The sequence below is a fragment of the uncultured Roseibium sp. genome (genome assembly GCF_963675095.2).
Lineage (GTDB): Bacteria > Pseudomonadota > Alphaproteobacteria > Rhizobiales > Stappiaceae > Roseibium.
The window spans coordinates 55,356-168,877 of the sequence record NZ_CAXXSJ010000049.1 but is presented as its reverse complement, the minus strand read 5'-3'; the positions used below and the strand labels follow the sequence as shown (position 1 = coordinate 168,877).

General features: G+C 60.8%; 107 protein-coding genes and 5 pseudogenes (2 of these 112 cut by a window edge). 59 read left to right on the top strand and 53 right to left on the bottom strand.

The features are described 5' to 3' along the window. Nucleotides 1-1,091, top strand: partial view of a TIGR02302 family protein gene (locus ABIN98_RS19000; protein WP_346912128.1) — the 3' portion only. It extends 1,474 nt beyond the left edge of the window; the window shows 1,091 of its 2,565 coding nt (coding positions 1,475-2,565); its start codon lies off the left edge, out of view; it ends in the stop codon at nt 1,089-1,091. Nucleotides 1,092-1,164: 73 nt separating this feature from the next. Here the strand turns inward: ABIN98_RS19000 and ABIN98_RS18995 are convergent, their stop codons facing one another. From ABIN98_RS18995 to ABIN98_RS18985, 3 genes are read right to left on the bottom strand one after another with little or no spacing between them, the layout of a single operon-like run. Beyond that, on the bottom strand, nt 1,165-1,560 hold the full coding sequence (locus ABIN98_RS18995) for a response regulator (protein ID WP_346912127.1): 396 nt from the start codon (nt 1,558-1,560) through the stop codon (nt 1,165-1,167). 2 nt (nt 1,561-1,562) lie between these two features. After that, nucleotides 1,563-2,123 (bottom strand): hypoxanthine phosphoribosyltransferase, encoded by a 561-nt coding sequence (gene hpt / locus ABIN98_RS18990; RefSeq protein ID WP_346912126.1) that lies wholly within the window; start codon nt 2,121-2,123, stop codon nt 1,563-1,565. Nucleotide 2,124: 1 nt separating this feature from the next. Continuing rightward, nucleotides 2,125-3,141: a zinc-ribbon domain-containing protein gene (locus ABIN98_RS18985; RefSeq protein WP_346912125.1), complete on the bottom strand. Its 1,017-nt coding sequence runs from the start codon at nt 3,139-3,141 to the stop codon at nt 2,125-2,127. Between the two features lie 193 nt (nt 3,142-3,334). On the opposite strand from ABIN98_RS18985, the pseudogene ftsE reads away from it, so the two are divergent. The 5 genes and pseudogenes from ftsE (at nt 3,335) to ABIN98_RS18960 (ending at nt 7,186) form a co-directional block, all read left to right on the top strand. Beyond that, nucleotides 3,335-3,995 (top strand): annotated as a pseudogene (gene ftsE / locus ABIN98_RS18980) (cell division ATP-binding protein FtsE). A 13-nt stretch (nt 3,996-4,008) separates the two neighbouring features. Beyond that, a complete protein-coding gene (locus tag ABIN98_RS18975) occupies nt 4,009-5,058 on the top strand; it encodes an ABC transporter permease (protein ID WP_346912124.1) in 1,050 nt (349 codons plus the stop codon). A 78-nt stretch (nt 5,059-5,136) separates the two neighbouring features. After that, on the top strand, nt 5,137-5,868 hold the full coding sequence (locus ABIN98_RS18970) for a YdcF family protein (RefSeq protein ID WP_346912123.1): 732 nt from the start codon (nt 5,137-5,139) through the stop codon (nt 5,866-5,868). A 45-nt stretch (nt 5,869-5,913) separates the two neighbouring features. Further along, nucleotides 5,914-6,696, top strand: coding sequence for a lysophospholipid acyltransferase family protein (locus tag ABIN98_RS18965; protein ID WP_346912122.1), 783 nt, complete (start codon nt 5,914-5,916; stop codon nt 6,694-6,696). A gap of 112 nt (nt 6,697-6,808) precedes the next feature. Next, nucleotides 6,809-7,186, top strand: coding sequence for a hypothetical protein (locus ABIN98_RS18960; protein WP_346912121.1), 378 nt, complete (start codon nt 6,809-6,811; stop codon nt 7,184-7,186). Between the two features lie 14 nt (nt 7,187-7,200). Here the strand turns inward: ABIN98_RS18960 and ABIN98_RS18955 are convergent, their stop codons facing one another. Then, nucleotides 7,201-7,719: a gamma-glutamylcyclotransferase gene (locus tag ABIN98_RS18955; protein WP_346912120.1), complete on the bottom strand. Its 519-nt coding sequence runs from the start codon at nt 7,717-7,719 to the stop codon at nt 7,201-7,203. A gap of 113 nt (nt 7,720-7,832) precedes the next feature. On the opposite strand from ABIN98_RS18955, the gene ABIN98_RS18950 reads away from it, so the two are divergent. Continuing rightward, complete coding sequence (locus ABIN98_RS18950; RefSeq protein WP_346912119.1) at nt 7,833-8,873, top strand: DUF2125 domain-containing protein; 1,041 nt, start codon at nt 7,833-7,835, stop codon at nt 8,871-8,873. A gap of 10 nt (nt 8,874-8,883) precedes the next feature. On the opposite strand, the gene ABIN98_RS18945 is transcribed toward ABIN98_RS18950, so the two are convergent. Continuing rightward, nucleotides 8,884-9,345: a GNAT family N-acetyltransferase gene (locus ABIN98_RS18945; protein ID WP_346912118.1), complete on the bottom strand. Its 462-nt coding sequence runs from the start codon at nt 9,343-9,345 to the stop codon at nt 8,884-8,886. Between the two features lie 164 nt (nt 9,346-9,509). Between ABIN98_RS18945 and ABIN98_RS18940 the strand changes: the two genes are divergently transcribed. Continuing rightward, complete coding sequence (locus ABIN98_RS18940) at nt 9,510-10,418, top strand: EamA family transporter (RefSeq protein WP_346912117.1); 909 nt, start codon at nt 9,510-9,512, stop codon at nt 10,416-10,418. Between the two features lie 2 nt (nt 10,419-10,420). Here ABIN98_RS18940 and ABIN98_RS18935 read toward each other — a convergent pair whose 3' ends face one another. Then, complete coding sequence (locus ABIN98_RS18935; protein ID WP_346912116.1) at nt 10,421-11,149, bottom strand: hypothetical protein; 729 nt, start codon at nt 11,147-11,149, stop codon at nt 10,421-10,423. Nucleotides 11,150-11,394: 245 nt separating this feature from the next. On the opposite strand from ABIN98_RS18935, the gene ABIN98_RS18930 reads away from it, so the two are divergent. After that, complete coding sequence (locus ABIN98_RS18930; protein WP_346912115.1) at nt 11,395-12,285, top strand: CoA ester lyase; 891 nt, start codon at nt 11,395-11,397, stop codon at nt 12,283-12,285. 15 nt (nt 12,286-12,300) lie between these two features. Continuing rightward, nucleotides 12,301-12,504, top strand: coding sequence for a DUF1737 domain-containing protein (locus tag ABIN98_RS18925; RefSeq protein ID WP_346912114.1), 204 nt, complete (start codon nt 12,301-12,303; stop codon nt 12,502-12,504). Here the strand turns inward: ABIN98_RS18925 and ABIN98_RS18920 are convergent. From ABIN98_RS18920 to ABIN98_RS18905, 4 genes are all read right to left on the bottom strand, one after another. Further along, nucleotides 12,501-13,526 (bottom strand): ATP-dependent carboxylate-amine ligase, encoded by a 1,026-nt coding sequence (locus ABIN98_RS18920; RefSeq protein WP_346912113.1) that lies wholly within the window; start codon nt 13,524-13,526, stop codon nt 12,501-12,503. The two genes, ABIN98_RS18925 and ABIN98_RS18920, sit on opposite strands and share 4 nt — an antisense overlap. 23 nt (nt 13,527-13,549) lie before the next feature. Beyond that, nucleotides 13,550-14,188 (bottom strand): outer membrane lipoprotein carrier protein LolA, encoded by a 639-nt coding sequence (locus ABIN98_RS18915; protein WP_346912112.1) that lies wholly within the window; start codon nt 14,186-14,188, stop codon nt 13,550-13,552. Nucleotides 14,189-14,267: 79 nt separating this feature from the next. Beyond that, complete coding sequence (locus tag ABIN98_RS18910; protein WP_346912111.1) at nt 14,268-16,982, bottom strand: DNA translocase FtsK; 2,715 nt, start codon at nt 16,980-16,982, stop codon at nt 14,268-14,270. Next, nucleotides 16,979-18,232: an aminotransferase class I/II-fold pyridoxal phosphate-dependent enzyme gene (locus tag ABIN98_RS18905; RefSeq protein ID WP_346912110.1), complete on the bottom strand. Its 1,254-nt coding sequence runs from the start codon at nt 18,230-18,232 to the stop codon at nt 16,979-16,981. Before ABIN98_RS18905 ends, ABIN98_RS18910 begins: the two co-directional genes overlap by 4 nt. Nucleotides 18,233-18,409: 177 nt before the next feature. Here ABIN98_RS18905 and ABIN98_RS18900 point away from each other — a divergent pair, with 177 nt between their 5' ends. Then, nucleotides 18,410-19,078, top strand: a complete 669-nt coding sequence (locus ABIN98_RS18900; protein WP_346912109.1) for an SGNH/GDSL hydrolase family protein — start codon at nt 18,410-18,412, stop codon at nt 19,076-19,078. 2 nt (nt 19,079-19,080) lie between these two features. Here ABIN98_RS18900 and ABIN98_RS18895 read toward each other — a convergent pair whose 3' ends face one another. Further along, complete coding sequence (locus ABIN98_RS18895) at nt 19,081-19,344, bottom strand: DUF1674 domain-containing protein (protein WP_346912108.1); 264 nt, start codon at nt 19,342-19,344, stop codon at nt 19,081-19,083. A 151-nt stretch (nt 19,345-19,495) separates the two neighbouring features. On the opposite strand from ABIN98_RS18895, the gene htpX reads away from it, so the two are divergent. From htpX to purH, 4 genes are all read left to right on the top strand, one after another. Then, entirely contained in the window at nt 19,496-20,461 is a 966-nt protein-coding gene (gene htpX / locus ABIN98_RS18890; RefSeq protein WP_346912107.1) for a zinc metalloprotease HtpX, read from the top strand. Between the two features lie 142 nt (nt 20,462-20,603). Continuing rightward, complete coding sequence (gene rsmB / locus ABIN98_RS18885; RefSeq protein ID WP_346912106.1) at nt 20,604-21,977, top strand: 16S rRNA (cytosine(967)-C(5))-methyltransferase RsmB; 1,374 nt, start codon at nt 20,604-20,606, stop codon at nt 21,975-21,977. 126 nt (nt 21,978-22,103) lie between these two features. After that, on the top strand, nt 22,104-23,855 hold the full coding sequence (locus tag ABIN98_RS18880; RefSeq protein WP_346912105.1) for a heparinase II/III family protein: 1,752 nt from the start codon (nt 22,104-22,106) through the stop codon (nt 23,853-23,855). Nucleotides 23,856-23,994: 139 nt separating this feature from the next. Beyond that, nucleotides 23,995-25,611 carry a bifunctional phosphoribosylaminoimidazolecarboxamide formyltransferase/IMP cyclohydrolase gene (gene purH, locus ABIN98_RS18875; protein WP_346912104.1) on the top strand — a complete coding sequence of 539 codons (1,617 nt, stop codon included), beginning with the start codon at nt 23,995-23,997 and terminating at the stop codon, nt 25,609-25,611. A 42-nt stretch (nt 25,612-25,653) separates the two neighbouring features. On the opposite strand, the gene ABIN98_RS18870 is transcribed toward purH, so the two are convergent. Beyond that, on the bottom strand, nt 25,654-27,021 hold the full coding sequence (locus ABIN98_RS18870) for an MFS transporter (protein ID WP_346912103.1): 1,368 nt from the start codon (nt 27,019-27,021) through the stop codon (nt 25,654-25,656). A 57-nt stretch (nt 27,022-27,078) separates the two neighbouring features. Continuing rightward, nucleotides 27,079-31,885 (bottom strand): annotated as a pseudogene (locus tag ABIN98_RS18865) (NAD-glutamate dehydrogenase). Nucleotides 31,886-31,981: 96 nt separating this feature from the next. On the opposite strand from ABIN98_RS18865, the pseudogene ABIN98_RS18860 reads away from it, so the two are divergent. From ABIN98_RS18860 to ABIN98_RS18845, 4 genes and pseudogenes are all read left to right on the top strand, one after another. Further along, a pseudogene (locus ABIN98_RS18860) lies at nt 31,982-32,552 on the top strand (peroxidase-related enzyme). 92 nt (nt 32,553-32,644) lie between these two features. Beyond that, nucleotides 32,645-33,595, top strand: a complete 951-nt coding sequence (gene argC / locus ABIN98_RS18855) for an N-acetyl-gamma-glutamyl-phosphate reductase (protein WP_346912101.1) — start codon at nt 32,645-32,647, stop codon at nt 33,593-33,595. A 48-nt stretch (nt 33,596-33,643) separates the two neighbouring features. After that, entirely contained in the window at nt 33,644-34,249 is a 606-nt protein-coding gene (leuD, locus tag ABIN98_RS18850; RefSeq protein ID WP_346912100.1) for a 3-isopropylmalate dehydratase small subunit, read from the top strand. Nucleotides 34,250-34,591: 342 nt separating this feature from the next. Beyond that, nucleotides 34,592-35,464 (top strand): protein-methionine-sulfoxide reductase heme-binding subunit MsrQ, encoded by an 873-nt coding sequence (locus tag ABIN98_RS18845; RefSeq protein ID WP_346912099.1) that lies wholly within the window; start codon nt 34,592-34,594, stop codon nt 35,462-35,464. A 31-nt stretch (nt 35,465-35,495) separates the two neighbouring features. On the opposite strand, the gene ABIN98_RS18840 is transcribed toward ABIN98_RS18845, so the two are convergent. Both ABIN98_RS18840 and ABIN98_RS18835 read right to left on the bottom strand, forming a co-directional pair. Further along, a complete protein-coding gene (locus ABIN98_RS18840) occupies nt 35,496-35,960 on the bottom strand; it encodes a cyclic nucleotide-binding domain-containing protein (RefSeq protein ID WP_346912098.1) in 465 nt (154 codons plus the stop codon). Nucleotides 35,961-36,027: 67 nt separating this feature from the next. Further along, nucleotides 36,028-36,711 (bottom strand): response regulator transcription factor, encoded by a 684-nt coding sequence (locus tag ABIN98_RS18835; protein WP_190291169.1) that lies wholly within the window; start codon nt 36,709-36,711, stop codon nt 36,028-36,030. 202 nt (nt 36,712-36,913) lie between these two features. Between ABIN98_RS18835 and ABIN98_RS18830 the strand changes: the two genes are divergently transcribed. The 5 genes and pseudogenes from ABIN98_RS18830 (at nt 36,914) to ftsY (ending at nt 42,048) form a co-directional block, all read left to right on the top strand. Continuing rightward, nucleotides 36,914-37,441, top strand: a complete 528-nt coding sequence (locus tag ABIN98_RS18830) for a L,D-transpeptidase family protein (protein ID WP_346912097.1) — start codon at nt 36,914-36,916, stop codon at nt 37,439-37,441. Nucleotides 37,442-37,540: 99 nt separating this feature from the next. Next, on the top strand, nt 37,541-38,434 hold the full coding sequence (locus ABIN98_RS18825; protein ID WP_346912096.1) for a neutral zinc metallopeptidase: 894 nt from the start codon (nt 37,541-37,543) through the stop codon (nt 38,432-38,434). Between the two features lie 153 nt (nt 38,435-38,587). Then, entirely contained in the window at nt 38,588-39,466 is an 879-nt protein-coding gene (gene dapF, locus ABIN98_RS18820) for a diaminopimelate epimerase (protein ID WP_346912095.1), read from the top strand. Further along, on the top strand, nt 39,463-40,731 hold the full coding sequence (mtaB, locus tag ABIN98_RS18815; RefSeq protein ID WP_346912094.1) for a tRNA (N(6)-L-threonylcarbamoyladenosine(37)-C(2))-methylthiotransferase MtaB: 1,269 nt from the start codon (nt 39,463-39,465) through the stop codon (nt 40,729-40,731). Before dapF ends, mtaB begins: the two co-directional genes overlap by 4 nt. A gap of 26 nt (nt 40,732-40,757) precedes the next feature. Next, nucleotides 40,758-42,048 (top strand): annotated as a pseudogene (gene ftsY, locus ABIN98_RS18810) (signal recognition particle-docking protein FtsY). A gap of 18 nt (nt 42,049-42,066) precedes the next feature. Here ftsY and ABIN98_RS18805 read toward each other — a convergent pair. After that, a complete protein-coding gene (locus ABIN98_RS18805) occupies nt 42,067-42,519 on the bottom strand; it encodes a cupin domain-containing protein (protein ID WP_346912093.1) in 453 nt (150 codons plus the stop codon). Nucleotides 42,520-42,523: 4 nt separating this feature from the next. Next, nucleotides 42,524-43,303, bottom strand: coding sequence for a hydroxyacylglutathione hydrolase (gene gloB / locus ABIN98_RS18800; RefSeq protein ID WP_346912092.1), 780 nt, complete (start codon nt 43,301-43,303; stop codon nt 42,524-42,526). Nucleotides 43,304-43,461: 158 nt separating this feature from the next. On the opposite strand from gloB, the gene ABIN98_RS18795 reads away from it, so the two are divergent. Next, nucleotides 43,462-44,247 carry a methyltransferase domain-containing protein gene (locus ABIN98_RS18795; RefSeq protein WP_346912091.1) on the top strand — a complete coding sequence of 262 codons (786 nt, stop codon included), beginning with the start codon at nt 43,462-43,464 and terminating at the stop codon, nt 44,245-44,247. Here ABIN98_RS18795 and metW read toward each other — a convergent pair whose 3' ends face one another. Continuing rightward, nucleotides 44,248-44,880: a methionine biosynthesis protein MetW gene (metW, locus tag ABIN98_RS18790; protein WP_346912090.1), complete on the bottom strand. Its 633-nt coding sequence runs from the start codon at nt 44,878-44,880 to the stop codon at nt 44,248-44,250. Between the two features lies 1 nt (nt 44,881). Beyond that, nucleotides 44,882-46,078, bottom strand: a complete 1,197-nt coding sequence (locus ABIN98_RS18785; protein WP_346912089.1) for a homoserine O-acetyltransferase — start codon at nt 46,076-46,078, stop codon at nt 44,882-44,884. 331 nt (nt 46,079-46,409) lie between these two features. Here ABIN98_RS18785 and ABIN98_RS18780 point away from each other — a divergent pair, with 331 nt between their 5' ends. The 3 genes from ABIN98_RS18780 to ABIN98_RS18770 are packed head-to-tail and all read left to right on the top strand — an operon-like array spanning nt 46,410 to nt 49,364. Continuing rightward, complete coding sequence (locus ABIN98_RS18780) at nt 46,410-47,285, top strand: chorismate mutase (RefSeq protein ID WP_346912088.1); 876 nt, start codon at nt 46,410-46,412, stop codon at nt 47,283-47,285. After that, entirely contained in the window at nt 47,282-48,415 is a 1,134-nt protein-coding gene (gene hisC / locus ABIN98_RS18775; RefSeq protein WP_346912087.1) for a histidinol-phosphate transaminase, read from the top strand. The genes ABIN98_RS18780 and hisC overlap by 4 nt, the downstream gene beginning before the upstream one ends. Before the next feature lie 25 nt (nt 48,416-48,440). Beyond that, nucleotides 48,441-49,364 (top strand): prephenate/arogenate dehydrogenase family protein, encoded by a 924-nt coding sequence (locus tag ABIN98_RS18770; RefSeq protein ID WP_346912086.1) that lies wholly within the window; start codon nt 48,441-48,443, stop codon nt 49,362-49,364. 35 nt (nt 49,365-49,399) lie between these two features. On the opposite strand, the gene ABIN98_RS18765 is transcribed toward ABIN98_RS18770, so the two are convergent. Together ABIN98_RS18765 and ABIN98_RS18760 are read right to left on the bottom strand one after the other, a co-directional pair. Further along, nucleotides 49,400-50,380, bottom strand: a complete 981-nt coding sequence (locus ABIN98_RS18765) for a hypothetical protein (RefSeq protein ID WP_346912085.1) — start codon at nt 50,378-50,380, stop codon at nt 49,400-49,402. Nucleotides 50,381-50,602: 222 nt separating this feature from the next. Next, nucleotides 50,603-51,508, bottom strand: coding sequence for a polyprenyl synthetase family protein (locus ABIN98_RS18760; RefSeq protein WP_394701559.1), 906 nt, complete (start codon nt 51,506-51,508; stop codon nt 50,603-50,605). A 201-nt stretch (nt 51,509-51,709) separates the two neighbouring features. Between ABIN98_RS18760 and ABIN98_RS18755 the strand changes: the two genes are divergently transcribed. From ABIN98_RS18755 to ABIN98_RS18740, 4 genes are all read left to right on the top strand, one after another. Beyond that, nucleotides 51,710-52,951 (top strand): cyclopropane-fatty-acyl-phospholipid synthase family protein, encoded by a 1,242-nt coding sequence (locus tag ABIN98_RS18755; RefSeq protein ID WP_346912084.1) that lies wholly within the window; start codon nt 51,710-51,712, stop codon nt 52,949-52,951. Then, nucleotides 52,902-53,675 (top strand): monofunctional biosynthetic peptidoglycan transglycosylase, encoded by a 774-nt coding sequence (mtgA, locus tag ABIN98_RS18750; RefSeq protein ID WP_394701558.1) that lies wholly within the window; start codon nt 52,902-52,904, stop codon nt 53,673-53,675. Before ABIN98_RS18755 ends, mtgA begins: the two co-directional genes overlap by 50 nt. A 169-nt stretch (nt 53,676-53,844) precedes the next feature. Then, nucleotides 53,845-54,030 carry a 50S ribosomal protein L32 gene (rpmF, locus tag ABIN98_RS18745; protein ID WP_190291185.1) on the top strand — a complete coding sequence of 62 codons (186 nt, stop codon included), beginning with the start codon at nt 53,845-53,847 and terminating at the stop codon, nt 54,028-54,030. Between the two features lie 184 nt (nt 54,031-54,214). Then, nucleotides 54,215-54,643, top strand: coding sequence for a hypothetical protein (locus ABIN98_RS18740; protein ID WP_346912083.1), 429 nt, complete (start codon nt 54,215-54,217; stop codon nt 54,641-54,643). Nucleotides 54,644-54,661: 18 nt separating this feature from the next. Here ABIN98_RS18740 and ABIN98_RS18735 read toward each other — a convergent pair whose 3' ends face one another. The 3 genes from ABIN98_RS18735 to ABIN98_RS18725 form a co-directional block, all read right to left on the bottom strand. Then, nucleotides 54,662-55,303 carry a septation protein A gene (locus ABIN98_RS18735; protein ID WP_346912082.1) on the bottom strand — a complete coding sequence of 214 codons (642 nt, stop codon included), beginning with the start codon at nt 55,301-55,303 and terminating at the stop codon, nt 54,662-54,664. Nucleotides 55,304-55,466: 163 nt separating this feature from the next. Next, complete coding sequence (gene phbB / locus ABIN98_RS18730) at nt 55,467-56,195, bottom strand: acetoacetyl-CoA reductase (protein WP_346912081.1); 729 nt, start codon at nt 56,193-56,195, stop codon at nt 55,467-55,469. Between the two features lie 137 nt (nt 56,196-56,332). After that, entirely contained in the window at nt 56,333-57,514 is a 1,182-nt protein-coding gene (locus ABIN98_RS18725) for an acetyl-CoA C-acetyltransferase (protein ID WP_346912080.1), read from the bottom strand. A gap of 305 nt (nt 57,515-57,819) precedes the next feature. On the opposite strand from ABIN98_RS18725, the gene phaR reads away from it, so the two are divergent. Continuing rightward, nucleotides 57,820-58,395, top strand: coding sequence for a polyhydroxyalkanoate synthesis repressor PhaR (gene phaR / locus ABIN98_RS18720; protein ID WP_346912079.1), 576 nt, complete (start codon nt 57,820-57,822; stop codon nt 58,393-58,395). 62 nt (nt 58,396-58,457) lie between these two features. Here the strand turns inward: phaR and ABIN98_RS18715 are convergent, their stop codons facing one another. After that, nucleotides 58,458-58,889, bottom strand: a complete 432-nt coding sequence (locus ABIN98_RS18715; protein ID WP_346912078.1) for a heme-binding protein — start codon at nt 58,887-58,889, stop codon at nt 58,458-58,460. A gap of 122 nt (nt 58,890-59,011) precedes the next feature. On the opposite strand from ABIN98_RS18715, the gene ggt reads away from it, so the two are divergent. Further along, a complete protein-coding gene (gene ggt, locus ABIN98_RS18710) occupies nt 59,012-60,607 on the top strand; it encodes a gamma-glutamyltransferase (RefSeq protein ID WP_346912077.1) in 1,596 nt (531 codons plus the stop codon). A gap of 69 nt (nt 60,608-60,676) precedes the next feature. Here ggt and ABIN98_RS18705 read toward each other — a convergent pair whose 3' ends face one another. From ABIN98_RS18705 to ABIN98_RS18675, 7 genes are all read right to left on the bottom strand, one after another. Further along, a complete protein-coding gene (locus ABIN98_RS18705) occupies nt 60,677-61,000 on the bottom strand; it encodes a hypothetical protein (protein WP_346912076.1) in 324 nt (107 codons plus the stop codon). A 140-nt stretch (nt 61,001-61,140) separates the two neighbouring features. Further along, on the bottom strand, nt 61,141-61,473 hold the full coding sequence (locus ABIN98_RS18700) for a hypothetical protein (RefSeq protein ID WP_346912075.1): 333 nt from the start codon (nt 61,471-61,473) through the stop codon (nt 61,141-61,143). Between the two features lie 188 nt (nt 61,474-61,661). Then, nucleotides 61,662-61,907: a hypothetical protein gene (locus ABIN98_RS18695; protein WP_346912074.1), complete on the bottom strand. Its 246-nt coding sequence runs from the start codon at nt 61,905-61,907 to the stop codon at nt 61,662-61,664. 11 nt (nt 61,908-61,918) lie between these two features. Next, a complete protein-coding gene (locus ABIN98_RS18690; protein ID WP_346912073.1) occupies nt 61,919-62,548 on the bottom strand; it encodes an exonuclease in 630 nt (209 codons plus the stop codon). Nucleotides 62,549-62,706: 158 nt separating this feature from the next. Beyond that, nucleotides 62,707-63,063, bottom strand: coding sequence for a 50S ribosomal protein L20 (gene rplT / locus ABIN98_RS18685; protein WP_346892913.1), 357 nt, complete (start codon nt 63,061-63,063; stop codon nt 62,707-62,709). A gap of 27 nt (nt 63,064-63,090) precedes the next feature. Continuing rightward, nucleotides 63,091-63,288: a 50S ribosomal protein L35 gene (gene rpmI, locus ABIN98_RS18680; RefSeq protein ID WP_346912072.1), complete on the bottom strand. Its 198-nt coding sequence runs from the start codon at nt 63,286-63,288 to the stop codon at nt 63,091-63,093. Between the two features lie 235 nt (nt 63,289-63,523). Continuing rightward, nucleotides 63,524-64,201, bottom strand: coding sequence for a YggS family pyridoxal phosphate-dependent enzyme (locus ABIN98_RS18675; protein ID WP_346912071.1), 678 nt, complete (start codon nt 64,199-64,201; stop codon nt 63,524-63,526). A gap of 215 nt (nt 64,202-64,416) precedes the next feature. Here ABIN98_RS18675 and leuS point away from each other — a divergent pair, with 215 nt between their 5' ends. Genes leuS through holA form a run of 3 tightly spaced genes read left to right on the top strand, consistent with a single transcriptional unit; the run spans nt 64,417 to nt 68,629 of the window. Then, nucleotides 64,417-67,035 (top strand): leucine--tRNA ligase, encoded by a 2,619-nt coding sequence (gene leuS, locus ABIN98_RS18670; RefSeq protein WP_346912070.1) that lies wholly within the window; start codon nt 64,417-64,419, stop codon nt 67,033-67,035. Beyond that, a complete protein-coding gene (lptE, locus tag ABIN98_RS18665; protein ID WP_346912069.1) occupies nt 67,022-67,585 on the top strand; it encodes an LPS assembly lipoprotein LptE in 564 nt (187 codons plus the stop codon). Before leuS ends, lptE begins: the two co-directional genes overlap by 14 nt. A 3-nt stretch (nt 67,586-67,588) precedes the next feature. Beyond that, a complete protein-coding gene (gene holA / locus ABIN98_RS18660) occupies nt 67,589-68,629 on the top strand; it encodes a DNA polymerase III subunit delta (protein WP_346912068.1) in 1,041 nt (346 codons plus the stop codon). Between the two features lie 147 nt (nt 68,630-68,776). Here holA and ABIN98_RS18655 read toward each other — a convergent pair whose 3' ends face one another. The 6 genes from ABIN98_RS18655 to mnmE form a co-directional block, all read right to left on the bottom strand. Continuing rightward, nucleotides 68,777-69,724, bottom strand: coding sequence for an IS110 family transposase (locus tag ABIN98_RS18655; protein ID WP_346908896.1), 948 nt, complete (start codon nt 69,722-69,724; stop codon nt 68,777-68,779). Nucleotides 69,725-70,333: 609 nt separating this feature from the next. Further along, nucleotides 70,334-71,245: a ParB/RepB/Spo0J family partition protein gene (locus ABIN98_RS18650; protein ID WP_346912067.1), complete on the bottom strand. Its 912-nt coding sequence runs from the start codon at nt 71,243-71,245 to the stop codon at nt 70,334-70,336. A 111-nt stretch (nt 71,246-71,356) separates the two neighbouring features. Beyond that, nucleotides 71,357-72,181, bottom strand: coding sequence for a ParA family protein (locus ABIN98_RS18645; RefSeq protein ID WP_346912066.1), 825 nt, complete (start codon nt 72,179-72,181; stop codon nt 71,357-71,359). Further along, on the bottom strand, nt 72,178-72,852 hold the full coding sequence (gene rsmG / locus ABIN98_RS18640) for a 16S rRNA (guanine(527)-N(7))-methyltransferase RsmG (protein WP_346912065.1): 675 nt from the start codon (nt 72,850-72,852) through the stop codon (nt 72,178-72,180). Before rsmG ends, ABIN98_RS18645 begins: the two co-directional genes overlap by 4 nt. Continuing rightward, nucleotides 72,852-74,732 carry a tRNA uridine-5-carboxymethylaminomethyl(34) synthesis enzyme MnmG gene (gene mnmG / locus ABIN98_RS18635; RefSeq protein WP_346912064.1) on the bottom strand — a complete coding sequence of 627 codons (1,881 nt, stop codon included), beginning with the start codon at nt 74,730-74,732 and terminating at the stop codon, nt 72,852-72,854. Before mnmG ends, rsmG begins: the two co-directional genes overlap by 1 nt. Before the next feature lie 306 nt (nt 74,733-75,038). Then, nucleotides 75,039-76,388, bottom strand: a complete 1,350-nt coding sequence (gene mnmE, locus ABIN98_RS18630; RefSeq protein WP_346912063.1) for a tRNA uridine-5-carboxymethylaminomethyl(34) synthesis GTPase MnmE — start codon at nt 76,386-76,388, stop codon at nt 75,039-75,041. A gap of 133 nt (nt 76,389-76,521) precedes the next feature. Between mnmE and ABIN98_RS18625 the strand changes: the two genes are divergently transcribed. Then, nucleotides 76,522-78,537, top strand: a complete 2,016-nt coding sequence (locus tag ABIN98_RS18625) for a thioredoxin domain-containing protein (RefSeq protein ID WP_346912062.1) — start codon at nt 76,522-76,524, stop codon at nt 78,535-78,537. Here ABIN98_RS18625 and ABIN98_RS18620 read toward each other — a convergent pair. From ABIN98_RS18620 to hemE, 4 genes are all read right to left on the bottom strand, one after another. Further along, the gene (locus ABIN98_RS18620) at nt 78,527-79,090 is read right to left on the bottom strand and encodes a GNAT family N-acetyltransferase (protein ID WP_346912061.1); all 564 of its coding nucleotides are present in this window, start codon (nt 79,088-79,090) and stop codon (nt 78,527-78,529) included. The genes ABIN98_RS18625 and ABIN98_RS18620 overlap by 11 nt on opposite strands. 143 nt (nt 79,091-79,233) lie before the next feature. Next, nucleotides 79,234-80,499 (bottom strand): transcription termination factor Rho, encoded by a 1,266-nt coding sequence (gene rho / locus ABIN98_RS18615; RefSeq protein ID WP_346912060.1) that lies wholly within the window; start codon nt 80,497-80,499, stop codon nt 79,234-79,236. Nucleotides 80,500-80,763: 264 nt separating this feature from the next. Next, nucleotides 80,764-81,198, bottom strand: a complete 435-nt coding sequence (hemJ, locus tag ABIN98_RS18610; protein WP_346912059.1) for a protoporphyrinogen oxidase HemJ — start codon at nt 81,196-81,198, stop codon at nt 80,764-80,766. 5 nt (nt 81,199-81,203) lie between these two features. Then, nucleotides 81,204-82,232 (bottom strand): uroporphyrinogen decarboxylase, encoded by a 1,029-nt coding sequence (hemE, locus tag ABIN98_RS18605; protein ID WP_346912058.1) that lies wholly within the window; start codon nt 82,230-82,232, stop codon nt 81,204-81,206. Nucleotides 82,233-82,662: 430 nt separating this feature from the next. Here hemE and ABIN98_RS18600 point away from each other — a divergent pair, with 430 nt between their 5' ends. The 5 genes from ABIN98_RS18600 to dnaQ all read left to right on the top strand — a co-directional run bounded on the left by ABIN98_RS18600 (nt 82,663) and on the right by dnaQ (nt 86,400). Beyond that, entirely contained in the window at nt 82,663-83,505 is an 843-nt protein-coding gene (locus ABIN98_RS18600) for a pyruvate, water dikinase regulatory protein (RefSeq protein ID WP_346912057.1), read from the top strand. A 40-nt stretch (nt 83,506-83,545) separates the two neighbouring features. After that, entirely contained in the window at nt 83,546-84,145 is a 600-nt protein-coding gene (locus ABIN98_RS18595; RefSeq protein ID WP_346912148.1) for a Maf-like protein, read from the top strand. Then, entirely contained in the window at nt 84,142-85,002 is an 861-nt protein-coding gene (locus tag ABIN98_RS18590) for a shikimate dehydrogenase (RefSeq protein WP_346912056.1), read from the top strand. The genes ABIN98_RS18595 and ABIN98_RS18590 overlap by 4 nt, the downstream gene beginning before the upstream one ends. Beyond that, on the top strand, nt 84,999-85,586 hold the full coding sequence (gene coaE, locus ABIN98_RS18585) for a dephospho-CoA kinase (protein WP_346912055.1): 588 nt from the start codon (nt 84,999-85,001) through the stop codon (nt 85,584-85,586). Before ABIN98_RS18590 ends, coaE begins: the two co-directional genes overlap by 4 nt. Before the next feature lie 97 nt (nt 85,587-85,683). Beyond that, a complete protein-coding gene (gene dnaQ / locus ABIN98_RS18580; RefSeq protein ID WP_346912054.1) occupies nt 85,684-86,400 on the top strand; it encodes a DNA polymerase III subunit epsilon in 717 nt (238 codons plus the stop codon). 70 nt (nt 86,401-86,470) lie between these two features. On the opposite strand, the gene ABIN98_RS18575 is transcribed toward dnaQ, so the two are convergent. Next, complete coding sequence (locus tag ABIN98_RS18575) at nt 86,471-87,457, bottom strand: D-glycerate dehydrogenase (RefSeq protein WP_346912053.1); 987 nt, start codon at nt 87,455-87,457, stop codon at nt 86,471-86,473. A gap of 249 nt (nt 87,458-87,706) precedes the next feature. On the opposite strand from ABIN98_RS18575, the gene ABIN98_RS18570 reads away from it, so the two are divergent. Then, complete coding sequence (locus ABIN98_RS18570; protein ID WP_346912052.1) at nt 87,707-88,231, top strand: SH3 domain-containing protein; 525 nt, start codon at nt 87,707-87,709, stop codon at nt 88,229-88,231. A gap of 72 nt (nt 88,232-88,303) precedes the next feature. Here the strand turns inward: ABIN98_RS18570 and fabI are convergent, their stop codons facing one another. From fabI to fabA, 3 genes are all read right to left on the bottom strand, one after another. Beyond that, entirely contained in the window at nt 88,304-89,116 is an 813-nt protein-coding gene (gene fabI, locus ABIN98_RS18565; RefSeq protein ID WP_346912051.1) for an enoyl-ACP reductase FabI, read from the bottom strand. Between the two features lie 10 nt (nt 89,117-89,126). Then, a complete protein-coding gene (gene fabB, locus ABIN98_RS18560; RefSeq protein WP_346912050.1) occupies nt 89,127-90,350 on the bottom strand; it encodes a beta-ketoacyl-ACP synthase I in 1,224 nt (407 codons plus the stop codon). 132 nt (nt 90,351-90,482) lie between these two features. After that, nucleotides 90,483-90,989, bottom strand: a complete 507-nt coding sequence (gene fabA / locus ABIN98_RS18555) for a 3-hydroxyacyl-[acyl-carrier-protein] dehydratase FabA (RefSeq protein WP_346912049.1) — start codon at nt 90,987-90,989, stop codon at nt 90,483-90,485. A gap of 361 nt (nt 90,990-91,350) precedes the next feature. Here fabA and irrA point away from each other — a divergent pair, with 361 nt between their 5' ends. Continuing rightward, on the top strand, nt 91,351-91,782 hold the full coding sequence (irrA, locus tag ABIN98_RS18550) for an iron response transcriptional regulator IrrA (RefSeq protein WP_346912048.1): 432 nt from the start codon (nt 91,351-91,353) through the stop codon (nt 91,780-91,782). Nucleotides 91,783-91,908: 126 nt separating this feature from the next. Here the strand turns inward: irrA and nth are convergent, their stop codons facing one another. Further along, complete coding sequence (gene nth, locus ABIN98_RS18545; RefSeq protein ID WP_346912047.1) at nt 91,909-92,724, bottom strand: endonuclease III; 816 nt, start codon at nt 92,722-92,724, stop codon at nt 91,909-91,911. 22 nt (nt 92,725-92,746) lie between these two features. On the opposite strand from nth, the gene ABIN98_RS18540 reads away from it, so the two are divergent. Continuing rightward, complete coding sequence (locus tag ABIN98_RS18540) at nt 92,747-93,268, top strand: DUF2244 domain-containing protein (RefSeq protein WP_346912046.1); 522 nt, start codon at nt 92,747-92,749, stop codon at nt 93,266-93,268. A gap of 105 nt (nt 93,269-93,373) precedes the next feature. Further along, the gene (locus ABIN98_RS18535) at nt 93,374-93,709 is read left to right on the top strand and encodes a hypothetical protein (protein WP_346912045.1); all 336 of its coding nucleotides are present in this window, start codon (nt 93,374-93,376) and stop codon (nt 93,707-93,709) included. Here the strand turns inward: ABIN98_RS18535 and ABIN98_RS18530 are convergent. Then, nucleotides 93,706-94,464 carry a DUF3592 domain-containing protein gene (locus tag ABIN98_RS18530; protein WP_346912044.1) on the bottom strand — a complete coding sequence of 253 codons (759 nt, stop codon included), beginning with the start codon at nt 94,462-94,464 and terminating at the stop codon, nt 93,706-93,708. The genes ABIN98_RS18535 and ABIN98_RS18530 overlap by 4 nt on opposite strands. Before the next feature lie 107 nt (nt 94,465-94,571). Next, complete coding sequence (gene mutS / locus ABIN98_RS18525) at nt 94,572-97,283, bottom strand: DNA mismatch repair protein MutS (protein ID WP_346912043.1); 2,712 nt, start codon at nt 97,281-97,283, stop codon at nt 94,572-94,574. A gap of 148 nt (nt 97,284-97,431) precedes the next feature. Between mutS and ABIN98_RS18520 the strand changes: the two genes are divergently transcribed. The 3 genes from ABIN98_RS18520 to trpB all read left to right on the top strand — a co-directional run bounded on the left by ABIN98_RS18520 (nt 97,432) and on the right by trpB (nt 101,680). Continuing rightward, on the top strand, nt 97,432-99,714 hold the full coding sequence (locus ABIN98_RS18520; protein ID WP_346912042.1) for an NADP-dependent malic enzyme: 2,283 nt from the start codon (nt 97,432-97,434) through the stop codon (nt 99,712-99,714). 85 nt (nt 99,715-99,799) lie between these two features. Continuing rightward, nucleotides 99,800-100,459: a phosphoribosylanthranilate isomerase gene (locus ABIN98_RS18515; RefSeq protein WP_346912041.1), complete on the top strand. Its 660-nt coding sequence runs from the start codon at nt 99,800-99,802 to the stop codon at nt 100,457-100,459. Between the two features lie 15 nt (nt 100,460-100,474). After that, nucleotides 100,475-101,680, top strand: a complete 1,206-nt coding sequence (trpB, locus tag ABIN98_RS18510) for a tryptophan synthase subunit beta (RefSeq protein WP_346912147.1) — start codon at nt 100,475-100,477, stop codon at nt 101,678-101,680. Between the two features lie 21 nt (nt 101,681-101,701). Here the strand turns inward: trpB and ABIN98_RS18505 are convergent, their stop codons facing one another. After that, the gene (locus tag ABIN98_RS18505; RefSeq protein ID WP_346912040.1) at nt 101,702-102,463 is read right to left on the bottom strand and encodes an SDR family NAD(P)-dependent oxidoreductase; all 762 of its coding nucleotides are present in this window, start codon (nt 102,461-102,463) and stop codon (nt 101,702-101,704) included. A gap of 99 nt (nt 102,464-102,562) precedes the next feature. Here ABIN98_RS18505 and ABIN98_RS18500 point away from each other — a divergent pair, with 99 nt between their 5' ends. The 6 genes from ABIN98_RS18500 (at nt 102,563) to ABIN98_RS18475 (ending at nt 108,708) form a co-directional block, all read left to right on the top strand. Next, nucleotides 102,563-103,201 (top strand): TetR/AcrR family transcriptional regulator, encoded by a 639-nt coding sequence (locus ABIN98_RS18500; protein WP_346912039.1) that lies wholly within the window; start codon nt 102,563-102,565, stop codon nt 103,199-103,201. A gap of 503 nt (nt 103,202-103,704) precedes the next feature. Continuing rightward, nucleotides 103,705-103,929 (top strand): DUF1127 domain-containing protein, encoded by a 225-nt coding sequence (locus ABIN98_RS18495; protein ID WP_346912038.1) that lies wholly within the window; start codon nt 103,705-103,707, stop codon nt 103,927-103,929. Nucleotides 103,930-104,093: 164 nt separating this feature from the next. Then, nucleotides 104,094-104,927 carry a tryptophan synthase subunit alpha gene (trpA, locus tag ABIN98_RS18490; protein WP_346912037.1) on the top strand — a complete coding sequence of 278 codons (834 nt, stop codon included), beginning with the start codon at nt 104,094-104,096 and terminating at the stop codon, nt 104,925-104,927. Between the two features lie 66 nt (nt 104,928-104,993). Further along, nucleotides 104,994-105,935 carry an acetyl-CoA carboxylase, carboxyltransferase subunit beta gene (gene accD / locus ABIN98_RS18485; RefSeq protein WP_346912036.1) on the top strand — a complete coding sequence of 314 codons (942 nt, stop codon included), beginning with the start codon at nt 104,994-104,996 and terminating at the stop codon, nt 105,933-105,935. Nucleotides 105,936-106,095: 160 nt separating this feature from the next. Next, nucleotides 106,096-107,412, top strand: coding sequence for a folylpolyglutamate synthase/dihydrofolate synthase family protein (locus ABIN98_RS18480; protein WP_346912035.1), 1,317 nt, complete (start codon nt 106,096-106,098; stop codon nt 107,410-107,412). Between the two features lie 42 nt (nt 107,413-107,454). Further along, complete coding sequence (locus ABIN98_RS18475) at nt 107,455-108,708, top strand: hypothetical protein (protein WP_346912034.1); 1,254 nt, start codon at nt 107,455-107,457, stop codon at nt 108,706-108,708. Between the two features lie 9 nt (nt 108,709-108,717). On the opposite strand, the gene ABIN98_RS18470 is transcribed toward ABIN98_RS18475, so the two are convergent. Both ABIN98_RS18470 and ABIN98_RS18465 read right to left on the bottom strand, forming a co-directional pair. Beyond that, a complete protein-coding gene (locus tag ABIN98_RS18470) occupies nt 108,718-109,629 on the bottom strand; it encodes a bifunctional helix-turn-helix domain-containing protein/methylated-DNA--[protein]-cysteine S-methyltransferase (protein ID WP_346912033.1) in 912 nt (303 codons plus the stop codon). A 94-nt stretch (nt 109,630-109,723) separates the two neighbouring features. After that, on the bottom strand, nt 109,724-110,182 hold the full coding sequence (locus ABIN98_RS18465; protein ID WP_346912032.1) for an Lrp/AsnC family transcriptional regulator: 459 nt from the start codon (nt 110,180-110,182) through the stop codon (nt 109,724-109,726). Nucleotides 110,183-110,330: 148 nt separating this feature from the next. On the opposite strand from ABIN98_RS18465, the gene rocF reads away from it, so the two are divergent. From rocF to ABIN98_RS18450, 3 genes and pseudogenes are all read left to right on the top strand, one after another. Next, nucleotides 110,331-111,266 carry an arginase gene (gene rocF, locus ABIN98_RS18460; protein WP_346912031.1) on the top strand — a complete coding sequence of 312 codons (936 nt, stop codon included), beginning with the start codon at nt 110,331-110,333 and terminating at the stop codon, nt 111,264-111,266. A 116-nt stretch (nt 111,267-111,382) separates the two neighbouring features. Then, nucleotides 111,383-112,394: pseudogene (locus ABIN98_RS18455) on the top strand (ornithine cyclodeaminase). Between the two features lie 103 nt (nt 112,395-112,497). After that, nucleotides 112,498-112,917: a DUF2809 domain-containing protein gene (locus ABIN98_RS18450; protein WP_346912030.1), complete on the top strand. Its 420-nt coding sequence runs from the start codon at nt 112,498-112,500 to the stop codon at nt 112,915-112,917. 10 nt (nt 112,918-112,927) lie between these two features. Here ABIN98_RS18450 and gshB read toward each other — a convergent pair whose 3' ends face one another. Next, nucleotides 112,928-113,522: the 3' portion of a glutathione synthase gene (gshB, locus tag ABIN98_RS18445; RefSeq protein ID WP_346912029.1), read on the bottom strand. Its footprint extends 350 nt past the window's final position; only the last 595 of its 945 coding nucleotides appear in the window; its start codon lies beyond the right edge, outside the window; it ends in the stop codon at nt 112,928-112,930.

Here is a 113,522-nt window from a genome sequence, read left to right as displayed (position 1 = left end):
GGCAACTGGTCAAGGCCAGGTCCGACGCGGAATTAAAGGAACTCCTGCCGCTTCTTTGGGATCTGGCGCTGACCATCGAGGACGGTGATCTGTCCGTCGCCGAACGCAATCTCCGCAACGCCCAAGAAGCGCTGCGCAAGGCTTTGGAAGAAGGTGCCAGCGAGGAGGAGATCGCCAAGCTTACCCAGCAGCTGCGCGAGGCCCTCAACGAATACATGCAGGCACTGGCGGAGCAGATGCGCCGCAACCCGCAGGTCATGCAGCCGTTCAATTCCAATCAGCAGACGCTCAGCCAGCAGGACCTGAACGAAATGCTGAACCGGATCGAGGAACTGGCCCGCACCGGATCGCGCGACGCCGCCCGCGAATTGCTCGCCCAGATGCAGCAGATGCTGGAGAACCTGCAGGCCGGCCGGCCGCAGATGATGCAGGACCAGATGACCAGCGAAATGATGCAGATGCTGAATGAGCTCGGCAAGATGATCCAGCGCCAGCAGCAGCTTATGGACCAGACCAACGAATTCAACCGCGACCAGCAACGGGGCAAGCAAGGCCAACAGGGTCAACAGGGCCAGCAGGACGGCCCGGGCCAGCGGATGACGCAAGAACAGCTGAGCAAACTCCTGGAGCAATTGCAGCAGGGTCAGGGCGATCTCGCCGAGCAATTGCAGGAACTCATGGACCAGCTCGCCCAGAACGGCATGGGCGAAAACAAGGAACTCGGCGAAGCCGGGGAAGCCATGGGCGAGGCGGAACAGTCGCTCGGCCAGGGTCAGGGCGAGCAGGCGGTGGGCGAGCAGGGCAATGCGCTCGACGCCCTGCGCCGCGGAGCTCAGGGTCTTACCGAGCAGATGATGAACCAGGGCCAGGGCCCCGGAATGGCGGAAGGTCGCGGGCCGAGCGATGAGGATCCCCTCGGCCGTCCACGACGGACCGATGGCGCCGATTTCGGCAATCGCGTGAAGGTTCCCGACGAGATCGATGTCCAGCGCGCCCGCCGCATCCTGGAAGAGCTGCGCCGCCGCTTTTCCGATCCGTCACGGCCGAAGCTCGAACTTGATTATCTGGAGCGGCTTCTGAAGCGGTATTAGAACGCGCGGTATCCAGAAAAACAAAAAGCCCCGATCAGCGATGACCGGGGCTTTTTCAATTCAGATTCTGAATTCAGGCGTAGCGTCGTGTTTCCTCATGCGCCGACCCGGAGAGCGCATCGCGCACCGCACGGCGGATATCGGCCAGAGAAAACGGCTTGGTCACCACGTCGCGAACAAGTTCGTCGAGACCGTTCGCCCGTTCCCGCTGATCGGCAAAGCCCGTCATCAGGAGGATCGGCATGTCCGGCCAGTCGCGTGCCGTATGCAGGGCCAGTGCGATCCCGTCCATGACCGGCATCTTGATATCCGACAGGAGCAGATCGAAGTTGCCCTTTTCCCGGGTGAGGACTTCGACCGCCTCACCACCGTCTTCAACGGCTTTCACACTATGGCCATCCAGTTCCAGAGCCCGTTTTACAAAGCTCCGGACGGCTTCGTCATCTTCCGTCAGAAGGACGCGAGCCATGGTCACTCTCCTCTGGTTTCGCCGGCCGACGTTTCGCCGTCCGGAACGACATATCCGATAAACGGCAACTGCCGCCACGCATGCCCCATATCCATGCCATAACCGACAACGAATTTGTCGGGACATATGAACCCGACATAATCCGCGGAAATGGCGGCTTTGCGGTTTTCCGGCTTGTCCAGAAGCGCCGCGACCCGTACCGATCGGGCACCGCGCTTCGCAAGCCGCTCCTTGGCGAAGCTCAGGGTCCGTCCGGATTCCAGGATATCATCCACCAATATTATATCCCGCCCGTTAACGTCGCTTTCCACATCCCGCAAAATACGGACCTCGGACCCTTGGGTGCCTGCGCCGTAACTCGACAGGTGCATGAATTCCATCTCCGGGGTCAGTCCCACCCGGTGCATCGCCCGGACAAGGTCTGCCGCGAATATGAAACTTCCCTTCAGGACCGCCACCACCAGAAGGCGTTCAGGCCTCGTTTCTGCGATCTCTCTGGCCAGGGCGTCGACCCTGGCGGCGATGGTGTCTTCGTCAAAGAGCGTGTTTATAGTGACAGTCATCTTACTCAAGTATTACCTGTTTCCGGCCGCGGTCGATAAAGCGAACCATGATATCCGACGCACCATCCGGCGGGTTCGACAGGATGGTCCTGAACCGGGTTTCATCCAATCCTTTTAGCATGGTTGTCCGCGGTTCGACGGTCCAGGCATAAATTTCCTGCAGATCCGTCCCGCGGATCGACAGCCGGACAGCAGGAACCGGCATCTGTTCCTCGCCGATGTTGCGGATCGTTCCTTCCACGACAAGCACCTGTCTTCCTTCGGCGACCTCCGAAAATGTTCTCAGATCCCGGAATTCAAGCCCACGCAGATTGACATCCAGGCCGACGAATTCAAACAGGCTCGCCAGATCCGGCGCATCCCGGACGATCTGATCGCGGATCAGCACCAGGAACGCACAGATCGCGAGAGCCGCACCGAACAGGCCAACTCCGGCGATGCGCCTGTAATTCCGTCGTGCCAGCCATTTAAGGACCGGACCGATCACGCTCCGCTTGAACTTGTTCGGATTGACGACGATCTTTGGGCGCTTTGCCAGCGTTTCGATGTCCGTCGGCGGCTTGGACGGTTCCTGCTTATCGTCCTCGTCCTCGTCTTCGTCGTCATCAAGGGCCTGGGTGTTCCGCGGTCCCGGCGCGGGTTTGAAATCGGCTGGCTCTTCCTCTTCCTTCTCCTCGTCCTCATCTTCTTCGGAAAAGTCGCCGCCGGCAGCGCCGCCGCTCAGGTCAGTGTCCCGCTCGTCGCCCTCATCCTCGTCGTCCGCAGCGTCTGCCGCAAACCCCTTTTCCTCGGCTACGCGCTTTTCATCGGCCTCGTCCTCCGCCCAGTGGGCTTCGTCCGCATCCTCGGCATCGGCGGAAGGCGAATCGGCTTCCAGCTTAAGGTCTTCCTTTGATTTCTTGGGGCTGACGAACCAGCGAACGCCGCAGCGCGCGCATTTGACGCTGCGCCCTTCTTCGCCAAGAATCTCGGGCTTGATGTCGTAGGCAGTCTTGCAGTCGGGGCATTTGATCTTCATCCGAGAAGACCCTTCGCCTTGCGTGTCATGGAGACTTTCAAGTGTAGCCGATCTGGTCGAAATTCCGGTACAAATTCCGGTCAGGCAACATATTCCATACACTCCGACCTTTGCCGTTTCTAAAGGACCTTTATATGTTTAATGAAGCGTTAACGGGACCGCGGTAGCGTCTGGCGGTTTCAGGAGGTAACGGGTGATCCGCTTTGAAAATGTCGGACTAAGATATGGTATGGGGGCCGGAAATCCTTCGGGATTTGACCTTTGAGATCGAACCTCAATCGTTCCAGTTCCTGACCGGTCCGTCCGGCGCTGGAAAAACCAGCCTGATCAGATTGCTTTTCATGTCCCTTCGGCCCACGCGCGGCCTGATCAAGGTTTTCAACAAGGATCTGTCGGTCATAGCCAAGCAGGAACTGCCGGAACTGCGCCGCAAGATCGGCGTCGTGTTTCAGGATTTCCGCCTGCTCGATCATCTGACCACTTACGAAAACGTCGCCTTGCCGCTGCGTGTGCTCGGCAAGGAAGAATCCGACTACCGGGCCGACGTGATCGAACTTCTCAAATGGGTCGGTCTTGGCGACCGGATGCATGTGCTCCCACCTGTCCTGTCAGGTGGGGAAAAACAGCGTGCCGCCATCGCCCGTGCGCTGATTACCCGGCCGGACATGCTTCTGGCGGACGAGCCGACCGGGAACGTCGATCCGCCTTTGGCGCGCAGGCTGCTGCGCCTCTTTATCGAACTGAACAAGCTCGGCACGTCCGTCGTGATTGCAACCCACGATATTGCCTTGTTGGAACAGGTGGACGCACGGCGTATGGTACTGGCGGATGGCCGTCTTTCCATATTCGATTAACACGAGCTCCTGAATGAGGCCTGCCGAGATGGCCACGGTGAAAAAACAAACGGCGCGGAAAAAGATCCGGAACGCCGTCAAGGCGCCGCGCAAACCCATGCGCCCGAAGCTGCCGCCCAAAAACGCCGAGGCCGGCGGCCGTGTTTCCGCCGACGACCGGAAGCTGCGTCCGACAGCCGCGATCGTGCCGCCGCAATCCGTCGCCGGGCGCGCGCTGACCCTCGTGGTCGCCATCATGAGCTTCCTCGCCTGCCTGACCGTTGGTGCGGTTTCCATCGTCTGGGACGCCGCCGATGCATGGCAGAACGACCTGGTGCGCGAAGTCACCGTCCAGATCCGCCCGGCCGACGGTGTCGACATGATGCGGGAAATCGACAAGGCCGTCGCCCTTACCCAGGAATTCGCCGGTGTCGGCTCTGTCCGTGCCCTGTCGGACGACGAAACGAAGGCCCTGCTCCAGCCCTGGCTCGGCGAGGGACTGGAGTTGGACAGCCTGCCGGTTCCGCGGCTCATCGAAATTACCGTAGACGACCCCTCCGCCCTTGATCTCAACCAGCTTCGCCAGACCCTGGAAAGCCAGGTCGCGGGAGCAAGCCTCGACGATCATTCGGTCTGGACCTCGCGCCTGTCAGCCATGGCCGGCGCGGTCGTCATTGCCGGTTTCGCGATCATGGCTCTGGTCATGGCCTCCATGGTGCTGAGCGTGGTCTTTGCGACCCAGGCGGCCATGGCCGGCAACAAGGACGTTGTTTCCGTTCTCCACTTCGTCGGCGCAGAAGACAGCTTCATCGCGCGGGAATTTCAGCGCCATTTTCTGCTTCTCGGCCTGAAAGGCGGGGTCACCGGCGGGGCGGTCGCATCCCTTTGCTTCGTCCTGCTCGACATGTTCACCCGCGAAACCGCCGGGCAGGCGAGTTCCGACCAATTGTCGGCTCTTTTCGGTTCCGTTTCAGTCAGCCTTCCGGGCTATCTCGGGGTCGTCGGCATCGTCTTTCTGGTCGCCGTTCTGACCGCTCTCACATCCGGTCTTGCGGTGAAGGCCCATCTGGCGAAGGCGGATTGATAAAATGGTCTTCGACTTTTTCCCAAAAGTGACCCAATTTGCCCGCAAAAACGCCGAATCATCTATGATAATGCCGTTATGAGCAGTATGCGGACTGCCGATGACGATCGGGCGGAAGCCTGCAAAGTCAGCGGCATGCAGACACAAGCCGAACCGTATACGGACAGCGGCATCACGACACCGGCCGGAAAGACCCGCCGGCGCAGGATGGGTTTACGCCTTATCCTGCCGCTCCTGTGCATCCTCCTGCTGATGGTCACGACGGTTTCCTTCATCCGCTTCGCGGACAAGGTCGCCTCGATGTCCATGCCGAATAACATCAGGGCGGATGCCATCGTCGTTCTGACCGGGGGAACCGAGCGCGTTTCTCACGCGGTTCGCCTGCTGGAGGAAAATCGTGCCGAACGTCTGTTGATCTCGGGCGTGCACCCGGGAACGACCGTGGCCCAGATCTCCACCATGACCGGCAGCGACACGGCGCTGTTCGATTGCTGCGTCGATCTCGACCGTCTTGCGCTGAATACGGAAGGCAATGCCATCGAAACCGCAAGCTGGGCCCACAAGCATGCGTTTTCTTCTCTGCTGCTCGTGACCAGTGCCTATCACCTACCCCGCGCCGAAGTGGAACTGCAGGGAGTGTTACCGGATGTGCGGCTGATCCCCTATCCGGTGCAGCCCGCCGGAATGGATCTGAAGTCCTGGTACCGCCAACCGGCGACAATCCGGCTTCTCTTGCGCGAATATGTGAAGTATACCCTCGCAAGCTTTCGGATCCTCGGCCAGAACGCCCTGCGCTCGCTTCGCTCCTGACGGAGGTGACCGGCAGGGCCCGCGCTCCTCAATGCCCCAGGTACCATGCTTTTTCTGCGTTCCTCCATCTTCCAGATCCTGTTTTACACGATCACCCTTGCCCTGATGCTCGTGGGTTCTCCCGTGCTCCTGCTGCCGCGCAAGTGGGGCTGGTGGGTCGTTCCGTTCTGGGCCAACATTTTGCTGTTTCTCTTGCGCATCATCGTCGGCCTCAAGGTCGAGGTCCGCGGCAAGGAGAACATCCCCCAGGGCGGCTATATCGTTGCGTCCAAACACCAGTCGGCGTGGGAAACCTTCGCGCTGATCCCGCATGTGCCGAACGCAACCTATATCCTGAAGCGGGAACTGCGCTGGATCCCGATTTTCGGGTGGTATACCGCCAAATACCAGCAGATCCCGATCAACCGCGGCAAACGCGCGGCGGCCCTGGCGGCCATGGTCGAGTCCGCCAAGCAGACCATTGCCGACGAACGGCAGATCATGATTTTTCCCGAAGGCACAAGGCGCCCGGTGGGCGCGGAGCCGCAGTTCAAGTTCGGCATCGCCCATCTCTACAAGGACCTGAACTGCCCGGTTCTGCCCGTCGCGCTCAACGCCGGGCTCTACTGGCCGCGTGCGTCCTGGATCATCTATCCGGGAACGGTGCTCGTTGAATTTCTGCCGCCGATCGCACCGGGCCTCGGGGCCCGTGCCTTTCATAATACCCTAGTCGACACCATCGAAACCGCTACCATCCGCCTGTGCGAAGAAGCGCGGACCGCCGAGAGCCCGACACCCATGCTCGCCGTCTATGACCGGAACCGGAAGGCAGCCAACGCGAAAGCGTAAGGCCAGAGTCTTAGGATTGCGCTGAATCGTTTCGATTCCCATATGAAAGAACAAGCGGCGAACGCGCTCAATTCGCGTTTGTCAATGTTCCCCTTATGTTCTAAGATGCGCTATGTCTACGACGTCAGTTACCGGTTCCGGTTCCTCTCCCGGCTTTCTGAGCGGGCTCGCCCAGGCGGAGCGCTATCGCTATTTCGCCGGCCGTAGCGGACAGCGCTACATTTTCACGAAAATGTCTGTCGCCGATCTGGAGGATTGCCGACAGGCCGTTGTTATCCTGCTTGCGAAACCGGATCCGCGATCAGGAAAGAGAAAGAGCGATTGCCCGATCTGGCTCGGCGAGATTGACCGGCACGGCAAGCGTCACGGCCCGCGTCTCACCAAGGGCAGGCTGGCACGGTCGGACGTATTTGTGCATCTCCTGGCGGAAAATGCCGGAATGCGCCGTTCGATCCTGAACGATCTGTCGTTTCCGGAAGAGGGCGAATAGGCTGCGACCGCAAGTCAGCCTTTTAGCTGCTCGGCGAGCCAGCCGACGTTATGATCGACAATCCCCAGCTCTTCCAGGTGTGCCGCCGTGCTCAGCACGTAATCCGGATTACGGCCGGATTTGCCGACGGCACCGGTGACGATGCCAAGCTGATCCGCCAGCGGCAGGGCGCCGGCATATTGCGGATGCCTTCGGTCGACGACATAGGTCAGCGCTTCAACCGTTTCTCCACCACCAAGGGAGACCTTGCGCCAGCTTTCCAGGTAAACGCCGGTCACCTGTTCGCGCGCTCGCAGATAGGCGACGGTCTCTTCCCGGTTGCCGCCGTGAACCCGAAACGCCATCCCCCGGCAGGCACCGCCGTGATCCAGGCCGAACACAAGACCCGGATTTTCCTCCGTTCCCCGGTGAACCCAGGAATAGACACACAGCGATCGATGCGCCCCGCGTAACAGGGCCGGCTGCGCCATAACGTGGTCGAAGCCTGGATTCCACATCAAAGACCCATAGCCAAAGACCCAAAAATCGCTCATATCCGTCCGTTAAATCGTCATTGTTGCCGCTCACATAACAATGGCCGACGGCCCGTGCAACGGGCGGCACCCGGCCACGACCGATTTTTGAAGCAGGATCGCAGGAGACCGCCTTGGGCGCCGGACAGAAAAAAAATCTGAAATTCCGCTACACGCTGATGGCCGCAACGGTTGCCGTCGTGATCGCGGCATGGTCCGGGGGCTGGTTTTATATTCGCGGCATCGTGGATCAACGGATCACCGCCGAACTCAGCGTCCTCAACGGTTCGGGAAACCGGGTTGCCTGCGACAAACGGGAAATCGGCGGATTTCCCTTCCGGTTTGAAATCGGCTGCCTCGAACCGGTCATCACCGATGCCTCCGGCCTGTCGATTTCTCTGAAGCGCCTGGAAGCTGTCGCCCTCGTCTACAATCCGTGGCACGTGATTTTCGAAGCCGACGGCCCGGCCTCCGCGGGCATCCCATTCCAGGGAGAAGCCCTATCCGCCACATGGGCATCGGCACTTTCAAGCGTTCGGGTTTCGGGCAACGGCATTCGCAAGGTCGATGCCTCGATCGAGGATTTCGATCTCGCGTCGACCGACTTCGATTTCGGAGGCCTCAAAGCCAAAACGGTCGAATTTCATGCCCGGCCGGTTCCCGAGACGCCCAACACCATCGAGGCCTTTGCATCGGCGGACGGGCTTCAGGTCGGGCAGCCCGACGGGCTCGGCGCTCCGGTCGATGCCCGCGCGCACCTGCGCCTGGAAAATGGCCTGGACCTTTTCTCCGGCGCGCCTTTGTCGGCAATACCGCATGATGACGACGGATCCTTGCCGATCGACCTTGTCTGGATGTCGTTGAAATCAGAACTGACCGAAATCACCACAAGCGGCCAACTCCGACTGGCGGCTGATGGCAGCTTGTCGGGGAAGGTCGATCTGTTGATCAAGGGCATCGAGCATGCGGACGACCTGCTCGCGCGCCTGTTTCCCGCCGAAACCGGCATCCCGGCAACATTGAAGGGAACTGCCATGGCCTTCGGCGTCCGGGAAACGGGCCCCGAAGGCGGAGAAGTCACCCGCCTGCCGCTGACGATCGACAACGGCGCGCTCCGGGTCGGGATCGTGCCGCTCGGCATCGCGATCCCGCCGCTCGCACCAGGAATGTCCTGAGTTAAGGACTTTAGTCGCCCGCGATCCGGTCGATCGGAATGACATAGCTCTTGCGGTGATCGGGCTCGGCGAGCTTTTCGTAAAGCGTCACGGCAGGAACGTTCTTGCCCGGAACCAGCCAGCGCAGATGCAGCCAGCCCCGGCTCTGGCCTTCCGCCACCAGGGTTTCGACCATCTTGCGGCCGATACCCTGCTTCTGGAAATCCGGATGCACGTAGATATCCTCGAGCTGGCCGATGCGCAGACCCGTGATCAGTTCCGGCAGATCGAAGAAGACCGCGAAGCCAATGAGCTGATCCTCCTGAAACGCACCGATCACCTCAGCCGTCTTGTCGGCGAGAATGCGTTCCGCATAGTAGTCGTCGGGACGCCGTGGCGCGCCCCGTTTCAGAGCCTGGGCATTTTCGGCAATGAGCGGTGCAAGTTTATGGGCCTCGTCGGACCTGATGGCCCTGATGTCCGTTTTGCTCATAAGATCTCCGGGAGTTGATCGGTATGTGTGAGCGCAAGATGTCCCGAAACGCGACCGACAATCAAGCGCCCCGGCAAAATTCCGGTTGCGAATTGATAAGCATGTCCCCCATATGCCCGTGAATTGAACCGGACGAACCCGAAAGCGGAAGGATTGGTAACCCCATGTCAGCTCACGCCGATCGGCTGCGTGCCACGCTTATCGGGCTGAGCGCCATCTTGATGTGGGCCACGCTCGGCGTATTCGGCGCGGGATCCGGGCAGGTTCCACCGTTCCTTCTGAATGCCCTGTGTTTCGGCCTCTCCGGCGCGCTAGCCATCCTTTGGCTGGCTTTTAAGGGAAATCTTCATCTGCTGCGCCAGCCCCTGAAGGTCTGGGCCTTCGGCACCCTGGGTCTCTTCGGCTTTCATTTCTTCTACTTCACGGCGATCCGCAACGCGCCTCCGGTCGACGCCAATCTGATCAACTACACCTGGCCGCTGCTGATCGTGGTCTTTTCCGCCTTCCTGCCCGGCGAAAGGCTGAGACTGCATCACGTCATCGGAACCGTTCTGGGTCTGGGGGGCGCCGCCCTGCTGATCACCGGCGGCGAAGGCCTGTCTCTCGATGGCGGCTCCGCGCTCGGCTATGGCGCAGCGGTCACGTCGTCCCTGTTTTGGTCGTCCTATTCGGTCTTGTCCCGCCGGCTCGGCAATGTCCCGACAGAAGCGGTGGCCGGTTTCTGCCTGATGACCGCCCTTTTGTCCGCCCTGTGCCACGTCTTTCTGGAACAGACCATCTGGCCGGCCGGCACGACCGAATGGCTGTCCGTTGCAGCCCTCGGCCTGTTTCCGGTCGGACTGGCCTTTTTCACCTGGGATATCGGGGTCAAGCGCGGCGATATACAGGTGCTCGGAGCCGCGGCTTATTCGGCGCCGCTTCTCTCCACCCTGCTCTTGATCCTGTTCGGTTTCGGCGCCTTTACGCTTTCAATCGTACTCGCCTGTATCGCCATTACGGTCGGCGCGGTCATCGCGGCGAAGGACATGATCTTCGGCAGGTCGTCCCGATCCGAACCGGCACCTGAAGCCTGAACCTATTGCGACGCCCGCACACCTTCCGGCGGAAGCGGGGCGTAAAAATATTTTCCATCATCCCGGACGGTCAGGCCGGTCCGATAGGTCATGTGGATATTTTCCGGCGCACTCCCGGTCTCGTCCTTGAACAGGTAAAGCGTCACCGAGACATCTTCGGCAGGTTGCTCGCGGTAATGCGTCAGGGGAAGAACGACATCCAGCCGCTCTCCGGCCTCCACCTGAACCTGCGGCTTCAGCTCGCCGGCAAAAGTCTGCATATCCTCTGCTGAACGCCCTTCGATATGGGCCGCGAATCGCCCGAAGGCCTTGAAAACAAGGATCAGCCGGGCTCGTTCCGGCGTTCCGTCCGCCGGCTCCAGCTTCCATTCCACCAGCCGGACGGCATCCGCATAGCCCGCGCGCGCATCAAGGCGCGCCTGCCGGGCGTTTCCGGCGAGATAAGAGTCGACGCCGGAATAGATAAAGAAGCCCGCGATCACGAGAACAATGGCGATCGGCGCACCCAGAACATGCACCCAGACCGGCTTTGGCTCCTTCAACACCAGCAGGAGAGAGGTGGAAACCACGATCTGGGCAAGCAGCCAGAGCAGATAGACCGTGATAAAAGCGCCGCGCATATCGACCGGCAACGGCCCGCCGCGCGGCAGCAACAGATATCGGTCAAGCAGCAGGACCGCTCCGGCCAGAAGTGCCAGAAGCCCTAAAATAATCAAATGGGTCCGCCACATACCGCCGTCTTCCCTCGCCCTTGAACTGTCTCGCCACAACAGGCGGCGGAACTGGAGCCCCGCGCCCTAATGCCTCCCCTGATACAGCGCGGGCATGCGGGAAACTGTGATGTGGAACAAGCTTTTACGCAAGCCGATCCAATACCCTCTCCAGCACGCACCTCTTCCACCCTTAGGTGAATTCCATCCGGCATCGCCTTCCTCTAAGTTGGCTGCAAACAGTTCCGGAACCGAGAGACCCTCCGATGACGACATCCATCCGCCCGCGCCGTTCAGCCCTTTACATGCCCGGTTCCAATACCCGTGCTCTGGAAAAGGCCAAGAGCCTCGACGTTGACTGTCTGATCCTCGACCTTGAGGACGCGGTCGCACCCGACATGAAGGCGGAGGCCCGATCCCAGATCGTGACGGCGGTTCAGGGCGGCGGTTACGGCGACCGGGAAGTCGTCATCCGCATCAACGGCCTGGATACGGCCTGGGGCGAGGACGATCTCAAGGCGGCCATCGACGCAAAGCCCGACGCGATCCTGATCCCGAAGGTCAACAGCCCGGCAGATCTGGAGCGGGCCGCGCACAAGCTGGCGCTCGGCAACGCGCCTCAAAGCCTCAGGCTCTGGGCGATGATGGAAACGCCGCTTGCCATGCTCAATGCCGCCGCCATCGCCGCCTGCGGCCGGGACCCGGAAGTGCGCCTGTCCTGTTTCGTCATGGGCACCAACGATCTCGCCAAGGAGACCCGCGCCAAGCTCAATCCGGGCCGGGAGGTGATGATGCCCTGGCTGATGACCTGCGTCGCCGCCGCCCGTACCGGCGGCATTGATATTCTCGACGGCGTCTACAACAACTTCTCCGATCTCGACGGCTTTGCCGCGGAATGCGCGCAAGGCGTTGAAATGGGAATGGACGGCAAGACCCTGATCCACCCGAAGCAGATCGAAGCCTGCCATGCGGCCTTCAGCCCGTCCGAGGAAGAAGTGGCCTGGGCGCGCAAGATCAACGAGATCTTCGATCAGCCGGAAAACGCCAGCAAGGGTGCAATTCAGGTGGACGGCAAGATGGTGGAACGGCTACATGCGGACATGGGTCTGCGCGTCATCGCCATCGCCGATGCGATCGCAGCCCGTTCCGAAGCCTGACAAGAGACGGATATCATGAGACTTTACCGCTTCATCACCGGTGTCGATGACAGCGAATTCTGTCATCGCGTGACGCAGGCGCTCAATAAGGGCTGGGAACTGTCCGGCTCGCCCTCGCTCACCTATGACGCGACCCGCGGCCGGACCATGTGCGGGCAGGCGGTGACCAAGGACGTTCCCGGCGAATACACGCCGGACATCAAGCTTGGCGATTATTAAGAAGCCAGCCTTCGGGCAAGCGCATCGAACACTCGGCTATAGGCGGCTTCGGCAACGGCTGCCTGTTCGGCTCCGAGCCGATGCAGCTGGTTGAGGCCCGGCGCGGCGTTGACTTCCAGAATGGTGTAGCCGCCCGCCGGATCGGACAGATCCGGCACCAGCATGTCCACGCCGAAATAGGTCAGGCCAAGGACCTCACCGGCCGAGACGGCAATCTCCTTGAACGCGCCGCAAAGCGCATCGGTCACGATCGATCCCGTCCCCCCGGACGACAGATTGGCCGCCGGCAGAAGCCGCACGCTTTGACCCGTTTCCGGAACGGACTCAAGGGTCAGACCCTGTTCGGCAAGTTCGCTGAGAAGCCGGTAATCCGCCCGCGTCTGACCGGGCATATGCTCCAGCAGCGCCTCGACCGTACGCACCCCGTCACCACGGACTTCCGCCGACCGGCGCTCGACAGCGCAAAGCACCTTGCCTTCCAGAACGACGATCCGGATATCCCGGCCAGAAACCGCTTCCTGGACGAGCAGGTGATCGTGGTGCCCGAACAGGCGGGCCAGACCGGTTTCAAGCTGATAGGGGCTTGAGACCTTGACCACATCGATCCCTTCCTGGCCGTCGTTGGGCTTTATGAAAACGGGAAACCCCGCCTTTTCGGCGAAGCTCAGCGCCTGATCCGGACCGGTCATCTTCCCGGCACGGGCCGGATTTTTCCGGCAGATGGCGTCGATCATAGCCGGGGCGCTGACAAGAACGCCGCGCGGAACATTAAAACCCGCCTGTTTCAGAAAATGCGCGGCATAGGCCTTGTCGTTCGCGATCTCCGCGGCGCCGAGGGGATTGAGATCGAAATGGGTTCCCTTGAACCAGGACCGCCGGCCGTTCGGCGCCTCGATATAGCCCGCGTGGCCGATCTCAGGATCGATTTCGAGCCGCAGGCCGTTCCTGGCGCAATACTCCGCCAGGAGCCGGGCCACGAGCGAGAGCGGCCCGGAGGCGGTTTCTGCAGCCTGCTTCGACAAGGCGGAGATGTCCCGTCCGAGATCTAGTTGCGGTCCTGCCGCGCATTCGCCAGATAGTCGATCTTGAACAGATCCGGATTGGTCGGGCCGTTGGCGACGACGTTATAAACGGCCACCGAGGTTTCGTAGCCCTGCGCATCGCGCACCGTCCACTGCTTCAACGCATAGTTTTTGGCATCGAAGATCAGGGTCAACACACCGGAATTGAAGGTCGTCTGGTCGGTCAGCGTCACCGTGACCAGGTCGTCTTCGACCAGGACGTTGGTGATATTCGTGTCCTTTTGCAGATCGATGTCGTCCGACAGAAGGAAACGCAACGGCGTCTGGCTCAAGGGCCAGATGTCCTGGGTCGCCATCTTCCGGTCTCTGACCGAAACGGACTTGCCGTCGGCGATGATGTCGAGCTTCGCAGGCGGATTGTAGTAGAAGCGCACCTTGCCGGGCCGGGCGATATAGAATTTGCCGTCCGACTGGCTGCCTTCGGGGCCGAACTGGACGAAGTCGCCGTGCATGGTTTTGACCGAATTGAAATAGGCGTTCACGTCCTCAAGGGTCTTTGCCTCGTCATCGCTGAGCGCGAGGGCGGGGCCGCCGGCAACAAGCGCCAGACCGGCGGCAACAATCAGCGTCTTCAGGACAAATGCGAATTTGCGGATCGGCATGTCGTTTCCTGCATCGGTAAAGTGAGTCGTTTCACCCTGCCTAGCCTGTTCTTGTGGCAAAGCTTGGGCATTCCCGGACCTAAAGATCGTCTTCCACCCCGTTCTGCACAAGGATTTCGCGTTTTCCGGCATGGTTTGCCGAGCTGATCAGGCCTTCTTGCTCCATGCGCTCGATCAGCGAGGCGGCACGGTTGTAGCCGATCGACAGCCGGCGCTGGACATAGGAGGTCGAGGCCTTCTTGTCGCGCAGGACGATGGCGACGGCACGATCGTATAGATCGTTGCCCTCATCCCCTCCGGCAAGGCCGCCGTCATAAGGGCTGTCCGATTCGTCCTCTTCTTCTGTGACCGCTTCCAGATACTGCGGCGTTCCCTGAACTTTCAGGTGCGCCACGATCTCTTCCACCTCCTCGTCGGACACGAATGGCCCGTGGACACGCTGGATCCGGCCGCCGCCGGCCATGAACAGCATGTCACCCATGCCGAGCAGCTGTTCCGCGCCCATTTCACCGAGGATCGTGCGGCTGTCGATCTTGGACGTCACCTGGAACGAGATACGGGTCGGGAAGTTCGCCTTGATCGTACCGGTGATCACGTCCACCGACGGACGCTGGGTCGCCATGATCAGGTGAATGCCGGCCGCGCGGGCCATCTGGGCGAGCCGCTGGATCGCGCCTTCGATGTCCTTGCCCGCGACCATCATCAGGTCGGCCATTTCGTCGACCACCACGACGATGTAGGGCATCGTTTCGAGCGGCAGCTCCTCTTCCTCGTAGATCGGCTGGCCGGTATCCCGGTCGAAGCCGGTCTGGACGGTGCGGGTGAAGCTTTCGCCCTTTTCGAGCGCCTGTTTGATGCGCGTGTTGTAGCCGTCGATATTCCGAACGCCCACCTTGGACATCTTCTTGTAGCGGTCCTCCATCTCGCGGACGGTCCACTTCAAGGCGACGACAGCCTTTTTCGGATCGGTCACCACCGGTGTCAGCAGGTGGGGAATGCCGTCATAGATCGACAGTTCCAGCATCTTCGGGTCGATCATGATCAGTTTGCAGTCGTCCGGCGTCAGCCGGTAGAGCAGCGACAGGATCATGGTGTTGATCGACACCGATTTGCCCGAACCGGTGGTCCCGGCCACCAGCAGGTGCGGCATGCGGGCGAGATCGGCAACGACGCTTTCGCCGTTGATCGTCTTGCCCAGCGCGAGCGCGAGCTTTGACTTGGATTTCTCGAAGTCCTGCGCGGCCAGAAGCTCTCGCAGATAGACCGTTTCGCGGCGTGAGTTCGGAAGTTCGATCCCGATCGCGTTCTTGCCCGGAATGACCGCGACACGGGCCGATATGGCGCTCATGGACCGGGCAATATCGTCCGCCAAGCCGATAACCCGGGACGACTTGATGCCCGGCGCCGGCTCCAGCTCGTAGAGCGTCACCACCGGGCCGGGACGAACCTCGATGATTTCGCCGCGCACGCCGAAATCTTCCAGCACACCTTCCAGGATCCGGGCGTTCTGTTCCAGCGCGTCGGGCGAAAGCCCGGGAACCTTGCCGCCGGATTTGGGCTCGGCGAGCAGCCGCAAGGGCGGCAACTCGTATTCTTCCGGTGCGCCGAGGAACGACGGCTGCGCTTCCGCGATCACCCGCTTGCCCTGTTTCGGCCGGGGTGCCGGCGGAATCACGCGGCCGGGTGCGACCTCCGGCTTCGGCCCTGCAATACCGACCGGCACCGCGGCCGGACGGTCGGAAACCGGACCCTTGTCGATCAGAAGTTCGTCCGGCTCGAAACCCTCGCCTTCGTCGTCCTCGAAGATGTCCTCGTGCGGATCGTCATCGGGAGCCGCGCGGCCGCGCTCGTAGAATTCGGACAATCCATCATCGTCGTCGGGCATCAGCTTGCCCGCGAGAGCGCGGCGGAACGCATGCAGAGTGCCCCTCTGGCGCGTATCTTCCGGTTCGTAGACCTCGTCTTCCTCGTCCCAGTCTTCCTCATGCGCCTGCCGGCCCATGGACCGTCCGGTAAGGCGGCGGCCAAAGGAGAAGGCCATCAGCGACCAATGGCCGAGCAGGCCCACGGTGGCCGCCATGAAGAGCCCGATGCGCGAATCGCCACCATCCTCGTCATCGAGCCCGAGATCGTCTTCCAGCGACTTGCCATGACCCGTTGCCTTGGCCTTGCCATCGGCCATTTCCATTTCCGCTTCCGTACGTCCGAACAGCCCTGTCGCGGAAACCAGAAGGAAGATGGCGGGCAATCCGAGCCCGAGCACACCGATGATGGTCGCAGCCCCTTCGGTAAAGTTGTCGGTGATCATTCCCGGAACGGCATGGACCGCATCGCCGAAAAATCCGCCAAGTCCGGTCGGCAGCGGCCAGCTTTCGGGAACCGGCAGGGCGGCGAGCGCGCCTGCCGCCAGAACGGACCCGGCAAACCAGTAGACGAGCCGCTTACGGCCGATACGTAGCGCATGACCGGCCAAGAGCCGCCACCCCCACAGCACGACCGGCACCAGAAACACGGCAGTGGCCAGTCCGATGGTCTGCATCAGGATGTCGGCGATGACCGCCCCCGGCGTGCCGAGCGCGTTGCGAACCGGCTCTTCCGTTGCATGGTTCAGGCTTGGATCCGTAACCGACCAGGTCGCCAGGGCAGCCGCCAGCGCAGCGGCAAATGCAATCACGCAAAGTCCGCAGAAACCGGCAACATTGCGTTTCACAAAGCGCTTGATCGGGCTCTGCGTGTCCAGGAGGTCGATGGAGGCGCGCCGCCCGTTGCCGCGCATGGCCGTTGCCCGTCTCATGCCCCGTTCCCCGTTGTCGTATGTCTCAGTGTCTTGTCTCCGAGCCAGTTCGCCAGCCGTTCAAGAGCGGTTTCCGTAATTTCCAATGGCGCACACAGCCCGACACGGATGTAGTTCCGACCCGGATTGGTGCCATCGGCCTGATCGGAGGCCAGGTACCCGCCTGGAAGAACCTTCACCCCCACATCGCGCCAGAGATCGCGGGTGACGGAGACCGAATCGCCCCAGCGGGATATGTCGAGCCACAGGAAGAAGCCGGCTTCGGGCGTCACCGGTCCCAGGATCGGCGCGAGATACCGTTCCGCGGCGGCGAATTTCTCGTTGTAGAGCCTGCGGTTTTCGATCACATGCGCCTCGTCGCCGTAGGCCCTGACCGCAACCGCCTGGTTGGGCAGCGGCACCTGGGGTGCTGCGAGACCTCGGAACTTCGCCCATTTCTCCATGAAATCCGGATCTCCGGCTGCAAATCCGCAACGCAGGCCGGCCAGGTTCGACCGCTTCGACAGGGAATTCAGGACGATGATCTTGTCGAGCCCGCCACCGAGATCCCTGGCGGCCTCCAGAATGCCCGGCGGAGGCGTATCGCGGTAGATTTCCGAGTAGCACTCGTCGGCAAAGAGGAAGAAGCGATGCTTGCGGGCAAGGCGGATCAGCCGTTTCAGGTAGCCGATATCGGCAATCGACCCTTCCGGATTGGTCGGGGAGGCAACGTAGAAGGCAACTGTCTGATCCAGAAGATCCGGATCGAGACTGTCGAGATCCGGCAGGAAACTGTGTCCCGCCTCCGCATCGAGCAGCAGGCTGCGCGCATCCGCGATATGGGCCGCCGCCGCATAGGTCTGGTAGAACGGATTAGGCAGGATCACCACCGGGTGATCGATGTCTTTGCCCAACTGGTCCCGTGCCGCGATCGCACCGAACGACAGGCCTTCCCGCGATCCGTTGAGCGGCAGGACGCCCCGATCCCGGTCGATCATGCCCTCCAGGCCATAGCGCCGGTCCAGCCAGTCGGCCACCGCGCTCCGGAATTCCGGCGTTCCGTTGATCGGCGGATACCGGCGGAAATCCGCCAGATTCTCCATGAGAACGCTTCCGGTGAAATCCGGAATCGCATGCTGCGGCTCGCCGATCGTCATGATGATCGGCGGCATGCCGGGCTCCTCGCCGTCGAGCAGGGCGGCAAGGCGCTGGAACGGGTTTGAGACCGGCAGGGCGGCGCCGCGCCGGTAGCTGGCAATGGAGGCAGTCATGAATGTCCTGGCCATTCGATACGCGTAACTGCCCTACCCTAGCCGCTGCTTGGTAAAGCGCCTGTTAACCACGGCCTTTCCGTAAAACAACTGAACAGGAAATTTCGCTGCCTTGCTGGCCGGTTCCCGGCTCATTAAGGTCAACCGCAATTGATTGTCAGAAGAAGGTCTTTTCGAATGAGCCAGTCCGGCAAACCGGTCAGCGTCGTCTGTTTCGGCGATTCCCTGACCTGGGGCTTCAAACCGGGTGACCGCACCCGCTACGGTCACGACGTCCGCTGGACACGACTTCTGCAGAAAGAACTCGGCGACGAATTCTACGTGATCGAGGAAGGTCTCAACGGCCGGACCACGGTTTTCGAAGATCCGGTGCGCGGCGACAAGAACGGCCTGGCCCATCTCGCGACCGTCCGCAAGACCCACATGCCGATCGATATTCTGATCATCATGCTCGGCACCAACGACCTGCAGACCCGTTTTGGCCTGAGTGCCGGTGCCATTGCCCACGCCATGTCGCGACTTCTGGACTACGCCCGCCAGCCGACCGACGATCCGGAAGGGCGTGCGCCGAAGGTGCTGTTGATGGCGCCGCCGCCACTCGGTGATTTTTCAAAGTCACCGCTGGAACCGATGTTTTCCGGCGACGCGAGCCGGGCCGAATCGGAAAAGCTGAAGGACGAATACAAGCGCATCGCCGCCGATTACGGCGCCGCCTTCTTCGATACCGGGTCCGTGGTCACGGTGAGCGAAGTGGATGCGGTCCACCTGGATCCGGACATGCAGCAACCGCTTTCGGAAGCGATCGCCGGCGTCGTCCGGACGCTTGCCTGGAAAGACAGGGATTAGCTTTAAAAATCCGAGGTCAGTCCCTTGATTTCCCAGTCATCGTAGCGGGTCGGTTCCAGACCGCCGCGGCCGTTGATTTCCTTCGCCATGGCCGCCTGTCTGGCGTCGATGTCCTTTCGGCGCGCTTCCGCTTCCTTCAGCGCCCGTTGGGCGGCCGGCGGCAGGTCTTCGAAACGGCGCTTCGGCGCCTCTTCCACCTGCGTGCGCAGAGACGGCGCATCGGCGGCAACCTTGAATTCCGGATTTGCGTCGCTGTCTCCGGCCATCGCGTTACTCCCGATTTCTGCGGATCTGCCCCGCCTGCTGCTTGCAGGAATTGCGGAACATCCCCATTTCTAACTCGACATGAGGCTATATAAGGCCTCGCTCCCAATTGCAAAAAGGACCGTGCCCACAAAGCACGACGGGAAAGACGAGATGAACTACATCAAGACGGCAATGCTCCTGGCGGCGATGACCGCCCTGTTCATGGGCATCGGCTACATGATCGGCGGCCAGAGCGGCATGGTGATCGCGCTGGTGATCGCCGCCGGGATGAACATGTTCAGCTACTGGAATTCCGACAAGATGGTCCTGCGCATGCATCATGCGCAGGAAGTGGACGAGCGCACAGCGCCCGAATACTACCGCATCGTCCGGCAACTGGCGGCCAACGCCGGCCTGCCGATGCCCAAGGTCTATCTGATCGATAACCCCCAGCCGAACGCTTTTGCGACCGGACGGAATCCGGAGAATGCAGCTGTCGCGGCAACCACCGGCCTGTTGAACATCCTGTCGGCTGAAGAGGTCGCCGGTGTGATGGCCCACGAGCTCGCCCATGTGAAAAACCATGACACTTTGATCATGACCATCACGGCGACCATCGCCGGTGCGATTTCCATGCTGGCGAATTTCGCGTTTTTCTTCGGCGGCAACCGGGACAACAACAACCCGCTCGGTTTCGTCGGCGTGCTTCTGGCGATGATCGTCGCACCGCTTGCCGCGATGCTGGTCCAGATGGCGATCTCGCGAACCCGCGAATATGCCGCCGACCGCATGGGCGCGGAAATCTGCGGCGAACCGATGTGGCTGGCGTCCGCGCTCCACAAGATCGCGGGCGGCGTGGAACGCATTCACAATCCGGACGCGGAACACAATCCGGCGACCGCGCATATGTTCATCATCAATCCCCTGTCGGGCGAACGGATGGACAACCTGTTTTCCACCCATCCGAACACGGACAACCGCATCAACGAGCTGCGCAAGCTCGCGGCTTCCGGAATCGGCGGCGGCGGATACGGCCGGACCCGCGGCGGTTACGATGCCGAACCGGCGTCCCGCACCTCCGGTCCCTGGGGGGCCGCTCCTCGGGAGCCCCGTCGCCCGAAAGGCCCGTGGGGCTAGAAGCCCGCCGGAAAATACCAGACAAGAAAGCGCTTTTACGAAACGAAGCCTGCGCTTATGATCAATGTATGCACGCCGCGGCCGGCAATCGGTCGCGGCGCTTCTCTTTTTCGCTTCAAAAGCACAAATACCGGAAACGTCCTTGGCAAAGCCAATCCGCCCAAAACAAAAACAAGGCGCGCAAAACAGCGCTGACAACCGAGAAAAGCCCGGATTTGCCGCGCGAAAAGTCGCCGCGGACATTCTCGGCAATGTGGTTCACAAATATCGCCCGCTCGACGGGGAGCTGGACACGGCGTCGGGCCATTCCGGCTTTCGCGCCCTTGCCGCCAACGACAGGTCTCTGGTGCGCGCCATCGTGGGCGCCGCCCTCCGCCACCGGGGGGAAATCTCCGAAATTCTACACCGTCTGCTCGACCGGGATATTCCGGAGAAGACCGGGCGCGTCCTCGACATTCTCCATGTCGCCATCGCCCAGATGCTCTATCTCGATGTTCCCGACCGGGCGTCTGTTTCCTTGGCCGTCGATCACGCCTCCGTCGACAAGCGCGCACGTCCGTACAAAGGCCTCGTCAACGGCGTTCTGCGCCGGCTTGGACGGGAACGGGAGGATGTCACCGCCGATCTCGATGCGAACCGGCTGAACACGCCTGACTGGCTGTTCGAAAGCTGGACAGAAACCTACGGCGAAGACCGGGCCCGGGAAATTGCCGCCGCTCACAAACGCGAAGCCGCGCCCGATCTCACTGTCAAACAGGACCCCGAAACCTGGGCTCAGCGCCTCGAGGGTACGGTTGTCGGGGCCGGAACGGTGCGACTGTCGAAGAAAGGCGCCGTCGACAAGCTGGATGGTTTCGAAGAGGGCGCCTGGTGGGTGCAGGACGCGGCCGCCTCCCTGCCGGCAAGGCTTCTTGGCGACGTATCGGGCAAACGGGTCGCCGACCTGTGCGCGGCGCCCGGCGGTAAAACGGCACAGCTTGCCTCAGCCGGCGCAAACGTGACCGCCGTCGACATTTCCAAAAGCCGCCTGAAGCGGGTGAGCGAGAACCTCGCCCGGCTGAACCTGACGGCGGAAATCGTCGCATCGGATCTGCGCGAATGGGAGCCGTCCGAGCCTTTCGACGCGATTCTCCTCGACGCGCCCTGCAGCGCGACTGGAACGATCCGCCGCCATCCGGACGTTGCCTGGATCAAGCGGCCCAGAGACATTGAGAAACTGGCCGAAATCCAGGCGGAACTCCTGCGCCGGGCGGCGGGCTGGCTGAAACCCGGCGGCTTACTCGTTTATTGCACCTGTTCCCTGGAACGGTCGGAAGGGGAGAGCCAGATCGGTGCATTCCTGTCGGAAGCGACGGGTTTCGAGGTGGTCCCGGTCCTTGCCGACGAAATCGGCGGGCTTTCCCAGTGTATTACGCCGGACGGCTACCTGAGAACGCTGCCCTCCCATCTGACCGATACGGAAAACATCCCCGGCGGGCTGGACGGCTTTTTTGCCGCACGATTGAAACGGTTTTAACGGCACTTAAACCGTTCGTTCCCTCATAATTGAAATGATTTGATAACCTTACCGTTTGGTATAGGCCTCCGTTGAAAGGGATATCGGTATTCGCGCGTGCGTTCATAGAGTTGGCGGGTTTCCCCCATGACCATGGATACCGTCCTGGAAAAAAGCCGCATCTGGCGGCTGATGGCGCATTATGCCTGGCAGCGCGGCCTCAGGTGGCTGCACGGCGGGCCTTTCTTCCGCCTGCAGCCCATGTCAAGGACCCCGCAACGGCTGACGATCGCGCCCCAGGACCTGCGCACGACAGATGCCACCAACGCGGCCGACATTTATGGCGGGCGGTTTCTGTTTTCCGGTCACCTGATCGAAACCCAGGGCCTTTCCCCGTTCGAAATCATGCCGGCGCACCCCGACTGGCAGCGCGAGCTGCACAGTTTCGGCTGGCTGCGCGATCTGAGAGCTTCCAACAGCCAGGTCGCACGGCAGAACGCCCGTGCGCTTGTGGACGACTGGATCAAACACTGCGGCCGGCGCCACGCCATCGGCTGGGAAACGCCGGTCGTGGCCCGGCGGGTCATGTCCTGGCTCGCCCAATCGCCGTTTCTCCTGGAAGACGGCGACCATAGCTTCTACGAGCGCTTCCTGCGTTCCCTTGGGCGGCAGGTCAAATTTCTGCGCAAGACGATCAACGAGGCCGATGAAGGCGTCGAGCAACTTCATGTCGCCATCGCCATCACCGCCGCCAGCGTTTCCATGGCCGGGCAGGGGCGCTTCATTCGCCAGGCCGTCCGCCGGCTCGATCAGGAACTGAAACAACAGATCCTTCCCGACGGCGGACACATTTCCCGTAATCCCAGGGCCATTATCGACATCCTCACAGATCTTCTGCCGGTCCGGCAGGCGCTGGTGTCGCAAGGTCTGGAATTGCCGGCGACCATGCTCCAGTCCGTCGATCGGATGATGCCGATGATGCGGTTCTTCCGCCATGGTGACGGCGCCTTCGCTCATTTCAACGGAATGGGATCTACGCCGAACGACCTTGTGGCGACGATCATGGCATATGACGATGCCCGCGGCGCGCCACCGTCAAACGCCCCCCATTCCGGTTACCAGCGGCTGATGGGCGGAGAGACGATCGTGCTCGCGGACACGGGCAAGCCGCCCGAGCTTCTCTTGAGCGAGGACGCTCATGCCGGTTGCCTGTCCTTCGAATTTTCCAGCCGTCTCAACCGGATCGTCGTCAATTGCGGCGTCTCGCCCAAATCGAACGATATCTGGCGCAAGGTGAGCCGCTCGACCGCTGCCCATTCCACGGCAACAATCGAGGACACATCCTCCTGCCGCTTCCTGTCGGACAGGTATCTGAACAACTGGCTGGGCGCTCCGGTCATGTCGGGTCCCAAATCCGTGGAGGTCGACCGTTCCGACGATGATGCCGGCATCCACATCACCGCCTCCCACGACGGATACGCCCGGGAATTCGGCGTCATTCACGCAAGGGACCTGCGGCTGGCCGGCGACGGAACCGTCCTCGACGGTATCGATACGTTTACGCCCGTTGGTCACGTCGAGCCCGGTAACCACTATGCAATCCGCTTTCACTTGCATCCGCAGGTGCGGGCCAACCTGCTGCGCAGCGGAACATCGGTGCTTCTGATCTGCCGGGACGGCGAAGCCTGGGAATTCGATGCTCCGGGCTCCGAATTGTCCCTGGAAGAATCGATTTATCTTTCCGACGTTTTCGGCCATCGCAAGACGATGCAGATCGTGCTGTCTGGCCGGCTGGGAGAAGCGCCCGCCCAGTCCTGGCAATTCCGCCGGACCGCGGCCGCCAAACCCGGCACGCTGGAAACGGAAATGGAACCGGAAGCCGAGCTTCCCTTCGAATAGAGCAAGCGACGCAACACAGCCGATGGGCTGCTTTCGGCCATCAAATGTTCCAAAGTTATCGCCTGATGCTCTAGGCGTCTTTCGGTTTGCCGGCTTTCGTGATAGGGCGACGCCAAATCCCACATCACGAGGCAAATCGATGGCCATTGTTTCCAAAAGCGTCCCCGTTCCGCCGCTCGTTCCCGTCAAGCGCGCGCTTCTTTCCGTTTTCGATAAGACCGGGCTGATCGATTTCGCCAAGGCGCTTGCGGACCGGGGCGTGGAACTGGTCTCAACCGGGGGCTCCTACAAGGCGCTGAAGGATGCCGGTCTTGCCGTCCTCGACATTTCCGAGGTCACCGGCTTTCCGGAAATCATGGACGGCCGGGTGAAGACGCTGCATCCGGCCGTTCACGGCGGCCTGCTCTCGATCCGCGACGACGCCGACCACCAGAAGGCCATGGCCGACCACGGCATCACCGGCATCGACCTGTTCTGCGGCAATCTCTATCCGTTCGAGGATGTCGTCGCCAAGGGTGCGGATTATGCCACCGGCATCGAGAATATCGACATCGGCGGCCCGGCCATGACCCGCGCGGCCGCCAAGAACCACGCCTATGTCACGGTCGTGACCGACCCGGCCGATTATGACGAGGTGATCGCCGAACTGGACAAGAACGGCGGCCAATCGCCCATCGAGCTGCGCAAGAAGCTCGCCCTGAAGGCCTTCGCACGGACCGCAGCCTATGACGCGGCCGTCTCCAACTGGATGGCCGATCAGCTCGGCGAGGAAACGCCGTCCTACCGTGCCGTCGGCGGCAAGCTCGCCGAAGTCATGCGCTACGGCGAGAACCCGCACCAGACCGCCGGTTTCTACAAGACCGGCGAAGAGCGTCCGGGCGTCGCGACTGCCCGCCAGATCCAGGGCAAGACGCTTTCCTACAACAACATCAACGACACCGACGCCGCCTTCGAGCTTGTCAGCGAATTCGATCCGTCGCGCACCGCCGCCGTTGCCATCATCAAGCACGCCAACCCCTGCGGTGTCGCCGAAGCGGCAACGCTCCGGCAAGCCTACGAACTGGCCCTGCGCTGCGATCCGGTTTCCGCCTTCGGCGGCATCGTCGCCCTGAACAAGACCCTGGATGCCACCGCGGCCGAGGAAATCGTCAAGATCTTCACCGAGGTGATCATCGCGCCGGATGCCGATGAAGCAGCCCAGGAAATCATCGCTTCCAAGAAGAACCTGCGCCTGCTGCTCACCGGCGGCCTGGCCGATCCGCGCGCCAAGGGTCTGTTCGTCAAGTCGGTCGCCGGCGGCCTGCTCGCCCAGTCCCGCGACAATGGCGTCGTCGATGATCTGGATCTCAAGGTGGTGACCAAGCGCGCACCGAGCGACCAGGAACTGGCCGACCTGAAATTCGCCTTCCGCGTCGCCAAGCACGTCAAGTCCAACGCCATCGTCTATGCAAAAGACGGCGCCACGGTCGGCGTCGGTGCCGGCCAGATGAGCCGGGTCGATTCCGCGCGTATCGCCGCCCGAAAGGCGCTCGACGCAACGGAGGCGGCCGGCCTGTCCGAAGCCCTCACCAAGGGCTGCGTGGTTGCCTCCGACGCCTTCTTCCCCTTTGCGGATGGATTGCTGTCAGCCGCCGAAGCCGGCGCCACGGCGGTCATCCAGCCGGGCGGCTCCATGCGCGACGACGAAGTTATCGCGGCAGCCGACGAGGCGGGTCTGGCCATGGTGCTCACCGGCATGCGCCACTTCCGCCACTGATCACGCGCGAAGTTTTTCGAATATAAACCGCGCCGTCTGATCTCAGGCGGCGCGGTTTTCCTTTGTCAGGAAGAGCAGATAGCCGCCGACGGCGAAGAACCCCAGGATGACGGACATGCCCGCCGCCTGGCTGCCGCTCCACGCGGTCATCAGGCTGACCGACAACGGCGCCATGAAACTGGTCACCTTGCCCGACAGGGCAAGCAGACCGAAGAACTGCGTCATCTGTTCCTTCGGCGCGATTGCGACCAGTAGGCTGCGCGAGGCCGCCTGAAGCGGGCCGGCCGCAGCCCCGATCAGGGCACCAAGCCCCATAAACAACTGCTCGGGTAAGGAACTGAACAGACTGCCCGGCGCGCCGGGTGTCGCCGGTATCACGAACAGCACGGTGTCCCGGTCGATTGAGATCAGACCCAGGCCGGAGATGATCAGGATGCCCAGCGCGCCGAAGAGAACCGTTTTCGGGCCATAGGTGTCATCCAGGCGCCCGCCGACGACTGCGCCGATCGTTCCCGTGATCGTCAGCAGAATGCCGAAACTGCCGATCTGGATCGACCCCCAGCCAAGCTGGCCGGCGGCATATATCCCGCCAAAGGCAAAAAGCGCGACCAGTCCGTCCTTGTAGATCATGTTGGCGATCAGGAACGTGAACAGCGCCTTGTTCGACCGCGCCTTCCGGAAGGTCGTTGCCAGATTGCCAAGACCGGCGCGCACGGCCGGTGCGAGCCGCGCCTTTTTCGGAGCATCCGGCACGAACAGGAACAACGGCAATACGAACACAAGATACCAGAGCCCGGAGAACGGACCTGCTGCCCGGTCGCCCTCCCGGGTGACCGGATCAAGCCCGAACAGGGGATCCAGTCCGAGAAGCGTATGTCCGGTTTCCGGATTGGCCGCCAGGAAGCCGAGCGCAATGACGAGGCTCACCAAACCGCCCGCATAGCCCGTCGCCCAGCCGGCGCCGGACAGACGTCCGATCCGCTCCGGCGGCACCAGGTCGGGCATCATGGCGTTGTTGAAGACGGTCGCGAACTCGATCGACAAGGTGGCGATGGCAAATGCAACGAGCGCGGTCGTAACACCCGACGGCTCGCCCGGTGCGGCCTGCCACAACATCATGCAGGCCATGACGAAGGGGACGGAAAACGCAAAAATCCAGGGCTTCCGGTGTCCGGTCGCATCGGCGACAGACCCGAGGACCGGCGCCAGGATCGCAATGGCGAGACCGGCGGCGGCCGTCGCATAGCCCCACAACGTCTGGCCCTCGGCCGGAGTCGCCGCCAGCGCGGACGCGAAATAAGGCGCGAACACAAAAGTCGTGACCAGCGTGAAAAACGGCTGCCCGGCCCAGTCGAACAGCGCCCAGGAGACAACGGCGAGGCGTCCTGCCCCTTTGCCCGTGATAGTCATAATTCAAACCTTCGGCAGGAAAAGGCCGGCATTGCCGGCCTCTTGAAGCGGATCGCCCTACTTGGACACCTCGGCCAGAAGGCTTGCGGCGACGGAGAATTTCGACACGGTCAGATCGCCGTCCAGGATTTCGTTGACGGTCCGGATGGTCCGCTCGACGACTTTCTCATGGGTCGAAAGCCAGGTCTCGAAACCGCCTGCGGAAATCGCCTGAACCGCCAGATCCCGATGCGCAAAGCCCAGCGCGGACCGGGCCCGGTCGAGGGCAAGACCGTCGTAGTAATCATTCAGCAGGAGATTGCGGGCGAGGGAATGCATGTCCTCGATATGGAAGAATTCCGCGACCTCGAAAAAGGCCTTGGCGGCAACATCGAGCGCCGCCTCGGTTTCTTCCGCCACCATGATGATGTCCGGAATGGCGATTTCGACCGGCTGCCAGCCGATCCTCTGCGCAAGGGGTTCCGGAACCCCGGCTTCCTGATACCGCTGGGCTTCCGCATCGAGCCCTTCAGCCAGAGTGCCGCTAACCGCCGTCTTCAACCGGGGCCGCAGATCGGCAATCCCGCGGCTGAAGCGGTCGACGACATCGGCCATACCCTGCTCGAACGACACATGGCGCTTGAACCAGATCACCCGTTCCAGAAGGAGATCCTGCACCTTGGCATAGAGCTCAAGCTGCAGAGATCCGTCGATTTTCGTGTCCAGCGCATCGATCTGGTTGTTGAGATCCGTTAGATCGAAGCTGTTGCGGACGGCGACAAAACAGTTGGCGATGTCCTGCGTCGTTGCCCCCGTCTGATCCTTGAGCCGGGTGAGAAAGGTCGGGCCGCCCCGATTGACCATCGAGTTGGCAAGCATGGTGGCGATGATTTCCCGCCGCAGCCGATGGCCCTTGATCTCGTCGCAATAAGATTCCGCCATCTCGTCCGGGAAATAACGGAACAGCTCCCGCCCCAGATAATCATCGTCGGGAACGGTGCTTTCCAGCAATTCGTCGAAAAGCGGGATCTTCGCATAGGCGAGCAGAACACCCAGTTCGGCGCGGGTGAGCGTCTGGCCGCTCTTCGCCATTTCCGCCAGGGTCGCCTCGTCCGGCAGCTGTTCCACCTGACGATCCAGATGCCCGGCCTGCTCGAGCCGGCGCATCATGCGCACCTGGAAGCCGAAGTCTTCCGTTCCGCGCCGTTCGGTCATCGAAATGGCAAGCGTCTGCAGATAATTGTTTCGCAGAACCAGGTCGGCGACCTCGTCGGTCATGTGCGCGAGCAGCGTGTTGCGCTCGTCGATCGTCAGCTTGCCGGCCTTCACCGCCGCACCCAGCGCGATCTTGATATTGACCTCCATGTCGGAGGAGTTCACGCCGGCCGAGTTGTCGATGGCGTCAGAGTTGCAGCGCCCGCCCTTTCGGTGGAATTCGATACGCGCCAGCTGGGTGAGGCCCAGATTGGCGCCTTCGCCGATCACCTTGGCCCCGACATCCGGCGCCGTGATCCGGATCGGATCATTGGCCCGGTCGCCCGCATCCGCGTCCGTCTCGGTTGTCGCACGGATATAGGTGCCGATCCCTCCGAACCAAAGGAGATCCACCTTCAGACGCAAGATCGCCGACATGACCTCCTGCGGCGTGGCCTTGGCCCGGGCGATACCGAGCAATTCCTGAGCCTCGCGCGAAAGATCGATCGACTTGGCGGAGCGGGAAAACACCCCGCCGCCCTTTGAAATCAGCGACGTGTCATAGTCCTGCCAGGACGACCGGCCCATATCGAACAGGCGCTTGCGTTCCACCCAGGTTGTCGCGGGGTCCGGATCCGGGTCGATGAAGATATCCCGGTGATCGAAGGCCGCCACCAGCCGGGTGACCTTGGACAGGAGCATGCCGTTGCCGAAGACATCGCCGGACATGTCGCCGACGCCGGCCGCCGTGAACGGTTCGGTCTGGATGTCGCGGTCCATTTCACGGAAATGCCGCTTGACCGCTTCCCAGGCGCCGCGGGCAGTAATGCCCATCTTCTTGTGGTCGTAGCCGGCCGATCCGCCAGAGGCAAAGGCATCGCCGAGCCAGAAATCGCGGCCTTCCGAAATCCCGTTGGCCGTATCGGAGAAGGTGGCCGTACCCTTGTCGGCGGCAACGACGAGATAAGGATCGTCATCGTCGTAGCGCTGAACGTCCTTGGGCGGCACAACCTTGTCGTCGACCAGGTTGTCGGTGACGTCGAGCAGCGCGTTGATGAAGGTCTTGTAGCTTTCGGTGCCTTCCTTGAAGACGGCCTCCCGGTCGCCGCCTTCCGGAAGGTGCTTGGGCACGAAACCGCCCTTCGCGCCCACAGGCACGATCACCGCGTTCTTCACCTGCTGCGCCTTCACCAGGCCGAGCACTTCGGTGCGGAAATCCTGGGGCCGGTCGGACCAGCGCAATCCGCCGCGGGCAACCCGTCCGAACCGCAGATGCACGCCTTCCACACGGGGGCTGTAGACGAAGATTTCCCGGAACGGGGCGCGGCTGCGGCAGATCGATGATCTTGCGCGAATCCACCTTGAAGGCGAAGGTCGGCTTCGGTTGGCCCTCCGCATCCAGCTGGTAGAAATTCGTGCGCAGGATCGAATCGATCGCGTTCTGGAACCGGCGCAGGATCCGGTCGTCATCCAGGCTGGAGACCGCTTCCAGCGCATTGTTGATGTCGCTTTCGAGGCGTGCGGTGCCGAGCGTGCGGTCGTCGCCGTTCGTCGACGGGGTGAAGCGCAGATGAAACAGCTCGACCAGTTTGGAAGCGATATCCGGATAATTGTTGAGCGTGGTCCACATGTAGTCTTCGGAAAACCGGACACCCGCCTGCCGCAGGTATTTGGACAGCGCGCGCACCACGGCGATATCCCGCCAGGCGAGATCCGCGGACAGAACGAGGCCGTTGTAGCCGTCGTTTTCGGCCCGGTTCTGCCAGACGGCCATGAACAGGCGCTCCAGGCGTTCCTTCAGATCGGCGTTTAAGTCGATCTCTCCGCCACGGCTTGCCTCAAGCGTCATCTCGTGCAGATAGGAAAGGGTCCGGCCGGTCGGCGTGATCCGGTAGGTCCGCTCGTTGATGACCTTGAAACCCATGTTTTCCAGAAGCGGCACACGGGCCGAAAGCGGGATCGGCGCACCCTGGTGATAGACCTTGAGCGAGAGCCTTGTGTCCTTGTCACCTTGATTGCGGAAGAAGGTCACCGCCGTATTGCGCTCTTCCGACAGGGCCTCGACCTTGACCACATCCGACAGGGCGCTTTCGGAGTTGTAGACCTCCTTGTAGCCGCCATGGAAGGCAAGCGCATAGCGTTCGGCCAGATGCCGGGCCGTGACCGGATCGAACCGGGCCCGCATCGCATCGCGCAGGCTGTCCGGCCAGGTCCGGATCAGATCGGCGACCGCGCGTTCCAGCTCCTCCTGGGGCGGCGTCGGCGTCTTGCCCTTGTCGCGGCCGATGATGAAATGCACCCGCGCCAACGGACCTTCCAGATAGGTCACGTACCAGGCTGACAACCGGCCCTCGTAGACCCCGGACAGATAGGTGCTGATATTGAGACGCACTTCGGTGGTGTAGCGGTCGCGCGGCACGAAGCAGAGGATCGAGACATAGCGGTCGAACTTGTCGGCGCGCGGCAGGACCCGGACCCTGGGACGTTCGTCGAGCTGCAGGATCGCAATTGCGAAGTCGAACAGGGTGTCCTTGTCGATCTGGAACAGCTCATCGCGGGGAAAGCCTTCCATCACATTGATCAGCGCCCGCCCCGAATGGCTGTCCTGATCGTAGCCGGCGAGCGCCAGGACGCTGGCGACCTTCCGGCGCAGGAAGGGAATCGTGCCGGTCGGTTCCGTATAGGCCGTCGACGCGAACAGGCCGACAATGCGCAACTCACCGACCATGGTGCCGTCGTCATCGAAGATCTTCGCACCGACATAGTCCATGTGAACCCGGCGGTGCACCCGGCTCTTCACATTGGCCTTGGCAATGATCAGCGGTTCAGGCTTCAAAAGGAATTCACGGATTTCCGGCGTGATCTGAACGAATTCCGATCCCCGGCGCAGGACCCGAACATCCGGGTCGGCCAGAAGCCCTAAGCCCGTTCCCACATGGGGGGAAAGTTCACCTTCTTCCACACCGCCTTCGAACTTGTACTCGCGCATGCCAAGGAAGATGAAGTTGTTCTTCGCCATCCATTCCAGGAAGTGAATCGCCTCCCACATCTCGTCATTGCTGCCGGCAATACCCGTGGTCTTGTAGGTATCGATCGCCTCCGCGAGACGTTCCTGCATCGGCTTGAAATCGCGAACCGCGGACCGGACATCCTTGAGAACCTGGTTGAGCCGCTCTTCCAGTGCATCCCTTGCCTCTTCGGAATCCATGCGCGCCACATGGATATGAATGAGACTTTCCTGCCGGTCGGAGCGTTTCGCCTTCCGCTTCGGCGCGACGGCGGTTTCCAGCTTTCCCTTCTTGTTGCGCTCGACGATATAGGTCGGATGCAGCACCAGATGGACTTCAAGCCGGCTTTCCTGCAATTCGTCCATGACCGAATCGACCAGGAACGGCATGTTGTCGTTGACGACCTCGATGACGGTCAGTTCGCCGGCCTTATCGCCCGGTGCGTCGAAGTCGGGATTGGTTATGCTGACCCGATGGGTGCCGAGGTCGTGGGACTGGAAATCCCGCCACGCCAGGTGCGCGAATCCGCACAACTCCTCGCAGGTATAGGCAACAAGGTCTTCCGCGGCGCCTCGGGCAAAAAAGGCATCAGCGAAGTCGGCGAGCGCCTGATCTTCCTTGGCGAGAGAAGCATGAACTTTTTCAATGAGTTGTTTCTTCTCGGCTTCGCGCGACTCCGGCATTTCCAACCCTTTCGTATTTTTATCCCTTTCGGGACGCCCATGCTAACCTGATATGGTGAACCGAATTAAAACGACGTCTGCAACGGGGAGATAAACGTGACAGAAAAACCGACGGCTCTGGATATTGAGGCAACTGCACCGCTGAGCGAAAAGACACAGGCCCTACTTCGATCTATGCCAGGAAAAGCTCGGCCTGGTTCCGAATGTTCTGAAAGCCTATGCCTTCGACGAAGCGAAGCTCAGGGCCTTCACGGATATGTACAACGACCTCATGCTGGCGGAATGCGGACTGTCGAAACTCGAGCGTGAAATGATTGCCGTTGCGGTATCTTCCGTCAATCGTTGTTTTTATTGCCTGACCGCTCATGGTGCCGCCCGTCCGCGAACCTCTCCGGAGATCCGGTCCTCGGCGAACTCATGGTCATGAACTACCGGGTGGCCGATCTTTCCACGCGCCACCGTGCCATGCTCGATTTCGCTGTCAAGCTCACCGAAACGGCCCGCGGAAATTCTGGATGCCGACCGCCAGGGCCTGCGCGACGCAGGATTTACCGACCGGGACATCTTCGACATCGCCTCCGTCACCGCTTTCTTCAACATGACCAACCGGGTCGCCGCGGCAACCGACATGCGGCCCAATCATGAGTATCACTCAATGGCCCGTTGAGTTCGTGCACCCCTAATATCGGTGACATTTTCACCGATTGGGTGTATGAGGCACGGGTTTTCGCGAGAAACGCAGGAGAGGGAGCCGGGACGATGGTCGCGCGTGTATTCATTGATGGCGAAGCAGGTACGACGGGTTTGCAGATCCGTGAGCGCCTCGCCACGCGCCCGGACATCGAACTTCTGTCGATCCCGGACCACCTGCGCAAGGATTCGAGCGCCCGCGCGGATCTCCTGAATTCCGCCGATGCGGCCATCCTGTGCCTGCCGGATGACGCCGCTCGGGAAAGCGTGTCGATGATCGAAAGCGACACCACCCGGGTCATCGATGCCTCGTCCGCCCATCGGGTGGCAGAGGGCTGGACCTACGGCTTTGCTGAAATGGACAAGGACCAGACCGAAAAGATCAAGTCGGCCAAGCGGGTGACCAACCCCGGCTGCTGGCCCCAGGGTCTGATCGCCCTGGTGCGTCCTCTCATTGAGGCCGGTCTGCTGCCTGCGGACTACCCGCTGACCTATAACGGCATTTCCGGCTACTCCGGCGGCGGAAAGTCCATGATCGCCGACTATGAAGCGGCCGGCACCGGCGCGAACATGTTCGCGCCTTACGGGCTGACCTTCAATCACAAGCATCTGCCGGAAATGCAGCGTTATTCCGCGCTGACGTCCACGCCTTTGTTCACCCCCTCGGTGGGCAACTACTACAAGGGCATGCTGACCTGCGTGCCGCTACAGCTGTCGACGCTTCCCAAGGTGCCGACCGGCGCCGACCTGCATGCGGCCATCGCCGACCATTTCGCCGGCATCTCCGGCGGCTTTGTCGAACTGGCGCCGCTGGCCCAGCTCGACCGGATGCCGGAGCTTGATCCCCAGGCGCTGAACGACACCAACAACATGCGCCTGCATGTCTTTGCCAATGACGCGCGCGCGCAGGCCTGCCTGATCGCCGTCTACGACAATCTCGGCAAGGGTGCCTCCGGTGCCGCCGTACAAAACCTCAACCTCATGCTGGGTGTCGACGAGGCCACCAGCCTGGCCGCCTGAGCGCAGGACCCGGCCGAACAACGACAAGAAACCACTGGAGTAATCGCCTTGGAAAAGTTCGAAACGCTGACCGGCGTCGCCGCACCGCTGCCGATCATCAACATCGACACGGACATGATCATTCCGAAGCAGTACCTGAAGACGATCAAGCGCACCGGCCTCGGCACCGCGCTGTTCAGCGAAATGCGATACAACGAGGACGGCTCGGAAAACCCGGATTTCGTGCTGAACAAGCCGGCCTACCGGGATGCCAAGATCCTGGTCGCCGGTGACAACTTCGGCTGCGGCTCCTCGCGCGAACACGCGCCGTGGGCACTGCTCGACTTCGGCATCCGCTGCGTGATCGCCACGTCCTTCGCCGACATCTTCTACAACAACTGCTTCAAGAACGGCATCCTGCCGATCCAGGTCTCTGAAGACGAGCTGGAAAAGCTCATGGATGACGCCTCGCGCGGATCCAACTCCACGATGACGGTCGACCTGGAAAACCAGGTGATCAAGGGACCGGACGGTGGCGAGATCTCGTTCGAACTCGATCCGTTCCGCAAGCATTGCCTCATCAACGGCCTGGACGATATCGGTCTGACCATGGAAAAGGCGCCGAAGATCGACGCTTACGAATCCAAGATGGCCGAAGCCCATCCCTGGGCCTGAGTAGAGACACAAAACCTGATTTCGTCATTGCACGGGTTAGGTGATTTACAAACTACCGCTCCCCTTGCTCCATTCTCCCCCCTTGAGGGGGAGATGTCCGTGAGAGCGGACAGAGGGGGGTGTTGGGCCTCGCGGCATATCGCGACGCCAGAGCGTGACGCTCGCATCGTTACCCCCCTCTGTCACCGGCGGTGACATCTCCCCCTCAAGGGGGGAGACGGGGTCTGTGCCTTTCCCAGTCTTTGATTTTTAAAGCTGCTTCAAGCTCCGAACACCGGATCCTCACCGAGGCTTGATCGTGCGTTAGGTGAAAATTCGCCCATTGCCCTCTAAATGCAGGACATGACAGCCGCTTCGATCCCATTCCGCCATGCGCCCTGGACCGACCGCAAAGGTCAGCTTTCGCCGTTGCGGCTCGTGGTCTTTATCGGCCTCTTCCTGCCCGCGATTGCAATCTTCGCCGATCTGGCCTTTGGCCCCATGCGTCCGGAACCCTTCGAATATGCCCTTCATGAAAGCGGCAAGTGGGTCGTTCGCTTCCTGTTGCTCTCCCTTGCCATCACGCCGTTCCGGCGCATCCTTGCCTGGAACAGGCTGATCGGCGTCCGGCGGATGATCGGTGTCTCCGTTCTCTGCTATGCACTGCTGCATCTCGGCTTCTATGCCGCCCAGGAAAACTGGCACCTCGGCAAGGTCGCCTCCGAAATCGTCCTGCGCATCTACCTGACCATCGGCTTTGCCGCCCTCCTTGGGCTGATCGCACTCGGCGCGACCTCCTTCGATGCGGCCGTGCGCAAGATGGGCCGCAACTGGACCCTCCTGCACAGGCTGACTTATGGGATCGGTGTGCTTGCCCTGATCCACTTCTTCCTGCAGGCAAAGTCGGACGTCACCGAGCCGACCCTGATGGCCGGACTGTTTATCCTGCTGATGAGCTACCGGGTCGCCAGCATTGCGAAACTGGATATTTCCCGCAGCTGGGTCCTCGCCCTGTGCGCTGCCATATCCGCCGCCCTGACCGCCGGTGTCGAATACACCTGGTACGCCCTTGCCACCGGCATTCCGCCCAAACTGGTTTTCCTGGCGAATTTCGACGTCGAAACGGCCATCCGCCCGGCCGTCTGGGTCGCGATTATCGGCGGTGTCGTTGCCCTGCTGCCGCTGCTGCGCCTGCTCTATACGGGCTTCGCCCAGCTTAGGCCGGTGAAAGCTTAAACAGACCATTTACGCCGGGATCGAGTGCAGCTTAGCTGTCTTTGGTGCCGCGCAGGCCGCGGGATTGGGAAATCTTTTCCAGATCCGCCATGCGTTCGCCGATCGGGGCGAGGGCACTGGCCGTCGTCTGGAATCGGGCGGCCTGGACTTCGAACAGGCGCCGGGCGAGTTCCGGAAATTCCATGATCATGCGCTTGAACAGGGCCCGGCGAATCCGGATGACGCGCACGTCGCCGATCGCCACCGCGCGGCACGGACGGATGGCATCCACCAGCAGGGCGCTTTCGCCGAGCAGGGTGCCGGGGCCGGCGACATCCACATCCTCGTAGGTCTTCTTGGCGCGCTTCTTCTGTAACGCAACCTCGCCGCTCGCGACCAGCAGGGCTCCGTCGGCCCGGTCGGCCTCGTCGAACAGCAACTGTCCGTCCCGGAAATCGGCACTTTCCGCGCTGAAGGCAAGCAGCCGCAATTGTTCGTCGGCAAAATCCGACAACATCGGGACTTTCTGTAATATCGCGATATCTTCAGCGAGACTCATGCCCCAGATTTACGACCTTTCGCGGTCAGGGCACAAGCTTATATCCACCGGCTTCTGTGACCAAAAGCTCCGCATTGGACGGATCACGTTCGATTTTCTGCCTGAGACGGTAGATATGTGTCTCCAGCGTGTGCGTGGTGACCCCGGAATTGTAGCCCCAGACTTCGTGCAGGAGAACATCCCGGGTGACCGGCTTTTCGCCTGCCCGGTAGAGGAATTTCAGGATCGAGGTTTCCTTTTCCGTCAGCCTGACCTTGGAACCCTTCTCGTCGAGCATGAGTTTCGCGGCGGGACGAAAGGAATAGCGGCCAATGGAAAAGGTCGCATCCTCGCTTTGCTCGTGCTGACGCAAATGCGCCCGGATCCGCGCGAGCAGCACCGCGAACTTGAACGGCTTCGGCACATAATCGTTGGCGCCGGCTTCCAGGCCGAGGATCGTGTCGGAATCCGTGTCGTGGCCGGTGAGCATGATCACCGGCGCCTTGAAGCCGTTCTTGCGCAGAAGCTTCACCGCTTCCCGGCCATCGATATCCGGCAGGCCGACGTCCATCAGCAACAGGTCGACATGCTCTTCCTTGGCCATGGCGATCCCGCTTGCGGCCGAATCGGCCTGGATCGTTTCGAATTCGTCGTAAAGCGACAGCTGTTCGACAAGCGCCTCGCGCAGTTCGGTATCATCGTCGACAATCAGTATCGTGCGCGCGGTCATCGCCTAAGTCCTCGCCAATCAAGCCTTTTTGCCCCGTAGCCGGCGGCAAGATAACACATGGGGTGTGCTGACGCCTTTGTGAAAGGGAATTTTTCGACAAACAAGCGTTTGCTCGTCAATTCTTGTTCACGCGGGCTTTAATCCCGGTTTATCAAGACTTTGCCTCAGACCTCGCGGCAACGAAAAACCGAAGGGCACAAACATGAAAAACGCGGCGCAATGCTTGGAAGTCCGCCAGTTGCCGTGGCTAAAGACCCGGGGCGTACTCACTCTCGGCGGGATCACGGTTCCGTGTGCGTTGGGGAGATCCGGCGTGACCCATGCAAAGCGCGAGGGCGACGGAGCAACGCCAACGGGCACCTTCGAGCTCATGAATGTTTACTATCGTGCCGATCGCCAGTCCCGTCCGCGCACCGCCTTGCCGATCGAAGCGCTGGAACGGCAAGACGGCTGGTGCGACGATCCCGGCCATCCGCGCTACAATCGTCCAGTGGAACTGCCGTTCGGCGCAAGCCACGAGAAGATGTGGCGGGACGACCGGCTCTACGACATCGTCGTCGTCCTCGATTGCAACATGTATCCGGCGGTCCCGGGCAGGGGCAGCGCCATCTTCTTTCACATCGCCCGCGAAGGCTACACACCGACCGAAGGCTGTGTCGCCGTTTCTCCCGCCCATATGAAGCTGATCCTGTCGAAGGTCCGTATCGGCGACGTCATGACGGTTTCCTGACCCGAAGCCGTCTCACGCTGCGTCTTTTTGAATTCAAGACACCCGACTTTCCTGCTATCCAGAACGGGCTCGACCCCGAAATGCAGGTGGAAAACGGATATGCGCTGGAAAGGCCGTCGCCAAAGCAGCAACATCGATGACCGGCGCGGCATGGGCGGTACGCCGCGCCTGCGGCTGCCGTCGGGGCGACGGGCCCGGGCTGGCGGCGGACTTGGACTGACCGGGATCCTGGTGGTTCTGGTCATTGCCTGGATCACCGGTATCAATCCGCTGACGCTGCTCGGCAGTCTCGATGGCGGCGGCTACGACAGCCCGTCCTATGACACCGGAACACGGCAGACACCGGCCAACGACGAAGGGGCTCAATTCGTTTCCGTCATTCTCGCCGATACCGAGACCACCTGGACTGACATCCTCGCCAGGCACAATGCGGACTATCCAGAGCCGACGCTGGTGCTCTTCTCCGGTTCGGCGCCGTCTGCCTGCGGCTATGCAAGTGCTGCCACCGGTCCGTTTTATTGCGGCGCCGACCGGAAGGTCTACATCGACCTGTCTTTCTACAAGCAGCTCGCCGGCCAGCTGAATGCGCCGGGAGACTTTGCCCGCGCCTATGTTCTGGCCCACGAGGTCGACCACCATATCCAGAACCTGCTCGGCATCCTGCCCGAATACCAGAAAGCCCGGCGCACCATGAGCGAACGCGAAGCCAATGCGCTTTCCGTCCGCGTCGAGTTGCAGGCCGACTGCTTCGCCGGGATCTGGGCGCACTTTGCCGCCCGCCAGAAGGGCTTCGTCGAAGAAGGCGACATCGAGGAGGCGCTGAATGCGGCAAGCCGCATCGGTGACGATACCCTGCAGAAACAGGCGCAGGGCTACGTGGTTCCCGACAGTTTCAACCACGGAACCTCCGCCCAGCGCGTCCGTTGGTTCAAACAGGGCTTCCAGACCGGCGACATCCGGTCGTGCGACACCTTCAACGCAAAGAGCCTTTGATCGAGGCTTTACCGCAATTCAACCTCGGTCGTGTCTGCTACTGGTAATTTGCCCGGCTTTCCGCCATATAGGGGAAGAAAGCCCGGTAAAGGGCCGAACCCCCTGATCTTTTGACGAAACGAAACCGACATGGCGCACAGGCCATTTTTGAAAATGAACGGTCTTGGCAACGACTTCCTGGTCTGGGATGCGCGTGACGAGCCGTTGCGCCTGACACCGGATGTCATCGCCGCGCTCGGCGACCGGAAAAGCGGGATCGGTTTCGACCAGATGATCACGGTGGAACGCTCGACCGCGGGCGTCGACGCCTTCATGCGGATCCACAATTGCGACGGCACTCAGGTGGATGCCTGCGGCAACGCCACCCGCTGCATCGGTCGTCTCCTGATGGAAGAAGCCGGCAAAGATGTTGCCTCCATCGAGACCAACGCCGGCCTGCTGCATGCCTTTGCAGGCCAATCGCCGCGTATGGTCACCGTTGACATGGGCAAGCCGCGGCTGAACTGGGACCAGATCCCATTGGCCGAGGAATTCGCCGACACGCGCGCCATCGAATTGCAGATCGGCCCGATCGACGAGCCGATCCTGCACACGCCGGCCGTCGTCAACATGGGCAATCCGCACGCGATCTTCTGGGTCGACGACATCGAAGCCTATGATCTCTCCCGGGTCGGCCCGCTTCTGGAACGGCATCCGATCTTCCCGGAAGGCGCCAATATCTCGCTCGCTCACGTCTTTGCCGAAAACCAGATCCGGGTGAAGGTCTGGGAACGTGGTGCCGGCCTGACCCGCGCCTGCGGCACGGCCGCCTGCGCCGTGGCGGTTGCGGCTGCGCGCGACGGCAAGGCCGGACGCAAGTCGACCATTCATCTGCCCGGCGGACCGCTGGAACTCGAATGGCGCGAAAGCGACGATCACGTCCTGATGACCGGGCCGACGGAAGTGGAATTCGAAGGCGACATCGACCTCGACACCCTTCAATGGACCAGGACCGCCTCGGGCGATCCGGCCGAAGGGGCCGCCGCCTCATGAGCATTGACGTCGTCACCTTTGGCTGCCGGCTGAATTCCTACGAATCCGAGGTCATGAAGCGCGAGGCGGAAGCCGCAGGACTGGAAGACGCGGTCCTGATCAACACCTGTGCGGTGACCAACGAGGCGGTACGTCAGGCCCGTCAGGCCGTGCGCAAGGCGCGCCGCGACAATCCGAACGCCCGCATCATCGTCACCGGCTGTGCCGCCCAGACGGAAACCGAGACCTTTTCCGAAATGGAAGAGGTCGATCTGGTGCTCGGCAACACGGAAAAGCTGGAACGCAACTCCTACGCCCAGGTCGCGAATTTCGGCATCGAGGCCACCGAAAAGGTCCGCGTCAACGACATCATGAGTGTCGAGGAAACCGCAGGCCACCTGATCGACGGGCTGGAAGGCCGCGCGCGCGCCTTCGTCCAGGTCCAGAACGGCTGCGACCACCGCTGCACCTTCTGCATCATTCCCTACGGCCGCGGCAATTCCCGGTCCGTGCCCATGGGCGTGGTGATCGATCAGATCCGGCGTCTGGTCGAAAACGGCTACAACGAAATCGTCCTCACCGGCGTCGACATCACCTCTTACGGCGCCGATCTGCCCGGCGCGCCGAAGCTCGGCACGCTGACGGCCAAGATCCTCAAGCTGGTCCCGGACCTGAAGCGCCTGCGCCTGTCCTCGATCGATTCCATCGAGGCCGACGAGGAACTGATGCGCGCGATTGCCGAGGAAGAGCGGCTGATGCCGCATTTCCATCTCTCGCTGCAGGCCGGCGACGACATGATCCTGAAGCGGATGAAGCGCCGCCACCTGCGTGCCGACACGATCCGCTTCTGCGAAGACGTGCGCCGCATGCGCCCGGACGTGGTCTTCGGCGCCGATATCATCGCCGGCTTTCCGACCGAGACCGAAGAGATGTTCGAAAACTCTCTGCGGATCGTCGACGAGTGCGGCCTGACCCATTTGCATGTGTTTCCCTTTTCGCCGCGCCCCGGCACGCCGGCGGCCCGCATGCCGCAGCTGCCGCGCCAGCTGGTCAAGGAACGCGGCGCCCGGCTCCGGGCAAAGGGCGAAGAGGTCCTGGGCCTCCATCTGGCGGGCGAAGTCGGCAAGATCCGGCCGGTCCTGATCGAGAAGGAAGGCCTGGGCCGGACCGAACAATTCACACAAGTGGAACTTTCCGGCGGCAGTGCCGGTGACATCCTGACCACCCGGATTACCGGACATACCGGCCGCCATCTCCTGGGCAAGGTCCTTTCCAGGGCGGCCTGACGGCTCAAACAGATCAAGGCGGGGAAATGAGCGAAAAGAAACGCGGGTTCCTGGGACGGCTTTTCAGCGGCAAGGACAAGAACGAGACGCCGGAAGCCGAAGGCATTAAACCCTCCGCCGAAAACCCCGTTGTCGACGCACCCCAATCCGAACCGGAGCCGGCCGATACCGGTTTCGATGCGGCACCCGATCTGACGGAACCGCCCGCTGAACCGCCGATTGCGGAAGAAACGCTTTTCACCGGCATCGGCGCCGAGGAAGCGCTCGAACCGGATCTCTCCGAAGGCCTGAGCGACACGGTGGAACCCGAGACAGTGGTTCCGGAAACGCCAGTCATTACGCCCGTCACGACGGACATACCGGCGGAAACACCACCGGTCGTGCCGGACGACCAGCCGAAACGCTCCTGGTTCCAGAAGCTGAAAAGCGGTTTGTCCCGCTCGTCCTCCGCGCTGACTGACGGCATTTCGTCGATCTTCACCAAGCGCAAGCTCGACGCCACCATGCTGGAAGAGCTGGAAGACGTGCTCATCCAGGCGGACCTCGGTGTCGATACCGCCATGGCCATTACCGACCGCCTGTCGCAGGGCCGCTACAACAAGGAAATCGAACCGGAAGAGGTTCGCGCGATCCTGTCGGAAGAAGTCGAGAAGGTACTGGAACCGGTCGCCCATCCGCTCAACCTCGACACGGGGCGGAAGCCGCATGTGGTTCTTATGGTCGGGGTCAACGGCACCGGCAAGACCACCACCATCGGCAAGCTGTCCCAGAAACTCGCCACTGAGGGCAAGAAGGTCATGCTCGCCGCCGGCGACACGTTCCGCGCGGCGGCCGTCGAACAGCTCAAGATCTGGGGCCAGCGCACCGGCGCCGAGGTGATCGCCCGCGATACCGGCGCGGATGCCGCCGGCCTTGCCTTCGATGCCATGAAGGAAGCCAAGGAAAAAGCGGTCGACGTCCTTCTGATCGATACCGCCGGCCGGCTTCAGAACAAGGCCGAGCTGATGGACGAGCTGGAAAAGGTCATCCGCGTGATCAAGAAGCACGACCCGGAAGCGCCCCACACGGTGCTCCTGACCCTCGATGCGACCACAGGCCAGAACGCCCTGAACCAGGTGGAGATCTTCGGCAAGGTCGCCGGCGTCACCGGCCTGGTCATGACCAAGCTCGACGGCACCGCCCGCTGGTGGCATCCTCGTCGCCATCGCCGCCAAGCACGAGATGCCGGTACATTTCATCGGCGTCGGCGAGGGCGTCGACGATCTGGAACCGTTCTCGGCCAAGGATTTCGCCAACGCGATTGCAGGGCTGGCCTGAACCAATCGATCTCGCGTTTCAGCCTCGGCCCGGCTCCCAGCCTTCCGGCGCCATCTCGAAGCCTACGAACTGAAAGCCCGGGGCGACCGTACAGCCTACAAGGGTCCATGCCCCGAGAGACCGCGCCTGCTGCCAGCCGTCCCGAGGCACGATGCCTTGCGGGCGCTGACCGGCGGCGAGATCTGTGCCCAGGGTCAGGACATCCACCGCCTTGCCATCCGTACTGATCAAAAGCTCCAGCGGCGCGCCGGCGTAATGGTGCCATGTCTCCACCGCATCGACCTTGTGCCAGCGTGAGGTCACACCCTCCGGCAGTAAAAAATAGATCAGCGTGGAGGCGGCTCGCCCGTTCGTATCGGTGACATCGTCCCGAAACGTCTCGACGTAAAACCCGCCTTCAGGATGCGGCTGCATTTTCAGAAGATCGACGACCTGATCGGCCATCAGATCGCTTTTTGTCGGGCCCGGCATCGGATTACGCGTTGTCCTTGCGTGTCCGGATTTCGGCGAAGACATCGGCATCGGACGCCTCTTCCAGCCCCAGGGTCTTCCGGACACCCGGATCGGCCGCGCGCAGGAACGGGTTGGTCGCCAGTTCCTGACCCATGGTGGTCGGCAGGGTCGGCTTGCCTGCGGACCGTAAGGAAGCGACTACGGCGGCGCGCTTTTTCAGCGCCTCGTTGTCCGGGTCGATAGTCAGCGCGAACTTCGCGTTGGCCGCGGTATATTCATGGCCGCAATAGATCGTCGTGTCAGCGGGCAGTTTTCGAATCAGCCGCGCCAGCGACGCCCACATCATTTCCATGTCGCCCTCGAACACCCGGCCGCAGCCGAGCGAAAACAACGTGTCGCCGGTATGGGCGAGTTTGAGGGAGGGGATGTACCAGGAAATCTGGTCGAGCGTATGCCCCGGCGTGGCGATCGCCTTGATCTCGAACGGTCCGGCCAGAATGTCGTCGTCGTCCTCTACCGTTTTGTCGAGACCGGAAATAACCTCCCGCGACCGCTCAGGCCCGGTCACCGTCGCCATGGTCTTTTCCTTCAGCTCCGACAGCCCCTGAACGTGATCCCAGTGGTGGTGGGTGATCAGGATATCGGTCAGTTTCCAGCCGGTTTCCTCAAGAACGGCCAGGTAGGGGGCCGCGTCCGGAACGTCGATCGCAATGGTCGTGCCGCTGTCCGGATCGTGGATCAGGACGCCGTAATTGTCGGACAGACAGGAAAACTGGCGGATTTCAACGTTGGATGCGGACATGAAACGAACCTTTGTCAAACGGTTGTCTGGACTTTGGCCAACAGTGACAAACTGCGCCGGACCCGACAAGTGCGAAACCCTTGCGAAACGATCCGGTTCACGTTTCAATCGCGCGGCGCCGGGTTTGGTGAGGAATCGGCGCTGAAACGGAAGCCTGCATGTATCTCGACGTTGCCGATCTGAGAACCTTTTACGATCTGCCCATCGGCCGGCTTCTGCGGGTGCTGATCGGCGGCCAGATCCGAACGTTCTGGCCGGACATGAACGGTCGGAGCCTGCTGGGCGTCGGCTATGCCGGTCCTTTCATGCGACCCTATCTGCCAACAGCCGAACGCTGCATTGCCGCCATGCCCGCCCAACAGGGCGCCGTTCCCTGGCCGCGGGAGGCGGATAATGCGGCAGCCCTGGTGGAAGACGACCGGCTACCGTTTTCCGATGCCGCCTTCGATCGGGCCCTTGTGGTTCACGCCCTCGATCATTGCTCCAATCCCGGCGAACTGCTGCGGGAAACATGGCGTGTGCTGGCCCCCGGCGGCCGGATGATCGCTGTCGTTCCCAACCGGCGCGGGCTCTGGTCCCAGTCGGAACTGTCACCTTTCGGATATGGCCGGCCCTATTCGCGCAGCCAGTTGAAGGCGCTTTTACGCGGATCGCAATTCGAGGTCATGGGCGACACGGAAGCGTTGTTCATGCCGCCGACACGCGCGCGCTTCGTCCTGCGCTCGGCGCGAACCTGGGAAGGCATCGGCCGGCGCTTCTGGCCGGCCTTCAGCGGTCTTCTGATCATGGAAGCGGAAAAGCAGGTTTTCAGAGGTATCCCGGCCGACGGCAAACGCAACCCGTTGCGGGTTCTCCGTCCGGTCTTCATTCCCGATGGCGCACCAGCCGGCATGAAGCCGGTCCGGCATATGACCGGAAATCGCGACCTCCTGGAAAAAAGCTGATCAGCGCTTCAGCAGGAAAACCGCCTGCTCGGCCACGATGTTCCACACCCACCACGGCGCGCGGACCGGAATTTCGTCGCCCTGACCATTGAGGACGACCGTGTCCACCACCGTCGCATCCAGCTCCCGGCAAAGCGCCACGAAATCGTTCAGAGAGCAGAAATGGATGTTCGGCGTGTCGTACCATTCATAGGGAAGGTATTTGGTCACCGGCATCCGACCCCGGAACAGAAGCTGCATGCGATTGCGCCAGAAGGCGAAATTCGGGATCGAGACGAGGACTTGGTCGCCGATGCGCAGCAGCTCCTTCAGAACGCCTTTCGGATCATGGGTCGCCTGCAGCGTCTGGCTCATGATGACCACGTCGAAGGCGCCGTCGGGATAATCGGCGAGATCCTCATCCGCATCGCCCTGCACGACGGACAGTCCCCGTTCGACGCATTTGTTCACGCCTTCCTGGGAAAGCTCCATGCCGCGTCCGTCCACACGGCGTTCCCGGACCAGGATATCGAGCAAGGCACCGTCGCCGCAGCCGATGTCGAGTACCCGTGCACCTTCCGGAACGAAGTCGGCCACCACGCGGTAATCGCCGCGAACGTCATTTCCGATCGTCAGTTGGGATGTCAGCGCCATGTCAGTCGCTCCCTCCCGGTGCCGGAATGCCGCGCGCGGCAGCCGCCCCGGTCACAAAACCGCGAATGGTCGAAAACATTTCCGGCACATCGAGCAGGAAGGCGTCATGGCCGCGGTCGCTCTCCACCTCGACGAAGGAGACGTTGGCCGCCGCTGCGTTCAGCGCCTTCACCACCGCCTTGCTCTCCGACGTCGGAAACAGCCAGTCCGAGGTGAAGGACATGATGCAGAACCGGGTCTTCGTGTCCTTGAACGCCTTCGGCAGGGTGCCGAATTCCTTTGCCAGGTCGAAATAATCCATCGCCCGGGTCACGTAGAGATAGGAATTGGCATCGAACCGGTCGACGAACGTCATGCCCTGGTGCCGCAGGTAGCTTTCGATCTGGAAGTCCGCATCGAAGCCGAAGGTCAGGCTGTCCCGATCCTGCAGGTTACGGCCGAATTTCTGATGCAGCGATTCATCGGACATATAGGTGATATGGGCCGCCATGCGCGCGACCGCCAATCCCTTGGTCGGCCGCAGCCCCTGGGAAATATAGTCGCCGCCGACCCAATTCGGATCCGCCATGATCGCCTGCCGGCCAACTTCGTGAAACGCGATGTTCTGCGAGGAATGGCGCGCGCCGGCCGCAATCGGAATGGCCGAAAACACCCGCTCCGGATAGCTCGCCGCCCATTGCAGCACCTGCATGCCGCCCATGGATCCGCCCGCAACGGCGAACAACGTGTCGATCCCGAGGTGATCGACCAAGCGCGCCTGTGCGCGAACCATGTCGCGGATGGTGACCACGGGCATGGCAAGGCCGTAGGGTTTTCCGGTTTCCGGATTCGTGCTCGCGGGACCCGTCGTGCCGAGGCAACCGCCAAGCACATTGGAGCAGATCACGAAATACTTGTCCGTATCGATCGGCTTTCCCGGCCCGACCATGAGGCTCCACCAGCCGGACTTGCCCGTGATCGGATTGGTGGAGGCGACATACTGGTCGCCGGTCAGCGCATGACAGACCAGGACGGCATTGGACTTGTTCGCATTCAGCGTGCCATAGGTCTCGTAAGCGATCTGCCATGGCCCGATTTCGCTTCCCGAATCCAACGGCAAAGCCTGGTCTGCTCCGAAGCGGACACATTTGCTCGAAGGCGAATTCACCTCAGTCAGAGGATCGGGTGTAGCGTCGCTATCGGGTATTTCCACGGCCATCTTAGCTGTTGCGAACTCGCTGTCTGGGTTTGCAATGATTGTCAGAAACGGTCACGCGCATTCATCGGAGCGAACCGGACCTTGTATGGATCACATGACTATCCGGCATCACATGATGCAAAAAGCGGTCCGCTCAATAAGGCGCGGGGTGGAGCCTCGGTCAGATGTAGCAATCCGAACTCAACTCGCCATAGACCAATCGATACCAAGGACGTATGGGTGCCTTGGGGTCGGTGTCAATGTTTTCTTTTGCCTTTGCAGCGGCAGATGCCTATGACTATGCGCCCAAACGCTGGTTACAAACGAGTTTCAAAGAGGTTTCAGGCCTGTCATGAGCCAGACGCACGATCGCGTGACATCGCTGGATACGCTTCGCGCGCGGATCGATGAAATCGATGCGCGTCTGCATGAGGGGCTGATGGAGCGTGCCCGGATCATCGACGGGATCGTCGCGGCGAAGCGGGCAAGCGGCGCCGACGGCGTCATGTTCCGGCCCGACCGGGAAGCCGACATGATGCGCCAGCTGGTCGAACGTCATGAAGGCTCCCTGCCTCTGTCGATGATCGAACATCTCTGGCGCGACATCATCTCCACCTGCACCTTGCTGCAAGGGCCTTATGCGGTCCACCTGGACGGCAGTGCCGATCTGGCCGAAATGCTCGATCTGTCCCGCTTCTATTTCGGCTTCACCGTCGACCTGGAGCCCTGCGGCGATGCGGCCGATGTGGTCGGCTCGGTTGCCGCCTCTAAGGGCGATCTCGGCCTTGTCGCGCTCGAAGAACGGTCCGAGCTGCCCTGGTGGCGCGGCCTGAGCGACACCGGTGCGCAGATCATCGCCCGCCTGCCGTTTCTGGTGCTTGAGGAACGTCCCGCGGACCTGCCGGCACTGGTCATCTCGCGGGCGATCCCGGACGGCTCGGTCGCCGATACGCTCGTCTTCGATGCCCGCTGGAACGGCGCCCTGCCGGGCCGCCTGATGAGCCACGGCATCGAAGTCATCAGTTTCCATCGCTCGGCGAGCGGTGTCGATGCGCTGCTCGCGGTCTCTTCCGATCTGGACGAAGCCGCAATTCTCGCAGCCTGCGCCGAAGCCGGCGCGGAACCGGATGTATTGAGACAGGTCGGCGGTTACGCCTCACCGATCGATGTGGAGGGAGACACGGACGAGGACTTCGCCTCCGAAGAGCCCACCGTCTCCGAAGGATGAACACAATGACTGACGCAGCGATGGAAACGGAAAACGAGTCTTCAAACCGGCCGATGCCGCGCCCCGGCGTACTGGATATCGCACCCTATGTCCCAGGCAAATCCAAGGCGACCGGCGGAGGGAAGCTCTACAAGCTGTCCTCGAACGAAACCCCGCTCGGCGCCAGCAAAAAGGCGCAGGACGCCATCGCGCGCATGGCCGGAACCCTGGAATTCTATCCGGACGGCGCCGCCGCGGCGCTCCGTGAAGCCATCGGCGACGTCTACGGCCTGAACCCGGACCGGATCATCTGCGGCGCAGGGTCCGACGAAATCCTGAGCATGATCGCCTATGCCTACCTGGGCCCGGGCGACGAGGCGATCTATTCCCAGCACGGCTTCCTGGTCTACGAGATCGCCATCCGCGCCGCCGGCGCGACCCCCGTTGTTGCGCCCGAGACGGATCTCAAGACCGACGTCGATGCGATCCTGGCCAAGGTGACCGACAAGACCAAAATGGTCTTCATCGCCAACCCGAACAACCCGACCGGCACCTATCTGCCGTTCTCGGAAGTCCGCCGGCTGCACGAAGGCCTACCGTCCAACGTGGTTCTGGTGCTGGACGCCGCCTACAGCGAATACGTTCGCCGCAACGACTACGAAAGCGGCATCGAACTGGCGGCCACGACCGAAAACGTGATCATGACCCGTACGTTCTCCAAGATTTACGGCTTGGCGAACCTGCGCCTCGGCTGGGGCTTTGGTCCGGCCCATGTCATCGATGCGCTGAACCGCATCCGCGGACCGTTCAACGTCTCCGGGCTTGCGATTGCCGCCGGCATCGAAGCCGTCAAGGACCGGGCCTTTGTCGAAAAGGCGGTCGACCACAACGAACAGTGGCTCCCCTGGGTGACGAAAGAGCTGGAAAAGCTCGGCCTGACCGTGACGCCCAGCGTCGGCAACTTCATTCTCATCCATTTCCCGGAAGTGGAAGGCAAGAAGGCGACCGATGCGGACGCGTTCCTGTCGTCGCGCGGTTGCGTGCTGCGTCTGGTCGGCAATTACGGTCTGCCGAATGCGCTACGCATGTCGATCGGCAGCGAAGAGGCCAACAAGGTGGTTGTCGACAACCTCGCCGAATTCCTGAAGTAACAATCAAAACCGTACTGTCTGTTTCATGTCCGAACCGCTGTTTGATCGCATTGCCCTGATCGGGATCGGCCTGATCGGCTCCTCGATTGCCCAGGCCGTCCGCGCCCGGGGTCTTGCCCGCGAAATCGCAATCTCCACGCGCTCGCCGGAAACCCTTGCCCGCGCCGAGGAACTGAACCTGGGTGACAGCTATTCGCTGGACGCGGTGGAGGCGGTGGAAGGGGCGGATCTGGTCATCCTCTGTGTGCCAGTCGGCGCTTATGGAGCCGTGGCCAAATGGATTGCGCCATCCCTGAAGAAAGGGGCGATCCTCACAGACGTCGGCTCCACGAAGGCTTCCGTCGTCCGTGACGTCGGCCCGCATGTTCCCCAAGGCGTGCATTTCATTCCTGGCCATCCGATTGCCGGGACCGAACATTCCGGCCCGGACGCCGGTTTTCCGACCCTTTTCGAAAACCGCTGGTGCATCCTGACGCCACCGGAAGGAACGGATCCGGACGCGCTGGCGCGGTTGACAAAATTCTGGGAAGCCTGCGGTTCCAATGTGGACGTCATGGACGTCCAGCATCACGACCTGGTGCTGGCCATCGTCTCCCATCTGCCGCAGCTGATCGCCTACAACATCGTCGGCACCGCGGACGACCTGGAAACGGTCACCAAATCGGAAGTGATCAAATATTCCGCCTCCGGTTTCCGCGACTTCACCCGACTTGCCGCCTCCGACCCGACCATGTGGCGGGATGTGTGCCTCAACAACAAGGACGCCATCCTGGAGATGCTGTCGCGGTTCTCAGAAGATCTGTCGGCGTTGCAGCGGGCGATACGCTGGGGTGACGGGGAAGCTCTGTTCGATCTCTTCACACGGACCCGCGGCATCCGCAAGTCGATCATCGAGGCCGGCCAGGACACCGCCGCACCGGACTTCGGCCGTTCACACGGTTCGAAATAATCCGGGCTCTATCGGCACATGTCCAAGGCATTCCCTTAAGCGATCACGTTTGCCGAAACGCTGATCTGAGGTGTCGACAGGTTGAGGCTCGTACCGGCATCGATTGAGACAGCCGGTGCAGCAGTATTTCCAACGACCGTCGTATCGGATGCAGGTGCCGTGTTTTGGATGACTTGTGAGGCGCCGTTTGCGGACTGTTGCTGCCGCTGGAACTTGTCGAGCTCTTCGCTTCCCTTGCGAAGTTCCTTTTCCGCCGCCTTCAGTTCCTTTTCGGCGTCCTTGTCGTCCCGTTTGGCGAGGGCTTTGATCCGCGCGGCAATGTTTTTGAGCTCCTGCTCGATCTTCCGCAATTCCTCAAGCTGCGCCTTCTTCACGGAATTTCCGTCGTAGCCACCTTGGCTCTGGGTCGACGCGATCGCACTGGTATAGGCATCGATCGCCGCTCCAAGGGTCTTGTCGTCAACCGACGATTCCCCGTCGTCCTGGACATCATCGGCCGGCGCCTGAGCGGAAGGGTCGGATTCACCCGGTGCGGGAACAACGACTTCCGCCTGAAGCGCCGTAGCGCTCGCCGTGTCAGCCGGGGTTTCTGACACACCGGTCACAGCCGATGCCGTAGCGATCGATGCGATCTCCCCTCCAGCTGGAACGGCAGTCAGTGATTGGTTCAGCGATGCGGAACTGACGTCCGACGTTGTCGAGCCGCCACCCGAAAGAGACGCGGCCGCAGCCTTGAACTCCTTGCCGAGCCGTTTTAGTTCTTGTGCCAAGGCGCGCGCCTGCTCGGGCGTGGCGTATTTCAGCCGCTCCTTGAGCTGTTCGATACGCTCCTTCAGCCTGGAAATTTTCTGTCCGCGCTCGCTGTCCTTCTGGCTCTCGACGGCGTTCTTCAGAGAACTGGCAACCTGGACGCTGTCTTCCAGTTCTTTGAGGAAGTCGTCGACCTTGCCTTTGGACGCCTCGTCCCCGCTCCTCGAAAGCAGGGTTTCCGCTGCCGCCCGCAGGTTGGCGATCATTGAGTCTGCGCTGCTTTGCCCGGTGGCACCGGATCCTCTGGCATACCCCGTCCGGCGATCGAAATTTCCAAATCCGCTGGCAAACGACGCAACCATCGTCTCAGCCTCCACCGCAATAAATAGCATCCGAATTCAGGACGGAAACAAAGCGCAAATCAGGCTTGATCTTGCAGCAGAAGGGTAAAGGGAATCTAAACGGACAGGGTCGGCAGTCAGACTTTGTTAACGATCCCGCCGCACCACGAAGTGGGCAATATCCGATAGCATCCCCGCTTTGGCGCCAAAAGGCGCAAGCAGTTCTCCCGCCTGGCCGAGAAGGGTATTGAGCTCTTCGCGGGTCTTTTCCACCCCGAACAAACCCACCAGCGTCGCCTTGCCGGCCGCCGCGTCCTTGCCCGTAGCCTTTCCCGTAATTTCCGGGCTGGCTTCGACGTCGAGCAGATCATCCGCGAGCTGAAAAGCAAGGCCGATAACCTCACCGAAACGCGTCAGCCGGTCGATGTTTTCTTCCGAGGCATCTGACAGGATCGCACCGGCCCGGCAGGCGTAGCGCAGCAACGCACCTGTCTTCATGGCCTGCAGTTTCCGGATCTCGGCTTCGCTCCGGTCACGGCCTTCAGATTCCAGATCGAACATCTGGCCGCCCGCCATACCGCCAATCCCCGCCGCCCGCGCCAGTTCCCGATTGAGGCGGAGCCGGACAGAAGGATCCGGATGAACCTCCTCATCGGTGATCACATCGAAGGCCAGGGTCAGCAGCGCGTCTCCGGCAAGAATGGCTGTGGCCTCGTCGAACGCCTTGTGAACCGTCGGCAGGCCCCGGCGGAGATCGTCGTCGTCCATGGCCGGCAGATCGTCATGAACGAGGGAATAGCAATGGATCATCTCCAGTGCGGCAGCGGTCAGGGCCACGCCCTGATCGTCCCGGCCGAAAAGCGCCGCGGCCTCGATCACCAGGATCGGACGCAGCCGCTTGCCGCCTCCAAGTGCTGCATGCCGCATAGCGGCAAGGAGACGTTCCGGGCGCTCCGTCTCGCCATCACGGACCTCCGCGGACAGGATATCTTCCAGGACCGTTTCGACCCGATCGGCCGACTTCGCCAGATGCGCCTGAAACTCGTCCGTCAAATGCCCGTTCCAATCCTGCTGCTTCTGACCGCAGCGCTACAAGGGCCGGGCGGTCGCGAAAGGGGTGAGATCTTCACCGGTTCCCTGTCCTGAAAATCAAGTCCCGTCAAGCCGTCCCGACAGGATTTGTTAATAAGCATGGTTGCATTGTTAAATATAGCAGTATTAAGCTAGTTCCTTCTCCATAAGGGAACAGTGATCATGCGTATGCTAGCAAGCTTACTGAAGTCCTGCATCAAGCGAGGCCGTCTCCGGATTGTCGATGCGAATGGAAAACAGCATGAATTCGGCTCAGGTTATGACGGGCCGGAAGTATTCATTCGCTTTCACGATCCCAAACTCCATTGGAAGCTGGTACTTCATCCCGAACTCGCGGCAGCGGAAGCCTATATGGACGGCACGCTGACGCTGGAAGAGGGCTCAACCTGTCTCGATTTTATCGATCTGTTTTTTGTTAATCCTGCGCCTGAAGGCCTCTATCCCCTTCAGGAACAGATTGCGCGCATCGGCAACAAGCTGCACAGGTTTCACGAAAAATCGCTCGTGTCGAAGACAAAGCGCCATGTGCAGCATCACTACGACCTCTCCACGGAGCTTTACCGGCTGTTCCTCGACGAGGGTCTGAACTACAGCTGCGCCTATTACCAGTCGCCCAAAGACAGCCTTGAAAAGGCACAGGCCGCGAAACTCGACCACCTGATTGCCAAACTCGATATCGAGCCGGGCATGCGCGTGCTGGAAATCGGCGGCGGTTGGGGGTCGCTCGCCATGCACATGGGGCGCGCAGGCGCCGATGTGACCTCCCTGAATGTTTCGGGAGAACAGATTGCCATCGCCGAACAGCGGGTTGCGGCCGCCGGGCTGGAGAAAAATGTCCGCTTCGTCAAACAGGACTACCGGGAATTCACCGGCAAGTTCGACCGGATCGTCTCCGTCGGGATGATGGAACATGTCGGCGTCGGCAACTACGACGGCTATTTCGGCAAGGTGCGTGACTGCCTGAAACCGGACGGATATGCGGTCATCCACTCCATCGGCCGCATGGCGCCTCCGGGCACGACCGGACCATTCATCCTGAAATACATCTTCCCCGGCGGCTATTGTCCGGCCCTGTCGGAAGTCATGCAGTCGATCGAGCGGCTCGGGCTTTGGGTCTGCGACACGGAAATTCTGCGTCTGCACTATTACTACACCCTCAAGGCCTGGCGGGAACGGTTCGAGGCCAACTGGGACAAGGCAGCCGAACTCTACGACGAACGCTTCTGCCGCATGTGGGAATTTTACCTTTGCGCCTGCGAAGTGAGTTTCCTGCATGGCAACAACATGGTGTTTCAGCTAATGCTGTCGCTGGAACGCGACGCGGTCCCGATCGTGCGCGACTTTATTGTCGATAATGAAAAGGACCTGCGTGAAAAAGCCTCGAAAATCCGGAAAACAGCCTGACGGAACGAAGACCGCTTCGAAGCCCGCCAACAAGGCACAGCCGGTTACGCTGAGGCGCATAAGGCGCTGGACCTTAAGAGGCCTCGCGGCCGTGATCATACTGCCGCTTGTCCTGACCGTCCTCTACGCGGTCGTGCCCCCGGTCAGCACCCTGATGCTTGCCCGCTATGCGCAACTGCTCTGGGTCGACCGGCAGTGGCGCCCGATTGACGAAATCTCTCCGCATCTGGTGCGCTCGGTCATCACCTCCGAGGACAGCAGCTACTGCGAGCATGGCGGTATCGACTGGTCCGCCCTGGAAAAACAGATCGACACACTCGTCAATGAAGGGGAATCTCCGCGCGGCGCCAGCACCCTGACCATGCAGACCGCGAAGAACCTGTTTCTCTGGAACGGCCGCAGCTATATCCGCAAAGGCCTGGAATTGCCGCTGGCCCTCATGATCGACGGCATTCTCACCAAACGGCGCATCATGGAAATCTATTTGAACATCGCCGAATGGGGCGAGGGGATCTTCGGTGCGGAGGCCGCCGCCCAGGCCTGGTTCGGCAAATCCGCGAAGGATCTGACCCGCGTCGAGGCGGCACGGCTCGCCACGGCCCTGCCCAATCCGCTCGTCCGAAACCCGGCAAAACCGTCGTCCGGCCACCGGAAACTCGCCGCCACCAACCTTGCCAGGATCAAATCCGCCGGCCCCATATTCGATTGCGTCCTCAAGCCCTGACCGGATGCTTCGATCGGCTTTTTTGGCCCTGCAAGAAAATTTGCGCTTTGGGGTGGCAAAACGCCTGGGTTCCCTGTATAACGCCGCGCATTCCAACACACTGCGTGATGCCACGCCCCGGGCTTTCCCGGTCCGGGCCGCGCGACGATGGACCACGGAGAAAAACAAAATGGCCGTTCCGAAGAGAAAAACCTCGCGCATGAAGCGCGGTTTTCGCCGTTCCGCGGACGCCCTGAAGCAGCCGGCTTACGTTGAGGACAAGGATTCGGGCGAACTGCGTCGCCCGCATCACGTTGACCTCAAGTCCGGCATGTACCGGGGCCGTCAGATCCTGAGCCCGAAAGACGACGTCTGAGCTCCGGATTGCCGCACGGCAAACAGATTTAGGCCGGCCCTCACGGGGTCGGCCTTTTTCATGCCTGCAACTGCAATTTCAATGACACTTATGATTCTGCGGCCCGATTGGATATGCGCCGCAACCCGATTTTTGGCTAGGCTGGCCTCAACCGGTCCGTCCTTGCCGTTTCCCGGAGGCCTTTATGAGATTTCTACTGTCCCTGCCGCTCACCATTCTGCCGCTGATCGCCTACAACATTCTTGCCTTCTCCAATGGCAATGCTCCGGCGGGCGATCTCTGGAGCACCATCGTCTTCGAATTTTCCATGGTCTCGGGCGCGAACTTCGCCATGGTCACAGGCGATGTCATGATCACCGCGGCGCTCTTCCTGCTGTTCATCGAAATGTTGAAGGCAACGCGCACCGGTGTCGTCGCGCTGACCGACCATATTTTCTCAATGGTGGTCTTCGTCGCATACCTGGTGGAATTCCTGGTGGTGCGCGAAGCAGCGACGTCCGTATTCTTCATCCTGATGACAATTGCCCTGATCGATGTGATCGCGGGCTTTTCGATCACCATCTCCGGCGCCCGCAGGGACGTCAGCTTCGCCCATGGCGAAGGTCATCACTGACGGGCGGAAAACCTTCCGTCAGTTTTCGTCGGTTTCATCGCTGAGGGCGTATTTCTGGATCAGCGGCAACTGGGTCATCGTGAACAGGATAGTGATCGGCATGATGCCGAACACCTTGAAATTAATCCAGAAATCGGTCGAGAAATTGCGCCAGACGATCTCGTTCAGCGCGGCAAGCACGAAAAAGAACAGGCCCCAGCGGAAGGTGAGCTTGCGCCAGCCTTCGTCGTTCAACCGGAAGGCACTGTCGAAGACATAGCCGAGCAGGGACTTGCCGAACAGCAATCCGCCCAGAAGCACGGTGCCGAACAGACAGTTGACGATGGTCGGCTTCAGCTTGATGAACAGGTCGTCGTGCAGCCATAGCGTCAGCGCGCCGAACACGAGCACCACGGCACCCGACACCAGCGGCATGATCGGCAGCCGCCGTGTCAGCCAGAGCGACGCGATCAGGGAAATCGTGATCGCGACCATGAAGGCGGCGGTTGCGACAAAGATCGGCTTGCCCAGCGCCTGAAGCATCGGAAAGGCATTGGCGATCTGCTCGCCCCTGGCATTGAACAGGAAGAAGACACCCAGAGGGCCGAGTTCAAGCGCGAGTTTCAGGAGCGGTGAAAGCTCCTTTCGCGTCGGATCGTTCGGGGCGTGTTCAAATTCCATCGGCTCTGCCTGCTCCTAGAAGGGTAGGTCCGGGCTGGACCACACCGCCCCGAGATAGGGGCATCCCATGGCAACGGTCAAGGCCGGTGCGGCAATTCGGTACCCGGAACGAAAAAAGGCGCCCCGAAGGACGCCTTTCTCGCAATTCTCTTGAGTCACAGAATTAGCCGTTGGCGATGTACTGGCCGCCGTTGATGGTCATGACCGCACCGGTCATGAACGCCGCAGCGTCCGACGCCAGATAGACAACGGTTGCGGCGATCTCTTCCGGATGACCGAGGCGGCCGACCGGAATGCCGGAAACGATGGAGTCCAGAACCTTCTCCGGCATGGCGGCAACCATGTCCGTATTGATGTAGCCCGGGCAGATCGCGTTGACTGTGATGCCCTTGAAGGCATTTTCCTGGGCCAGCGCCTTGGAGAAACCGATCACACCGGCCTTCGCAGCGGAATAGTTGGCCTGACCCATCTGACCCTTCTGGCCGTTGATGGAGGAAATATTGATGATCCGGCCGGCGCCACGGCTGCGCATGCCTTCGATCACGGGCCGCGTCATGGTGAACATGCTGTCGAGGTTGGTGGACAGAACTTCGCGCCAATGTTCAAACGACATCTTGTGGAACATACCGTCCCGGGTGATTCCGGCGTTGTTGACCAGCACCTCGACCGGACCGAGTTCTTCTTCCACCTTGGCGATACCCGCCGCACATTCGTCCGGATGAGCAACGTCCCACTTGTAGACATGAATGCCGGTTGCGGCTTTGAAGGCTTCCGCCTTTTCCGTGTTGCCATGATAGGTAGCGGCAACCGTGTAGCCTGCATCCTTGAGCCCTTTGGAAATGGCCTCGCCGATGCCACGCGTTCCGCCGGTGACAAGTGCAACCTTACTCATGATTCCGCTCCTCCGATTTTTTGAGCGCTGCCGGTCCGATTAGCCGGACCGTTTCCAGAGCCTATATGCATATCTGCCATGACAAAGCATTGAATGCCCCGCCATGACAGATATCAATTCTGGCTAATCCGAACGGATTAGCGCTCCACGCACATAGCAACACCCATGCCACCGCCGATGCACAAGGTGGCAAGGCCCTTCTTGGCGTCCCGGCGACCCATTTCATGCAACAGGGTGACCAGAATACGGGCACCGGATGCACCGATCGGATGCCCGATGGCGATCGCGCCGCCATTGACGTTGACGATGTCCGGGTTCCAGCCCATGTCCTTGTTCACCGCGCAGGCCTGGGCGGCGAAGGCTTCATTGGCCTCGACCAGATCCAGATCGCCAACGGCCCAGCCGGCCTTTTCCAGCGCCTTGCGGGAGGCCGGGATCGGACCGGAGCCCATGATCGAGGGATCGACGCCGGCGGTTGCCCAGGAAGCGATGCGAGCGAGCGGGGTCAGGCCGCGCTTTTCGGCTTCCGCCGCACTCATGACGACGAGAGCAGCCGCCCCATCGTTGATGCCCGATGCGTTTGCGGCCGTCACGCTGCCGTCCTTGGTGAAGGCCGGACGCAGCTTCTGGACGCTTTCCAGGGTCGCGCCGTGGCGGATGTACTCGTCGTCTTCCACGACCGTGTCGCCCTTGCGGCCCTTGATCGTGACCGCGGTGATTTCGTCCTTGAACTTGCCGGCCTTCTGGGCGGCTTCGGCCTTGTTCTGGGAACCGACGGCAAACTCATCCTGCTGGTCGCGGGAGATCTGCCACTTTTCGGCGACATTTTCGGCCGTCTGGCCCATGTGGTAGCCGTTGAAGGCATCCCAAAGGCCGTCCTTGATCATGGTATCGATCATCTTGTAATCGCCCATCTTGTAGCCGGCGCGCATCGGAGCGCAGTGCGGAGAGAGCGTCATGTTTTCCTGGCCGCCGGCAACCATGATGCTGGCATCGCCGCACATGATCTGCTGAGCGGCGATGGCAACGGTGCGCAGACCCGAGCCACAGACCTGGTTGAGACCCCAGGCGGTCGCGCCTTCCGAGATGCCGGCAGCAATCGCCGCCTGCCGGGCCGGGTTCTGGCCCTGACCGGCGGTCAGCACCTGGCCGAAAACAACTTCATTCACGTCATCGCCGCTGACACCCGCCTTTTCCATGGCGGCTTTCATCACGATGGCCCCAAGCTCGTGAGCAGGGGTATTTGCAAACGCACCGTTGAAGGTTCCAACGGGCGTGCGCGTTGCACTGACAATAACGACGTCGGTTGAAGCGCTCATGTTTCTCTCCAGGCTTTCGACCATATTTCACCGGACCGAACGGGCACTGAAACGGGTGCGCATGCGGACCGGTTGTTTCGCTCGCGACTAGAAACTCTGGTTAACCGGGAGTCAACCGGAATGGCCCTTACAACGATCAAGTTTTAGCACGCGCAGCATCCCCGTTTCATCGCTCTGCACAAAAACGCTGGCAAGATGCGCTCCAATTCGCTTAGTCTGGAATTTGGGAGAGACGGCACGTGACTAAGAACACATTGTCGTCAAACGGGAACTTGCCGCGAGGCTCCTTGCAACGGAAGACGAGAATGGCAAAGACCAACGAGCCAACGATCATTAAAAAATACGCCAACCGGCGGCTCTACAACACGGGCACCAGCACCTACGTGACCCTCGAGGATCTCGCGGTGATGGTGAAGGGGGAAGAGGACTTCATCGTCTATGATGCGAAAACGGGCGACGACATCACCCGTTCGGTCCTGACACAGATTATCTTCGAACAGGAAGGCAAGGGGCAGAACCTGTTGCCGGTTACGTTCCTGCGTCAGCTGATCCGTTTCTACGGCGACAGCATGCAGGGCCTGGTTCCGAGCTTTCTGGAATATTCCATGACGTCGCTGACCCAGGAACAGGAAAAGCTACGGTCTCAGATGAGCGAAGCCTTCGGCGCAACCGCGTTCGAGGCCATCGAGGATCAGGTCAAGCGCAACACCGAGATGTTCGAGCGTGCCATGAAGATGTTCATGCCGTTTTCGGCTGGCGATACGTCTGCGCCCACGGCACCGTCCAAACCGGCCCAATCCGGTTCGTCCGATCTGGACGACATGAAGCGCCAGCTCACGGAAATGCAGGCCAAGATCAACGCGCTGTCCGACAAGAAGTAGGCCGCGCGTCTTTCTGCTGACCACCGCTTGCCCGGCCTTGGCCGGGCAAATCCGGTTACGTGTCAGCCGCAATCGGCAACGAGATTGACAGCCTCGATACCGGCAACGGCCGCGGCTTCGTCATTGTCTGACGTATCGCCGGTCACACCGACGGCGCCCAGAACCTCGCCATCCGCGTCCTTGACCAGAACACCGCCTGGAACCGGGACGATCTGACCGCCTGAGGCACCATTCAGGGCCTGAACGAAATGGGGGCGGGTTTCCGCATTGGCGTTCAGCCAGCGTGTTCCGGTCCCGACGGCAAGCGCGCCGTAGGCTTTGCCGCCGGCTATCTGCGGCCGCATGATCGACGAGCCGTCCTGACGGGCCATCGCAATCATGTGTCCTCCCGCATCGAGAACGACGACGGTCATGGGTTTCAGTTTGAGATCCGCGGCTTTTTCAAATGCGGATGAAATGATTTTCTCGGCGAGAGAAAGCGTTAGTTTGCCCATTGATCCGGTTCTCCGTAATGTGCTGCCTCTGGCGAAGCTTGCTATCAGAGTGACCCGCCTTTCGCCAGAAACCAAAACAGGTAAGGATTTCCTCCCTGGAGGAAAAATTCTGGAGACGCCCCTTGAGACGTGATTTTGAGGCCCCGGGCCGCTCCCCGGTCTATGCCCGCGAGGCAGCCGCAGCGACCTCCCATCCGCTTGCCACCAGCGCTGCGCTGGAAGTCCTGCAGGACGGCGGCAACGCGGTCGACGCGGCCATTGCCGCGGTCGCCGTTCAATGTGTTGTCGAACCGCACATGACCGGGATCGGTGGCGACTGCTTTGCCATCGTGACCGAACCGGACGGACGCATGACCGGTTTCAACGGGTCCGGTGCTGCTCCGAAGGCCAGCTCGCCGGAAGCGCTCGCCAATCTCGGTGTTTCGGAAATCACGCCCACATCCGCCCATGCGGTGACCGTACCCGGTGCGGTCCGCGCCTGGGAAACGCTCCTGAAGGCCCATGGCACCCGCGGGTTCGACACCCTGTTCAAGCGGGCCATTTCCTATGCAAGGGGCGGCTTTCCGGTTGCTCCACGCGTGGTCCGCGACTGGGAAAAGAACGTCGACAAGCTCGCCGCCACTCCGGCCACGAAAGCCGCTTACCTCGTCGGTGGCGCCGCGCCGAAAGCCGGCACGATTCTGAAATATCCGAAGCTCGCCGACACCTTGAGCGCCATTGCCGAAGGCGGCGCGGAAGCTTTTTATACAGGTGCCGTCGCCGAGGATATCGTTGCGACCCTCAGTGCCCTCGGCGGCCTGATGACCGAAGAGGATCTGGCGGCCTGCCACACCACCGCCGTCTCGCCGGTCATGCGCGATTATCGCGGCCATACCATCGCCGAGTTACCCCCCAACGGGCAGGGCATCATCGCGCTTGTCATCCTTGGTCTTCTCGAGCGCTTCGACCTGGAAAGCCTCGACCCGCTCGGGCCCGAACGCTTCCACCTGGAAATGGAAGCCGCGCGCATCGGCTATGCGGTCCGCGACAAGTTCGTGACCGATCCAGGCTATATGGACGTCAGCCACCCCCGGCTGATCGCCGAGGATTACCTGGATCAGCTTGCCCGGATGATGTCGCCGACAGCCCGCATGTCCGAAGTGCCGGGAACCGGCCTCGCGCCGCAGACGGATACGGTCTACCTGACCGTCGTCGACAAGGACGGACTGACCGTTTCCTTCATCAATTCGATCTTCAACGAATTCGGCAGCGGCATCCTGGCCGCCGACAGCGGCGTGCTGCTTCACAATCGCGGCGCCGTCTTCAAGGCAAAGCCGGGTCACGCCAACTCTATCGCCGGCGGCAAGCGTCCGATGCACACGATCATCCCGGCCATGGCACTGAAAAACGGTCAGCCGTGGCTGTCCTTCGGTGTCATGGGCGGGCACTACCAGGCCTGCGGCCATGCCCATGTCCTGTCCAACATCATCGACTACGGCATGGACGTTCAAGGCGCGATCGATTTCCCGCGCATGTTCTTCAACATGCAAGACCATGCCCTGGAGGCTGAAAAGCTGGTCCCGCGCACAACGATCGAGGGTCTGGAAAAACTCGGCCATGAGGTTCGTGCCGCCGCAAGCCCGATCGGCGGCAGCCAGGCAATCATGATCGACAGGAAAAACGGACTGCTGATCGCGGGTTCCGACCCGCGCAAGGACGGCCACGCGGCCGGCTATTGATCGATCCGGTTCCGATTCGAGACTGGAAAACAAACGGGAAGCGTCCTTTTGCGGGGCGCTTCCTGAGCTTCAGGCTGTGAAGGTGGTCGTGGCGACCGGTGCCGGGGAAACAGCGCCGCGGGCATAGGCCTGGGCAGCCCGGGTCTTCAGGTCCTGCTGATAGGCATTGCCTGCTTCGAAATCATCCTGAGAGGACAGCTGGGCGTAGAAGGACGTGGTCGCATTTGCGCGGGCGGGCTGCCGGGTAACGACTTCAAACTCGTTCCGGGCCGCCTCGCGCAAGTTGCTGAACGGCGAAACATGGGTCTGGCGCTCGCTTTCAGTTTCACCCATCGAGGCCCGCTTGGGGCGAACGACGCGGTAGGAAATGGAAGAAACCGGATTGACCTGCATTTTCGTCTCCCTGGGTGGCCGTTCAGCGGCCTGTCGGGGTTTCAGCTAACTTGATACCTTTCTAAGACAATGTCGGTACCGGCGATGTGTTCCAGATCACGGTTTGCGCATTTGGCGATTTTCAAGCGCCACGGGTCGATTCAATAGTCGGTTGAGATCACATGACCGACTTCGCGCTTGCGCGGCAGGGCGGCCGTCGCCCGATAAGCGGCCGTGCCGAACTGCGGCACCGTCTTCCAGCCATGAGGGGCATGGCGTTCCGCATCGCGGGTCGCAATCAGATGGGCGAGAAAAACCGAATTCGGATGGTAGCGATCCGGAAACGGCACATCCTGCGCGGAATGAACCGGTTGCACCGGAACCGGCAAGTTCGGCTGTGTGACGGCGCGTCTTTCACCCTCGGCATCCCCCGAAGAGGGACGCTTGCGCTTCACATTGGAACGCCCGAAGGCCGGAACCGGGGTAATTTGCACTGGATACGCCTCAACATGTTTCAGTTCGGGACGCCGATGGCGTTCCACACCGAAACCACGCAACAGGTATGCCAGCGCAGGAGGTTTATTAACCTTTGCTCACGCAAACGTGGGCTTTTGACACGCGTTGGTTAACGCGGGTGAGATTGTTTTACAGATTGGGAGGAGCGTTTTCAGGCCGTCAGGCCTCAGCCGAGCTTCAACCAGATATAGGAAATGAGCGCAGGCACCAGCAGGAACGGCAGGGCGATAGCGAAGGCGTAGACGATCCACATATCCGACTGGACCACGCACCAGCCGAACAGGCATTCAATCCCGAAAAACGGCAGTCCCTGAAGGACCACGACGGCTGCCACCCAGATCAGGAGCGGCCAGGGGCCATCTTCCGTCGGACCGCCGCCATCGTTGGGAAATTCGGGAAGGCCACCGTACATGGGATATGCCCTCAATCGATCCGGGACGGATCGAAATCGCTTAGGGTAAGCCGCTTGGCATGCAGCATCTTCTGCAGCGTGAAGGCGATCGACAGGGCATCGTCAAGCGCATCATGGCCGTTGAGGGGCGGGTGATCGATCCCGAAATAATCCGCGAGCTGGCCGCTGTTGGTCTTCTGGATGTCTTCATAAGGCATACCCGCCTTCAGAAGCAGACGGCTGGCGTTTCCGAACCTGTCGGCGGGCAGGACCGGATCGATACCCGCGACATAGCAGCTGATGCCCATCAGATTGAGTTCGTCCTTGCCCCATGCCCACATGCAGGCATCACCGGCAAATCCGGACAGACGGTCGATCGCCGATTTGAGTGATATGCCCTCAGCCATGACCGTTTCCTGGGAAATGCCGGTCAGATCGATGAAATAGGGGTCCAGTGCGCATTCACGGCCGAAGCGGTCGACCGGCGTCACGTAGATCTTTTCCGTCTCCAGGATCGGGAAATCCCCTTCCAGGCCCAGCTTGACCGCGCCGATCTGAACCACGATGGGATCCGGGTCCAGCGGACCCGCCCAGTAGCGTCTCTGGGCCCCTTCCATCGTCAGATATTCGCAATCATACAAAACGGCGCATCGCATCGTCATTCTTCCCATCCTGCGGCGACGTGAATAGCAGTAGTAGTAGTGCCTGGACGCAATCGGCATATGAAACAGCGTGCGGCTGACTCGTCCGTCTCACACAACAAAAAAGCGCGCTGCCCTGCGGAAGCGCGCTTTTTCATTATCCGATTATTCAAAACCGCTTAGGCGAGAGCGCCCTGGGCCTTGTCAACCAGTGCCTTGAAGGCATCCGGCTGGTGGATCGCCAGATCCGACAGGACCTTACGGTCGACTTCAATGCCGGCCTTGTTCAGGCCATCGATGAACCGGCCGTAGGTCAGACCGTGCTCACGGGTGGCGGCATTGATACGCTGGATCCAGAGCGAACGGAAATTCCGCTTCCGGACCTTACGGTCGCGATAGGCGTACTGCCCGGCCTTTTCGACGGCCTGCTTGGCAACGCGGATGGTGTTCTTGCGGCGGCCATAGTAGCCCTTGGCAGCCTTCAGAACCTTCTTGTGACGTGCATGGGCGGTTACGCCCCTTTTAACGCGCGACATATGTGAACTCCTTCAAAGACTGGCTAATTACGCGTAAGGCAGGAACTGCTTCACGATCTTCGCATCCTGATCGCTCAGCGTGGTGGTGCCACGGGCGTTGCGGATGAACTTGGTCGTGCGCTTGATCATGCCATGACGCTTGCCGGCCTGCGCGGTCTTCACCTTGCCGGACGCGGTCAGTTTGAAGCGCTTCTTGGCTCCAGACTTGGTCTTCAGCTTGGGCATTTTGCATCCTTTCATTGGCGCGGACCGGTTACCCGGCCGCTTCGTTTTTGGTGCATCGAGATGTCGCCACGGCATGCCCTGTGTTTCCGGGATCGGATTGACGTTCCTGTCCGAAGACCTGAACACGCAAAGCCATGCCCCGAAGAGCCGGACGACTCTGGACCGGGGGCTTATAAGCGCGGTTCCCGTTTCATGCAACCGGATTCTTGTGAAAAAGACGCGGTAAATCGAGGCTTCAGGCCGGATAGTCCCGATGGCCGAAGATGGCCGAGCCAACGCGAACGTGAGTCGCCCCGAAACTGACCGCCGTCTCGTAATCGGAGGACATGCCCATGGAGAGCTGTGTCAGCCCGTTGCGCTCGGCGATCTTTCGAAGCAGCGCGAAATGCGGGCCCGGTGCGTCCTCAACCGGCGGGATGCACATCAGGCCGATGATGTTCAGACCGACCTCATCCCGGCAGAAGGCGACAAAGGCATCGGTATCCTTCGGCGCGATACCGGCCTTTTGCGGTTCGTCGCCGATGTTAACCTCGATGAAGCACGGCAGGTGGCGGTCCTGCTTGTCCATCTCCACCTTGAGCGCCTTGGCGATCTTCTCCCGGTCGACCGTATGGATGACGTCGAAGGTCTGAACCGCTTCCTTCGCCTTGTTGGATTGCAGCGGACCAATCAGATGAAGCTCGATGCCCTCATAGTCTTCACGCAAGCCCGGCCACTTGCCCATGGCTTCCTGTACCCGGTTTTCGCCGAAGACCCGTTGGCCGACATCGAGGACGGGACGGATATCTTCCGCCGGAAAGGTCTTGGACACCGCGACCAGGGTCGTTTGCCCGGGCGTGCGGCCGAATTCCTCTTCCGCCATGCGAATGTCGGACAGCACCTTCTCTAAACGGTCGCCGGATGTTTCCGTCATTCTGCTTCTCCAAATCAACCATACGCGTTGAAGTCTGATAGGCGCTGCGGGTGTAAAATTGCAAGCTTGACGGCCGCCGTCGCCAAGAACAGCCCATTTCCGGCCCGTTTTTATCGTAGCATGTTGACCGGAACAGAATTTTCTGGTGACTGTCCGGCAACCACTTTCGAAGAACCAGGCGCCCTCCCAAGCAGCGCGAGAAAACGGCAATATTGATGGCAACGGAACGCTATAACGCACGCGACGTCGAAGCGCGCTGGCAAAAAACATGGAACGATAAAGACGTCTTCGTCACCAACAATGACGATCCGCGCGACAAATACTACGTCCTTGAAATGTTCCCGTATCCGTCGGGCCGCATCCACATGGGCCACGTGCGCAACTATGCCATGGGCGACGTGGTCGCCCGCTACAAGCGCGCCAAGGGCTTCAACGTTCTCCATCCCATGGGCTGGGACGCCTTCGGCATGCCGGCGGAAAACGCAGCCATGCAGAACAAGGTTCATCCCAAGGACTGGACCTATGAGAACATCGCCTTCATGCGCGACCAGCTCAAGATCATGGGCCTGTCCCTGGACTGGAGCCGCGAGTTCGCGACCTGCGACGTCGAATACTACACCCAGCAGCAGCGCCTGTTCCTGCAGTTCCTGGAAGCGGGCCTGGTCTACCGCAAGAACGCCAAGGTGAACTGGGATCCGGTCGACATGACCGTGCTCGCCAACGAGCAGGTGATCGACGGCCGCGGCTGGCGCTCCGGCGCCCTGGTCGAACAACGCGAACTGACCCAGTGGTTCTTCAAGATCTCCGATTATTCGGAAGATCTGCTGGAAGCGCTCGACACCCTCGACCGCTGGCCGGACAAGGTCCGCCTGATGCAGAAGAACTGGATCGGCCGGTCCGAAGGCCTGCGCGTGCGGTTCGAGTTCACCGCGCCGGCCCCCACCGGCGACAAGGCGCTTGAAATCTTCACCACCCGTCCGGACACCCTGTTCGGCGCCTCCTTCATGGGCCTGTCGCCGGATCACCCGATCTCGACGAAGCTGGCGGAGACCAATCCGGATCTCAAGGCCTTCATCGAGGAATGCCGCCGCGTCGGCACCTCCGAGGAAGCCATCGAGAAAGCAGAGAAGAAAGGCCTCGATACGGGCCTGCGCGTCAAGCACCCGCTGGATGCCAGCATCGAGCTGCCCGTCTATGTCGCCAACTTCATCCTGATGGACTACGGCACCGGCGCGATCTTCGCCTGCCCAGCCCACGACCAGCGCGACCTGGACTTCGCCCGCAAATACGGCCTGCCCGTAAAGCCCGTGGTCCTGCCCAAGGATGCCGATCCGGCAACCTTCGAGATCGGTGACGAGGCCTTTACCGACGATGGCGCGATCTTCAATTCCGGTTTCATGGACGGCATGTCGATCGCTGATGCCAAGGAAGCCGTGGCTCAGAAGCTCGAGGCCATCACGGTCGACGCCGCGCCACAGGCTGCACGCCAGATCAATTACCGTCTGCGCGACTGGGGCATCTCCCGTCAGCGCTACTGGGGCTGCCCGATCCCGGTGATCCACTGCGACGACTGCGGCGTGGTTCCGGAAAAGGACGAGAACCTGCCGGTTCAGTTGCCCGACGACATCAATTTCGACAAGCCGGGCAATCCACTCGACCGTCATCCTACCTGGCGCAACACCACCTGCCCGAAATGCGGCAAGGCGGCCCTGCGCGAGACGGACACCATGGACACCTTCGTGGATTCGTCCTGGTACTTCGCCCGCTTCACCGAGCCGCACTGCGACCGGCCGACGGATCCGAAGGCTGCCAACGACTGGCTGCCGGTCGATCAGTATATCGGCGGCATCGAACACGCGATCCTGCACCTGCTTTATTCGCGCTTCTTCACCCGCGCCATGCAGAAGGTCGGGGCGCTGGACCTGAAGGAACCGTTCAAGGGCCTGTTCACCCAAGGCATGGTGACCCACGAGACCTACCGTCTCGGCGAGGGCGCAAACGGCCAGTGGGTGTCTCCGGCCGAAATCAGGATCGAAGACGTCGACGGCACCCGTACCGCGACGATGCTCTCGTCCGGTGAACCGGTCACGATCGGCTCTATCGAAAAGATGTCCAAGTCGAAGAAGAACACGGTCGATCCGACGGATATCATCGAGACCTACGGTGCGGACACCGCCCGCTGGTTCATGCTGTCCGACAGCCCGCCCGAGCGTGACGTAATCTGGACCGAGGAAGGCGTCCAGGGCTCCTGGCGTTTTGTCCAGCGTGTCTGGCGCCTGATCGGCGACATTGCCGAAAAGACCGGTCCGCTCGGCAGCGCTCCGGACTTTTCCAGCGCGGCCTCTGATCTGCGCGGCGCAACCCACAAGACGCTCGCCGCCGTCTCCAAGGATCTGGAATCACTCGGCTTCAACCGGGCGGTCGCCCGCATCTATGAATTCGTCAACCAGATCGGCAAGGCGCTTCATGAAGGTGTGGACAGCGCGGACATGGCTTATGCGGTTCGCGAGGCCGGCGAATACCTGATCCAGATGATGGCGCCGATGATGCCGCATCTGGCCGAGGAATGCTGGACGGCGCTGGGTCAGGAAGGCCTGATTTCCGAAACCCCGTGGCCTGCCGTCGACGAAAGCCTGCTGGTCGACGACACCGTGACCCTGCCGATCCAAATCAACGGCAAGAAGCGCGGCGAGATCACCGTTCAAAGAGACGCTTCCAAAGAGGCGGTCGAAGCAGCTACTCTGCAGCTGGATTTCGTGCAGCGTGCGCTGGAAGGCCGCGCGCCCCGCAAGATTATCGTGGTGCCGCAAAGGATTGTGAATGTCGTCGCCTGAGGAAATTGATCGAAGCCGCCGCAGCTTCCTGCACGTCGCACTCTCCGCGGCATTGGTCGGCGGCTTTGCGGCCGGTTGCCAGGTCCGCCCGCTCTACGGAACCATGACCACCCCCGGCGGGCAGGCGGTTCCGGCCGAGCTGGCGGCAATCGATATCGATCCGATCAGCGACCGCTACGCGGACGAGGACGCGGCTCGTGTCCTCTACAATGAACTGACGTTCAATTTCGAACGCGGAGCCGACCGGGCCGAGAAGCTCTACAGGCTCAAGATCCTGATGGATCTGGCCTCTTCCGAAGTCGGTGTGGAACAGCTGTCGGACGTGCCGGCGGCCTATACCATGACGATGAACACCACATTCGTCCTGAGCGATATCGCCACCCGCAAGACGCTGATGACCGGCAAGTCGTTCGCCACCGCGTCCTATGACTTCTCCAACCAGCGTTTTGCCAACCTCCGGGCGAAAAGGGATGCCGAAGAGCGCGCCGCAAAGGCGGTCGCCCAGGACATCCAGGCCCGGATCGCCGGATATTTCGCAACCAGGTCGTAGGTCATGACCGCACTCAAGGCGACCGACATCGACAGGTTCCTTGCCAAGCCGCCCGCCCATGGCGGCGTCGTGCTGATCTACGGTCCGGATACGGGTCTTGTATCGGAACGGGCCACCAGCCTGGTCGCAAAGGCCTCCGAGGGCGATGACGATCCGTTCAATCTGATCAAGCTCGACGGCTCCGATGTCGCCTCCGATCCCGACCGGCTGATCGACGAAGCCCTGACCATTCCGCTCTTCGGTGGTCGGCGGATCATCTGGATCCGCGACACCGGCGGAAAGTCGCTCGACAATGCCCTGAAACCAGTGCTGAAGCTTGATGACTGCCCCTCTCTGATCGTTCTGGAGGCGGGTGACCTCAAAAAGGGCGCCGGCCTGCGCAAGCTGATCGAGTCCGACCGAAAAGCTTACGCCCTCCCCTGCTACGCGGACACCGAACGCAGCATCGATCACCTGATTGACCAGGAAACAAGGGAAGCCAACCTGACCATCACACGCGAAGCCCGGGCATCCTTGCACGGCCTTCTCGGCGGAGACCGGATGGCCAGCCGAGGCGAACTGAAGAAACTTTGCCTCTACGCCCTTGGAAAAGGAAAGATCGACAGCGACGATGTGGAGGCCATTATCGGCGATGCCTCCGCCTTTGAGCTGTCGGAACTGATCGACGCCGCCGCCATCGGCGATCTTGCAACGCTCGATCATGGACTTGAACGCCTGACGGCCGCCGGCTCCAACGCCTCCGTCATCGCCGGGCGGGCACTGAAGCATTTCCAGGACCTACATCGCATGCGCGCCGACCTCGACCGCGGCAAGAACGCGACCCAGATCGTCGACAGCCAGCGCCCGCCGGTGTTTTTCAAGCGAAAGGCCGGACTTGCCCGCCAGATTCAGACCTGGTCGTCGGCGGATCTGGAAAAGGCCATGGAGCGCCTTGCCGAGGCTATGCGGGTCTCCCGCCTGAACGCCAATCTCGGCGTTCCCGTTCTTTCCGAAACCCTCCTGGTCCTCGGCCGCGTCGCCGCCATCCGCGCCCGGCGTCGGTAACAGCAAACCAGCTGTATATGACCGTCGCTGCTTGGCCTGCTGGCATCAGCCAAATTCTTCGTCGTCATGCCCGGACTTGATCCCACTGCTGTCCGGTTTGAGTATTACTGAATATGGCAATCCGCTTGATCTGAGAGTTTGTTGTCATCAACTCTGTTTTGCGAGTCCGTCTCTGAGTTTTGCATTTAGGATGACGATGATCTTTCGCATGACGGCGGATATGGCGACGATCGGTTTCTTACCGTTTTCGACCAGGCGTTGATAGAACTGACGTAAAGGTCCCTTAGCGCGGCTAGCGGCCAGGGCTGCCATGAACAGGGCGGTTCGGACATTCGCCCGCCCGCCGCGCATTTTCCTGTAGCCTTTGAGCGTTCCGCTGTCTCTTGGGTGCGGGGCCACACCGGCCAGGGAGGCGGCCTGCCTGCGGGTGAGGGTTCCCAACTCCGGCATGGTTGCGGCCAGGGCCACGGCCGTGCGCGGCCCGACACCGGGCAAAGATAGACAGATTTGGACCCTCCGCTTGAGGGACTGACAGCAGTCGATCAGTGCGTCGATCTCTTGATCGATACGTTCCAGAGCTCGGGCAAGGCTTCGCAACAAGACCCTGCAGGAGGCCTGGATCACGTCCTCTCCTGGGGCTTTGAGACGGTTGGTCTCCGCCACCTTGAGGTCGATGAGATCCTGACGCCTGGCCACCAAGGCGGTCAGTCTTTTCTGCTCAGCCTGGACGGGAGCGAACAGGGGCAGCGATGCCCACCGCTCCTGGCCGTAGCGAGCCAGCGCCCTGGCATCGATGGCATCGGTCTTGGCAAGCGTGCCGTAGGAGCGCGAAAAGGCTTTGACTTTCAATGTATCGGCCCGGTGACAGGCAATGCCGGCAGCCGTCAGCGCGTCGATAAGCCAGGCCTCGTGACCTCCGGTCGGCTCACAGACCGCCAGGCTGTCGGGCTCGAGGCGGGCAATCAGTTTACGCAAGGAGCTTCGGTTGTTGTCGACCGTGTTCACCTTGCCGGCTGCACTGTCGAACACGGTGATCGTGTCCTTGGCAACATCGAAGCCAACAACACGCACAGGAGCTTGCTGCAAAACCGCCATGACGATGGTATCCTCTGCATGCTTCGGATTGTTTGCGGGCGTGGTTCAGGCCAGAGGCCCAATCAACTCTCCAAGCGGGAAAAGGAAGCGACAGGGAACCTTGATGACTACGGGTGAAAGCCCGATCCCAGCACGGTCGCCTGTCACTGGTCTCCCGGAATTCCGCTCCGGGAGACCAATCCCATCATAACATCGCTCAAAACAAACAATCCCAGCGAAGGCTGGGATCCAGTAATCTATTGAATCTGCTATCTTTTCCACTCGCAGGCCACACGGAGTACCGGATTCCGGTCTTGCCGCTTCCGCGTCAAACCGGAATGACAAGTGGGCAGACCATCGCGTGTCTCTAAGCCGAACGATCTGAAATTCTTCAATCTTTCAAATGGGATATAGGAGAGGTTCAACATTAAAATGGACAGCAGTGGACTTGATCCGGGCATCCATGCCAATTCCTCGCCACAAGGCGAAGCTGTTATGGTGGATAGGTAACGGCATGGATGCCATGGTCGAGCCATGGCAAGACGGTGGTATTGGATGGGGCTCGTCCGAAACCCAAACCAACCGCAGAGCATTAATTACGGCTGCGAATCGAGCCTTGGAAACCGAGGCCTAGCGGGTTTCGACGCCCAGCTTCCGGCAGATCTCGTCAAGTTGCTCAAGCGAGGTGTACTTGATCTTGAGATCGCCGGATTCCTTGCCCGGCTTATGGCCGACGGAGACCTTCAGCCCGAGCGTGTCGGTCAGGCGTTTTTCCAGCGCCTTGGTATCCGCATCCTTGTCCGCCTTGGCAGCGGACGGCTTCGCACCGCCCTTCAGCTTCGTCAGGGCTTCCGGATCCTGGGCAAGCTTTTCCGCGTCGCGCACGGTCAGACCCTTTTCAACGATGATCTCGGCAAGGGCGGCCGGGTCATCCACCGTGATCAGCGCTCGGGCATGACCGGCGGTCAGCAGACCTTCGGCAAGGTAATCCTTCACCGAGTTCGGCAGCTTCAGAAGACGCATGGTGTTGGCCACGTGACTGCGGCTTTTGCCGATTACCTTGGCAAGCTGTCCCTGGCTGTATTCGAATTCCGCCGTCAGTTGATCGTAGCCCATGGCCTCTTCGATCGGATTCAGATCGGCACGCTGGACGTTTTCGATGATCGCAATCTCGAGCGCTTCCTGGTCGGTCACGTCCCGGATGATGATCGGCGCCTCATGCAGCCCCGCCCGCTGCGCGGCCCGCCAGCGGCGTTCGCCGGCGATGATTTCATAGCGGTCCGTCTTTCCCGCGGCCGGACGCACCAGGATCGGCTGAATGATCCCCTTCGCCTTGAGGGATTCCGCCAGATCGCCCAGATCCTTTTCGGTGAAGGTCTTGCGCGGGTTGCGCGGGTTCGGCTCCAGATGCTCGATCGGTACCTTTCGGGTATCCCGTGGCGGCGTCCGTTCAGGTGCGGAGCCCTGACTGGGAGCCGCCTCGCCGATCAAAGCCGCGAGACCGCGCCCCAAACGTTTGTTCTTGCCGCCTTCATCCGCCATGACGCACCCGTTTTTCTTTTTATCTCAATTAGTTAGTTATATATCTGCCGTTTATCCCGAGAGCTTTTGCACCCTCGGGTCAATTCGGATCCGATTCGTTCAGCCCAAGGATCAGGCCGCAACCCGCCGCAGTTCGCGCTCGCGCTGGATAATCTCCGACGCAAGGCGCAGATAGGCCTGGCTGCCCGAACATTTCAGATCGTAGAGCAAGGCCGGCTTGCCGTAGGACGGTGCTTCGGAGATACGCACGTTGCGCGGAATGATCGTCTCGTAGACCGCATCTCCCATGGTTTCGCGCACATCCGCGACCACCTGGCTGGAGAGGTTGTTGCGGCTGTCATACATGGTCAGCACGATGCCGTGGATCGTCAGTTCCCCGTTCAGCGCGTTACGCACCTGTTCCACGGTGCTGAGCAGCTGACTGAGGCCTTCAAGGGCGAAGAATTCGCACTGCAGCGGAACCAGGATGGAGTGCGACGCTGAGAGCGCATTGATCGTCAGCAGGTTCAGGGACGGCGGGCAGTCGACCAGAACATAGGTAAAGCCAACGTCATGAAAAAGATCCGACTGGGCGAACCGTGCAATGGCGTTGCGCAGGCGATAGGCCCGGTCGCCACTGGAGGCGATTTCCAGTTCGAGGCCCAGCAAGTCCATGGTCGACGGCGCGACCCAGAGGCGCGGCACGGCCGTATCCTTGACCGCCTCTTCCAGCGAGCAATCACCGCTCAGGACATCGTAAGTCGAAAGACCGCGGTCCCGGCGCTCAATCCCCAAGCCGGTGGAAGCGTTGCCTTGCGGGTCGAGGTCGATGACCAGCACCTTTTCACCGATGGCGGCAAGCGCTGTTCCGAGATTGATGGCTGTGGTTGTTTTCCCGACGCCACCTTTCTGGTTGGCAAGAGCAAGCACACGCGGAGACTCTGGAAGCATGCTCATGTGGCGACGCCTTCCTGGTTAGGCCGGGCAGAAATGTTGGAAAGAAGAAGCATCCGGCTCGTTGGATCAATGAGACTTTTCTTTTCTACCAGATCGAATGTCCAAGTGTGAGACGCTTCGTTAATCTCCCGTTGAAAATCTTGGCCTTTGTGGAAAACAGCCCTCGCCCCGCGCGCCGTAAACGGTTCTGAAAGCTTCAATAACAGCTCCAGAGAGGCTAGAGCCCGTGCGGACACGGCATCCACCGGACCTTGGCTCCATTCTTTCGCTACCGATTCGATCCGTCCCGGATAAACCGTCCCCTTTGATCCCGTCTCGCGCAGGACTGTACGCAGGAACGCCGCCTTGCGCTGGTTGCTCTCGATCAGGTGGACATGGGCATCCGGCACATCCGCCAGCAGGATCGCCGTCACGATACCGGGAAACCCGCCGCCGCTACCGATATCGACCCAGGTCCTAGCATCCGGCAAGGACCACTGGGTCTGCAAGCTGTCGACCACATGTCGAACCCAGATATCGGGAATGGTCGAGGGCGCGATGAGGTTTTGCGCCGGCTGCCACTTCAAAACCAGGTCGACGTAGATCTGCAGGCGTTCCACAGTTTCACGTGAAACATCCCCATACTTATGCACAACCTGTGCAGTGTCTTTCAAAGGAGGCACCTTCGCCATCAAGCCGCCCCCTTGCGCGGTTGAAGGCGTTTGACGTGAGACAGGAGCAGGGTCAGTGCCGCCGGCGTCATCCCGTCCATGCGCGAGGCCTGGGCCAGTGTCGATGGCCGGACCGTTTCCAGCTTCTGCTTCACTTCATTGGAAAGACCAGCCAGCGCATTGAAGTCGAAATCCTCAGGAATCGCCAGAGCCTCGTCCCGCTTTAGCGCCTCGATGTCCGCTGCCTGCCGTTCCAGATAAACCGCATAAAGCGCGTCCGTCGCCACCTGTTCGGCAATATCCTTATCGATCCCGCCAAGCTCCGGCCAAATTGTTGTCAGCCGTTCGTAACCCATATCCGGATAGGACAGTAGGTCGAATGCGGTCCGGCGGATGCCGTCCTGGTTGATCGGGATCCCCTTCTTCACGGCTTCAGCCGGCGTGACCGACAAGGACGTCAACAAGGACCGGGCTTCCTCAATCGCGCGCATCTTCGTTTCGAAAGCGACTCGACGGGTCTCCGAGACACAGCCAAGTTCCAGACCCAACGGTGTCAGTCGCTGATCTGCGTTGTCCGCCCTGAGCGACAGCCGGTATTCGGCCCGCGAAGTGAACATCCGATACGGCTCGGTGATACCCCGCGTCGTCAGATCGTCGATCATCACGCCAATATAACCCTGGCTGCGATCGACAATGAACGGCCCGCTGCCGGATGCCTTCCGCGCCGCATTGAGCCCTGCAACGAGCCCCTGCGCACCGGCTTCCTCGTATCCGGTCGTGCCATTGATCTGGCCCGCCAGAAACAACCCGTCGCACTTGTGCAGCTCCAGCGTCTGCTTCAGCTCACGCGGATCGACGTGGTCATATTCGATGGCATAGCCCGGCTGTATCACAGCGACGTTCTCCAGACCCGGAATGGTCTTCAGAAACGCCAGCTGAGCGTCTTCCGGAAGCGAGGTCGAGATCCCGTTCGGATAGACCGTGTGATCGTCCAGACCTTCCGGTTCCAGGAAGATCTGATGACCGTCCCGATCGCCGAAGCGGACAATCTTGTCCTCGATCGACGGACAGTAGCGCGGCCCCCGCCCCTTGATCTCGCCGGAGTACATGGCGGAGCGGGAGAGGTTCTCCCGGATGATCCGGTGGGTTTCCGGCGTGGTCCGGGTGATGTGACACGACACCTGCGGGATGGTGATCCGGTCGGTCAGGGTCGAGAACGGAACCGGCTCCTCATCGCCGGGTTGTTCTTCCAGGCGAGCCCAGTCAATCGTCCGGCCATCGAGCCGCGCCGGCGTGCCCGTCTTCAGGCGGCCGAGGTCAAGTCCGAGTTCTTCCAAAGACAGGGACAGGCCCATGGCCGGCGCTTCGCCCGAACGTCCCGCCGGGATCTTCTTGTCACCGATATGGATCAGCCCACGCAGGAAGGTGCCGCTGGTCAGCACCGCCGCGCCACAGGCGATCTCACGACCGTCGGCGAGCACAACGGCGACGATACGTCCGTTGTCATAAATGAAACGATGCGCCTCGCCCTCGACGACTTTGAGATTGTCGGTCTCGGAAATCTCCGCCTGCATGGCTTCGCGGTAGAGCTTGCGGTCGGCCTGGGCCCGGGGTCCGCGAACGGCCGGACCCTTGCGCCGGTTCAGGAGACGGAACTGGATCCCTGCCCTGTCGGCGACCCGACCCATCAGTCCATCCAGCGCATCGATCTCACGGACGAGATGTCCCTTGCCGAGACCGCCGATTGCCGGATTGCACGACATGACGCCGATGGTGTCGAAGCGATGTGTGACCAGAGCCGTCCGCGCACCCATGCGCGCAGAGGCCGCAGCTGCCTCACAGCCGGCATGGCCACCGCCAATCACCACCACATCATATGTCAGAATCTGTTCGCTCATCATGACCACCGCATCCGAGATCCATCTGCTCTCGAACCACCATACACTTTCTGTTTTGAAACCATCCTGCGTGCCTGGAATTCACCACAGGCCGGACAGGGAATACATGCACCTTCACCGGGCGCCGATCTTTGGCGATCTTATAAGGGTCCGGGGAAGGCAGGTCAAAGGCAAACAGCATCTGTCGATGCGCCCTCAAATCGGCCGCCGCAGTATCACGCAAAGACCTTAAAATGATTCACGTGAAACATGTTCCGGTTCTGAATCGATCCTCGGATTCCCTCGCAAAAAGGATTCACGTGAAACACCTCACTTGCCGATACAGAAGTCCCGGAAGATCACGTCGAGCAGATCTTCCACATCAATCCGACCGGTGATCCGCCCGAGTGCATCCGCCGCCCGGCGCAATTCCTCCGCCCGAAGTTCCAAAGGCAGGCTGGCGCTGGCCAAGGCATCGGACAGGGCCTGCTGGCATTCGATCAGGTAGTGGCGATGCCGTTGACGGGTCGCCAATGGCTCCTCGCCCACGGAAATTGTTTCTTGAGCGAAACTGGAAAGATGGCCAATCAGGCCTTCCATTCCCTCGGTGGATTTAACGGAGCAAGGGATTTCAAGGATTGTTCCGGAAGAGTCTCGTTTCGAAAGAGTCTCAAGATCGCTCTTTGTCCGAACCGTCCAGACCGGCACCCAGTCCTGGATTGTCTCCGGCAGTCCGCTTTCCGGGTCATCTGCCTCCACCCCTCCGGGTTCGACCGCCCATAAGATAAGGTCGGCCGTTTCACCGCGTTCACGCGCCCGGCGGATCCCTTCCCTCTCGACCACAGCTTCCGTCTGCCGCAGACCCGCGGTATCGACCAGCGTGACCGGATAGCCCTCCAGATCCAGATGCACCTCGATCACGTCCCGGGTGGTCCCCGCCTCTTCCGTGACGATCGCCACGTCCCGGCCGGCGATCGCATTCAACAGGCTCGACTTGCCGGCATTCGGCGCGCCCATCAGGACGACCTGCAAACCGGACCGCAGCCGTTCGCCGCTTCTCGACCGCGCCAGATGATTGCCAATCTCATTGATCAGGATCTGGCACTCTGCCCAGATCTCGTTGGCCACACTGCCGGGGACATCTTCCTCGTCGGCGAAATCGAAGTCCGCTTCGATCATCGCCCGCATATGGATCAACCGGTCCCGCCAGTCGTCGTAAAGCTCACCGAGCGCACCCCCCATCTGCCGCAGCGCCTGGATCCGCTGCGCTTCGGTTTCAGCTGCGATCAAATCGGCCAGGCCCTCGACCTCGGTCAAGTCCATCCGCCCGGCCTCGAAGGCTCTGCGGGTGAATTCGCCTGCTTCGGCCGGCCGGCAGTTGTCCATGCCTGACAGCACCTCGAGCACGGCCGCCACAACAGCCCGTCCGCCATGGCACTGCAGCTCGACCACATCCTCTCCGGTAAAGCTCGCCGGCCCCTCGAAGACGAGAACCAGGGCCTCGTCCAGCATCTCGTCGGTGACCGGATCGCAAAGTTCCCTGACAGCGGCAAATCGCGGCTCCGGCACGTCTCCACAAATCAGGCGCAAAACATCGATGGCATCGGGTCCGGAAATCCGGATCACCGCAACCCCGGACGGAACCGCACCGCTTGAAAGCGCAAAGATCGTTTCAGCCATTCACCACTCACCTGCCCCGTAACGGCAGCAGACCTTTCTCTGCAAAACGGCTTGCCCTGCCGGTCCGCGTCATTACCTTCTTAGTCCAGAGAGCTTCCGCCTCATTCCGCCAAACAGAAAGATCTCCTTCCCGATGACCGAAAACCGCCTGGCCAGTTCCACCAGCCCCTACCTTCTCCAGCACAAGGACAACCCGGTCCACTGGTATCCATGGGGTCCGGAAGCCCTTGCCGCGGCCAAGGCGGAAAACAAGCCGATCCTGTTGTCGGTCGGCTATGCGGCCTGCCACTGGTGTCACGTCATGGCCCATGAGAGCTTTGAGGATGCCTCAACCGCGGAAGTCATGAACCGCCTCTTTATCAATATCAAGGTCGATCGGGAAGAACGTCCCGACATTGACCAGATCTATATGAAGGCCCTGCATGTACTCGGCGAACAGGGCGGCTGGCCGCTGACCATGTTCTTGACGTCAGACGGCGAACCTTTCTGGGGCGGCACCTATTATCCGAAGGAAGCCAAGTGGGGACACCCCGCCTTCGTCGACATGCTGGAAGCCGTCTCCCGCACCTATCATACGGATCGGGACCGAATCGAAACCAACCGCTCCGGCCTGCTGGAGGCCCTGAAGACCGAGATCACCCCCACCGCCCCCATCGATCGCAGCCTGATGATGGCCGCCGGAGAACGGCTCCTGTCGCTCTATGATCCCGAACACGGCGGCATCAAGGGCGCTCCCAAGTTTCCGCAAGCCTCCATCCTTGATCTTATCTGGCGCACCGGGCTCAGGGCCGGAAGCGACAAAGCCAAGGAGACCTTTCTTCACACCCTGCGACAGATCAGCAATGGCGGCATCTATGATCACCTGAAAGGCGGTATCGCCCGTTATTCCGTCGATCATCTCTGGCTCGTGCCCCACTTCGAAAAGATGCTCTACGACAACGGCCAGTATCTCGACCACCTCGTCACCGCCTACCTGGCAACTGGTGAAGACCTGTTTCGAAACCGAATCGAGGAGACCGTCGGCTGGCTGCTGGACGAGATGCGTATGGAAGGCGGCGCCTTTGCCGCCAGCCTGGATGCGGACAGTGAAGGGGTCGAAGGCAAGTTCTACGTCTGGACCGCGGAGGAAATCGCCGAGGTTCTCGGCGACGACGACACGGCTCTTTTTGCCAAAGCCTATGACGTTTCGCCTGAAGGCAACTGGGAAGGTGTCACGATCCTCAATCGCCTCAAAGCCCCAAGCCTGTCCGCAAAGGACGAAGCCCGCCTTGCCCGCTTGCGTAAGAAGCTCCTGGAACGCCGCAGCACCCGCATCAAGCCGGGTCTCGACGACAAGATCCTCGCCGACTGGAACGGCCTGACGATCGCTGCCCTAGCCCGTGCAGCGCGTTTTGTTTCACGTGAATCATGTCTGGAAGCAGCGAAGACCGCCTATGGCTTCATAATGGAGACGATGAACCGTGACGGCCGCCTGGGGCATTCCTGGCGCAAAGGCCGCCTGCTCCTGCCCGGCTTTGCCTCCGACTACGCCAACATGATGAATGCCGCCCTGGCCCTGGCTGAGGCCATTCCCGATCAGGCATCCGGCTACATTGCCGATGCCGAGAAACTCGGCAAGGTATTGGTCCAAGACTACCAGACGGAGGAAGGTGCCTTCTATCTGACCGCTGCCGACGCGGAAGGCCTGATCGTTCGGCCTGTTACCTCCGCGGACGAGGCGACACCCAATCCCAATTCCATGGCAGCCCTCGCCTTTGCCAAACTCTACATTCTGACCGGAAAAACCGAGTATCGGGATCTGGCGGACAAGGTTCTTATAGCCCTTTCCGCCGACATTCCAAAGAACGTCTTTGCGACCGCATCTCTGCTGACCGCCTTCGACACCCGTACCAATGGCCGTCTTGCGGTGATTGTCACACCAAGCGGTTCGGATCCGAATCCTTTCCTCAAGGTCCTTTCCAAAGCCGTCGACCCCGCCCTTCATTGTCTCGTTCTCGAATCGACGGAAGACCTGCCGTACGATCATCCGGCCAAGGGCAAGAATGCACTCGAAAATAAACCAACCGTCTATCTCTGCCGCGAAGGCACCTGTTCCTTTCCGATCACAAGACGCAAGGATCTGGAGGAAGCTCTCACCGTTATCGCGTAGGGCCCTGCGCCCAATCGTTCCGGGCGAGCCGGTAAAGCACATGCGGTTCCAACGGATGTCCCGGCTCGATAGCCGGATGGAGAAAGTCATCGGCCGGATTTCGATGCATGCCGAGGCGCTGCATCACCCTTTGCGAGGGCTCATTCGTTACCGTGGTGAAGGAAACGATTTCATCCAGCCCCAAGGTTTCGAAACCGAATCCAATCCAGGCCCGTGCCGCTTCCGTGGCAAAGCCGTGTCCCCAGGCATAGCCGGCCAGCCGCCAGCCGATTTCCACACACGGATCGAACGGCAGGAGCTTAGCGTAGCGGGGCCGGGAAAGTCCGACGAAACCCAAGAAGGAGCCGGTGGCCTTTTCCTCAATGGGTGAAAAGCAGAAGCCATCGGTCCGTGTTCGCTCCCTGGCAATGTCGATCATTGCATCGCTCTTTTCCCGGGTCAGGACGGACGGGAAATACCGCATCACTTCGGGGTCTGCATTGAGCATGGCAAACGGTTCGCGATCCTCCTCCTGCCAGGGACGAAGGATCAGCCGTTCGGTTTCCAGATACATGTTCGTCAATGCCTTTGAACCGGGTCCGAATCAATGAAGCAATTCTGCCTGATTCACGTGAAACAGGTCGTTAACAAATAGTTAAGGCGCGGCTCCTTCCGGAGACCGCGCCCTGACAATTTTCTGACCGGATCCGAATCGGATCAGGCATTCATGCTGTCGAAGAAATCGTCGTTCGATTTGGTCTGCCTCAGCTTGTCGAGCAGGAATTCGATCGCATCGACGGTTCCCATCGGATTGAGGATACGACGCAGGACAAAAGTCTTCTTGAGCTTCTCGGCCGGAACCAGGAGCTCTTCCTTACGCGTCCCGGACCGCTGAATATCGATCGCCGGATAGACGCGCTTGTCGGAGATCTTCCGGTCGAGGATGATTTCGGAGTTACCCGTACCCTTGAACTCTTCGAAGATGACTTCGTCCATGCGGCTGCCGGTATCGATCAGCGCCGTTGCGATGATCGTCAGCGAGCCGCCCTCTTCGATGTTACGGGCCGCACCGAAGAACCGCTTCGGGCGCTGAAGGGCGTTGGCGTCGACACCACCGGTCAGGACCTTGCCCGACGACGGCACCACCGTGTTGTAGGCGCGACCCAAGCGGGTGATGGAGTCGAGCAGGATGACCACGTCACGACCATGTTCGGTCAGGCGCTTGGCCTTCTCGATCACCATTTCCGCGACCTGGACGTGACGGGACGCCGGTTCGTCGAAGGTGGAGGACACCACTTCGCCGTTCACCGTGCGCTGCATGTCGGTCACTTCTTCCGGACGCTCGTCGATCAGGAGAACGATCAGATAGCATTCCGGATGATTGGTGGTGATCGACTTTGCGATGTTCTGCAGGAACACCGTCTTACCTGTCCGCGGCGGAGCGGTGATCAGCGCACGCTGGCCCTTGCCGAGCGGAGCCACCAGATCGATCACGCGGGCGGAGAAATCCTTGTTGGTCGGATCTTCGATTTCCATCTTGAACCGCTCGTTCGGATAGAGCGGTGTCAGGTTGTCGAAATGGACCTTGTGGCGAGCCTTGTCCGGATCTTCGAAGTTGATCGTATTGACCTTCAGAAGAGCGAAGTAACGTTCGCCTTCCTTCGGGCTACGGATCTGGCCTTCCACCGTATCCCCGGTGCGCAGGGAAAACCGGCGGATCTGGGACGGAGAAACATAGATGTCATCGGGGCCCGGAAGATAATTCGCATCGGGCGAGCGCAGGAAGCCGAATCCGTCCTGCAGCACCTCGACGACACCCTCGCCGATAATATCGACATCCTGGGCGGCAAGGTTTTTCAAAATAGCGAACATCAGCTCCTGCTTGCGCATGGTGCTGGCGTTTTCAACTTCAAGCTCCTCCGCAAACTGCAGAAGTTCTGTCGGTGTTTTTTCTTTTAGGTCTTTGAGTTTCATTTCCCGCATCAAGTTGGGGTTCACTTATGGTGTTATGTTGGGAAGGTACTTCTATGGCTGTGGCTGGAAAGCGCAGTCAGAAGAATAGTGAGGGAACTGCCGGATTTGTCTTGAGGAGACGACCGCTGCCTGAGGAATCCGAGAATTGTCCTGGCGCCGGTTGGAAGTCGCGCAGAACATAAGGCGTTTCGCAGGAATTCGCAAGCCCGCAAATTCCCGTAGGTGACGGTGCGTTTAAAATCGCACCGCCAACTTCATTTTGGATCCGAATCTTCAGAACGGTTTGACGATCACAAGGATGACGATACCGATCATCAGAACCGTCGGTACCTCGTTCAGCATCCGGTAGAACCTCGCCGGCCGGGTATTTTCATCCCGCGCGAAGGCCTTCACACAACGCGACAGAAATCCATGTGCGCCCGACATGAGCAGGACCAGGGCGAATTTCGCATGGAACCAGCCCGCTTCGTAGAAACCGCTGTCATAGGCTAGCCATAGGCCGAATATCCAGGAAGCGACCATGGCCGGGTTGATGATGGCTTTCAGAAGCCGCCGTTCCATGACCTTGAAGGTCTCGGACTGTTTCGATCCCGGTTCCGCGTCGACATGATAGACGAAGAGCCGCGGCAGATAGAGCATGCCGGCCATCCAGGCGATGATCGAAATGACATGCAGCGCCTTGATCCATGAGTAGAGATCCGTCGCCATCGCCCTTATCCCTTCCTGACCCGCTCGACCATACGCGCGACATTCTTCGGATCCGCGTCCGGTGTAATGCCATGGCCCAGGTTGAAGATCAGCGGCCCCTTGTCGAAGGTCTTCAGGATGTGATCGACCCCCTCGTCCAAGGCCCTGCCGCCGGCCACCAAGCGCATCGGATCAAGATTGCCCTGGATCGGGACTTGTCTCTGGATCTCCAGCGCCAACGCATCCGGTGCCGTCCAGTCGAACCCGACCGCATCCACACCGGTACCTTCGATGAACTTGGCCATCCGCGCCGAAGAGGCTTTCGGGAAACCGATGATCTTCGCGCCGGGACGCTCCGCTCTGACACCGTCGACGATCGCCCGCGTTGGCTTGATCGACCAGCGCTCGAAACCGGCATCGTCGAGCACGCCGGCCCAGGTGTCGAAAATCTGAACCGCATCCGCACCGGCATCGAGCTGGCGGATAAGATAACGGATCGAAGCGGTCACGAGCTGATCGATAAATCTCTGCATCAGGTCCGGATCGCGATAGGCCCCGACACGCGCGGCAACCTGTTCCTGGGTGGTATGGCCGGCAACGGAATAACACGCCACCGTCCAGGGAGCGCCACAGAAGCCCAGGAGCGTGGTTTCAGTGGGGAGCTCCGCTCTCAGGCGTGAAACCGTCTCTATGACCGGTTTGAGATGATCCTCGGCCCGATCCTGTTCCAGACGATCCAGGAGATCGGAAGACAAAGGTTCTAGAACCGGACCACGTCCCTCTTCAAAGCGAACCGGATATCCGATCGCGTCGGGGACGACGAAGATGTCTGAAAACAGGATCGATGCATCAAAGCCATACCGGCGGATCGGCTGGAGAGTGACTTCCGTTGCTAGGTCCGGGTTGTAGCAGAAGTCCAGAAAGTTCTTCGCCTTCGCCCTGACTTCCCGATACTCCGGGAGGTACCGTCCCGCCTGACGCATCATCCAGATTGGAGGTGGCCAGAGCTTCTCTCCGGCTAACACACGCATGACGGCACGGTCTTGAGACTTCATGAGGCAATGACCCTTTCACACATTCCAGCTCTTAAAGAATCTTATATTTAGATTCTGATTTTTCTTATTGTGCGTGGATTAGCTGGATCATTTGATATCCACAATCGTTCAAGCGCACATTCGGATCGGGATAAATCGTCTCAGATTCTGGACAACGTATCCTCCACAGGAGTCGATAAGTCAGAAAATAAATGAAATACAGTAACTTATCGGAAAGTTTACGATTGGTTAATAATTATGGCAGCGGTGAATCACTTGTCAATTTCTCTTGGTCATTCTGTTAATTCACATGAGCCTGGAATCGTTTCGCCGGGAGTCAGCGCAAATTAACGGTCTGTTCATAAATCCGGCTCAGCGGGTACAAACACCATGACGAGAACTCCGGCCGCCCTGTCGGCCACAAATAATCAACAGCCCTGGGGATGATACCGTGAACAAGTCCAGACACTATTTTCATCTCCATCTGGTCTCCGATTCCACCGGCGAAACCCTGATGACCGTCTCCCGCGCGGCAACGGCCCAATATGAAAACGTGCAGGAGATCGAGCACGTCTATCCGTTGGTCCGGACCCAGAAGCAGCTTGACCGGATCCTCAGTGAAATCGAGTCAGCACCGGGGATTGTTCTCTACACCCTGGTCGATACGGAGCTGGCCTCCAGACTGGAACGGAGCTGCATGGAGCTGGGTATTCCCATCGTTAACATCCTTGCGCCGGTTTTTGCCGTCTTCCAGTCCTATCTGAACGTGACCCAGACCCACCGGATCGGCGGCCAGCACGAACTGGATGCGGAATATTTCAAGCGCATGGAAGCGCTGAACTACACCATGATGCACGACGACGGGCAGATCTGGGAGGATCTGGAATCCGCCGATATCGTCCTGCTTGGGATCTCCAGAACCTCCAAGACGCCGACCTGCATCTATATGGCGAACCGGGGCATCAAGGCGGCGAACGTGCCGCTCATTCCGGATATTCCCCTGCCGCCCGCGGTCACGAACCTAAAGAAGCCTTTGATTGTCGGATTGATTGCGTCGGCGGAACGAATCCAGCAGATCCGCAGGAACCGGGTTTTGTCGCTCCATTCGGAAAACTACAACGAGACCTATGTGGACCGGAAGGAAATCGCCCGGGAGATCACCATGACCCGGCGCCTGTGTTCGGAAAACGACTGGCCGCTGATCGATGTTACGCGCCGGTCGATCGAGGAAACCGCCGCGGAGATCATGGGCCTTTTCCGTGAAAAAAAGGCACGCGAGGAAGGGGAAGCCTGATAGGACTTCGTCCAACAGCAAGCAGATAATTTCCGAAAGGATAGCAATGGCACTCGTTCTGGCAAGCGGCAGCCGTATCCGCGCCGAACTTCTGGAAAATGCCGGACTGTCGATTGAGATCGATCCGGCCGATATCGATGAGCGCGCCGTGGAGGAGCCGCTGCTGAAGGCAGGCTTTTCCCCCGAGGATCTGGCATTGGTCCTTGCGGAAGCCAAGGCGAATGACGTCAGCGAACGCCGGCCGGGCGACCTGGTGATCGGCGCCGACCAGATCCTGGCGTTCGAAGGCGAACGCCACACCAAACCGGAAAACATGGAAGCCGCCCGCCGTCAGCTTCTGGCCTTTTCCGGCAAGACCCATGAACTTCTCTCCGCCGTGGTGATTTCGAAAGACGGTGAGGCGATCTGGCGCCATGTTTCGACGGCAAAGCTCACCATGCGCAAGCTGACGCCCGCTTTCATCGGTCATTATCTGGCGCAGGTCGGTGACGTCGCGCTTTCCAGCGTCGGCGCCTACCAGCTGGAAGGCCCGGGTGTTCAGCTTTTTGAAAAAATCGAAGGCGATTATTTCACCGTACTCGGACTGCCGCTGTTGCCGCTTCTCGCCGAACTCCGCAATCTGAACGTACTTGAAACATGACCGGAAAAATGAAGGCCGAAAAGATCAGGGCCGGCGTCACCGGCTGGCCTGTCGCCCAGTCCCGCTCGCCCTTGGTTCACGGCTATTGGTTGAAAAAACACGGCATCGACGGATCGTATGAGAAGATCCCCGTCTCGCCGGAAGAGGCCGAGGCTTTTTACGGCAACCTGGCAAGCTCGGGCCTGACGGGATGCAACGTGACCATCCCCCACAAGGAAACCGCCGCGGCTGCCTGCGATGTTCTGGACGACGCGGCGCAAAAAATGGGGGCCGCCAACACGCTCTGGCTCGATGAAACCGGCCGGCTTTGCGGAGCCAACACCGACGGTCTTGGTTTTCTGGGAAATCTGGACCAGATGGCCCCCGGCTGGGACGACAAGCGCGACTGCGCCATCGTCCTGGGCGCCGGCGGTGCCGCCCGCGCAATCGTCTGGGCCTTGTGCTCCCGGAAATTCACAGAAGTGCATATCTTCAACCGAACCGCTGAAAAGGCCAGCCGGATTGCGGATCAGTTCGGCTCTACTGTTCATGCTCATTTGTGGGATAAGCTGGGGACATTCCTTGGAAAAGCCGATCTGTTGGTCAATACCACGTCTCTGGGTATGGCGGGAAAGGCGCGGCTTGAAATCGATCTCGGTGATCTGCCGAAAGAGGCGCTTGTAACCGATATCGTCTATGTGCCGCTCATGACCGATCTGCTGAAACAGGCAGCCGAACGGGGAAACCGGACGGTCGATGGTTTGGGCATGCTTCTGCACCAGGCCGTTCCGGGTTTCGAAAAATGGTTCGGCGTTCGACCGCAAGTGGACGACGATTTGCGCCGGCTTGTGCTTCAGGATCTGGAGCAAGTGCCATGATCAAGCTCGGCCTGACCGGCTCCATCGGCATGGGCAAGTCGACCACGGCGAAGATGTTCGCCGCCAGGGGTATTCCCTGCCATGACGCAGACGCGATGGTGCACCGGCTCTATGCGGGCCGCGCAGTGCCCTTGATCGAAGCCGAATTCCCCGGAACGGTGGTTGACGGCAAGGTCGATCGGACCCTGCTCTCGCCCCACGTTATCGGCAAGCCTGACGCGATGAGGCGCCTGGAGGCGATTATCCACCCTTTGGTCCACGAGGAAGAAAAAACCTTTCTTCAAAAGGCCAGGGCGGAAGGCCGAAGGATCGTTGTCCTCGATATTCCCCTTCTGTTTGAAACCGGCGGGGAACGCCGGGTCCATGCGTCGGTTGTGGTAACGGCCGATGCGGCAATTCAGAAAGCCCGCGTGCTGGCTCGGGACGGCATGACCGAGGAAAGGTTCAATGCGATCGTCTCAAAACAAATGCCGGATCACGAAAAACGCCGCCGGGCGCATTTCCTGATCGATACCGGTTTGGGGCTCGAAGCGGCTGAACGCTCGGTCGCCGCGGTCCTGAGAGCCGTTGCCGGCATGGTCTGAGTGGCGAACCGGGGGACAAGTGTTTCCCGGACCTTGCCCAGCGTAAAACAATCGGCAGACTCAAAACGCCGGATAATTTCGAAAAAGACCTGAAGACATGCGCGAAATATCGTTCGATACGGAAACGACAGGCCTGAACCCGCGCGGCGGCGACCGTCTTGTTGAAATCGGCGGCGTTGAGCTGTTCAACCACGTTCCGACCGGAAATTTCTATCACGTCTACATCAACCCGGAACGGGACATGCCGATCGAGGCCTTCAACGTTCACGGGTTGTCTGAGGAATTCCTGTCCGACAAGCCGCTATTTGCCCAGATCGCGGATGAGTTTCTGGAATTTGTCGGCGACGCGACGCTGGTGATCCACAACGCGGCCTTCGACATGGGCTTCATCAACATGGAGCTGGAACGCGCCGGCCGGCGTGCCATCCCCAATTCCCAGGTGCTCGACACGCTGGATCTTGCCCGCCGCAAGCATCCGGCAGGGCCCAACTCTCTGGATGCCCTGTGTTCGCGCTACGGCATCGACAATTCCAGGCGCACGAAACACGGCGCGCTTCTCGATTCCGAACTGCTGGCGGAAGTCTATATCGAGCTGATCGGCGGCAAACAGGCAGCGCTCAGCCTGACACCGGAAGAGGATCTGTCCGACAGCAACGCCGGAAACGGTTCCGGGGAATTCGGCAGCCTCGGTAGCTTTTCCGCCCGGCAAAGACCCAAACCGCTTCCGCCCCGGATCCGCGATGATGAGTTCGCGGCCCACAAGGCCTTTATCGAGGGCATGGGTGAAGGCGCTATCTGGAACAAGTACCGCTGAATAAAAAAACCCGCCGAATTGGCGGGTTTTCTGATTGGAACGGATCCGAATCCGTCAAAGCCCAAATTCGTCAGAGCATGGACGGCAGGACACGGTCCGGCGGACGGTGACCGTCCATGAAGGTCTTGATGTTGATGATGACCTTTTCGCCCATCTCGATACGGCCTTCGAGGGTTGCCGACCCCATATGGGGCAGCAGCAGGACGTTTTCCATCTCGGCGAGCTTCGGATTGACCGCAGGCTCATGTTCGAACACGTCGAGACCCGCACCGGCAAGATCGCCGGATTCCAGCATCCGGATCAGTGCGTTTTCGTCGATCACTTCACCGCGGGCGGTGTTGACCACATAAGCGCCCTTCTTCATCAGCTTCAGACGCCGGGCAGACAGCAGATGGAAGGTTGCCGGCGTGTGCGGACAGTGGATGGAAACCACATCCATACGCGCCAGCATCTGGTCGAGGCTGTCCCAATAGGTGGCTTCCAAGGCGTCTTCCACGTCCGGAGCGACCCTGCGGCGGTTATGATAGTGGATCGACATGCCGAACGCCTTGGCGCGACGGGCAACCGCCTGGCCGATTCGGCCCATGCCGATGATGCCGAGGCGTTTTCCCCAGATCCGGTGACCGAGCATCCAGGTCGGAGACCATCCCGTCCATTCGCCGGATTCGATTGCCTTGATGCCCGCAGCCAGTCGGCGCGGCACGGCAAGCATCAGCGCCATGGTCATGTCGGCGGTGTCTTCCGTCAACACGCCCGGTGTGTTGGTGACGTTGATGCCCCGGTTGTTGGCGGTCAGCACATCGATGTTGTCGACGCCGTTACCGAAGTTTGCGATCAGCCGGAGATTCGGTCCGGCCTGGGACAGAACCGAGGAATCGATCCGGTCGGTGACCGTCGGAACGAGAACATCGGCGGTTTTCACCGCTTCGACGAGTTCGGCCTGACTGAAAGGCCGGTCGTTTTCGTTTAGCCGCGTCTCGAACAATTCGCGCATGCGGGTTTCAACGACATCCGGCAATTTCCGGGTTACGACGACCACAGGCTTCTTTTTCGCCATCCCAAACGCCTTTTGCGTTTCGTTGAGGTCACATTAACCACAACAGTCCAACCTTGACGCAACCGTATCCGGGAGCGCCCGCCAATACTCCCTTCTCCTTACCAGATGGCCCGGCAGAAACAAGTAGACGGAAGCGCACGGTGTATAGCCTTTCGGGGCATACTGGTTTTTCAGCGCCGATTTCGCTACAGGTTTTGCATGAAGTCAGGCCCCTTTGAAATTGGACAACCGAATAATATGGCCCGCTTGATGACAAGACGTCAGACCGGACTCCTCACCCTCTTCGCTTTTCTGCTCCTTGTGGGGCTTCCGCTGCAGGCCCTGGCCCAGGCGAGCCAGACCGGCGCGAGCGGATTGACCGTTCCTCGCTTCGTCAGCCTGAAGTCGGACCGGGTCAATGTCCGCGTCGGCCCGTCGCGCGAACACAACATCGCCTGGACCTTTGTTCAGGCCGGTCTGCCGGTCGAGATCATTCAGGAATTCGAGAACTGGCGCCGCATCCGCGATTGGGAAGGCAAGGAAGGCTGGGTATTTCACTCGCTCCTGTCCGGCCGCCGGACCGCGCTGGTCACGCCATGGGAAACGACCGGCCGGACGCCGTTGCGCGCCCGCTCCAAATCCGATGCGGATATAGTCGCGGAACTGGAGCCGAAGGTTCTGGCAACCGTCGAGGAATGTGCGGGTGGTTGGTGCAAGGTCAGCGGCGAGGGTTACGAAGGATGGCTGGATCAGACGCGCCTCTTCGGGGTCTATCCGGACGAAGTGATCAACTGACGCGGGCTTTGAGGCTCAAACAAAAAGGGCGGCCGAAAGCCGCCCTTTGTCGTTCTGGAAAAGGCCGAACCGTTAGTCGGTCGTGTGTTCCTGAACCTTCAGTTCGTTGAGCCGCGGCATGGAAATGATATTGTAGCCGCTGTCGACGAAATGGACTTCGCCGGTCACCCCGCCGGAAAGCTCCGACAGAAGGTAGAGCCCGGTTCCGCCGATTTCTTCCAGAGAGACCGTCCGGCCCAGCGGCGAATTGCGTTTCTGGTAGTTGAACATCAGTCGTGCATCGGACACGCCCGAACCGGCCAGGGTTCGCACCGGACCCGCCGAAATCGCGTTTACGCGGATGTTCTGCTCGCCGTAGTCGACGGCAAGATAACGCACGGAGGATTCAAGCGCCGCCTTGGCAACGCCCATGACGTTGTAGTTCGGCATCACCCGCGTCGATCCGCCGTAGGTCAGCGTGATCATGGATCCACCGTCCGGCATGAGCGTTGCCGCCCGTTTTGCGATCTCGGTGAAGGAGAAGCAGGAAATCAGCATGGTCCGGGTGAAGTTTTCCCGGGACGTATCTGAATATTTTCCACGCAGCTCCGACTTGTCGGAAAAGGCGATGGCATGAACGAGAAAATCGATCGTGCCCCATTTTTCCTTCAGGGTGTCGAATACCGCATCGACGGTGGTGATGTCTTCCACGTCGCACGGCAGGAGAATGTCGGCACCGATCGATTCGGCCAGCGGCCTTGTCCGCCGTCCAAAGGCGTCGCCCTGATAGGTGAACGCCAGTTCCGCACCGTGTTCCGACAGCGTTTTGGCAATGCCCCATGCAATGGAGTGATCGTTGGCCACGCCCATGACGAGGCCGCGCTTGCCCTTCATCAAACCCGACATTCAGGGCTCCTCAACCGTGATAACGCGACAGGGCAAGAGAGGCGTTGGTACCTCCGAAGCCGAAGCTGTTGGAAAGCACGGTGTCGAGGCCGGCATTGTCGACCCGCTCGGTGACGATTTCGTCCTTGTGCAGGGCGGGGTCCAGTTCGGTGATATTCGCCGAAGCCGTGATGAAGTCGTTCTGGAGCATCAGCAGGCAGTAGATGGCTTCCTGAACGCCGGTGGCGCCGAGGCTGTGACCGGTCAGGGACTTCGTGGACGAAGCCGGCGGCTGGTTGTCGCCGAACACGCGGCGGATCGCCTGGATCTCGCCAATGTCGCCGACCGGGGTCGAAGTGCCGTGGGTGTTGATGTAGTTGACCTTGCGATCGCCCAGGGTGGAAATCGCCAGTTCCATGCAGCGTTCGCCGCCTTCGCCGGACGGTGCGACCATGTCATAGCCGTCGGAATTGGCGGCATAACCGGTCACTTCCGCATAGATCTTCGCGCCGCGGGCCTTGGCGTGTTCCAGTTCTTCCAGGACGACGACACCGCCGCCGCCGGCGATTACGAAGCCGTCGCGGGTCGCGTCATAGGGCCGGGAAGCGGTGGACGGGGTATCGTTGTACTTGGAGGACATGGCGCCCATGGCGTCGAACAGGCAGGACAACGTCCAGTCCAGTTCCTCGCCGCCGCCGGCGAACATGACGTCCTGCTTGCCCCACTGGATCTGTTCCGTGGCCGCACCGATGCAATGCGCCGACGTGGAACAGGCCGAGGTGATTGAATAGTTGATCCCCTTGATCTTGAAAGGGGTCGCCAGGCAGGCGGAATTGGTCGAACTCATGCCGCGCGTGACCATGAACGGCCCCATGCGCTTCGGCGAACCCTTTTCCAGAACGATCTGATGGGCCTGGAACAGGTTCTTGGTCGACGGACCACCGGATCCCATGATCAGGCCGGTCTTCGGGTTGGAAACGTCGGCTTCCTCCAGACCGCTGTCGGCGATCGCCTGCTGCATGGCAATGAAGTTATAGGCCGCGCCGTCGCCCATGAAGCGCAGCTGGCGCTTGTCGACCAGAGCGGGAATGTCCACGTTCGGCATTCCGTGAACCTGGCTTCGGAAACCGTGTTCGGCATAGTCGGGCGCAAAGACGATCCCGGATTTGCCTTGCTTAAGGCTTTCCAGAACTTCCTGGGTATTGGCGCCGATCGACGACACGATCCCCATTCCGGTGACGACTACCCGCCTCATTACGGTCTCCTGTTCAGTGTGTAGCCGGTTCGGCGTGCACGAGCCGTCCGGTTTATCCATTTTTGAAAATAGGTCCGGCGCCGGCCGGATGCCAGGCAGTCAGGTGCCTGAACGCCTCATCGGCGAAGCGGATCAGGTTTGAGCCAGACCGACCCGCAGGTCCTTCGCCTGGTAAATCTGTTTGCCGTCGGCCTTGAGCCAACCGTCCGCGATGCCCAGGACCAGACGGCCTTTCATGACGCGTTTGAAATCGATGCCGTATTCAACCAGTTTGACGTCCGGCGTCACCATGCCCTTGAATTTAACTTCCCCGGTGGACAGCGCCATGCCTTTGCCCGGCAGGCCGAGCCAGCCGAGGAAAAAGCCCGTCAGCTGCCACATGGCATCCAGGCCGAGACATCCCGGCATGACCGGATTGCCCTGGAAATGGCAGGGGAAGAACCAAAGGTCCGGCTTGATGTCGAACTCCGCGCGAATGAACCCCTTGTCGAATTCGCCACCGGTTTCGGAAATTTCCGTGATCCGGTCGAACATGAGCATGGGCGGCAGCGGCAGTTGTGCGTTGCCTGGTCCGAAAAGCTCACCGCGTCCACAGGTGAGAAGATCTTCGTAGTCGTAGCTGGAGCGCCGCTCGGTCATTCAGGGTCCGTTTATGTGCTTTGCATCTGGCTCTCGCCGAAGCGTCAGGCCAGAGGTCGGTTTTCATTTGGTATTCGGCGCCTTCCTAACACAGGGTTACCTGCTCTGGAAGTCCACGAAGGCGGTAAGTTTCCGCCGTTTGCGTCAGTTTTTTCACAATTCCTGCGTCAAAATGACAAAGCTGTGTATGAGAGGTGGATTTTATCCTTCAAGGAAAAACTTGCATCTTTGGGCCAAGAAATGGCAGAAAAGGGCGAGAGGTGGTATGATTTCTCCCAAAGCGGCCCTTTGGAGCACAATCTGTAAGGCCTTTGAGGGTATCGTCCGGGACGACACGGAAGACAGGACTTAAGACGCGGAAATGACAGACATCACGCCGATTCATCACACCGATACGGATGTCTCCGATATTTTGCGCCGTGCAGGCCTTCGGCCGACCCGTCAGCGCGTATCCCTTGCCGAGATCCTTTTCTCCAAGGGCGACCGGCATGTTTCCGCGGAATTGCTACATGAGGAAGCCGTGGCCGTCAGCGTCCCGGTTTCTCTGGCAACCGTCTACAACACCCTGCATCAGTTCACCGAAGCAGGCCTTCTGCGCGAAGTGGCGATCGAGGGTACGAAAACCTACTTCGACACCAATGTCTCCGATCACCATCACTTCTTCATCGAAGGTGAGAACGAGGTGTTCGATATTCCGGGTGAAGGTGTCGGCATCGGCACTCTGCCGAAAGCGCCGGAAGGCATGGAAATCGTCCGTGTCGATGTGGTCGTTCGCCTGCGCCCGAAACGCTGATTTCGGCTCTCCGCATCGCCGGCATTTTCTGACTTAGCGTTGACGCTCTTCGGGCTTCGATCCAGTCGGGCGGCTTTTCGCCTTGCGAACCCTGCGGGTCCGGATTTTCTCCCCAACCCTTCGGATTCAGGAAACGGCGGCTTTTTGCCGTTCGATTTGCGCCCTGGTTCTGACCGCGATTTCCGGAATGGAATCCAAAGGTTCTTTTTCCGGGCTCTTGCACAGATCGTAGATGACGCAACGTCGGCATTCAGGCTTGCGCGCCTTGCAGATGTAGCGCCCGTGCAGGATCAGCCAGTGGTGCGCATGGCGGCCGAATTCCGCCGGAACCGCCTTCTCCATCGCCATTTCCACGTCGAGCGGCGTCTTTCCCGGGGCGATGCCGACCCGGTTGCCGAGACGGAACAGGTGGGTATCGACGGCGATCGTCGGATGCCCGAAAAAGATGTTGAGCACCACGTTGGCAGTCTTCCGGCCGACGCCGGGCAGCTTCTCAAGCGCTTCCCGGTCTTCCGGGACCTCGCCGCCGTGATCGCGGATCAGCTGTTCCGACAGAAGAATGACGTTCTTCGCCTTTGTCTTGAAAAGGCCGATGGTGCGGATTTCCTCCCGAACCTTGTCCTCGCCGAGCGCGAGCATTTTTTCCGGTGTGTCGGCGATCTGGAACAGATGCTTTGTCGCCCGGTTGACGCCGACATCGGTCGCCTGCGCCGACAGGACCACGGCGACCAGAAGCGTGTAGGCATTCACATAATCGAGTTCCCCTTCCGGCTCCGGATTGTCCGCGTGGAAGCGCTCGAAGATCGCGTAGGTTTCCGCCTTCGTGTAACGGGATTTTTTCAGGACGCGGCCCGGGTTGCCCACCGAGGGCGTCGCGCGCTTTTTCTTCTTTGCCGGTTTTGCCGCAGATTTCCGCGGCGCGGGGGTCTTTGCTTCTGCCATGCTCTCTCTATAATCATGCCTCATGAGCGATCACAATCCGAAACACGAGCGAGACGCGCAGGAGACCGGGGACGATGCCCCGTTTTTTTCCGCGATCCTGACGCCGTACCGGTCTTTGGGGCCAAACGGCTTTCTGCTCCTGATGCTTTTTGTCGGAGCCGTCAGCTTCGCTTCCGGGCTGGTGTTTCTGCTGATGGGGGCCTGGCCGGTGTTCGGATTTTTCGGTCTGGACGCGTTACTGATCTGGCTGGCCTTCCGCCTGAATTACGCTTCGGCGCAGGCCTATGAGCAAGTGATCGTCTCTCGCACGGAAATCATCATTCGCAAGGTGGGTCCGGGAAAACGCCGGCAGGAGTACCGTTTCAATCCCTTCTGGGTCCGCCTGTCGATCACGAAGCTCGAGGATGAGGGGGTGACCAAGCTGTCACTGACATCGCGCGGCAAAAACGTGGATCTCGGCAATTTCCTCAATCCGGAAGACCGTACCAGCTTCGCCGGCGCCATGGCGAACGCTCTTGCAACCGCCAAGGCGGGTGGAATCTAACACAACTATAGATTTCTTGTAGCGCGGAGGCCTATTTTGCGTCGCAATAAACGCGGCCCGATGGGCGAATGCATTCATGTGTCCGTTTTGAGAAGGAATTGCCCCATGCCGACTTTCAAGCTTCCTTTGTCCGGCGATGTGATGCAGTCGATCAACCCCTGGTCCGACATGTTCAAGGCCTTCGGCAGTCAGTTCGGTCTGATCAATATAAACCTCGGCCGTTCGTCCGCTCCGGAAATCGAGCAGGACATCCTCACTGAAGTTGGCAGCTACGGCCGCCAGATCGGCCGGATCGGCGAGGCGCTCGAGGTCTTGATCGACCACCTGGACCTCAAGTCCCTGACCCCGAAGCAAGAGGCTGCCCTTGCCGCCTTCAAGGCGATGCAGGGTGAAATCGCCGAGATCAAGGCCTATCATCAAAAGGCCGAGAGAGTGGCTTAGTCGGATTTCGACGCGGCCTCGATGGTCAAAACGGCGCCCCATTTGTTGTCCGGGGGATACCGGGCTTCGAGCACGTCGCCGATCTCGATGGTCTTTGCCAGCTCCTTGTCGAGTTTGCGGGTCGACTGGGGAACCTCTCCGGTCTCGCCGGGCTCCAGCTCGATGAAAAAGCTGACTTCCACGCGTCCGAGACCCAGCCGGTCGATCAGGTCCTGGCTCGGCATCTTGCGGTAGATCTCCACCTTTTCCGACCGCCAGTCGTCCGGAATCACGACCTCGGCCTTCGCCACGTGCATCGCCAGACCGTACCAGAACAGATAACCGACGACGGTCAGGATGCCGGCCCCATAGGCGCCCTTGCGGGCTCCGCCTGAGAACCGGAACAGCGACGAGGAAGGCCGGATCTTGTAGCAACTCTTCTTCGGATCTTCCGGCAGATAGAGGATTTCAATCGGCCCCTCCTCCGGAGCCTGGTCCCAGTCCGACTCGCTGAGGTATTCATTTTCCCGAACCGTGTCGCCCTGTGGGGTCCGGTACTCATATTCGACATAGTGGGAATAATCATAAGCGAGCGTGTCCTCGTTCCGCCGCGTTCTGGTCACGTATTTCCGCAGGACCTGCGCCGTGGTCGGAACGCCCCGCTTTTCGAAGGCCAGCATGTCCGCACCGTAATTCCAGGCCACGACCGATATGCCGATGAGCAAAAGCGCTATGCAGGACAGGGCGTTCGCGCCGTAAAACAGGTAGTCGATCATTGATCCTCCGGATGCGGGAGGCCTTCATGAGGCCCGAATGAATAGCCGGAGATCTCATTGCCTGACCGCGACCGCCCAAGATGCGATCCGGATCACAGTCTGGCGGTTTATTTCTGCAGGGACTTGAGCCGATAAAGCGCTTCGAGCGCTTCCCGTGGCGTCATGTCGTCCGGATCCAGATCCTCCAGAGCCTCTGTAAGCGGATCCGGTTCGCTATCGGTCCGGGCGGCGCTCGGCGCAGGCGTCGGTATCGCGGCAAAAAGCGGCAGCTCATCGATCAGCGCTTCTGCGGGTGATCGCCGGTCCTGTTCCTCCAGCTGGCTCAGCACCTGCTGGGACCGCTGGACGACGCTTGCCGGAAGACCCGCGAGCTTGGCGACCTGAATGCCGTAGGACCGGTCGGCCGCTCCGGGCACGATTTCATGCAGGAACACGACCTCGCCGTTCCATTCCTTCACCTGCACCGTTGCATTCGACAGCCGGTCGAGCTTGGCCGAAAGCGCGGTCAGTTCGTGGTAGTGGGTGGCGAACAGGGCGCGGGACCTGTTGACCTCGTGCAGGTGCTCGATGGTTGCCCAGGCAATTGAAAGCCCGTCGAAGGTGGCCGTGCCGCGGCCGATTTCGTCCAGGATCACCAGCGACCGGTCGCCGGCCTGATTGAGGATCGCCGCCGTTTCCACCATTTCCACCATGAAGGTGGAGCGGCCGCGCGCCAGATCGTCGGCGGCCCCCACACGGGAAAACAGACGGTCGACCACGCCGATATGGGCGCTTGCCGCTGGAACGAAGGCGCCCATCTGGGCGAGAACGGCGATCAGCGCGTTCTGGCGCAGGAAGGTCGATTTACCGGCCATGTTCGGCCCGGTGATCAGCCAGATCCGGCCGGTCTTGTCTTCGCCTTCCGGTCCGAGATGGGCGTCATTTGCAACGAAACTGTCGCCACCGGCCGCTTTCAGGGCGTGTTCGACCACCGGATGACGGCCGCCGGAAATGTCGAAGGCCCGGGTGTCGTCCACGACCGGGCGTACGTAAGCATCTTCCTGGGCAAGCTTAGCCAGCGCGGCGGACACGTCCAGAATGGACAGGCCGTGCGCCGCGGCCTTGATGGCGTCGCCGCTTGCAACGATCTCGTTGGCCAGCCGGTCGAAGATTTCCAGCTCGATGGCAAGCGACCGCTCGCCGGCACTTGCGATTTTCGATTCCAGATCCGCCAGTTCCGTGGTGGTGAAGCGCATGGCGCCGGCCATGGTCTGGCGGTGAATGAAACGGCCCGGATCCGCGGTCAGCTTTTCCGTCTGGGCGCTGGGCGCCTCGATGAACCAGCCGAGCACGTTGTTGTGCTTGATTTTCAGCGAGCGCAGCCCGAGTTCTTCCGCGTAATCGGCCTGGAGCTTGGCGATTACCTTGCGGGATTCGTCGCGCAGCGCGCGCAATTCGTCGAGGGTTTCGTCATAGCCGGTGGCGACGAAATTGCCGTCGCGCTTCATCAGCGGCGGTTCTTCCTTGATCGCGCGGGTCAGTTCCTGCCCGAGATCATGAGGCGCCTGCTCGAGGCTGGCGCGGGCCGCCGCGATTTCCGCCGGTACGGTCGCGGCCATGCTGATCTGGTCTATCACCTGGCTTGCGGCCTGCATGCCCTGAGCAACCGCGAGAATGTCCCGGGGACCGCCCCGCTGAAGGGCAATCCGCGACAGCGCACGGGCCATGTCCGGCGCGCCCTTCAGGGTCCGGCGGAGGGCTTCGCGCATCATCTCGTTTTCCAGGAAGACCTCGACGGAATCGTGCCGCCTGGAAATTTCCTCCGGATTGACCAGCGGGCCGGCGAGACGGCTTGCCAGCAGTCGCGAGCCGCCGCCGGTCACGGTCCGGTCGATGGTGGCAAGCAGGCTGCCCTGTTTTTCGCCGCCGAGCGTTCGGGTCAGTTCCAGATTGGCCCGGGTTGCCGGATCGATCAGCATCCGTCCCGCACCCGCTTCCCGCGTCGGCGGATCGAGCGGCGGGCGTTCGCCGAGTTGGGTCTTTTCCACGTAGGCGAGGATACCGGCGGCGGCCGAGAGTTCGGACCGTGAGAACGTCCCGAAACCGTCGAGTGTCTTGACCCCGAAATAGTGCGCCAGCCGATCCGTGGCCGTGGAACTGTCGAAGAAGGCCCTCGGTACAGGCGACAGCGCGGCGCCCGATTGCTCGGCCACCTGCCGGATCTCGGCTTCCTGCAGCAGATTGTCCGGCAGGATCAGTTCGCGCGGTGAAATCTGGGCAAGGTCCGCCGCAAGGCGCTGATCGTCGGTTTCGGATACCTGGAACGAGCCGGTCGACATGTCGATCCAGGCAAGACCGTAGACCGCATCGCCGGTCAGCGATCCGCCCCTGAGCCGGGACATGGCGGCCAGAAAATTATTCGCCGACGAATCGAGCAGCCGTTCCTCGGTGAGGGTTCCCGGCGTGACCAGTCGGATCACGTCCCGGCGGACGACAGACTTCGAGCCGCGTTTCTTGGCTTCGGCCGGGTCCTCGGTCTGCTCGCACACCGCCACCCGGTGCCCGCGGGCGATCAGCTTCTGCAAATAGTCGTCCGCCGCATGTACCGGCACGCCGCACATGGGGATGTCCTCGCCCAGATGCTTGCCGCGCTTGGTCAGCGTGATTCCCAGCGTCTGCGAAGCGATTTCCGCGTCTTCGAAAAACAGCTCGTAGAAATCACCCATCCGGTAGAACAGCAGGCTGTCCGGATTGGCGGATTTGATTTCCATGAACTGCGCCATCATCGGTGTGACGCGATGTTCGGCCGGCTCGATTTTCGACAGGGCTTCTTTGGACATTGGCGGAAGTTAGCAAACCCTTTTGCGGGTTTCACAATCGCTATGCCTTTTGATGGTCTTGAGCCGGTAATTTTCAGGGGATAAGGTCTCGGTCCCGCAAAGCCGGTAAAACCATAAAACGTTTGCCATCAGAGGAAACGCAGAGAAGATGCCCGCCACAGACAAAACGTCCAAGACCGCCCTCAGTTTTACGGAACAGGAAGCGCTGCAATTCCACCAGGAAGGGCGCCCGGGCAAACTGGAAATCAGCCCGACCAAGCCGATGGCCACCCAGAGGGATCTGTCGCTTGCCTATTCGCCGGGCGTGGCGGTTCCGGTGCTGGCAATCGCGGAGGATCCGAGCCGGGCCTTCGACTACACGACGCGTGGCAACATGGTCGCCGTCATCACCAACGGGTCGGCGATCCTCGGTCTCGGCAATCTCGGCGCCCTGGCGTCCAAACCGGTCATGGAGGGCAAGGCGGTGCTCTTCAAGCGGTTCGCGGACATCGATTCCATCGATCTGGAAGTCGACACTCAGGATGTCGATGCATTCATCAATTCGGTCCGCTATCTCGGCCCGTCTTTCGGCGGCATCAATCTGGAAGACATCAAGGCGCCCGACTGCTTCATCATCGAGCAGCAGTTACGCGAGATGATGGATATTCCGGTCTTTCACGACGACCAGCACGGCACGGCGATCATCGCAGCGGCAGGTCTCATCAACGCGCTGCAAATCACCGGTCGCGAGATGAAGGACACCAAGGTGGTCTGCAATGGTGCGGGAGCCGCCGGGATTGCCTGCATCGAGCTGGTCAAGGCCATGGGCATCCCGCACGACAACGTTATTCTGTGTGACACCAAGGGCGCGATCTACAAGGGCCGCACCGAGGGCATGAACCAGTGGAAGTCCGCCCATGCGGTGGAGACCGATGCCCGGTCCCTTTATGACGCAATCAAGGGCGCCGACGTGTTCCTCGGTGTTTCGGTCAAGGGTGCGCTGACCCCGGACATGCTGCGCGCCATGGCGCCGAACCCGATCATTTTCGCCATGGCCAACCCGGATCCGGAAATCACCCCGGAAGAAGCGGCCGAAGTGCGCGACGACGCTATTGTCGCCACCGGCCGGTCCGATTATCCGAACCAGGTCAACAACGTCCTTGGTTTCCCTTACATCTTCCGCGGCGCGCTCGATGTCCAGGCGACGACCATCAACGACGAGATGAAGGTCGCCTGTGCCCATGCGCTGGCCGAACTGGCGCGTGAAGAGGTGCCGGACGAAGTTGCCGCCGCTTATCGAGGCAACCGGCCGAAATTCGGCCCGGAATACATCATTCCGGTTCCCTTCGACCCGCGACTGATTTCCGCGATCCCGCCGGCGGTGGCCCAGGCGGCGATGGATTCCGGTGTTGCCCGCCGGCCGATCGTCGACATGGATCGCTATCGCGAAGAGCTGTCTGCCCGGCGCGATCCGGTCGCAGGCACCTTGCAGCGGATCTTCTCCAAGGTCCGCCAGATGCCGAAGAAGGTGGTCTTTGCCGAAGGCGAGGAGGAGCCCGTCATCCGCGCGGCCGCGAGCTTCGTGGCCCAGGGTCTGGGCGAGGCGATCCTGATCGGCCGCGAGGACGAGATCAAGCACGTGGCCCAGAGTGCCGGTGTCGATATCAACCGTCCCGGCATCACTTTGCAGAACGCGCGGCTGTCCGACCGCAACAAGGATTATGCCCAGTTCCTTTACGGCCGCCTGCAGCGGAAGGGTTACCTGCAGCGCGACTGCCAGCGCCTGGTCAACAACGACCGCAACTACTTCGGCGCGATCATGGTCGCCCGTGGCGATGCGGATGCCATGGTGACCGGCCTGACCCGGAACTATTCGGTCGCTCTCGACACGGTGCGCACCTGTCTCGACGTCAAGCCGGGTCACCGGGTGATTGGCGTTTCGCTCTGCCTGGCCCGCGGCCGGACGGTTTTGATCGCCGATACGGCGGTGATCGACATGCCGAATTCGGAAGAACTGGCGGATATCGCGGAAGAAGCAGCTCATGTGGCGCGCAAGCTCGGTTACGAGCCCCGCGTGGCCATGCTCGCCTATTCCACCTTCGGCCATCCGCGCGGCGAGCGCTCCGAGCGGGTTCAGGAAGCGGTCAAGATCCTCGACCGGCGCCGGGTGGACTTCGAATATGACGGCGAAATGGCCGCCGATATCGCGCTCAACATGGACAAGATGGGTGCCTATCCGTTCTGCCGCCTGACCGGTCCGGCGAATGTTCTGGTGATGCCGGCGTTCCACTCCGCGTCGATTTCGACCAAGATGCTGCAGGAACTGGGTGGTTCGACCGTGATCGGTCCGCTGCTCGTCGGTCTCGACAAGCCGGTCCAGATCGTGCCGATGGGAGCGAAGGACAGCGACATCGTCAACATGGCGGCGATCGCGGCCTTCAATGTGACCTGACCGGCTTCATTTGGAATTGGGCAGAAAAAACACTAGATATCGGGGGCGAACGCTTGTTTGCGGGCGCCCCTGAAAGCGGAAGACCATGAACGACCTGATGATCAAGATCTGCGGCCTGTCGAGCGAGGACACCATGCAGGCAGCCCTGGATGCCGGCGCGGATATGGTCGGTCTGGTGTTCTTTCCCAAAAGCCCGCGCCATGTGCCGCTGTCGGCTGCCTGCAAGCTGGCGGACATGGCCCGTGGCAAGGCGGAGATCGTGGCCCTCACGGTCGACATGGACCTGGACGGACTGTCGCGCATCAACGAGCTGGTGAACCCGGACTGGTTTCAGTTTCACGGGTCGGAAACGCCCGAAGCCTGCGCGGCGGCCAAGGTCATGTTCCAGAAGAAAATCATGAAGGCGGTGGCGGTCTCTGAACGGGCCGATCTGGAGCAGGCGCAGTTCTATGCGATCGTCGCTGACCGGATCCTGTTCGATGCCAAACCGCCGAAAGGCTCGGATCTGCCGGGTGGAAACGGTGTTTCCTTCGACTGGACGTTGCTCAAGGACCTTGACCTTGCCAAGCCCTTCATGCTTTCGGGGGGACTGGACGCTTCCAATGTGGCCGAGGCGATCGAAAAGAGCGGTGCGACCGCTGTCGATGTGTCCTCCGGCGTCGAGCGGGAAAAAGGCGTCAAGGATTGTGATCTTATCCGCGCATTCGTGGCAGCCGCCCGGGGCGCAACAGTGGCAGGGGAGTAACTTGCGTTGACCACGATGGCAAACAGCATGCGCAACGGACCGGACGAGCGCGGCCATTTCGGCATTTTCGGCGGCCGCTACGTTGCCGAAACCCTGATGCCGCTGATCCTCGACCTGGAAAAGGCCTATGAGGACGCCAAGAACGATCCGGCCTATGCGGCGCAGATCGAGGATCTCAACACCCATTACACCGGCCGGCCGTCGCCGCTCTATTTCGCCGAGCGCCTGACCGAGCACCTGGGCGGCGCGAAGATCTACTTCAAGCGCGACGAGCTGAACCACACCGGTTCGCACAAGATCAACAACTGCCTGGGCCAGATCCTGCTGGCCAAGCGCATGGGCAAGACCCGGATCATCGCCGAAACCGGCGCCGGCCAGCACGGTGTGGCAACGGCCACCGTCTGCGCCCGCTTCGGCCTGCCCTGCGTGGTCTACATGGGCAAGACCGATGTGGAACGGCAGAAGCCGAACGTGTTCCGGATGAAGTTGCTTGGTGCCGAGATCGTTCCGGTCACCGCCGGTGCCGGCACGCTGAAAGACGCCATGAACGAGGCGCTGCGCGACTGGGTCACCAACGTGGACAGCACCTATTACCTGATCGGCACCGCCGCGGGCCCGCACCCCTATCCGGAAATGGTGCGCGACTTCCAGTCGGTGATCGGCAAGGAAGTCCGTGAACAGATGATGGCGGCGGAAGGCCGTCTGCCCGATGCCCTGGTGGCCGCCGTCGGTGGTGGCTCCAACGCGATCGGCCTGTTCCATCCCTTCCTCGATGACCCTGAAGTGAAGATCTACGGCGTCGAAGCCGGCGGCCGCGGCCTGGAAGGCGAAGAGCACTGTGCATCGCTGACGGCCGGCAAGCCGGGCGTTTTGCATGGCAACCGGACCTATCTGCTTCAGGACGACGACGGCCAGATCCTCGAAGGCCATTCGATTTCCGCCGGCCTCGATTATCCGGGTATCGGCCCGGAACACTCCTGGCTCAAGGAAACCGGCCGCGTGACCTATGTTCCGGCCATGGACGACGAGGCGCTGGAAGCCTTCCAGTTGCTGACCAAGATCGAAGGCATCATCCCCGCGCTCGAGCCGGCCCATGCGCTCGTCCACGTGATGAAGCTGGCACCGCAGATGGACAAGGACCAGATCATCGTCATGAACCTGTGCGGCCGGGGCGACAAGGACGTCTTCGCCGTCGGCAACATGCTTGGTTTTGATCTCTGACAGGAATTTTGCGCGGCCAGCTTATTGGCCGCGCATCAGCCCGTAGGCCGCTGCGGGTGAAATCCTGAAAATCAGCCGGAGGAGCTTCGTCTTTTCCACCCAGACCTCCGGTTTGCCGGCGGCAAGGCCCGTCAGAACGTCGGCAGCTGCCTGCGCCGGTGGGTATTTTTTCATCGACCCGGCTCTGGAAAGCGTCGTATCGACCAGAGTCATAATCACGTCGGTGACCTGAACCGGAAGGCCTTTGTGCCGGCATTGGTCGCGCAGGGATCGGGTGAAGCTCGACAGACCCGCCTTGGTAGCGCAATAGACCGCCGCATCGCGTTTGGGCGCGATCGCCAGCCCCGACGAGATATTGGCAATGACGCCTCCGTCCGGGGCCTTTGCAAGCATCGGCAAAAGCGCTGTGCAGAGTTGCAGCGGCGCGACGAGATTGATTGCGATTTCGTGGGCGATCATCTCTTCCTGCCCTTCCGTTCCGACGGTCAGATCATCATGGCGCATGATCGCGGCATTGTTGATTACAACGCTGCAGTCCGGGTGCTGGTCCTGAACCCATTCCGCGACCGCCGTCGCGCCGCGCGGTTCGCCGAGATCGGCGGTGAATGTGTGAACCTTGCCTGGAAACGCAATGGCCAGCCTGTCCAGATGCGCCTTGTTGCTGCCGACGGCCAGCACGCTTGCGCGCTGACCGATCAGTTGCCGGGAAAGTTCCAGGCCGATACCGCGGGCGCCGCCGGTGACGAGCACCTTGCGACCGTTAAAGTTCAGTCTTTGAGCCATTCCTGCCTCTTGAAATGCGAGAGTTACATTAAGTGCGGCGCCGTGCTTTACTTATGTGAGCTTTTGCTCGCATTACACAACTCGCATTCGGAAACAGCAATGAATCAGCGCCTGACACCCCGGAAACAGCCGCGCCAGAAGCGCAGTCAGGAAACTTGTGCCGTTATTCTGGAAGCCGCTGCTCGCATTCTGGAAACCGACGGTCTGGGTGGATTGACCACCAACCGCGTCGCGGTGACCGCCGGCGTATCGGTCGGCTCGCTGTACCAGTACTTCCCGTCAAAGGAGGCAATTCTGGCGGAATTGATCCGCCGCCTTCGGCGCAGTCTGCTGGCGGACTGCCAGATTGCTGTCGAATCGGTGCGTGGCAGGCCGCTGGAGGATGCGGTCGATGCCCTGGTCCGGGCCAGCCTGCAGCATCATCTGGTCCGTCCCGCACTTGCCCGTGTTCTGGAGCGGGCCGAGGACGAACTGCCGCTGGAAGAGGATCTGAGGGCGATCAAAGGCGAATTGATGAAGCTGGTGATCGGGGCGCTGAAGGATCGGAATGTCGCAAATGCGGACCAGGTTGCCTTCGATCTGGTCGCGCTGGGCCATGGTCTCGCCTCGGCTGCAATTGCCAGCGGCGAAACCGATCTTGAAAGTCTGTTTTCACGTCTGCGGCGGGCGACCCTGGGCTATCTTGGATTACCTGTAAGCCTGCCGGAACCGGGCGCAGGAGGCGTTACCGCCGCCTGATCGGTTTTGCAGAAAGGGCGGCTTGCAGAAAAAGCTGTCTGCCACGCGCATCCAGGCTTTCTGCCTGCCCGGGCGTACTGTCGATCTCGTGAACAGCAGGTCTTTCAACCGGAGCCGGACCGGACTGCGGACCGATATGCAGGTGTTTCATCTTGCGCCAGAACCTGGACGAAAACGGTTCCGGTGGAGCCTCGAAGAGCGAACGGGCCATTTCCTACCTCATTATTGTATTTGTTGCGGCAAAAAGTGCACTGAGTGCTACATAGCAACGCGCTCACCGCTCTGCAAGTCATGGTGTGCATTCCGGCTATGCAATTTCTATTGAGCTCTGCCCATTTCGACCCCTTTTTAGCCGGCTAGCTATTCCAAAGCTGCAGAGCTGCGTCCCGTTCTTGTATGTTGCAGTGCAAAAAATCCGGTCTATCTTATTGGAATAACAAGAAAGCAGCGCACCATTTCGGTTCGACGCGCTTCAGCCCCGACCATTCAAAGGAACAGTAAAAATGGCCGCCACGACATCCGCTTCCGTATTGGAACATGCCTCCCACGCCCTCTCCTCTGCCGGCAAGGGTATCCTTGCGTTTCTGGAAGAATTCGGCCGGGCTCGCGCAGCAAGAGCGCTTTACACCGAACTTTCTGCAATGAGCGATGAAGAACTCGACTCTCTGGGTCTGGTTCGCAGCGATATTTCCCGCAAGGTTTACGCCAAGGTTTACGATCTCCGCTAAGCCGGATCGTTCCCGGATCGTTCGATGACCCGTACCGGCGCGCGAAATCACGCGCCTATCCGCAAAGGCGGATTGACAGGGGGCAATGCAGCCCCCTACACCCTTCCGGGATTGAGGTCCGGCCGAAGATTGCCGGACTTCCCTGTCGATTAGGGTAAAGACGCATGACGGAAACGCGTATCGATCGCCGGTTCAAGGCTTGTGCCGAAAAGGGCCGCCCGGCTCTGGTGACCTTCATTACCGCAGGCGATCCTGACCTGGAGACTTCCCAGGCGATCCTAGAAGCGCTGCCCGCCGCCGGCGCCGATGTCATCGAGCTCGGAATGCCGTTTTCCGATCCCATGGCGGAAGGTATTCCGATCCAGCTGGCCACCCAGCGCGCCCTCAAGGCGGGTCAGACCATGAACAAGACCCTGCAGATGGTGCGGGATTTCCGGGAAAAAGATCAGGACACGCCGATCGTGCTGATGGGCTATTACAATCCCATCTATGTCCGTGATCCGAAGAATTTCGTCATCGAGGCCAAGGACGCTGGCGTTGACGGTCTGATCATCGTCGATATTCCGCCCGAAGCCGATGACGAGCTTTGCCTTCCCGCTCTGGAGGCCGGCCTCAACTTCATCCGTCTGGCGACACCGACGACCGATGACAAGCGCCTTCCGGCCGTTCTCGCCAATACCTCCGGCTTCGTCTACTACGTCTCGATCACCGGCATCACCGGGTCCGCGAGCCCGGACGCCAACCGGGTTTCGGCAGCGGTCAACCGGATCAAGGGTCATACGGACCTGCCGGTCGCGGTCGGTTTTGGCGTGAAAACCGCAGACCAGGCGGCGGAAATCGGGAAGGATTCCGATGGCGTCGTGGTCGGTTCGGTTCTGGTGACGGCCATCAGGGACAGCCTCAATAATGCCGGAATGGCGACCGATAAGACCGTATCGGCGGTGACCGACCTCGTCTCCGACCTCGCAAGCGGTGTTGCGCGTGCACGTTCGGCGTAATGACGCTAGGATGCAGCAGACCGTAATCGTACCGAGTAACAGTTTTTAAAAACGGATACGCCTCTCGTGAACTGGATCAACTCCCTCGTCCGGCCCAAAATCCGCGATCTCCTGAAGAAGCGCGAAGTCCCAGAGAATCTCTGGATCAAATGCCCGGAAACGGGCGAGATGGTGTTTCACCGGGATCTGGAGGCGAACCTCTGGGTGGTGCCGAACTCCGGCCATCATATGCGCATGCCGGCGGTGAAGCGGCTGGAAACCCTTTTCGACGGCGGCGACTACGAGACGGTGGAAACGCCGGAAGCCCATGCGGATCCGTTAAAGTTCCGCGATACCAAGAAATATGTCGATCGGCTGAAGGAATACCGGAGCAAGACCGGTGAAACCGACGCCGTGCGGGTTGCCCGGGGCAAGGTGAATGGTGCGCCGCTGACCGCCGCAGTCCAGGATTTCGCCTTCATGGGCGGATCCCTTGGCATGGCAGCCGGCGAAGCGATCCTGACCGGCATGCAGACCGCTGTCACACATCATACGCCGTTCGTGCTGTTCGCCGCGTCCGGCGGTGCGCGCATGCAGGAAGGGATCCTGTCGCTGATGCAGATGCCGCGGACCACCGTCGGTGTCCAGATGCTGCGCGAGGCCGGCCTTCCCTATATCGTCGTTCTGACCAATCCGACCACCGGCGGCGTCTCCGCATCCTACGCGATGCTGGGCGACGTCCATATCGCGGAACCGGGCGCACAGATCGGCTTTGCCGGCCGGCGTGTGATCGAACAGACCATTCGCGAAAAGCTCCCCGACGGCTTCCAGAGCGCCGAGTACCTGCTTGAACACGGTATGGTCGACATGGTCGTCAAGCGTCACGACATCAAGAACACCATTGCCCGCATTTGCGATATTCTGATGAAGCGCAAGATCGAAGTCCCGTCCCTGGCGCCTCCCGAACCTGCGGGCGACACCGTTAAGACGGAAAACGCCGAGACAGATCAGAAGGCAGCCGCCGGCTGACGGGTTGAACCCGCCGGTCAATACGCCAGCATGTGTTCAAAAAACGACAAACAGAGGCCCGTTCGGGCTCTGGGGGGTTGTTTATGTACGCATGACTTCTTATTCCGGAAGTTGACCAGCAAGTATTCTCCGGCCTGGGGATTTGATCCGGGAGGGAAATTTGGACCAAATCACAGCGATCCTTGACCGCCTCCTGGCGCTTCATCCCAAGGAAATCGATCTGTCGCTCGGCAGGATGCACCGCCTCCTGAAGACGCTGGGCTCCCCGGAAAAGCGCCTGCCTCCGACAATCCACATCGCCGGAACCAACGGCAAGGGATCGGTGACCGCGACGCTCCGCGCCATTCTGGAAGCGGGCGGCAAGCGCTGTCACGTCTATACATCGCCTCACCTGGTTTCCTTCAATGAACGCATCCGGCTCGGAACCGATGGGAAATTCGTCTCCGATCCCAAGCTGTTCGACGCGCTCTACCGCTGCGAGGAAGCTAACGCGGGCGAAGAGATCACCTTTTTCGAGATCACGACGGCCGCAGCCCTGCTGCTGTTCGCCGAAAATCCGGCAGATGTCCTGCTTCTCGAGGTGGGCCTCGGCGGCCGGCTCGACGCCACCAACGTGATCGATACGCCGGTCGCATCGGTGATCACTCCGATTTCCATGGATCATGAGAAGTTTCTGGGCGGGTCGCTTGAGGAAATTGCCGCCGAGAAGGCTGGAATTCTCAAGCCCGGATGCCCGGCGGTCATCGCTCCCCAGGAGGAGGCCGTACAGACGGCAATCGAAAGGGTGGCAAAGCGGATTGGAGCGCCGCTTTTAAGTTTCGGCCAGGATTTTGTCGCCATGCAGGATCAGGGTCGTCTCGCCTATCAGGACGAAACCGGCTTGTGCGACCTGCCGCTATCCAATCTGCCGGGGGCCCACCAGGTGACCAACGCGGCCCTGGCGATTGCCGCCTTGAAGGCGGCCAACCTGTGGCCCGGTGAGGATATTGCGGCAAAGGGTCTGAGAGCCGTGAACTGGCCGGGCCGGCTTCAGATGCTCACCCATGGTCCTCTGGTCAGGAAATGCCCGAAGAATTCCGAAATCTGGGTCGATGGCGGGCATAATCCGGGCGCAGGCGTATCCATCGCCGCCTTCATGGGTGAGCAGGAAGAACACAATCCCAAACCGCTTTACCTGATCACGGGCATGCTGACGACCAAGGATCCGGTCGGCTTTTTCCGTCCCTTCGAGGGACTGGCCCGGCATGTGGGAACGGTTCCGATCACAACGTCGACGACCGCACGGGATCCTTTCGAACTCGCTGATTTCGCGCGGGGCGCGGGTCTGGAGGCAACACCTTTTGCCTCGCTGGACGACGCGATTGCGGATATTGTTGCCTATGCCGGGAAGGATGGCGAGCCGCCCCGTATCCTGTTTTGCGGATCGCTCTATCTGGCCGGAGAAATTCTGGCGCGAAACGGGATGGCACCCAGATAGCCGGGTCCGGTCGACCGGGTCTCGCGCACCAATGAGGACGGTATGCTGAGACGAACCAACGTTGTTTTTGCCGCTTTTGCGGTGTCCATTTTCTTTCTGGCAAGGGCGGCAGCATTCTCGGACAATTTCGAGACGCCCCCCGAACAGGATCCGAGGGCAGTCCTGGGCAATCTGGCATCCGGTCCCGGATACGGTGTGCTGACCCCGGTGCGCAGTGACGGCTTCCTGAGGGTCTATGACCTGAAAACGGAATTCGGAACGGAACATGTGGTCGGCGATGGCCTGCTGAAACTCCGGATCCACGAAATCGCAGCTTACACAGCTCTCAAAAGCCTGGAATCACAGCAAAGCTTCGTCGACGGCCTCAAGGAGGCCGCCAAGAAGCCGGCGGAATTCGTCGAAAGCACGGTGACCGATCCTCTGGGAACGGCCAGGTCGACGGTGTCGGGTGTCGGCAGGCTGTTCGGCCGGATCTCCAAGGGGGTGGAGAAGGCGGTAACCGGGGAAACCACGTCTCCGGGCGAACTGGCGGCTATCGTGACCGGAAGAGACCGGGCTAGAAGGGAACTTGCCGTCAAGCTTGGCGTCGATCCCTACACCACCTATCAGCCCCTGTCGGAGCAGCTTGATCGCGCCGCCACGGCCTCGACTGCCGGAAACCTCAGCGTTGGTGTAATCATGTCGCTGATCCCCGGCGGCATGATCACCAACGTGGCCAGTTCCGCGGAAAGTCTTCGCGATCTCATCGTCGACAACACCCGTTCGGAACTGGAGGAGCGCACGGTGACCGTGCTGCGCGGCCTGAATATTTCCGAAAAGATCATCAGCGAACTGGCCGCGAACGCGAACTACACACCTACGGAACGGGCCATTATCGCCTACCAGCTTCAGGCCATCAGCACCGTCGATGGCCTTGAAATCCTGGTTGACAGGGCAGCGGACACCAAAAACCGCGAGGAGGCCTATTTCCTTCTGCGCCGGATCGTCCTGACCGAGCACTACAGCAGCACGGTTGCCGGCATTTCGCAGATCCGCAAGATCGCCGATTTCCCGATCGCGATCCGGCGGGACGGCGGAGCAGCACTTGTCATGCCGCTGGATATGCTGTCCTGGACGGATGCGACCGGTAAGGCGTTTTCAGGCCTTCAGGAGGGGCTGTCCAGGCTGCCGTTCCCTCCGACCGGGGTCGATTTCCAGATCACCGGCGACATCACGTCCGATGCGGCGGAACGGCTGGCCTCCTTCGGCTGGGACGTCACCGCCGACTTGCCCATGCCCAAGGGGCCGGTCTTCTAGGATGCGACTCTAGTCCGTCGCCGAACCGGTCAGCCCGGTTTCCCAGCCGATAATGGCGCGTTTGCGGGTCAGGCCCCAGTGATAGCCGCACAAATTCCCCGTGCGTCCCAGCACGCGATGACAGGGAACCACGAAGGAGATCGGGTTCCGGCCAACCGCGGTTCCGACAGCACGGGCCGCACTCGGCTTGCCGAGGGTGCGGGCAATGTCCGAATAGGTCGTCGCCCGGCCCATGGGGATCTTCAGAAGCGTCTGCCAGACCCGGATCTCGAAATCGGTCCCGATCAGAACGATGTTGAGCGGCGTTTCTTCCTGCCACAGCGACGGATTGAATATCCGCGCTGCGTAAGGAGCGGTTGCCTTCGCGTCTTCGACGAATTCGGCTGCCGGCCAACGGGCACGCATATCCTCGAAAGCGGCCTGTTCCTCGCCCGGATCGGCAAAGGCAAGCCCTGCCAGGCCCTTGTCGGTGACCATCAGCAGCACTTCGCCGAACGGGCAGGGATGGACACCGTAGGAAATGGTCAGCCCCTCGCCCCGGCTGCGGTAGGCGCCGGGCGTCATGGCTTCGTGGGTCACGAACAGATCGTGCAGCCGGCTTGAGCCGGAGAGCCCGACCTCGAAACTTGCATCGAGAACGCTGGCCGAATCCCGCAGCAACGCCTTGGCGTGATCGAGCGTGATCGCCTGCAGGAATTGCTTCGGTGTCAGACCCGCCCAGCGGGAAAAGACGCGCTGGAGCTGGATCGGCTGCAGCCCGGCCTCCCCGGCGAGCTGTTCCAGGCTCGGCTGGTCGCGCCAATGCTCAGTGATCCGCTCCAGCGTCCGGCGGACGACCAGGTAATCCTGTTCGGCCTGTTTGCCGACGGCAATCGGTTGAGGGTCGGGAGCGAGGCTGGCGATGTCGAGTGGCTTGGTCATGGCAAACACGGCTGTTTCTTGCTGATTGCCTGAAACTCTAGGCGCCTTGGATGCCGATCGCTACCCGATTTGCGAGCGGTTGCGAATTGCGTTTTCAGGGCGCACGGTCGAAATCGGATGCGGAAACCGCGGGCCCCTTGCGGGTGGACAGGAGGAGATTGCTTTCCGAGCCGGCAATACCTTCGATCAGCCTGATGCGGTTCAGAACGTCGTCGAAGGCCGCCAGGTCCCGGGTCGCGATGTCGAGCACCAGGTCCCACTTGCCGTTGGTGGAATGAATGGCACGAACCTCGGTCAGGGCCGTCAGGGCGCGAACGACCGGTTCGGCGTTGCGTCCGGCCACTTCGACCAGCATGACCGCGCGGATCGGCAGATCACGCCAGTCGTCGCGTAAAACGGCGGTAAACCCGAGAATTTCGCCGCTTTCCTGCAAGCGCTCCATGCGGGCACGGACGGTCGCCCGCGAGATCTTCAGATCCTTTGCCAGATCCGACACCGACCGGCGGCCATCGGACCGCAAGGCGGAAATCAACTGAAGGTCCAGATCGTCCATTCGAGGCTCGACTTATCATTATGAAAAAGAAGATTTATCAAAATGATAAATCAGAGCTCAAATTTGCGCAACCGATCGGATTTATTCCGCCATTTCTTTGCGGCATTCTGAAGCACTCAGGATTTGATCGCTTTGGAGGGCACATCGGTTGGCACCGCAGGATATCGTTTTGGTTGGAGCGCCCATAGAGGCGGGCGCCGGACGGCGTGGCTGCCTGATGGGCCCGGATGCCTATCGCACCGCCGGTCTTGCGGAAAACCTGCAGGCGCTGGGCCACAGGGTTCAGGATCTCGGCAATCTGGTGCCCGAAACGGATGCGGGTGCCCGCTCGCCGAACGGCGTGGTCCGGAATTTCGCCGAAGTCGTGGGCTGGACCAGGGCCCTGCATGATTGCGCGCAGCAATTGGGCAGTGAGGCGGCCTTCCCGATCTACATGGGTGGCGATCACGCCCTTGCCCTTGGAACGGTCACCGGTCAGGCGGCCAGTGCCGCCGCCAGGGGCCGCCCGCAGTTTGTGCTGTGGCTCGATGCCCATTCCGATTTTCACACCTTCAGTTCCACCGAAAGCGGCAATCTGCACGGAACGCCGTTGGCTTACGCCTGCGGCCTGCCCGGTTTTGACGCTCTTCTCGGCCGGCCGCTGGAGCATGTCGTCGATCCGGAAAATGTCGAGATCCTTGGTGTGCGTTCCATCGATCCGGAAGAACGAGAACTGCTCGTCGCCCATGGTGTCGGCGTCAGCGACATGCGGGCGATCGATGAAGAAGGCGTGGCCGTCCTGCTGAAGCCGTTCCTGAAGCGGGTGGCCGACGCCAACGGGCTGCTCCATGTCAGCCTCGATGTCGATTTCCTCGACCCCGGCATTGCGCCCGCGGTCGGTACAACCGTGCCCGGCGGCGCGACCTTCCGCGAGGCTCATCTGGTCATGGAACTGCTCCATGACAGCGGCCTGGTCACCTCGCTCGATCTCGTCGAACTCAACCCTTTCCTGGACGAACGCGGCCGGACCGCGCGTCTGATGGTCGAGCTGACCGCGAGCCTCTTCGGCCGCCGTGTGTTCGACCGCCCGACCCGGAGTTTTTGATCATGACAACAAAAGAAAACGGCCTCGCCCCATCGGCCACCATTCTCTCCGGCCCGGCGCCTTCAGACTTGGCTCCCTCGGATTTGGCCTATGTGCCCTTCGTCAGCGTCGACCACATGATGAAAAATGTGCTTGCCAGTGGCGTCGAGGAATTCATCGAGGGCCTCGCCGGCTATATCGAGGAGGATTTCCGCCGCTGGGAGAGCTTCGACAAGAAACCGCGCATTCCGGCCCATGCGCCCCAGGGCGTGATCGAACTGATGCCGACCAGCGACGGCAAGACCTTCGGCTTCAAATACGTCAACGGTCATCCGGACAACACCAAGAGCGGCCGGCAAACCGTGACCGGTTTCGGCGTCCTGTCGGATCTGTCGACCGGCTATCCGCTTCTCTTTACCGAAATGACGATCCTGACCGCCCTGCGCACGGCGGCGAATTCCGCCCTCGCCGCGAAATACCTGGCGCGCAAGAATTCCCGTACCATGGCGATCATCGGCAACGGCGCCCAGTCCGACTTTCAGGCGATCGCCTTCAAGGCGCTGCTCGGCATTACCGAGATCCGCGCCTATGACATCGATATCCAGGCAAGCCTGCGCCTGTCGCGTAACCTGGCCGGCTCCGGCATTGAGGTGACGGTCTGCAAGACGGCGGAAGACGCCATCGAAGGCGGCCGATATCATCACCACTGTGACCGCTGACAAGCGCTACGCCACGATCCTGACCGACAACATGGTCGGACCGGGTGTTCACATCAACGCGGTCGGCGGTGACTGCCCCGGCAAGACGGAGCTGCACAAGGACATCCTGTTGCGCTCCGACATCTTCGTCGAATTCCCGGACCAGACCTGGATCGAGGGCGAGTGCCAGCAATTGCCGCGAGACCATCCGGTGACCGAGCTGTGGCAGGTCTATACGGGCGCGGCCGCTGGCCGGACATCGGAAGACCGCATCACCCTTTTCGACAGCGTCGGCTTTGCCGTGGAGGACTTCGCCGCCCTGCGCTACGTCCATGACCTCTTGCCGAAGACCGGCCATTTCGAAAAGCTCGACCTACTCGCCGACCCGGACGATCCGCGCGATCTGTTCGGCATGGTGCTGCGGTCGCAAAAAGCCGAAGCGGCCGCCTGAACACCCCTTGCCGGGAACCCTCCGGACGCGTAGGACGACGAGACGGGCTGGCGAAGCCTGTCCCGGTTTCGCCTGATCGAAGCGCTGTTCGTGAGGGGAAGACATGCCGATAAGCCGCACGGCTTTTGAACTGACAAAACAACGGCTTGCGCTGGCCGTAATCGTCATTGTGCTCGGTCTGGCCTTGAGGCTGATCGGTTACCGCATCGGGCTTCCGTTTTTCATCGTGAAATACGGCGGGTCGATGCTGTGGGGCATGATGGTCTTCTGGCTGGTCGGCGCGGTCCTGGCCGGGCGCGACGGGCGTCTCCTGCTCGCAGCCTCCGCGGTCTTGGCGATCGCAGTCGAACTGGTCCGGCTCTACCACACGCCCTGGCTCGATGCCTTCCGCGCTACCCTGTTCGGCGCATTGCTGCTGGGCCGGATCTTTTCTCTCTGGAACATTCTGGCCTATCTGATCGGCATCGTCCTGGCCTTCGGGCTGGAGTACGGGATCCGAAACTCCAGCCGCCGCACCGGTTGAAACTCCCGACTCAGCCGGCGACCTTGGCTTCCAGCACGTCCCAGACCCTGGCTGCGATATCCGGCCCGCCAAGGTTCCGGATGGCGCGGATACCGGTCGGGGCGGTGACGTTGATTTCCGTCAGCCAGCCGTCGATCACGTCGATGCCGACCAGGATCAGGCCTTTTTCCCGCAAGGACGGGCCGAGCCTCTCGCAAATGTGCCGTTCGCGGTCTGTCAATTCACTGTCCGTCGGCGCACCGCCGCGCACCATGTTGGACCTGAGATCCCCCTTGGCCGGCACCCGGTTGACCGCGCCGGCAAACTCGCCGTCGACGAGCAGGATGCGCTTGTCGCCATGCTTCACGTTCGGCAGGAACTGCTGGATTACCCAGGGTTCACGGAAAGTGGCGGCGAAGAAGTCGTAGAGGGAGCCGTAATTGAGATCGTCGGCTGTAATCCGGAACACCGCCGCACCGCCATGGCCGAACAGCGGTTTCATGACGATATCGCCGTATTCGGCGCGGAACAGGTCGATCTCGGCCTTGTCGCGGGTGATCAGCGTCGGCGGCATCAGGTCGGCGAATTCGGTGACGAACAGCTTTTCGGGCGCGTTGCGCACTTCG

Coding starts and splice junctions, on each gene's coding strand:
- trpB (WP_346912147.1), top strand. CDS start 100,475: ATGGCAAACAGCATGCGCAACGGACCGGACGAGCGCGGCCATTTCGGC.
- ABIN98_RS18910 (WP_346912111.1), bottom strand. CDS start 16,982: ATGAGACGGGCAACGGCCATGCGCGGCAACGGGCGGCGCGCCTCCATC.
- ABIN98_RS18570 (WP_346912052.1), top strand. CDS start 87,707: ATGACAAGACGTCAGACCGGACTCCTCACCCTCTTCGCTTTTCTGCTC.
- ABIN98_RS18505 (WP_346912040.1), bottom strand. CDS start 102,463: ATGGCTCAAAGACTGAACTTTAACGGTCGCAAGGTGCTCGTCACCGGC.
- coaE (WP_346912055.1), top strand. CDS start 84,999: ATGATCAAGCTCGGCCTGACCGGCTCCATCGGCATGGGCAAGTCGACC.
- ABIN98_RS18770 (WP_346912086.1), top strand. CDS start 48,441: ATGTCCGAACCGCTGTTTGATCGCATTGCCCTGATCGGGATCGGCCTG.
- ABIN98_RS18935 (WP_346912116.1), bottom strand. CDS start 11,149: ATGTGGCGGACCCATTTGATTATTTTAGGGCTTCTGGCACTTCTGGCC.
- ABIN98_RS18495 (WP_346912038.1), top strand. CDS start 103,705: ATGGCCGCCACGACATCCGCTTCCGTATTGGAACATGCCTCCCACGCC.
- ABIN98_RS18620 (WP_346912061.1), bottom strand. CDS start 79,090: ATGTATCTGGAAACCGAACGGCTGATCCTTCGTCCCTGGCAGGAGGAG.
- rho (WP_346912060.1), bottom strand. CDS start 80,499: ATGCGGGAAATGAAACTCAAAGACCTAAAAGAAAAAACACCGACAGAA.
- ABIN98_RS18590 (WP_346912056.1), top strand. CDS start 84,142: ATGACCGGAAAAATGAAGGCCGAAAAGATCAGGGCCGGCGTCACCGGC.
- ABIN98_RS18985 (WP_346912125.1), bottom strand. CDS start 3,141: ATGAAGATCAAATGCCCCGACTGCAAGACTGCCTACGACATCAAGCCC.
- ABIN98_RS18465 (WP_346912032.1), bottom strand. CDS start 110,182: ATGGACGATCTGGACCTTCAGTTGATTTCCGCCTTGCGGTCCGATGGC.
- nth (WP_346912047.1), bottom strand. CDS start 92,724: ATGGCAGAAGCAAAGACCCCCGCGCCGCGGAAATCTGCGGCAAAACCG.
- ABIN98_RS18675 (WP_346912071.1), bottom strand. CDS start 64,201: ATGACGGAAACATCCGGCGACCGTTTAGAGAAGGTGCTGTCCGACATT.
- ABIN98_RS18765 (WP_346912085.1), bottom strand. CDS start 50,380: ATGATCGCCAACCTGCGGGCGGCAGCGGAAACCCTGCTTTCGAGGAGC.
- trpA (WP_346912037.1), top strand. CDS start 104,094: ATGACGGAAACGCGTATCGATCGCCGGTTCAAGGCTTGTGCCGAAAAG.
- htpX (WP_346912107.1), top strand. CDS start 19,496: ATGAACTACATCAAGACGGCAATGCTCCTGGCGGCGATGACCGCCCTG.
- fabI (WP_346912051.1), bottom strand. CDS start 89,116: ATGTCGGGTTTGATGAAGGGCAAGCGCGGCCTCGTCATGGGCGTGGCC.
- phbB (WP_346912081.1), bottom strand. CDS start 56,195: ATGAGTAAGGTTGCACTTGTCACCGGCGGAACGCGTGGCATCGGCGAG.
- mtaB (WP_346912094.1), top strand. CDS start 39,463: ATGAGCATTGACGTCGTCACCTTTGGCTGCCGGCTGAATTCCTACGAA.
- ABIN98_RS18830 (WP_346912097.1), top strand. CDS start 36,914: ATGAAAAACGCGGCGCAATGCTTGGAAGTCCGCCAGTTGCCGTGGCTA.
- ABIN98_RS18915 (WP_346912112.1), bottom strand. CDS start 14,188: ATGCCGATCCGCAAATTCGCATTTGTCCTGAAGACGCTGATTGTTGCC.
- ABIN98_RS18785 (WP_346912089.1), bottom strand. CDS start 46,078: ATGGCCGTGGAAATACCCGATAGCGACGCTACACCCGATCCTCTGACT.
- ABIN98_RS18470 (WP_346912033.1), bottom strand. CDS start 109,629: ATGACCAAGCCACTCGACATCGCCAGCCTCGCTCCCGACCCTCAACCG.
- mutS (WP_346912043.1), bottom strand. CDS start 97,283: ATGTCCAAAGAAGCCCTGTCGAAAATCGAGCCGGCCGAACATCGCGTC.
- ABIN98_RS18880 (WP_346912105.1), top strand. CDS start 22,104: ATGACCATGGATACCGTCCTGGAAAAAAGCCGCATCTGGCGGCTGATG.
- ABIN98_RS18960 (WP_346912121.1), top strand. CDS start 6,809: ATGTCTACGACGTCAGTTACCGGTTCCGGTTCCTCTCCCGGCTTTCTG.
- ABIN98_RS18845 (WP_346912099.1), top strand. CDS start 34,592: ATGACAGCCGCTTCGATCCCATTCCGCCATGCGCCCTGGACCGACCGC.
- dapF (WP_346912095.1), top strand. CDS start 38,588: ATGAACGGTCTTGGCAACGACTTCCTGGTCTGGGATGCGCGTGACGAG.
- gloB (WP_346912092.1), bottom strand. CDS start 43,303: ATGTCCGCATCCAACGTTGAAATCCGCCAGTTTTCCTGTCTGTCCGAC.
- ABIN98_RS18930 (WP_346912115.1), top strand. CDS start 11,395: ATGACGACATCCATCCGCCCGCGCCGTTCAGCCCTTTACATGCCCGGT.
- ABIN98_RS18690 (WP_346912073.1), bottom strand. CDS start 62,548: ATGACGATGCGATGCGCCGTTTTGTATGATTGCGAATATCTGACGATG.
- ABIN98_RS18795 (WP_346912091.1), top strand. CDS start 43,462: ATGTATCTCGACGTTGCCGATCTGAGAACCTTTTACGATCTGCCCATC.
- ABIN98_RS18655 (WP_346908896.1), bottom strand. CDS start 69,724: ATGGCGGTTTTGCAGCAAGCTCCTGTGCGTGTTGTTGGCTTCGATGTT.
- ABIN98_RS18940 (WP_346912117.1), top strand. CDS start 9,510: ATGTCAGCTCACGCCGATCGGCTGCGTGCCACGCTTATCGGGCTGAGC.
- ABIN98_RS18870 (WP_346912103.1), bottom strand. CDS start 27,021: ATGACTATCACGGGCAAAGGGGCAGGACGCCTCGCCGTTGTCTCCTGG.
- ABIN98_RS18715 (WP_346912078.1), bottom strand. CDS start 58,889: ATGGGCAAACTAACGCTTTCTCTCGCCGAGAAAATCATTTCATCCGCA.
- ABIN98_RS18535 (WP_346912045.1), top strand. CDS start 93,374: ATGCCGACTTTCAAGCTTCCTTTGTCCGGCGATGTGATGCAGTCGATC.
- ABIN98_RS18905 (WP_346912110.1), bottom strand. CDS start 18,232: ATGACTGCCTCCATTGCCAGCTACCGGCGCGGCGCCGCCCTGCCGGTC.
- ABIN98_RS18835 (WP_190291169.1), bottom strand. CDS start 36,711: ATGACCGCGCGCACGATACTGATTGTCGACGATGATACCGAACTGCGC.
- ABIN98_RS18995 (WP_346912127.1), bottom strand. CDS start 1,560: ATGGCTCGCGTCCTTCTGACGGAAGATGACGAAGCCGTCCGGAGCTTT.
- ABIN98_RS18515 (WP_346912041.1), top strand. CDS start 99,800: ATGAACGACCTGATGATCAAGATCTGCGGCCTGTCGAGCGAGGACACC.
- hemE (WP_346912058.1), bottom strand. CDS start 82,232: ATGAAGTCTCAAGACCGTGCCGTCATGCGTGTGTTAGCCGGAGAGAAG.
- ABIN98_RS18530 (WP_346912044.1), bottom strand. CDS start 94,464: ATGATCGACTACCTGTTTTACGGCGCGAACGCCCTGTCCTGCATAGCG.
- ABIN98_RS18695 (WP_346912074.1), bottom strand. CDS start 61,907: ATGTACGGTGGCCTTCCCGAATTTCCCAACGATGGCGGCGGTCCGACG.
- ABIN98_RS18575 (WP_346912053.1), bottom strand. CDS start 87,457: ATGGCGAAAAAGAAGCCTGTGGTCGTCGTAACCCGGAAATTGCCGGAT.
- ABIN98_RS18840 (WP_346912098.1), bottom strand. CDS start 35,960: ATGTTGTCGGATTTTGCCGACGAACAATTGCGGCTGCTTGCCTTCAGC.
- ABIN98_RS18895 (WP_346912108.1), bottom strand. CDS start 19,344: ATGGCCGGAGACAGCGACGCAAATCCGGAATTCAAGGTTGCCGCCGAT.
- ABIN98_RS18970 (WP_346912123.1), top strand. CDS start 5,137: ATGAGCAGTATGCGGACTGCCGATGACGATCGGGCGGAAGCCTGCAAA.
- ABIN98_RS18725 (WP_346912080.1), bottom strand. CDS start 57,514: ATGAGCGCTTCAACCGACGTCGTTATTGTCAGTGCAACGCGCACGCCC.
- hpt (WP_346912126.1), bottom strand. CDS start 2,123: ATGACTGTCACTATAAACACGCTCTTTGACGAAGACACCATCGCCGCC.
- ABIN98_RS18945 (WP_346912118.1), bottom strand. CDS start 9,345: ATGAGCAAAACGGACATCAGGGCCATCAGGTCCGACGAGGCCCATAAA.
- phaR (WP_346912079.1), top strand. CDS start 57,820: ATGGCAAAGACCAACGAGCCAACGATCATTAAAAAATACGCCAACCGG.
- ABIN98_RS18900 (WP_346912109.1), top strand. CDS start 18,410: ATGAGCCAGTCCGGCAAACCGGTCAGCGTCGTCTGTTTCGGCGATTCC.
- rpmI (WP_346912072.1), bottom strand. CDS start 63,288: ATGCCCAAGCTGAAGACCAAGTCTGGAGCCAAGAAGCGCTTCAAACTG.
- ABIN98_RS18450 (WP_346912030.1), top strand. CDS start 112,498: ATGCCGATAAGCCGCACGGCTTTTGAACTGACAAAACAACGGCTTGCG.
- rpmF (WP_190291185.1), top strand. CDS start 53,845: ATGGCCGTTCCGAAGAGAAAAACCTCGCGCATGAAGCGCGGTTTTCGC.
- dnaQ (WP_346912054.1), top strand. CDS start 85,684: ATGCGCGAAATATCGTTCGATACGGAAACGACAGGCCTGAACCCGCGC.
- rsmG (WP_346912065.1), bottom strand. CDS start 72,852: ATGGCGAAGGTGCCTCCTTTGAAAGACACTGCACAGGTTGTGCATAAG.
- ABIN98_RS18705 (WP_346912076.1), bottom strand. CDS start 61,000: ATGCAGGTCAATCCGGTTTCTTCCATTTCCTACCGCGTCGTTCGCCCC.
- ABIN98_RS18645 (WP_346912066.1), bottom strand. CDS start 72,181: ATGAGCATGCTTCCAGAGTCTCCGCGTGTGCTTGCTCTTGCCAACCAG.
- ABIN98_RS18755 (WP_346912084.1), top strand. CDS start 51,710: ATGCGTATGCTAGCAAGCTTACTGAAGTCCTGCATCAAGCGAGGCCGT.
- holA (WP_346912068.1), top strand. CDS start 67,589: ATGACCGCACTCAAGGCGACCGACATCGACAGGTTCCTTGCCAAGCCG.
- metW (WP_346912090.1), bottom strand. CDS start 44,880: ATGGCGCTGACATCCCAACTGACGATCGGAAATGACGTTCGCGGCGAT.
- ABIN98_RS18805 (WP_346912093.1), bottom strand. CDS start 42,519: ATGCCGGGCCCGACAAAAAGCGATCTGATGGCCGATCAGGTCGTCGAT.
- mtgA (WP_394701558.1), top strand. CDS start 52,902: ATGAAAAGGACCTGCGTGAAAAAGCCTCGAAAATCCGGAAAACAGCCT.
- fabA (WP_346912049.1), bottom strand. CDS start 90,989: ATGACCGAGCGGCGCTCCAGCTACGACTACGAAGATCTTCTCACCTGT.
- ABIN98_RS18475 (WP_346912034.1), top strand. CDS start 107,455: ATGCTGAGACGAACCAACGTTGTTTTTGCCGCTTTTGCGGTGTCCATT.
- mnmG (WP_346912064.1), bottom strand. CDS start 74,732: ATGATGAGCGAACAGATTCTGACATATGATGTGGTGGTGATTGGCGGT.
- ABIN98_RS18540 (WP_346912046.1), top strand. CDS start 92,747: ATGAGCGATCACAATCCGAAACACGAGCGAGACGCGCAGGAGACCGGG.
- ABIN98_RS18500 (WP_346912039.1), top strand. CDS start 102,563: ATGAATCAGCGCCTGACACCCCGGAAACAGCCGCGCCAGAAGCGCAGT.
- ABIN98_RS18965 (WP_346912122.1), top strand. CDS start 5,914: ATGCTTTTTCTGCGTTCCTCCATCTTCCAGATCCTGTTTTACACGATC.
- ABIN98_RS18780 (WP_346912088.1), top strand. CDS start 46,410: ATGAGCCAGACGCACGATCGCGTGACATCGCTGGATACGCTTCGCGCG.
- ABIN98_RS18735 (WP_346912082.1), bottom strand. CDS start 55,303: ATGGAATTTGAACACGCCCCGAACGATCCGACGCGAAAGGAGCTTTCA.
- ABIN98_RS18955 (WP_346912120.1), bottom strand. CDS start 7,719: ATGAGCGATTTTTGGGTCTTTGGCTATGGGTCTTTGATGTGGAATCCA.
- ABIN98_RS18650 (WP_346912067.1), bottom strand. CDS start 71,245: ATGGCGGATGAAGGCGGCAAGAACAAACGTTTGGGGCGCGGTCTCGCG.
- ABIN98_RS18520 (WP_346912042.1), top strand. CDS start 97,432: ATGCCCGCCACAGACAAAACGTCCAAGACCGCCCTCAGTTTTACGGAA.
- irrA (WP_346912048.1), top strand. CDS start 91,351: ATGACAGACATCACGCCGATTCATCACACCGATACGGATGTCTCCGAT.
- hisC (WP_346912087.1), top strand. CDS start 47,282: ATGAACACAATGACTGACGCAGCGATGGAAACGGAAAACGAGTCTTCA.
- hemJ (WP_346912059.1), bottom strand. CDS start 81,198: ATGGCGACGGATCTCTACTCATGGATCAAGGCGCTGCATGTCATTTCG.
- ABIN98_RS18625 (WP_346912062.1), top strand. CDS start 76,522: ATGACCGAAAACCGCCTGGCCAGTTCCACCAGCCCCTACCTTCTCCAG.
- ABIN98_RS18925 (WP_346912114.1), top strand. CDS start 12,301: ATGAGACTTTACCGCTTCATCACCGGTGTCGATGACAGCGAATTCTGT.
- argC (WP_346912101.1), top strand. CDS start 32,645: ATGGTCGCGCGTGTATTCATTGATGGCGAAGCAGGTACGACGGGTTTG.
- rplT (WP_346892913.1), bottom strand. CDS start 63,063: ATGTCGCGCGTTAAAAGGGGCGTAACCGCCCATGCACGTCACAAGAAG.
- ABIN98_RS18740 (WP_346912083.1), top strand. CDS start 54,215: ATGAGATTTCTACTGTCCCTGCCGCTCACCATTCTGCCGCTGATCGCC.
- leuS (WP_346912070.1), top strand. CDS start 64,417: ATGGCAACGGAACGCTATAACGCACGCGACGTCGAAGCGCGCTGGCAA.
- mnmE (WP_346912063.1), bottom strand. CDS start 76,388: ATGGCTGAAACGATCTTTGCGCTTTCAAGCGGTGCGGTTCCGTCCGGG.
- fabB (WP_346912050.1), bottom strand. CDS start 90,350: ATGAGGCGGGTAGTCGTCACCGGAATGGGGATCGTGTCGTCGATCGGC.
- ABIN98_RS18825 (WP_346912096.1), top strand. CDS start 37,541: ATGCGCTGGAAAGGCCGTCGCCAAAGCAGCAACATCGATGACCGGCGC.
- lptE (WP_346912069.1), top strand. CDS start 67,022: ATGTCGTCGCCTGAGGAAATTGATCGAAGCCGCCGCAGCTTCCTGCAC.
- ABIN98_RS18975 (WP_346912124.1), top strand. CDS start 4,009: ATGAGGCCTGCCGAGATGGCCACGGTGAAAAAACAAACGGCGCGGAAA.
- purH (WP_346912104.1), top strand. CDS start 23,995: ATGGCCATTGTTTCCAAAAGCGTCCCCGTTCCGCCGCTCGTTCCCGTC.